Here is a 115,343-nt window from a genome sequence, read left to right as displayed (position 1 = left end):
GGGCGCGATGCGGTCCGGGACGCCTTGGCGGACTACGTGGTGGGAATCTCCACCACCCTCTCGGCTCGGTCCGGCGAGGCAGTGCCGGTGGGTGGTGGGAATCTCCACCACCCTCTCGGCTCGGTCCGGCGAGGCAGTGCCGGTGGCCGAGCCCTACTCCGGGAGCGGACGGCCACCCGTGGCGAAGTGGCCGGACAAGCCCCGGTCGGTGAAACAGCTGGTCATCAAGGCAGGCAGGAACGCGGCGAAGCCGGTGCAATGGCGTGAGGGCTCCCGGCCCGGCACCGGCAAGAGCGGTCTGAAGCGGATGTACGCGCGGTTCGTGGCCTTGCGGATCCGGCCGGCCAGCGAGGTCCGCCAAGCCGTTGACGGCCCGGAGCTGCCCGAGTGCTGGCTCCCGGCCGAGTAGCCCGCCGACCAGGGCGAACCTGTCCAGTTCTGGCTCTGCGACCTGCCCGCCAACACCCCGCTGACCACCCTGGTCCGCCTGGCGAAACTCCGCTGGCGCATCGAGCACGACTACCGCGAGATGAAACGGGCCCTGGGACTGGCCCACTTCGAGGGCCGCACCTGGGGCGGCTGGCACCACCACGGCACCCTCGTGTCCGTCGCACACGCCTTCTGCACCCTCCAGCGGCTGGCAGCCCCCAAAGAAGCGGCGTCGGCCTGAGCTTCTACCGGATCGTCCGCGAACTGCAGAGCCTGGACGTCGGATTCGTACGGTCCGGGATTGCGCGTCGAAGGTTGCCGCTACCACCGAGACTGGAGCATCCCGGCCCGGCACGGCCGTTCGAGACCTTGAGGTCAGGAACGACCACATCTCCGGTGGAAGTTGCACCGGCGCCGGCCCACGTATCCCTGTGGACCGACGCCGGGTGGATCTGTGCGGTTAGCGCACGGCGGCGGCCGGCCGTCGGCGGCGCGCGTACACCACCGCACCGGCGATTGCCGCCAGGGCTGCGGCCCCGGTGGCGGAGATCGGCTGCCAGGACGCCTCCGTCGCCGGTTTCCCGGATGCGGCGGCGACCTGCTCCGGCTGGTCCTCCACGAGGCCGCCGTACCCGCCGGCCAGGCCCTTGCGGTCGTACTCCGAGCCGGGCATCTTGTCGCCGTAGCGGGCGGTGACCAGCTTCTGGTAGGCGGCGAGGGTGATGCCGCGCTTTCCGCCGAGGCCGCTGTTCGCCTCCTCGTTGAGCGGCTCGACCATGCCTTCGGCGGTGAGCCGGTACCAGGCGTGGATCTGTGGCTCCGTGAAGGTACGGGCCTGTGGAGTGCCGCGCTCGGCGAAGCCGACCTCGGCGTCCCCGTCCCGGATGCCGGCCAGCTGCCAGCCCTCGGCGCCGACGTTCTGCGGGCTGCTTCCGGTGGTAGGGGTGTTCCCCTTGGGTGCGAGCAGTACGGCGGCGTTCTTGCCGTCGGAGGCGGTCACCCGGGAGGCCAGGTAGGAGAGCCGGATCGCGGTCTGCGGGGTCGCCTGGGTCTTGCCGGTCACGAACTCGGGGCTGATCTCGAACATCGGCACCGGGTCCTTGAGATCGAACCCGGGCGGCGCGGTGACCGCGGCGGGTGCGTTGCCGGGGGTGCCGACGGTGCCGCCGTCCGCGCCGGGGCCCGTGCCGTGCTGCCGGGCCGAAACCAGGAAGCGGGAGACCGTGTCGCGGAGTTGGTCGCTCCGGACGGCCTGCTGGGCGGACGGGTAGCCCGCGATGCCGTCGCCCTCCGCAGCCTGTGCGGGAACGATTCCGCTCAGGGCGGCGGTGAGCGCGGCCGTGGCGAGGACGGCGGCGCGGACTGCCGTGTGCTTGGTCTGTCGCGTGGTCTGCATGGTCGGTCTTCTCCTCAGCCCTGGATCCCGATGCGGGAGTGGGTCCACTGGAACGAGTTGTTGTTCACGTAAGTGGCGTGGTTCCACCAGGTGTAGGTCTGGGTGGTCTGCCACGGGTCCCCGACCGCGACCATGTTGGTGGTGCTGTCGTAGCCGTAGATGACGTTCATGTGACCACCGCCGGTGCGCCAGCCGATCCGGACGGCGAACGGCCGGCCTGCGGCTATCTCGGCGGCCGACTCGCTGAACGAGGCGTTGCGATACAGGCTGCGGCCGCTGTTGCTCAGCCCCAGCCTGGCCAGGCCGTTGGCCATGTCTTCCAGCGTCGCGGGCTGGTTGTTGCAGTCCACCCAGGAGCCCTGGGCGGCGAGTTGGCAGAACTGCTCCTGGCTGACGGAGCGGCCCCAGTGTTTGGCGATGGTCACGCCGGAGGCGTCCCAGCACCACTGGGTCCTGACCTGCTTCTGCATGTCGATCTTGAGCGTCTTCGCCGTCGTGGGGGTGGGCGGTTTCGGGTTCGGGTTGGACCCGCAGACCGGCAGGGGGGTGGTGTTCTCGTTGATGAAGGCGTCGGCGATGTAGTACGAGCCGGTGAAGATCCACCGCGGATTGTTCTCCACCGTGTCCCCGGTGGTCCGGCAGGACATCTGGATCTTGTCGCCCACCTTCGAGGAACCGTTCACCTGGGCCGAGAGGGACGGCTTGGCCCGGTGGTTGACGGTCTTGTAGTTGCCCTGCCCGCCGATGACCGTGCCGTTGACCGCACCGGCCTGGGCGAGGGCGCCGAAGCCGAACAGCAGACCGCCGGCGAGTGAGGCGGTGCTCGCGGCAATCAGAGCTTTCTTGCGGCGGGACGCGCGACGTTTGTGCATCATGCTCCTTGGTCTGAGAAATGCGGGAACTTGCTTGACCGGCAACCTGGTCGTCCGGTGTGCGGGACACATACCGGGGGGCGCGGCTGCGGCCCCCTGGCTCGGCGGCCCCGCACTCCGTCGGGTGGTTGCTTCGGGCCGAAGGTGAGGAGGAGCTGCGGCGTGGCGTCCGTAGCCGTTGATTCCTTGGACCAGATCCACAGCGGGTCGGTGCCCTTGCTGGTCAGGGCCATGCTGTAGCTGGTGCCCAGCGACGCGGAGAGTGTGGCGGTGGCCGGCTGGGCGCTGTGGACGGCTGAGCCGTCGGGGATGGCTGCGAACGTGCCGAGCGGTGTGGTGCCTAGGGTGGGCTTGGTGGTGAATGTCGTGCCCGCGCTGCTCCAGGTGCCGGTGACCGGGACTGGGGAGACGGTGTCGGCCGTGCCGACGCCCGTCTGGGTCGAGGTCTTGACCTGGAGTGCGGCGGCCTTCAGGGCCTGGCCGGCCGGGGCGGCCGGTAGGTTGAAGCGCAGGTAGGTCTCGTACGCCGGGTTGCCGCGCACGGCAAGCGAGGAGACGTGCCGTTAGTGGCGCTCGGGGCGCCCTGGTCGGCGAAGAAGTTGCTCGTCGGACGTCCGGCCACCAGTAGAGCTCGTCGCCCGATATGCCAGTAGCCCGCGTACGGCTGGATGCCGCTGGTGTTCCCGCTGACGGAGGAGTCGGCCACGTACGGGCTGGTGGAACGCAGGCCTGGGCCACACGACGGCCTGGTTACCGACCGCTTCACCCGTCGCCCCGCGCCTGCCTGCGGGCTCGGGCCCGGCGGACCAGCAGCATCCCGCCAGCGGTCCCCGCGAGGGCGGCCACGGCCACGCCCGCCGTGGTCCACGAGAAGGTGCTGCCGCCGCCGGCCAGGGCGGGCGATGCGGATGCGGCGGCCGAGGGCACGGCCGTGGCCGAGGGGCTCGCAGGAGCGGGAGCGGTGGGCGCGGCGGAAGTGCTGGGTGGCGCCGGGTCGACGACCGGTACGGAGACCTCGCGTTCGGCGTGTCCCAGTGAGGGGAACCCGACATGGACGTGCACCTTCCAAGTACCGGCCGGCAGGACCTCGGCCGTGCTCCAGCCGGTGCGCGTGCCCGCGTCCCGGACCAGCTTCCAGGGGCCCATCGCGCGGCTGCCGTCCGCGCTGGTCGCGTTCACCGTGGCGGCGACCGCCTCCTCGATGGCGTCCCCGTCGTTCTCCCAGGTGATGTCGGTGGTGAGGTGGCCCTCCCGCTGCCCGTTGATCACGACCTTGACGGTGTCGCCGTGCGCCTGGGCCGGGGACGCCAGGGCCACGGCCTGGGCGAGGAGGAGGAACAGGACCCCGAGTCCGGTACGGGCGGGGAAGCTGTGGCGTGTACGCATCGTTGTGGTGCTCCCTGGTGCGGTGGGATGCGAGTGGCCGCCACCGCTGCGGTGCGGTGCGGTGGAGGTGCGGTGTCGTGAGGGAGCCGGCGGACGGCCGCATGGGGAATACCGCCGTCCGCCGACGGTTGATCAGACGGTCGAAGGTCAGCCGACCTTCTGGACCGTCCAGACCTGGGACGCCCGCCCGTCGGCACGCTGGAGGTCGAGCAGCCAGTCCCCGTAGTACGGCCGGTTGCTCACGGTGAGGGCGTAGCCGCCACTCGCGTCGGTAATGGGGGTGGCGCCGGAGCGTGAGTTCAGCTTCCACTGCTGGGTGGGGGCGTTGCCGCACGCCTGCTGGGCGATCCACATGCCAGCGGCGGGGGCGCCGCCCGCCTGCAGGCACTTGCCCGAGACCGCGGACTTGATACGGACCAGGCCGCCGCCCGCGTCCTCGAACAGCCACTGCTGCTGCGCGTAGCCGTTGGCCCGCGCGCCCACGAGGAGGGTGCCGTCGGCGGCGCGGCCGCCCCACAGCTCGGCGGCCACGCCGGTACTGCCGTTGCCGAAGGTGTAGCGGGTGCCGGGAGTCGTGGTGCCACCGCCGGCGCTGGTGGTGCGGAAGGTGGTGACGCTGCCGGGGCCGCTGTCACGGCCGGCTGCGTCGCGCACCGAGACAGCGACTTTGTACTCCTTGCCGGACTGGAGGTTGTAGATGTTCAGCGTCTGGGACTGGACCCAGGTGAGGTGCTTGCCGTTGAGGAGCACCTGGTACCAGGCGGCGCCGTCGACCTTGGGCCAGCTTGCCACCGCGGAGTTGGACCGGACCTGGCCGACGGTCACGGCCGGCCCGCCACCGGGCTTCTTGGTCGGGGTGGGGGTGGGCTTCGTGGTGGGCTGCGGGTTGGGGTCGGGGTTCGGGTTGCCGCCCTTCCCCTTCATCAGGAACTGGTTGTCGGCGATGTTCCAGTGCGTGGCGAGGTAGCTGCCCGCCTTGGGGTTGGTGTGGAAGTAGTCGTCGTGGTTGCAGTCCAGGATGTTCTCGGCGGCCTGGTTGGTGCACACGTTGCGCATCTGCGGGTAGTACGGCGTGTCCGAGTAGCACATGACGTCCCACTCGTCCGTGCAGTGGGCGCCGCGGCTGGTGTTGGGGGCGCTGTTGTTCACCGCGCCGAGGTTGTGGCCGAGTTCGTGCGCCGCGGTGTGGCCGCCCCAGCAGCCGGAGTCCGTACGGCCGTACGAGGGGCCGAAGTTGCTCTGGTTGTCCTGGCCGGGCCGCTCGTCGCCCGCGAAGGTGCCGATGCCGCAGTAGACCTGGGTGTCCGAGAAGATCATGTACTTGCGGTCGCGGCGGTCGAGGCCCTTGCCGGCGAGCGCGTTGTTGGTCGCGCTGAACTCAGCGAGCGCCGAGGCGGGGAGCTCCATGTTGAGCACGGTCGGCGTGCAGTCGGCGGCCGTCACGTAGCGGATGTGCCGGACACCGCCGGTCTCCTGGGCGCTCGTCGAGTAGATGAGGTCGGCGTCGGCCGCCCACTTGCGGAACGAGGCGACGTACTCGGAGTAGCGGTCGCGGTCGGGGCCATGGACGTACACGACCTGGACGCGGTTGCCGCTGCTGCCGTCACCGTCGCACTGGACGGTCTGCCCCGAGGGCCCGGCGGCGACGGTCTGGCCGCTGCCGCCAGCGGGTGCCGGGGCCTTCGACGCCGGGGCCTTGGCGGTGGCCGCGTCGGCGGCGGGCGCGTCCTGAGGACGCCCGCCGCCTCCGGCGGCAGCTGCTTCGCCGGAATCCGGGCGGGCCGGATCGGCCGCCACGGCCTTCGTCTTGACCGCAGGGGCGACGTCGGCCTTGATGTCGACGTCCTTCGGCGGGGCGTCGGGGCCGTGGCTGCAGAGCCCGGCTTCCGTGCGGTAGACGCCGACGCACTTGTCGCCCTTCGGCGCGGCCTTGAGGCCGTCGAAGACCATGCCGCGCGCGGTGTCGTTGGCGGGCGCGTCCGCGATGACCGCGGGCTCCGCATCGCGGACTGGTGCGGCGGCCGGTACGAGGGTGTCCGCGGCTGCGTCGGCCTGAGTGGTGGTCCCCGCCTGGGCGTTGTCGCCCAGTCCGGAGTAGGCGATGCCCCCCGCTATCACCGCCGCCGATGCCATGGCGGCGGTGAGGAGTATCAACCGGCGGGGTTTGCGCCGGTGTTCACGTTTCTTTCGACGACTACCCGTCATGCGCACCTCAAATCCTTGGTCGGAGGAGTGGGTGCACGAAACCCTGCCAGACGGGCGAGGTGGAGAATTCGGACAAACAGGAATGGGTTTTGAGGTACCTGACCGTTACCTTGGCGGTCAAATTTGATGATCTGTCAACTCTATTTAAAAGTAAGCTAGTTATGCGTGTAGACCAGGAAAGGTCCAGGCTTTTTCGATGGCGTCGTTATGGAATCGAGATAATTGATGAGGCTTGTTGACGTCAATTCAGTCAGTGATTCACCTATTTACTACCGGCCGAATTCCTCCTGTTACGAGCAGTGAGGAATCCCTCCGCTTCGCCTGAGGATGACGACTCGGCGATGCGGAGGCCTTGATGCGTGACGGGTCCAGTTGCCGACGGTTTGTGCAGCCTGAGTCCGAACTGACCTCCTATGCCCGGATATTCGTCTCGTATCCCGTCGCACTCACGCCCCCTGCAGGGGTGATCGGCACACACCGGGCCGTGTGTCACTGGTGGACCCTTCCGCCTCCTCGCCATCCTGGCCCGGGTTGGCCGTCATCGACTGGACGGCGTGCGGTAGCCGAGCGCGGAGTGGCGACGGCGCCGGTTGCAGTAGGACAGCCAGCGGAACAGCTCGAGTCGGGTCTGTGCCTTTGAGGTCCGGCGGCGTCCGTGGAGCAGCTCGCGTTTGAGGCCCTGGAAGAACGACTCGGCGAGGGCGTTGTCGTAACTCGTGCCGACCCGGCCCATGCTGCGGCGGATGCCGTGCCGGCGGCAGACCTCAGCGAAGGCGGCCGCGCTGTACTGGGCGCCCCTGTCGGTGTGGAATACGACGCCGGAGACCCGGCCGCCGCGGGCGGCAACCGCCATCTCGATCGCGTCGGTGAGCAGCGAGGTGCGCATGTGGTCCGCGATTGACCAGCCACGACCTTCCTCGAGCAGATGTCGATCACCGCGGCGAGGTAGAGCCAGGTCGGGCCGACGGCTATGTAGGTGATGGCGCCGCACCACCTGGTGTTCAGGGCGTCCGCGGTGAAGTCGCGCATCACCAGGTCCGGCGCGGGCGGCGCGGTCCTGACCGCGATCGTCGTCCGTTTCTTCTTCCGCAGGTGCCGGCCGACGATGTTGTTGATCCGCATCAGCCGGGTGACGCGCTTGCGGCTGATCCTGCGCCCTCTCGCCCGCAGCTCGGCATGGACGCGCGGGGCGCCGCAGGCGCCATGGTGCTCGGTGTGGACGGCGCGGATCTCGCTCACGGTCCGCTTCTCCTCGGCCCGGCGCCCGGCGCGGGCCTGCTCGGTGGCCAGGTGCCGGTAGTAGCCGGCGCGGGACGCCCCGAGCACCCGGCAGATCCGCTTGACTCCGAAGTCGGCACGGTGGTCGGAGATGAAGGCCCAGCGGCGGGGGCTCACTTCACCTCCCGGGCGAAATAGGCGGCTGCCCAGCGCAGGATCTCGCGCTCCAGCCGCCACTCCTGCTCGGCTTTGAGCAGCCTGGCGTTCTCAGCCCGCAGCCGGGCAAGCTCCTCCGCCGTGCTCACGCCGCCGTCGCGGCCAACGGGCGCGGCCTGGGCCTCGTCCATGTGGACCCATGTCCGGAGCGCTCCGCGGTGATGCCGAGATCCGCGGCCACCGCCGCGTACGCCGCTGCCCGGCCGCGGCACGGTAGAGCGCGACAGCCTCCTTCCTGAACTCCTCCGGATACGGAGACTTGCGTCCCACCTGGACATCCCTCCCTGGACCATCGAGATCCATTGTCGGGGTGTCCACTCCAAAGGATCAGCCTCAGAGTTCCTCTACCTCGCGACCGTGCTGGATTGCTTCAGCCGCAAAGCCGTCGGCTGGTCCATCGCCGACCACATACGCACCGGCCTGGTCGCCGACGCACTGCGGATGGCTGCCACGACCCGCGGCGGCCTGGACGGCGCCGTATTCCACTCCGACCACGGGGCGCAATACGGTTCCCGGGCCTTCGCCGGCCTCTGCGACCAACTCGGGGTCACCCGGTCGATGGGCGCGGTCGACACCAGCGCCGACAATGCCGCCTGCGAAAGCTTCCACGCATCCCTGAAACGCGAGACTCTCGAGCGCGCCCACGACTACGGCGACGCCGCCAGCTGCCGCCGGAGCGTCTTCGCCTGGCTGACCCGCTACAACACCCGCCGCCGGCACTCGCGCTTGCCGCATGACCAATAACCGCGTGCCCACCTTCACGGGGGAAGGCCCGTGCCTCGGACGCGACGATATGGATACACGATTCAGCAGCTGCCGTACGGCCGCATCCAACCAGCCAGCGCCATCGCGCGCGGGCTGTGGCAGGTCAGCCGCTTGAGGGCTGTACGCCTTCCCCGAACTTCGGCACGTCGGCACGCCCCGGTCACGTCCAGACGCAACCGTACGAAGTGGAGCGGGCGCCGCCACGCCCCGCGGTCGATGCCGGTGTCAGCGCTGACTTCCGCGACCTGCTCGAGCGTGTCTGAAAGATCGTGTAAGTCCGTGATGTGACAGCCTGGCCCGGGGCTCGGCCTCGGGCCCTTGGGCCGGGCGGATCGGACGAGTCATGGCGGACAGAGACGAAGCGGCCGCGTCCGTGGCCGGCGACAAGACGGTCGATGAGGTCGTCCAGCGGTTGCTGGACAAGGCTGATGCCTCCGGGGCGGCCCTGCTGGGTGAGGGCGGGCTGCTGACGGAGGTCACCAAGGCTGTTCTGGAGCGTGCTCTGGAAGCCGAGATGAGTGAACATCTCGGCTACGAGCGTGGAGATTCCGCAGGTCACGGGTCGGGGAACTCGCGCAACGGGACGTCATCCAAGACGGTCCTGACCGATGCCGGCGCGGTCACTTTGGCGGTGCCCAGGGACCGCAACGGCGAGTTCGAACCGCGGCTGGTCCCGAAGAACGCCCGCCGGCTGGCGGGGTTCAATGACCGGATCCTCTCGCTCTACGCCCGCGGGATGAGCGTGCGGGACATCCGCTCCCACCTCGCGCAGATCTACGGGGTCGAGGTCAGTCCCGATCTGATCAGCAAGGTCACCGATGCCGTGATCGACGAGCTCGTGACCTGGCAGAACCGGCCCCTGGATGCGGTCTGGCCGATCATCTACATCGACGCTTTGTGGGTGAAGATCCGGTCCGGTTCAGTGACCTCGAAGCCCGTCTATCTGGCCGTCGGCGTGGACATGGACGGTCGCAAGGACGTCCTCGGTCTGTGGGTCGGAGCCGAGGGCGAAGGCGCCACCACCTGGATGGCAGTCCTGTCGGAGCTGCGGAACCGGGGCATCGAGGACGTCTGCATCGTCGTCTGCGACGGGTTGAAGGGCCTGCCCGACGCGGTCACGGCGACCTGGCCCAAGGCCACCGTCCAAACGTGCGTGATCCACCTGACCAGAGCCTCGCTCAGGCTGTCGTCTGTGCGGGACCACCCGAAACTGGTGCCGTCCCTGAAGGCCATCTACACGGCCCCCACCGAGCAGGCCGCCGAACAGGCCCTTGACGTGTTTGAGGCCTCTGAGCTGGGCGAACGCTACCCGGCGATCGTGCGGACCTGGCGGTCGGCCTGGCCGGAGTTCACGCCTTACCCGGCGTTTCCGCCGGCCATAAGGACGGTGGTCTACTCCACGAACATGGTCGAGTCCATGAACGCCCGCCTCCGCAAAGCCACCCGCAACCGCGGCCACTTCCCCTCGGAGCAGGCCGCGTTGAAGGTTCTCTACCTCGCGGTCCGCGAACAGATCAACCCCAAAGCGCGCGACGCGAACCACGTCGCCGCACACTGGAAAGAGGCACTGAACCAGTTCTCACTCTTCTTCGAGGACCGGCTCAGCATCCAATGAAATCAGCCGACTTACACAAGATTGCTGACACGCCCACCTGCTCGGGGCCGGGCCGCCCGTAGCGACACGTGGGAAGGACGAGAGGCAGCGTGAACGAGCAGTCCCGGTGCCTCGTTCGTCTGATCGGTCTATAGGTTCGCCGGTATGCCGGGAGGTGCCTCTGTGGGAGGGCCTTCTGCGAGGGTGTGGTCCGCCGTGGCAGGGCGTCGATGGGTGCTATGGACTGTGTTCATGAGGTGGCGCAGGCGGAGGCCGTCTGGGGCGACGGCGGTGACGAGTGCGGCAGACCCCGCCAGTGGGGTGAGGATGGCTTGGCCGTCTTCCGGCGCGTCCCTGAGCACCTGGATCTTGGGTGGCTTGTTCTCGAAGGCGGGATCGACGCTGAGGATTTGTCCGGTCGCTCGGTGGTGGCCCAGGACGGCAGGCCCGTCCCAGCCTGGTGCGCCTGGGCCGTATTCGGCTTCCTGGTCAAGGAGTACGTGTTCTCCGTGTCGGACGGTGAGCCGGGTAACCACGTGGCCCGGAAGTTCACCGGTGCGTCCGAGTACCTTGCTCCGCCTCCGGACGCAGAAATCGGCATCCGGCGCCCGGCGGATCGGACGACGGGGGCTCAACAGGCATTCCGTGCGCCCGGCCCGCGCGGTGAGCTCGACCGGCATCGGGTGTGCGAATCGTTCCTGCGGTGATGCCCTTACGCCATGCGGGTGAGCACAGTGCGCTGGGGTTTCCGGTGGCCGGGAGAGGCACCGTAAAACGCGAGGGCCGTGTTGTCGTGCCGAAGGATGTACGTGATGAGCCGAGGCCTGATCGTGGTGGATGTGCAGAAGGACTTCTGTGAAGGGGGCAGTATGCCCGTCGCGGGCGGCGCGCGGATCGCGACGGCGGTCGCCGACCTCGTCGAGCGGAGCGCGGGTGACGAATACCAGTACGTCGTCGCGACCCGGGACCACCACATCGATCCGGGAAGCTCGCCGCCATCCGGGACTCGGGAATGAACCGGATCAGCATGGGCGTCCAACAGATCAACGAGCGGCTGAACAGCCTCAGCGGGCGCAAGCAGACGACCAAGCGCGTCGTGCAGACCTTGGAATGGGCCCGCGAACTCGGTCTCGCGGCCAACGTCGACCTCATTTTCGGCTGGCCGCAGCAGACGGTCTCCACCATGCTGGCGGACCTGGAGACGCTGGTCTCCTGGGCGTCCACGACATCACGCACTACGAGCTCAACGTGGCGGGCCCCACCGACTTCGCACTCAACCGCTTCCACGAGCTCCCCAGCACTCTCAGCAATCTGGAGATGTACCGGGCCTCCCGCGACTTCCTCACCGACCGCGGCTATGAGCAGATCACGGCATACAACTTCCGCAAGGCCGGCGACCCGGTGGGTCGTGCCTACGAGGAGGGGGTGACCCGCTGGTGCGACAACATGGACACGGTCGGCCTCGGCTATGCCGCGATCAGCTTCTTCGGGGACTCTCTGCTTCCGGAAGGCCGTTCCTGGTCGTACATGAACCACCTCGACCTTCGCCGCTACAAGCAGGACGTGAACGAGGGCCGCCCTCCAGTTGCCAAGGGATTCAGGCATACCGACCAGGACTGGCGGTTGGCGATGCTCTTCCGCAACCTATTCGGCCGGCAGGTCGAGCGCGCCGCCTACCGCGAGGCGTTCGACACCGACGTGAGGGATGAGTTCGCGACGGTCTGGGATGCGCTGGCCGAGCGAGGCCTCGCGGAGGTCACCCCGGACCGGATCAAGCTCGTCGGGGACGGCCCGTTCTACACCCCGATGATCCGGGCTTTGCTGGCCGAGCACCGCTACCGAGCGCTACGTGAGCGCGAGACCGCAGGCAACGGGAAGAGCCTGGTGGGGTGAGTGCCCGTGGCGCAGCCTGGTACTCCGGCCACCGGCGGGCAAGCAAACGGGTTTGCCCATGATCGGTGGTGGTGCGGGCAGCTGCCTGATGTCGCGCCAGAAAAGTCAGCAATCGGTCAGCATGAGTCCTGAAAGACCTGGGAAGAGCTGACCGAACTTGCGAACGGTTGTAGGCTGCCGGGACCGCCCTTGACCTGCGGCCGTCCTCGCCAGCGACACGGGTGCAGTCATCCACTGGATGACGAGGGTGCAGAGTAGGGGGGCGGCAGCTTCGTCTCCTTCGTTCAGGCGAAGCGATCGCTATTCCGGCAGCGATTCGATCTCAGGGTTCCTAGCGTCGGCAGCAGTGTTTCGCTGGCGAGAGGACTCGAACGTGACCGACTCTGCCGTAGGTGTTCGCCCGCCCGCTGTAGCGCGTCGGATTCCCGGCCGGGCAAGGCGGCGCACGGACGTCTTGCGCGAGTACGAGGAATTCAATTTCGAGCGCCGTAGAGGGATTCCTCCGGTGCTGTGGCCGTTCTTCGCGCCGGACCCGGACCGGTACTACCGTTGGCGGGTTCAGCTGGATTGCGCTTGCATCAAGGAGCTGCTGACACCGGGTGACTGCATCCCGCCGAGCGAGAGGCAGTGGCGTGGCGTCGGGGACGGTGGAGCATTGCCGCCGGGACAGGTGTACTGCCGGCACGGTGATTCCGCTGATGGCCCCTACCGCGACATCGTTGAGTGGGGAGACCGGCAAGAGGGGAGCTTTCCCGCGGGCCCGGTGGAACCCCCCGAATGGGCCGGTGCCGAGGTGTGGGCCGTGATCCGCCACGATGAAGTACACACGTCGGCCTTCTGGAAGGTGACGCTGGCCTGCGGACACGTCGAAGAGGTCGTAGCGCCAGCCCTCGACTGGAAACCCGATGACGGGCCGCGCTTGGCCGAGGCCACGAGGGTGAAACAGATGATCGAGGAATTCGAGCAGGTCTGGGATTCAGACCCGATGCTTCAATCCGAAAACCAACGTGAGCACACCCGCCGGATGCTGGCGGCAGGCTGGCCGCGTCCGAGGCCGGAGCGGTCTTGCCATACGTGTCCCCACGCTCGCGCGATTGTCGCGTATCAGTGCGTGGGCTGGCTCATTCCACGGAATGAGGCGCCGAAGCCCGAAAACCCGCCGCCGGCTCGCGCTGTGTTGGAGCGCCGCTTGCGCCGGGTCGAGGCCGAGGCGGAGCGGCTACGAGTGCAGCTGGCCGGGCACGAGGCGCGACGAGACGCCTGACAGCCGGGCCTCGTGAGCTGTCAGCACTCTTCCGGATCGGAGCCCTTCCGCTCCCACTCACACGGGCGGCGTTGGATGGGTGTCGTGCCCGAGTGCACCCGGGCGCGACACCGTCACCCTTTCCCCGGCAGGTTCAGGTCAGTACGCGCATCGCGAGTACGGAGCCGTCTTGATGGACGGAGACCGGGCCGTCCCACTTCGAGTCCCATCCGAGCAGCGGCCATGTCCTCCGTTGGGCGTGGACCTCGGTGCGGTACCGCTCGAACTGGCCGTTCTCGAGATGGTGGAAGAGGTCCTTCGCGACTCCGGAGAACGCCTCGACCCGGGTCCTGTTGAGACGGAAGACGTGATCGGTGCCGACGAAGTCGATGCCGTGGAGCTGTGCGTACGCGTCTTGGACGCTGTCGGTGGCGGCATGGATCAGGCCCGTGAAGTGGCGCTGTCCTTGCCTCTTGGTCAGGTACTGCGCGGTGGCCGCGCCACCGCCGGCGAAGGCCGTCAGGCCGGCGGCGGCGGTTCGGGCGAGGACGCGCCGAAACCACGGATAGTGCTCGGGCTGGACGTGGAACCCCGGCTCGGGCGCTGGCGGGGCGTCGCCCTCGTGGGGCCGTTGGATTCCCGGGTAGATGTTCTCGTCGTCGACGGGTTGATCGAGGTGGTTGTCGGGGGTGTCCGGCGAGCCGTTCAGCCGGCCGCCGGTTCCTCGTGCCTGCAAGGCGTGCACCTCGACATGGGCGGAGGCGGACGCCAGCTGGGTGCTGGTGAGGGGCGGGACTCGGCCTCCGTTGTTGCCATCGTGGACTACAAGAGGAAGCTCGGGGCCAGGAGTTGGTGCCTGACCCCGAGGCGCCTCATTTAGACTCCGGTCTCCTTCTCTGCATCGCGACGCGAGATCTCGCGCCTAACTCTCCTAACCGAGCGGATGGCCTTGATGAGCTTGGCCGACAGCTTCGGCACTTGGTCGAGCGCATGGTTCAAGACCAGCGCGAGGCTAGTAAGGATTCCGATGACCGTTGCGGTCCAAACAGTGATCTGCATAAACGCCGGGCCCTCCGTACAGGCCGGAGGGCGTTACGTGCCTACGGTCCACGTGAGTCCACGTCACCCCTCCGTGCTGTTCCGAAAGGCCCGGCGTCGTTCCGTCAAGGTGTTACGCCACCTCGCAAGGCGTAGTAAGAGTTGCCCTATTCGGGCTGTTTGCGACGCCGAGCCCCTGTCGAAGCTCCTTTAGCTGTCGACATCGACGGCATCATGCCCAGGCAACTTGCACTAAAACACAGCATAATTGTTCGGAGATGGATCGCTAGTTCGCTGACCAGGGCCACCCTGTAAATGATCTCGTGCCTGAGGGATGACCGGTTGGTTCCTCCTCCATCCGGCGATCGTGAGGTCGTGCAGGCGGGCGATGCCGAGGGTGGCTTGGGGGACGCCATCACGCTTCGGATGCCGATCACGAATGATCTGCCACGTTTCATGAGGCAAAGGTGTGCTCAACGCGGGTACGGACGTTGCGGTGGGAGGCGTTGTGCGCTTCATGTCACCGTTGCCGCTGGGCTGCTGCTGAAAGGTACTTCCACCGAGATCCTAGAAATCTCCATGGGTTCCCGGGACGAGGCGTTCGGCGCTGTCGGCCATGGGTCCTTGAGCGTGCAGGGGAGTTCCCGAAGCCGTTGCAGACTTGGCGAGGGCATGGTTCGCCGGAACATGCCCTCGCGCCCGCAGGGCCAGGGCGCAGTGTTCCCAAGAACGCATCGTGCCCATGTGGCTGTGGCCGCAAGGCGGGGGCGCTGTCACCCTGCGGGGCTGGAACTCGCCTTGCGACGAGTCGATGGTGCGCTGAATGGTCTTGTACAGGTTCAGCAGCGGCCCGGTCAGTCACGGGGTGCCGTAGTTGGCGTCTTCGGGGAAATACACCTGTGACGGCTGATCGAGGATGAGGAAGCGCGGGACGGGGCTGCCCTGTTCGCACGACCGTCAGCGCCCGCGGATCCAGCCGGATCGAGAGTGGTGGACGACTTCACTACGACCCCGGCCGCGTGGCGTTGGCGGGTCAGCCGCGGATACGAGCCTCACCCCGCGTACTGGGTTACCTGGATCGGGGCGGCACTCATGGCCGTATGGTGCGGTGCGCGCCATGTAGGGGGCGAATAGCGCCCCGGAGCTGACCGATCAGGCCGCACCTCCGCAGTTGCCCGGTGTCATCCTCGCGTGGTGGGGCACGACTCGACCGGGGCCATCCCGATGGCCTGCTTGAGATCCACCTCGACTCGGCCCTTCGACGTCTTGAAGTTCAGTCGACCCGCGGCCAGGGAGACGACCTCTCCGCAGTGCACCGAGCCGTTCGTCAGCCGGACCTCGATGCGGGGTTTGTCCTTGGCCGGGCCGTACCACGTCAGAGCGACCGCCGTGGTGAGCAGCGTGATGCAGAGGAAGGTCAGTTGGACACCCCGGCGCAGTGAACGCTGGGACGAATCGGCTTCGGCGAGTGAGCTGCCCAGGACATCGCTCACGGCAACCGCGTACGGTCGCCCGTGGGCGGCCCGCATGATCAGCACGGCGGCGATCGCACCCGCGACCAGGGCGGCCAAGAGGAGGACGCCCACGACGGCCGCGAAGAACGAATCCAGCTGTGTTACGTCGGAGCGGCCCTTGACGAGTCCGAAGCCGACGAGCCCGGCCAGAAGGGCGCCGAGGCCGTTGCGCCAGGCGAGCGCGCCGGCGCGCACCCTGGCCAGTTCACCGGCGAGCAGTTCGCGAGTGGCCCTGGCCGCCCGACGGTCATGAGGCTGAGCCGGCGGCCCGGCGGAGACACGGATCGTCACGAGACCGGACCGGACAGGGTGACGTTCCAGTACGCGCCGCAGCCCTCATCGCCCGGCGGCGTGCCTGGATGCGTCGTCCCACAGGTACACATCACGTTTTTGTCCTCGGAGGCCGTCCTTGCCGGGGCGGGCCCCGCGTCTGCCGTGGCCAGAAAGATTTCGGTGACCACCTGGAAGTGCATCTGGTCGCCGCACCGGGGACAGATCCCTCCGAGTAGAACGCCGCGGCGGCTTGGTGTGACACTGCAGGAGGAGGCGAACGCTTGCGCGTACGTGTCAGTGGTCACCTCCTGGAAGGGCACAGGAGGGTGTGCCGGAGCGTTCGAGTCGGTCATCGCGTCTCCCTTTCGGGGTGTACCGGGGTCAGGGACCGGTATGGGTGAAAGGCGTCCACCGGTGAGGCCAGTCAGGTTGCCGGTCGCGCATCCGGCGGACCACCTCATGGAGCGCAGCCGGTGCTTCGTCGGGTTCCAGCCGTCCGTCGGCCGCGATCGTCCGGTACTTGAAGACCTCCGCGGAGGCCTTGTTGTCCACCGACCACAAGGCGGCGATGACGTGGCGGTAGCCCGCGTAGTGCAGAGCCGCGGCAAGAGTAATGGCCTCGTCGGGCAGATCCGTCCCCCCGACCGCGGTCTTGCACGCGGACAGGCCGGCGAAGTCCCCGTGGTACCGGCCGGTGCTGATGTCAGTAACGGTCAACTTGCCCTCGCTCAGCAGGAGCCCACCGCGAGAGGGATCCTTCAGGTCCTGATCACCATGGCAGCTGAAGTGGACCCACCGGTGGTCCGTCAGGGCAGCGCGCACGCCGGCGTGTGACGCCTCGTCCGGCCCCAGCACCGTCCGCCCTCCTGCGGGAAAGGCGTCGAACAAGGCGGTTCGTTCGGCAGAGTTGTCGATCGGTACCTGGCCCGGTAGGTCGGGAACGTCGACGATCAACAGCCGGTCGAAGTCCTGCTCCGTCGTCGCTTCCCGATCGCCGTCATCCCGGCGCGCTTCCAGCAGCGCTCGCAAGGTCGGTGTGTACGACGAGACCACGCGGTCGAGCACCGTTCTCGGCGCATGCCGGCCGCCGGCGAGGTCCCGATGGTGGCCGGCCGTATGAAGGGGCAGCAGGGTGAGCGGACCGGTCGGACACCACCAGACCCGCGGCCACGTCGAGGTGCTCCCGTCTGGCACACAAGTGAACCCGAGCGCATCGAGGACCGGCTCCGCGATGACGTCCCACATCCACACCTGCAGTTTCCGGAGCATCTCGTCGACTCGCGCGTGGGCTTTCTCCAGCTCCCGACTCGCAGCCAGCTGGCGCCGGGCCGCACTGCGCGGCGTCGCGTCCGGGAGAGGCACATGCGCCTGTACGTGTTGCAGATCGACGAGTTCGGCGGCCCGCAGGACGGAAAGGTATCCATTCGCCCACTCGGTGGCCTCATGGAGGGTCAGGGACTCGAGACGGAGGGAGGTCGCCCCGTCCGGCCGGACGATCAGGGCGTCGGAGCGCCAGTCGGTCACGTTCACGATCACCACCGGTCCGTGGTCCGCCGCCGGCAGCAGGGACCTCAGCTTCGGTGGTTTCAGGAAGTCTTCGAACCCCTCCATTTTTTGCACCTGTGCAACGAGCTCATCCCATTCGCGGGCCAGCGCCACCCGCCGATCGACGGCGCTGTCGCCCGAGGCCGGCTCGGTCATGTTCCTCCACACTGGACCGTAGTGAGCGCCGGGTCACGACGCGGATCCCTTCGGGTCGGCATCCAGGAGAATCCGCAGTTCCGAAAGGCGGGCCGCCACCGTGGGCACTGTTCGCCGCAGGGCCGACAACTCCGTTCGCATGTCGAGCAATTGCGTCCACAACACAGCTCGGGCCTGTTCCGTCAGCACAACGGCCACACCCGGTCGTCCTGCGGCCGTGGCAAGTGCGGCGGCCTCCGCCCCGACTCCCTTCGCCTCGATCAGCTGGCGCTCCTGGCCGGTCCGCCCGATGCCGCGCCAGGCCACCAACGGAAGTAGTTCCACGGCGCGTGCGGCATCGTCGACCGCCCCGTGCGGCGAGAAGACGTTGGCGGCCAGCGCAGCGGCGGCTCGGGTACTGCTGCATGAGCGGAGGTACGTCCCTCCGGACGATGGCGGCTCGGACTGTGCCTCTCCGCCGCTGGGCGTCGATCACCAGTGCGCTTGGGCCTCCGGCTGCCCGCTGGTCCGTGACTGAAGCGGGCGGCTGATGGCGAGAAGAGGGCGTACTGGCAGCGCTGGACCGCGACAACTCCGTACCATGTCACTGCGTTTGTTTGACCGTCGCGTATCCCGCAATTCGCACGTGTTCGCTTCTGGAGGCTTGATGTCGTCCGACGGCTCGACGATGGCGCACGCTTGAACAGGCCCGCAGGCATGATCGACCAACTGGCCACAATCTTATTGCGGTTGGACGGCTACCAGGATCAGCAGACGCGCAGGGTACTCCTGGACGAACTTGCCGCGGAGACCGGCGAGGAGATCGTGCCGCGGGGGACCGAGGACATCCATCAGGCGCGATCCCTGGTGCTCGACTGCGCCCGAGAGCCGAGTGTCCTTGCCGAACTAGCGGACCTGGTGGCTGACTTCCACGGCGACACCGCTGATACGACACGCTTCCATGAGCTGGCCCGCCGCCTCGACGCGCCGCCCCTGCTGACCCGGCGCGAACGCAATGCCCTCGGCCGGGTTCTGCAACCCTGGGAGGACGGCGGGTGGCGTGGCGCGTTCGCCCGGGCTGCTTCGCTGGTGCCTGAGCCGCCCCGGGACGTCTCCCACGCCGTGGAGCTCCTGGAGGACCTCGTACTGCCCCCCGGAAGGGTCCCTCCGCTCGTCCGCTTCGTGTTGGCGCTCGGGGACCACTCCTCTCCGGGCCGCCGGGAGCGCATGTGGCGGTGGGCGGTTGCGGTCGCGGAGCGCCTGGGCGTCGAGCAGCAGTGGCTGTACGAGACCGTTGGCGAGAACCGGCCGCGCGAGTCGGACCGCACGATCCTGGTCCTGCGCCTGCAGCCCTTCCTGCCCGCCCGGTCCGAGTACCTGCTCTCGGTCTGGCTGGGCCACGGCGCAGGCCAGTGGACTCCGCTCGCCCACGAGGATGAGCCACAGGAACTGGAGCAGATCGTCGGCCGGATCGGCGCATTCCTGACAACGGCGGTGGAGTACGACGCTGCAGGGCCGAGCCGAGTCGAGTTCATGCTGCCCCGCAACCTGCTGAACCTGCCCGTGGACCGGTGGCTCGTGGACGCGCACGAGAGTTCCTTCGGTACCCCGCTCGGCGCCAGGTACCCCGTGGTACTTCGCGATCTGGAACGCCAACGCAACTCGATGACGCGGTCGTTGTGGAAGAGCAAGTGGGACCGGCTGACCTTGGACCGTGCTGCCTGGAGGCCACCTCTCGTCCTTGACGCAGGGGAGTCCGGCCTCGGCACGAGCGAGCTGGCCATGCGGCTCGAGCCCGCCCTGGCCGTCCTGGTCAGCGGGACCTCCGCCTGGGAGGAAAACGGCGCGTCGGTGCCACCGCAGCTCGATGTCGCGCTCGATTCCGGAGTGCCCGTGATGGTGTGGAACCGGCGGGGCAACGCCGCGTCAGACCGGTTCCTCGAAGACCTGGCCCATCGGCTCTCTGACGGCCGGGAGGTCACCCGGCTTCCGGACACCGTTCGGGAACTGCGCCAAAGGGCGTTCGCGGCACCGCACGAACGGATTCCGTCCCATCTCACACTCCTCTGGGACGATCCGCACAGCCTGCCCGTCCGGACGGCGGGCTTTGGGTCCGCGCTGTGAGGCCGTTCAAACGAAGAGCTGGAGAAGAACAGTGATGACGAGTCCCGTTCCCGACGAGTGGCACATCTATCGCGGTAGCGGCGAACCGCACGACGGTATCGATCGGCTGCCTCCGCCACCGCCGTGGCGCGCCTTCGACGCGTACGGCTACCGGGGCACCGGGACAGCCTCACGCGGAGCCGTCTACCAGGTCACGCCCGAGATCGTGCAGACGGTAAACGCGGCCCTCTACCTGCGCCGCCCGTTGCTGGTGACCGGGCCGCCGGGCTCCGGCAAGAGCTCGCTCGCCTACCAGGTCGCCCACGAGTTGCGGCTGGGAGCCGTGCTGAACTGGCCCATCACCAGCCGTTCCACCCTGAGGGACGGCCTCTACGCCTACGACGCGCTGGGCCGTCTCCAGGACGCCAACCTCAGCCGCCACGAGGCCCCGGAAGTCGGCCGGTACCTTCAGCTCGGCCCCCTCGGTACAGCTCTGCTGCCGAGCCCGGTACCGCGGGTGCTGCTCATCGACGAGATCGACAAGAGCGACCCCGACCTGCCCAACGACCTGCTCAACGTTTTCGAGGAGGGCCAGTTCGTCATCCCCGAACTCGCCCGGCTGGCAGAGACCGAGGCCAGCGTGCGGGTGTACGACACGACCGGAGACACCGTGGTGATCGACCGAGGCAGGGTCCGTGCCCGCGCCTTCCCCTTCACCGTCCTTACCAGCAACGGGGAACGCGCCTTCCCGCCGGCCTTCCTGCGCCGCTGTCTGCGCCTCGACCTGCCGGCGCCGAACGCCGAGCAGTTGCTCCGCATCGTCCAGGCACATCTGGGGCCGGAGGCGGTGCACCAGGGGGCCGAGCTGATCAGGTCGTTCGTGGACCGCCGTGAGACCCAGTCGCTCTCCACCGACCAGTTGCTCAACGCGCTGTTCCTGTTCCTGCGCGACAGGAGCGATGGGGAGCCCTTCGGATCACCGGAGCTGAAGGATCAGATGCTGCACACCGTACTGAGGCGCCTGGACTGAGGTTTGTGATGACCGACGATCTCTTCTCGAAGCTCCTGGTGCCGGACGGTGCTCCGCCGACGTGGCAGGAGCTGGCGGACGCCCTGTGGCTGGCTCGCCACCTTCCGCCGCCGTCGGAGTCCATCCCGGACGGCAGCGCGCCGAAGAGGTCCGCGAACGGAGCCGGAGCACGGCTCGAGCCGGCGACCGAAGCGATCGCGCTGCGGGAGCAGCGCGCGACGCCCGAGTCGTCAACCTCGCTGGGTCGGGACGCCGCCCCACCGTTGCCGCCGCGACGCAGGCTGACCCTGGCCGACGGCGGAGAGCCGGACGAGGGCGCGACCCGTGTGAGGCTGCCCATGCCGCCTGCGCTGCCCGGAGCCCTGGCGCTGCACAGGGCACTGCGTCCGCTGGGCCGCCGGGCAGTCCCGGACGGAGGGCACGCGTTGGCGCAGTTGGACGAGGAGGCCACCGTGGAACTCACAGCCGCCAGCGGGTTCCGCCTGCCCGTGCTGCGGCCCGCGCCGACGCGGTGGCTGGACGTGGCACTGGTCGTCGACGACAGCGTTTCCATGGGGGTGTGGGACCGGTCGGTACGTGAATTCCGGGCACTGCTGCAGACCGCCGGCACCTTCAGGTCGGTGCAGGACTGGACGCTTCTCTCCGAGGAGACCCACTTCCGCGGGGTGGTGCTGCGCCGTGGCATTCCGACGGCGCTCGCGGCCATCGACCGCAGTCCACGCGAACTCGTCGACCCGACCGGACGCCGGATCATCCTCGTGGTGTCCGACTGCATCGGCCCCGCGTGGTCGGACGGTTCGATGGCGCAACTTCTGCGGATGTGGGGGCGCTGCGGTCCGGTCGCTATCGTCCAGCCGCTGCCCCGCCGCATGTGGGAGCGCATTCGGATGGGTGTGCACGACCTGAAGCTGAGCTCGTCCGTCCCGGGCGCCGCCAACGTCTCGCTCGCTGCGAGAACCCGCCGTGGCGCCGGCACTCCGGTCGTCGGCATGCCCGTACCGCTGCTGATCCTCGATACGCGCTCCCTCGGCCCGTGGGCCGCGCTCACCAGCGGCGAGTCACCGGAGTTCCACACACTCGCGATCCTTGTCGACGGTCCGGCACCACCGGACGAGTCTCCGGACAGTTCCGACGAGCCCGAACCCTCGCTCGACGACCTCGTGGAGCAATTCCGTGAGCGGGCCAGCCGAGAGGCCTTCAAGCTGGCCGTGTACCTGACCGCCGTCCCGCTGAACCAGCCGGTGATGCGGATGGTGCAGCAGGGGATGTTGTCCGACCCCCAGCCGTCCCAGATCGCGGAGGTCATGTTGAGCGGTCTCCTGGTGCGGGCCCGACCCGACAGCGAGGCACGCGGGGACGACATCGTGTTCGACTTCCGTCCCGGTGTGCGCGAGCAGCTCATGGGCGGACTCACGCGGCAGGCCGCGCGCAGGCTCCTGCAGATCACGACGGAGTACATCGACGAACACCTCGGCTCCACCATCGACTTCCCCGCGCTGCTGCGCGGTGACGACCTGGCCGTGGCGCAGCTGGCACAGCACGAGCCCTTCGCGGAGGCGTCCGCCCGCATCCTGCGCCTGCTGGACGTACGGCCGCCGACCGCGCAGAGCCCTGAGGCTTCCGCCGATCCAGCCAGGATCCCCGACGCCAGGCCACAGGAGGCGCCGAGCATCCGGGGAACGCCACCGCCGCGAGCGGCGGACCTGTTCGGCCGGGAGCGGCTGCTCAAGGAACTGCACGAGGCCCTGGCATCCGATACGGCCGCACCGCAGGTGCTCGTCGCCCCGGACGGCGGGGGCGCCACCGCAGTGGCAGTCGAGTACGTGCACACGCACGGCGCCGACTACGAGTTCGTGCTCTGGATGCCCGCCGGATCGCCCATGGTCGGCGGCGCCGAACTGGCGCGGCTGAGGTCGGTGGGGGCGATAAGGCCGGACGAGGGCATGCCACCCTCCTGGCTCCTGGTCCTGGACGGCGCCGCGCCCGGGGACGGGCTGCCGCAACTGCCCGCCGGACGTGGCCACGTTCTCGTGACGTCGACGGATCCGGATTGGCCCGAGGGGATCACAGTGCACACCGTGCCCGCCGTGCGCCGGGGCACGGCCATCCGCATCGCACGCCGCCACAACCCGTCGCTTGCCGCGCCCGCGGCCCAGCGCCTGGCGGAGCGGCTCGATGACGTACCCCTCGCCCTGGAGATCGCGGCAACCTTCCTGGCGGTGACGGGCGAGGCACCCGACGCGTACGTCGAACGGTTCGGTGCACTGCTCCCCGACCCGGCTGCGTCCGACCCGGCCGCAGCGGCGTGCGGACTCGCCCTCGACCATGTGCTGGACGAGCTGCCGCAGGCGAGCGGGATACTCCACCGGCTGGCCGTGCTCGCCCCGGGTCCCGTACCTCTCCAGCTGCTGGCCAACGACATGCCCCGGGCCGGCCGGACAGCCGATCCGGTGCTGCGTGAGCTGCTCCGCCATGCGCTGCTGAGCACCGGGGGGGTGGACGACTCGTACGTGATCGTTCATCCCGCTGTACGGCGGGCCTGCCTGGAGCGGACGACCGATGACGAACAGACCCTCGCTCGCCGAGCCGTGAGGGCCCGGATGGTCGAGCACTACGGCAACGACGGACCCGACGTTCCCGCGCTGTGGACGCGGTTCGCCGCGCTCACCCCGCATCTCGGCCCGGTCGGTGTGGTCGACGACAAGGACCCGAACGCGCGCGACCTCGTGCTGCGGCACGTGCGCTACCTGCACGCCTGCGGAGACACGGAAGGCTGCGGGGCGTTCGGAGCCTTCGCCGTGGAGCGGCTGACGGTCCGTGCGGGCGCCTGCCACCCGGGAGTGACCGTGCTCACCGAGCTGCTCGCCGACCTCCTGCCCCACTCCGGCGACGCCCCAGGCACCGGACCCCTGCCCGACGGCCGCGGTACAGACCTGCGGGAGCCGGACGCGACGTGACGACCACCTCCGGGGAACCGTCCGAGATCACCCTGCCGGACGGATCACCACCACCGCTCCAGGGCGTGGTCACGGTGCCCGCCACCGCACCGGACACGCCGACGGCGCTCGCCGTACCGGTGCCGACGAAGACTTCCGGGCGGCGCCGCAAGGCGCTGTGTATCGGCGTCAGCCGGTTTGCGCCGCACCCCGACTACGGGCTCGAAGGCGAAGGCCCGGATCCACTCCCCTTCGCCAAGAGCCGGGTGACGGAGCTGAGCCGGGCCCTGGAACACGAGGCATTCGGCTACAGCTGCACCACCCTGACGAGTACGGTGGAGAGCCCCGGACCGACCGCTGCCGAAATCGGCGCCGCGTTCACCGAGGCCCTGACCGAGGCGTCCGCTGACGACGTGCTGATCGTGCACGTCCTCAGCCACGGAGTGCCACGCACGACCGGACTGTACGCGCTCGGATCGGAGAGCGGCCATCTGCCGCAGACCGCGGTCGCTGGCTGGCTGGCCGCGGTGGAGGACTTCCCGGACCGCCCAGCCGTGCTCTTCCTCCTCGATCTGTGCCACGCCGGACAGGCGGCCCGGCTGGACTGGCAGCTGCGGGGCCTGGACGGCTCGAACCGCGCCTGGGTGCTGGCCGCCGCGGCCGGCACGGAACTCGCCGTCGACGGCCGGTTCACCCGCGCTGTCACCGAGGTGCTCGACGCACTGGCCCGCAAACGAGTCCAGTACGACCACGGCAGACGCCACATCGACTTCACGTGGTTCTGCGACCAGGTGCGTCACCGTGTCAACAGACTGGCGGGGGATCACGGAGGGTTGCGCCAGCGAGTGACCTCCAGCGCGCTGGACACCGCAGCTCCCGAACTGCCCTTCCTGCCCAACCCCTGCTACGACGCCGGCCCTCTGCATCAGGTCCGCAGCGGTCTCAACGCCGAACTGGGCGGCGAGGTCGGTTCGTTCCTCGACGAGGTCGCCGACCTCGCGCACTTCGAGCGGCACGCCAAGGGTGGCTCCGGCTTCCCCGCGATCTCCCGGGGCGACATCGGCCGGGGGTTGTTCACGGGCCGAACGACGGAATCGGCGCTGCTGGCCGACTGGCTCGCCCTCGAGAACGCCTCCCGTCTCTGCGTGGTGACCGGTAGCCCGGGAGTGGGCAAGTCGACGCTACTCGGTGTTCTCGTGTGCGCGGCCCATCCAGTGCTGCGGGAGCCGACCCGGCCGGTGTGGGAACCGCTGGGATACGCCATCCAAGCTAGCGGGCCGCTGGCCGCCGTGCACGCCCGCCGCCGCACCGTGCGCGAGATCGTGGGCTCGCTCGCCCGTCAACTGGGGCTGGGGCCGGACGTGTCAGACCGGGATGTGGCGCCCGGCTGGACCGTGGAGCGACTGGTTGAGGCCCTCGGACGGACGGCGGGACCACCTCCGGTGGTGATCATCGACGCGCTTGACGAGATGCGTGGTCCTCAGGACACCGTGCGAGCGCTGCTCCAGCCACTGACCACCGCACACCGGCCGGACGGCGGACCCGTGTGCCGGATGCTCCTCGGCACACGGGACGAGGCGCCGTTCTCAGCCCTCCTCGACTCGGCGCGGGCGACCGGCGACCTTGTCGACCTGGACGACACTCGGCCCGAGGCGTTGGAGACGGACCTGCGGGCGTACATCGGCAAGCTCCTTTCCGCCGTGCTCCCGGCGGCCGAAGTGGCTGACCCGGACGAAACGCCCTCCCCGGTGTCGGAGTTCGCCTCGGCCGCCGCGCGGGCCCTGGCCTCTACCCGCGGTGCCACCGGCCCGTATCTACTGGCCGCGCTCTACACCTCGTACGCCCTCCAGGAGGCCGTGCGGCCGTCACTTGACGACCCCGTGATCGCGCGGGAACTCGGCTCCGGCGTCCCGCTGACCCTTCCCGGCATTCTTGATCTCAGCTTCGACCAGGACCACGCCCACCAGCTACTGCGTCCGGTGCTGGCCGCGCTGGCCTTCGCTCAGGGCGACGGCATGCCGGTGGACGCCGTGTCCGCGGTGGCGCGGACGTTCGCGGCCGACCGTGTCCCGGCCGGAACCACCGAGGCCGGCCAACTGCTCGACGAGGTCAGGGCGTTCCTGCGCTCCGTGCCGGACCGGGACGGCACGATGCTGCACCGCCTCCTCCACCAGAGCGTTGCCGACGAACTGCGTCGGCGTCCCGTGCCGCAGGGAGTGCCCGTGACGGCCGCCGCGGAGGTCCAGGTGTACGAGGCCCTGGTGGACTCCTTGCGGGACGCTCCCGGTGGACGCCCGCAGTGGGGTGAGCTGGACCGCTATCTGCGTAGGCACCTGGCCCAGCACGCGGTGGACGCCGGCCGCTTCGACGAACTCTGCAAGGAGCCGGAGTTCCTGTTGCACGCGGATCCTGACTGGCTGGTGCCAGAACTGCGGCACGCGGATGCCGAGACGGCCCGCAGCGCCGCGTCCGTCTACCGCACGAGCGCTCACGTCCACCGCAGGACGGAACCCGAGCAGCGTCGGCACATCCTCGCCCTGGACGCGGTGCGGCACGAAGCCTTCACCCTCGCAGACCGGCTCGCCGAGCCCGCCGCGGGTTCCGGATCCCGGATGACCTGGCGGCCCTCCTGGGCGACAGGAACCCGGATCAGCGCCGCCCACGCGTTCACCATCCAGGTGCCCGACGGCCGGGTGAGCGCGCTGGCCGGGGCAACGGTCGGCGGCACACCGCTCGTGGTCACAGGGAGCAGGAGCGGCCGCGTGAGGGTGTGGGACACGCGCAGTGGACTCCAGCTCGCCTCAGCCGATCCCAGGCGCGGTGAGATCCACGCCCTGCTCTGCGCCGAGGTGGAAGGTACACCGGTGCTGCTTGGCGCCGGTGCGGGAGGAGCGCTGATGCAGTGGGAGCTGCCGACGCTCGCGGCCCGCCCGCTTCACCTGGAGGGGCACACGGAGACGGTACGGACCATCGTGTGCGGTGACGTCGTCGGCAGTTGGACGGCACTGACTGGTGACGAGTCGGGTCGGCTGCTGATGTGGGACCTGCAGGGAACGGTGCCGACGTCGTCGCCTTTGCAGGTGCCAGGCAACCCGGCCCAGCTGACGGCTCTGGTGCGCGATGCGAACGGCATGGACCTTGCGGTCCTGGCGGATGAACAGGGGACCGTGCGCTTCTGGTCCCTCGTCGCGGACGAGGAGGTCGGTCCCGCGATCCGGCATCCATCTCGGGTGAACGCTCTCGTGCCGCTCACTGCGCGGGGCGTGGCCCAGATCGTCACTGCGGGCGAGGACGGACACGTGCGGATGTGGGACGTACGCACCCACGAGCCGACTGCGCGGTCGGCGATTCCGCACGACGGGCAGGTGTACGCCCTGACCTGTGTTTCAGGTCCGGAGGGAACGCGGATCCTGAGCGGCGGCACCGACGGCACCATTCGCAGCTGGGACCCGGAGGAGGGCGGCCAGGAGCTGTCTGAGGACAACCGCTTCGTCGGTCATATGGGGGCCGTCACGGCGCTGGCCCACCCCGACACCCGGGTGGTCGTGTCCGCCGGCTCCGACCCGGTGCTGCGGGTGTGGCACGTGCCCAACGGCAGACAGCGCGCGACCATGCCGGTCGGGCACACGTCCTGGGTCAACGCCCTTGCCGCCGTGGAGTCCGGCGACGGGACGCTGCTCGTGTCCGGAGGCGCGGACGGGCATATTCACCGCTGGCTCCTTGGCGATGGCAGTCCCCTCGGCGCCCCTGTCAACACTGCCTCCGGTCCGATCCACGCCCTTGTCGCGACCACGCTCGACCGGCGTCCCGTCCTGGTCTCCGGTGGCGCGGACGGGCATATTCACCGCTGGCACCTCGACGACGGCAGTCGCCACGGCAACCCCGTGAACACGGGGACCGGTCCGATCCACGCCCTTGTCGCGACCACGCTCGACCGGCGCCCCGTCCTGGTCTCCGCCGGCGCCGACGGACTCGTGCGTTGCTGGGACGCCACCTCCGGCGTGCAGCGGGGGCTTCCCATGGCAGGGCACGACGGCGGGATCAACGCTTTGGGATGCGCGGACGTGTACGGCAGACGCATCATCGTGTCCTGCGGGGACGATGGAACACTGCGGTGCTGGGACCTGGAAACCGGCCTGCCAGCGCGCGCACCGATACAAGCGCACAGCGGCTGGGTGACCGCGCTCGCGTGCGCGGTGGTCGACGGTCGGCCCGTCGCCGTGTCCGGGGGCCAGGACGCCATTGTACGTGCCTGGGATCTCGCCGACGGATCCGCGATCACCCCGCCGGTGGTGGTGACGGGTGGTGTGAACGCGGTCGCGTGCGGCACGGTGGGGGCCACACCGATGCTGGCGGCGGCCGACGACTGCGCGGTCCGGTTATGGGATCTGGCATCCGGCGAGTTGCGGGAGAGCATCGGCGTGCCCGGTACCGTACCAGCGCTGCTACTGAGGGACGATCAACTCGCCCTGGGCTGCGAGTGGGAGGTGGTGGTGCTGTGCCGAGCCCCCGAGGGCAATGCGTCAGTCTCAGGTCAACCTGGCTAGTTCTGCTGCCACTTCGGTCCGGGCCAGGTATTGGGTGGCCCGGTGGGAGGCGACCAATCCCAACGCCACCTCGTGGTGGGCGTCGATGCCCGGAAAACGGCCGGGCAGATCACGTGGCTGGGCGACGATGTCGCCGACATCGGCAATGTTGACCCAGCGCCGTACGCCCGGAGGCCGTAGACCCTTGCGTCCCTCGTTGCCCTCACCCAGTGACAGCCGGTCGAAGATGACGTTGGGCAGGCCGAGTGGGGAGCCCAGGGTGATCAGCAGGTCCAGTTCGACCGGGTGGTGCCAGAGCGTCTCATAAGCGACGACGGAGCCCAACGAGTGCGCGATCACCACGCGGGGCTGCTCCCGGGCCAGGACGCCGCGCACCTCCTCCTGTACGGAGGCGCGGTGTGGTGAGGCGGGATCCGTGACGTACGTGTCGACTTCGCGGCAGAAGAGCACCGCGAACCGTTTCGCAGTCTCGCCGAACCGCTCGGCGATCCAGCCCACCGCCTGCCGGACCGGGAGGGTGCCCGGCCCCATGGTCACCTCCGCAGGCGCACCGAGCGCGGACACCCACTCCACGAGCAGCCCCTGTGCCGTCCGGGGCAGCAGCTCAGGGTCGTCCGGTCCCTGCGTGGCACCCAGGTGCAACAGAGGGGCGTAGTAGGCGGCGCGCAGGGCGTCGTGGCCGGCCGGTAGTCCAAGGGCAGCGGCCCACTCGGCGGCCAGTGCCTCGGTGGCCCCGGCCACGGTGCCCGCCTGGGTGAAGTACCGGTAACAACGGATGCCGTGCACACCGATGATCACCATGCCTCCAGAGATACGACATCGGATCTGCGTCGAGGGAAGCGTAGGGCAAGGCCGAGGGCCACCACCGGGAAACGCACGAAGGACGACGGTGAGGACAGCCGTAGGGCAACCTCGGCGAGCACTCCAGCGCTGTCTGACCGGACTCGGATCCGGCCTGGCTTACAGCTGTTGTCCGGTTGCCGGAGGTGTGGAGACGAGCTGTCCGGTGGCGGTCAGGGCGAGCCGGGAGAAGAGGGTGCCGGAGAACCCGAAGAGCAGGGCGATGGCGAGGGCGATGGGCCGTGTCGGCGCGTTCCAGGAGTTGTCGAGAAAGACGCGTCCGAGGACGTTGAGCTCCGGGTCGGCGAGCATGCGGACGAGGAGCAGCCCGGCGACCGCGGCGAGCGCACCGCCGACCGGGGCGAGGACCAGGACGCCCCAGGAGGCCGGGCGCTGGGAGCGCATCACGCCGATCAGCGGGGACAGGAAGCCGCCCAGGGCCCCGAGCAGCAGCGTCAGCCGGTGGTCCAGCGTGACCCCGAGCAGGAGGACGACGCCGAGGCCAGTCGTCGCCAGCCACAGGGCCGTGCGCTGCTGCTCGTACTCCTGCTCGGCCTCGGTGTCCTCCCGGTCGTGGAGGTGCTCGGTGGTGGCGGTCAGGAGCGCGTCGGCCTCCGGGCTGCCGACGGGCTGTGCGGCGAGTTCGACGGCCAGTTGTTCGTCGCCGGGATGCGAGGAGGCGGCGAGCCGCAGCCGGAGCAAACGGAGCTGTGCGGACTTATCTTCGGGCGTTTGCAGACGGAGCAGCCGACGCTCGGTGCTGTGCAGGACCCGCCAGGCGGCGGCCAGTTTGGACAGCGGGATCGCGACGGCCCAGGAGTTGGGCAGGAGCCGCCACGCCACCATGCCGTTGTTCGCCAGATCGTCGAGCCGCGAGGTGACCGCCGCGATCTCCGCGGACCGCGTCGGATCGTCGCAAGCCCCGGCCGCGAGGACCTCGGCCCGGGTCCGGGCGTCGCCGACGCGCCCTTGGAACTGCCGGTAGCGGGGGGCCGCGATGAGCCCCCTGCTGGTGATGAAGACGATGGCCAGATAGGAGGCGCACACCACCGGCAGCGCCCAAGGACCGCCCCCCACAACGGCATGCCACATGTCAGTGCCCCCTCGGTGCCCCGCCCTCAATCGGCCCGTACCTGCCAAGGCAGGCTCATTGTGCCGCAGAACGACACCTCTTCAGGGGTGGTTGTGTATTCCCGTGTGGGCCAGTTCTCGGAGAGCGTGGGTGCGTCGCCGCGGCCGAAGGCAGGACACGCAAACTGGTGTCGACCACGTGACTGGAGAAGTGCAGCATCGTCGGCTCCTGGTCCAGCAGGTGGCCGAGGACGTAGTCCCTGCGGACAGCGGGACGGTGAGGAGAGCCGGCTCGTCGTGGTGAGCGGGAGCTGCTGTGACAGCACAGGCCGTCAGCACACCTGTCGACTGCCGTCCGGTCAGGACCGACTTCACCTTGTCGAAGGCGTTGGACTGCGTGGCGAGCCGGCGCCGATGCTTGCACGGTTCGGATGAATCCGACGACGACCATGTGGTCGAAGGACGCACCAGCGGACGGCCGCAGGCGACGAGCGGCTCCCACCGTCTTGGCGACACGAGGCCTTGGCCGAAGCCCTCGGCCCCGACCCGTCGCCGAGCGCATCCCCGCCCGGTGACGGCGGGACCCGGCCCGCTCTGCGGGAACAGCCGGACCAGTCGGCTCTCTGAAGCTGTCCGGGCCGACTGTGTCAGCGCTTGCCGCGGATGCCGTCCTACATGAGGTACTCGTCCGAAATCCGCCCCGCGTGCTCGGCGCGCGACTGAGCAAGGGAACCACGCCCAGGTACCCGCAATCCCTCAGCTGCTCCCTTCCCGACCACGCTCCAGCCGGACGAGTACCGGAACACAGGGACCTGGTCAGTACCGTTCGCGCTGCAGGAGCACATGCGACCGACCTTCCACAGGGCGGACGGGCCCGGCACCGCGCGCCGCTCACTCGGGCTGCTTCGGCAAGCCGGGGCCGATCCAGGCGCTATCCGGGGGCCAGCCCAGCAGGTGCTCGGCCCCGTAGGGGTAGCACTTGAAGGCAGGCGGTCGGTACGTGGCGTGCTTGCCCTTCCTCGGCGGAGGCAGGACGGGCGCGTCGCGCAGTGCCTCGAAGCCCTGGCGCACGGAGGTGGGGAGCGTGCCGTCAGCGAGGTGGTGCGATGCAAGCCGTTGGACCAGCAGTCGGGCGAGTTGTCCGCTGTCGGTGGCGTCGTCGAAGAGCATGGTGAGGCGGTGGGTGGTGAAGGTAGTCTCCGTACCCTCCTGCTGGGTCTCGACCACCACCTCGCAGTCGTTGAGGAAGCTCTGTTTGGGACGGAACCCGATGGAGCTGACCCATGGGTAGCGGACGTGTCCAGCGATCCTGCGGGCCTCGGCGTCAGGTTTGTCGGCCACGAGGACCAGTCGGGTGTCGGTGACGTACAGGCGCAGACCGAAGATCCGCCACTCGGTACTCCTGGTGGAGCGGAAGGCAGCAAGATCCAGGTCCTCCCGGGTCCACACGGCGCCGCGCACGGGTACGGGACCGACCACCTTGCCGTCGAAGGGCGTGAACCTGACCTGTCCGTCGGGTCCCAGGCGCGGGTGCAGGACGTCTTCGCGACTGTCTGTCCCATCCGGAGCGTACTTCTTCATCATCATGAACGGCTCGTGCAAAGCGCGCTTGGCGGGCAGGGGGCGAACCGGCGTTCCGACGGCGGTGGTTGGCGCCGACCGGTGTGTCACCTGCTGTGGCGCTGCGCCTGGCGTGTCGGCCGGACGGGCGGCCGTGAATGCCGTGGTTGCCGGGAGCGCCTTTCCTTCCGCCTCGCCGAGTCCCACATACGCGTACGCGAGGAACGCCAGGGGCAGGGAGCCCTGGCCGTTGCGCCAGCGGTGCAGCTCCCTGCGTTGGACGGCGCGCAGTGCCGCCGCCGGGCGGACGCGGTGCCGGAGGGCGTCGATGAGGGCGAGGTCGATGCGCCGCGCCGGCTCGCAGTCCACGAGCTCGAACAGGGTGCAGTACACGTGCCGGGCCCCACCGTGGACCGCGGCGGCCCCCACGCCCAGCCACTCCGGTACGTCCAGCAACGCGGGCGCGTGGCCGGCGTCCGGCTGTCCGTACAGGCCGAGGCTCGCGCAGGCCGCGAGCAGCACCCGGTGGGGCATCCGGTAGCGGGGCGCTCCGTGCGCGTCGGTCCGGTACAACTCGTGCAGGCCCCACAGGCCGTCGCTGAACCTGAAGCCGGACGAACCGGGGTCGGTCGGCGTTGGGACGTTGACGTGCCCCGCCAGGCACAGCACGGTCTCCTCCATGCCCTCGCGGGCCAGCAGGTCGGCCAAGCCGGACCGGGGCAGGGGGCCGGTGACCACCTCGCTGTCCTCGGGGACGGTACGGAGCGCGTGGCGCAGTCGCTGCCGAGGATGCCGCGGGGACCGGTCCGGGCCGAGGACCGCCAAAGCCGGCGCGGGGTAGTCGGTGGGACCGGGAGGTGCTGGGGGCGCGTCCCGTACGGTGCGCCGTCGGCCTTGCGACAGGAGAGCGACCGACGGGAGGTAGGACACCTCGGCCACGTCCAGGACCGTCTGCTGCGGGGTGAGCGTCAACGCGCAGACCGGCACGAGGGCAAGGGCTCCTGTGGGAGCCACCACGAGAGGTACGGGTTCCGGTCCCGCGAGCAGGGCCTCCCGCAGCACGGTGGGCACCATGGCCGCGCCGAGCGCGTCGAAGATCCGTGCCCACACCTGCCCCGCGGTCAGCGACTCCATCGCCACCGGATCGTCGGCGCCCACCAGGGTCAGGGCGCTGCCCGGAAGCCGCCTCACGGGCGTGTCCAGGTCCGGCAGTCGCACGGGCAGGTGCGTGATCAGGTCCTGGTAGCCCGGCGCGAACTCGCGGTGCGGACGCCGTTCGGTGTGCCAGCATCCCTCCGGGCTGCGTACCGCGTGATAGAGCCACTCGCCCACGCGGGCGTAACTCCAGTACCAGCCTCCGGGGTGCATGGCCGTCAGTTCGCCGTCGAGGTCGACCACCCCGTCCGCCGGCCCGCCGACGAAGGACGCCTGCCCCACCGTGATCGTGCGGTCGGTCAGCAGCGGGTCCGTGGTGACCGGCTGCTTCGCCGTGCCCCCGTCGGGCCCCGGCGGCAGGCCGGTACTGGAGACCAGTGCGTCGAGCACGGCACGCAGCTGGCCGCCCGGCGCATCGGACTCCACGGGGACGGACTGCGCGCGGACGGTCTCCAGCAGCTCGCCGACGAGCGCTGGGTCGGACGCCGCCAAATCCAGCGCGAGGGCGTACGTTGGGGCGTGCGAGGCGACCCAGTGGGCCCGCCACCCGGCTGTCGGCAACTGGTAGCGGACGCGCTGGACGGCCCCCAGGCTCTCCAGCGCGTTTCCCAGCGCCTCCTCGCGCTGGCCGACGGCCTGCTGGATCCGGGCGAGGACGGCGTAGGCGTGGGCTTCGAGCAGGGGCATCCGTGAACGGCTCAGATGGCGTAGCACGTCGTCCATGAGGCCGGCGGCATGCAGGTACCGTTCGTGGCGCCGGGCGGAGCCGACGCGGGCGGCCTCCGGGTACCGCTCCGGCTTCTCAAGGATGTCCAGGTACAGGGTGGCGAGGAGCAGCGTCTGCGCTGCGTGGTCCGCGACGGAGGCGCCGAGGCCGACCGTTCCCTCCGTCCGTTCGTGCTCGGACAGCAACTGCTCGACCACACCGATGGTGTTGCCCGCTTCGTGCATCAGGCGCAGCAGGAGCATCTCGGTGCGCGCGAGGGCAGCCAGGTTGCCCGTACGTACCGCGGCGTGGCGCGTCCGGCACAGCAGCCGCAGGCCTTCGAGGCACCGTTCGGTGTCCGCGAGGTCCGTGGTCAACACCTCGCCGATGCGCAGCTCGGCCTCGGCGGCCCAGAAGCGGGCGGCCGGTACACCGGCCAGCAGGTCCGCCGCCTCCCGCCAGTGGGCCTCGGCGTCGGCCTGCTGGCCTGCTGCGAGTAGGACGTCCCCGGCGTGCAGCGCGCACCAGCCGCGGATCCGGGGCGGGGCATCCGTCGCGAGCTCACGTGCCTGTGCGGAGAGCACCATGGCCGACTGGAACTCGACACGGCCTGCCTCGGCCAGGGCGCGGCACTGTACGAGGACCGGCTGCAGCCCTCGCGGCACGCCTCGGTCAGCATCAGTGAAACACCGGGTCCGGGCACGGTCGTCGTGCGTCGCCTTGTCCACGGCTAGCACCACACGCGCTGCCGTGGGATTCCACATCGCGCGGAGCAGGAAGCCCCGGCCGAGGAACCGTACGGGGCTGTGGGCGGGCGCGGACGCCAGCATGCCCGTCCGCGCCACGGACACCATCAGCCAGACGATCTCGGCCACCATGACCCCGGGCAGGGCCAGGTAGATCAGGTCGGGGGCGGTCCGAGCGGTCCAGACCAAGACGGGTACGACCAGGGCGAGCGCCCGGGTCGGGCGCCAGCCGGTCACCGCCCAGACCATGGAGGGGATGGCGACCGCGGCCCAGCCGGGGGTGCCCGTCCACAGGCACGCAGCGAGCGCCAGGGCCACCACGAGCGTGCGCGGGCCGAGAACCCGCCACCACAGGACGCGGTCGAGGGCGGCGATCAGGTCGCATTCGTACAGCCCGATGCGCTGCCTTCCCGACCGGCCGGGCCGTGACACGTACCACGACAGGACGGCGCGGGGCAGGAGAGCGAGCCGCCGCCAGGCGGAGAGGCCCGTCGAGAACAGGACCGCCAGGGGGATCACGTACTCGATGACCGCCTCGTCATGGTCGAGGCGGTTGCGGTGGGCAAGCCAGTCGTGCAGAGCCGCACGCTTGACGTTCGGCACGAAGGGGTCGAAGACCGACATAGTCACTCGGGCGAGAGCCTTCCCGTCAGACTGAGCACCTCGTAGTGCTTGGCGGCCCGTCGGTCCGCCCGCTGGTCGGCTCTGAGGTCCTTCTCCGTCAGTGCCGCGTCGCCGGTGTCGCCGCTGACCTGGAGCAGGGCGAGCCGACCGTCAAGTAGTTCGAACATCCTTGTGGTCAGGGCGAGTACGGCCAGCCACCAGGGGACGACGAGGAACACCGAGGCCGCGACGCAGACGAAGTCCACGGTCAGGCGCGCCCCGGGGGAAAGGTACTGCCTGCGTGCCATCAGGCTGCCCAGCCACAGACACGACCACAGGGTGACGCGGGTGGCGGACCAGACCATCGCGAACACCGTGGACATCACGAGTAACTGGGCCCAGAGCAGAACCCACATGTGCAGCCGGATCAGATGGGACTGCACCCGTGAGCTCACATGGGACACGCCCGTCATCTGGGACCGCACGGTGATGCCCCGCACCGTGTGCCGATCGGGCCGCCTCACCCTCGCCTCGAACGCGTACGGCGCGGGGCGGTCCGGACGCTGCGGGGACAGGATCGGCCCCCGCTCCGAGAACTGGCGGTCACCGGAGCAGACGCGATGGCGTTCCGCCATGGCACCGCGCACGACGGCCCGTTCAGTCAGGCCGGTCGCGTGGGCGAACTTCGTCACCTGCTCGTCCTGCGCGCGGCCTTCGATACAGACCAGCAGCAGGTGGGCCGTGTCGGCGGAGGAGTCGCCCGTCCGGGCCGTCCAGAACGCCAGTCTGGCGAGCGCGGCGGTCGCGGCGGGGGAGAAGGAAACCGCGGCATCCCGAGAAGGCCCGTCGGACTCCACCTGGGCGACCTCGGCCCTAATCTCCTCGGTGAGGAAATGGTGCGCCGCGGTGTTCCGCATCACCAGCCGCGCCCGGGACGACGGATCACCCGCGCACGTCGCTGCCAGCAGCAGGTCCATCAGCTTAACCGGCGCCTCCTGGACGGCGGCCAACGCCCGCGCGACGTCGACGCAGGCGTGCAGGGCAGCCGTCCGCGGGACAGAAGGCTGCCCCGCACCGGCCGGCTCCGGCGCGCTCACCGATCGGTACGGACGCCGTCGAGGTCGAACTGCTGCCAGGAGGCCACGTCGGACCAGGTGAGGCGGGTGAGGTCCAGCTCCCGCTCGGACTGATCGTCCGCCACGGCACGGCCCTCGACCGCGTCGGACTCGCGGATGGGTGCCTCGTCGTCCTCGTACTCGTCGTCGGAACGGAACACCAACTCCGGCTGTACCACCAGCCGACGGCGCAGCTGCGCGGCCTGGAACAACGGCGTGGCACCCTCCGGCGCGAGGACGCTGGCCGCGATCCCGGACCTGGACGTGACGGTGTACCGTCCCAGCGCGCCGGCAACGGCGAGCGGGCCGCCCGTGACGCCCGCGCTCACCCGCAGGTCGATCCGGGCACCCTGCTGCTCCGAGACCAGGATGGCGGTGGGGCCGGTACGCACGACCTCAGTCACGACGACGTACTCGCGGCGCCAGGTCCCGTCGCGGTACCGCTCCCGCAGTGCCGCCTGCAGCGCCAGCAGGTTACCCACGGACTCCTGCACGCAGTCGGACGCCTGGAAGAGTGTCGCGCCGCCCTGGTCGAACGTGATGGACAGGTGGGTCGCGAAGCCAGCTGGCGCGACCTCCAGACGGTTGTCGGCCGCCACCGCGACACAGTCCGCGGACGAGTAGTCGAGATCGACGATCTTACTCCCGGCGCCCCGGGTGAACGCGATGCCCATCTCATCGAGCGTGCTGACCTTTCTGAAGCCGCGCCCCGAGAGGAGACCGACGTCCCCGAGCGCCAGCCGGGTGGAGGGGAGCCAACAGGCCAGGTAGCCGTACCTGGTGTGCATTTCGCGCGTGTACCGCTCAGAGATGGAGGTCACGAATCGCCTCTCGTGCCGAACACCCCCGTTCGCCGGGGGGAGTTGGTTCGTCCCTGAGCAGGGTACGCGGAGCCGGTACGTCCTGTCCGTCGATGCCGGCGTCCGGGTGTTGGGTTTGATCCGCTTTGACAGACACCCCTGATCAGGGGCTTCGGCCCCGGTACGGATGATGTCCATCACGGAGAGCATGGGGAATTGCGACGCGAGGTTGCTGCCTTGTAGCGGGTCCACAGCGAGAGAACGTGGCTCCACCGATCCGTGACCGACGGTCGGTCCGCAGCACCGGGTGCGTTCGCGGCAATGTGGGGGTGCTGAGCCGAGGTGGTCAAGCTCAAGGGACGGTGGGCCATCACCGAGCCACAAGCGAGGCGGAAGTCCGGGCGGTGATCCCGCCTGGCTTCTTCGATCACGGTGTTGGGCTGGGCCTGCACCAGTTTCCGTGTCTGACCGTCCCGTTGGGGAACGACCTTGCCGTGATCATCTCCCGGGACCCCGGGAGGCTGCGCGCCTGCGAGTGGCTGATTTCAACCGGTTCACGGAGCTCTTTCATCGTTGCCGCTCAAGGGTGAGGCCACTGCGATGATTGACGACGTGCGATCCGGGCTGCAGCGGCCTTTACGGAAGACGCGCCAGGACCTCAGACGGGCCGCACCCGTCGCAGAGCGTGCCACGCTCGGTAGGTCTCGCGCATGCAGGTGACCGTGGTCCGCTCCGGGCCGAACCGCTTGGTGATCGCGTCGTACACCTTCAGGCGCCGTTCGGATTCCACGTCGAGGGATGTTCGGCAACGACGTACGAGGAGGCAGGACCGGCCGGTGGTCTCAGTCTCGGCCAGCAGGCGTACGGCCCGAGCGGGGTCGTCGCCGACGGTCTGGGCGATGCGCTCGGCGACGCGGTTACGGCGGTCGGGTCCTCCAGCCAGCGGTCGACGGGCGGCAGCAGCCGGGCAGCGTCGAGAACGTCGGCCGGCCGGTGCTGGGCGGGTCGGCTTAGCGGGCCACGTTCGGCAGCACCGTACGGACGCCAAGCTGGTCAGCTAGATCCAGGTGGAGAAGTCGACCGAGTCTTTCATCTCCCCATCGGGGTCGAGGAGGGTCATGGTGCCGCCAAGGCAGAACAGGAGCCCGATGATGGCTGCGATGAGCCCCCCATAGAAGGCCGCGGGGTTGTGGTGCAATGAGGCAAGGAGCTGTGAGTGAGGTGCGAGGTAGGGGCCTTGCGTGGACAGCGTCAGACTGAGGACGCCGAGCACCGCGACGACAAGGCCCACGATCAAGGCAGCGGCCCCTTTGCCTGACCTCTTCGCCGAGACGTCCTGCAACACGGCCGCTCGCTCGGCTGCGGATCCCGTATGGCTGGGCAGTGTCTGGTCGGTGGGGGCGATCGCATCGGCCAGGACCGCTTTCTCCCGATCCCGTGCAGCAGGGAACGGTGAGATCTGCTCTTCCGGCTGGAGATCGGTGTCAGCCCCGGTCTCGGGCACTGCTTCCGGCGCGAGACAGGTTTGAGGTTCACTTTCGCCGGTCTGCGTCCGCGTGCTCCCTGGGGGTGTGCCGGTATGGCGCCCTCCGCAGAACGGGTCCGCGATGTCCTCGACGGTTCGGTCTTCCAGTCCGGCCGTCGTTCCCGCAGGCATGTCGGCCAGAGGCGGAACGTGACCTGCCCCCAGAGGTGGGATCTCGGTCTCTCGCGCGGCCCCCCGATCGCTGACCGCCCGCGCGATGGTCACCTTGTATTCCATCTCTGTCCATATCCGCGGGTGCTGTCTCACCCCGGCGCGGAGCAGGGACTCGCACACATAATCATAGAGTTCGGTGACCGTGATCTGGCCGTCCCGGTTCAGGTCGGCCGCTCCCGTAGCTAGCCCCTCGATCAGTGCGCCGGTGAAACGTGAGGGCTGCGGCATCTTGGTCTCGACCCGCTCGCCCTCCCATGCGTACTCGGTCCGATTGGTTGCTGTGAGAATTGCTGTGCCATGGCCGCCGAGTTCCTCTTGCACGTGGACCTGGTCGTCGCCCTTAACGCCGGGCAGGAAGGCTCCGCTGTAGCAGCAGTCGAGCAGAATGACGATCGTGCGGGCCCGGCAGCGTTCCATCAGACCGTGCACAAAAGTGGCCGGAACCGCGGTGGCGGCGAGCAGGTCTCGATCCGTGTCGCGCGCGGCAAAGTGCAGATGGCCATCGTCGTCCTTGATGCCATGACAGGACACATGCACAAGAAGCAGATCGTCGCGACTGCGTTTCAGGAAGAAGCGCTCCAGCGCGCGCATCACTTCGTCGCGCCCGGCATCCTTCAACTGCTCGGTGCGGAATCCGCCGATGCGGGGATCGGCAAGAACGCCAGCGAGGCCCGCACAGTCCTGGCCGGGGGAGCGCAGTGCGCTGAGTGTTCGATCGTCGTACGTGCCGGTCGCGATGAGGAGAGCGTCCCTGCGCCCCGGACCGAGGAGAGAGCCGGTCATGGCCATGCCTACTCCCGAAGAGCGGGCGGTTCTCCCGCGCCACCCGTTACTCCTGCGGCCTCATCAGCTGCCGACGGGTCCTCGATGGACGCAGGACGCGTCTGGACGTAAGCCAAATACGCGTCCACAATGCGTCGTTGCTCCTCCTTCGAGGCGAGACCGAGGTCAAGAACGTGGCCGTCAATGTCCACCGTAACTTTGCGCACAGGGCGGTTCTGCATCCAGGTCTCCACCAGGCGCAGCGCAAGGCCGAGGGTGGCAGGCGCAAGACTGACGACCAGAGCACCGATCGCGATGAGTTCACCCGGCTTGGCACCTACAGGCACCTCTCCGCCGGAGCGTCGCACTCGGACGTCTTCCACATCCAGTTCAAGCAAACGCCGCCTTAACTGCATGGTGAGCTCGTCGAGTTCCTCCTGGTCCACGTCAGCACCACCCAACGCAGTTAAGTGCATGCTGCTGACTGCAGCCATGTCGCCACCCCCTGTTCAAACAGTGGCTCTCAGTGTATCGGCGGCTCGGTCACCGGGAGCACAATCGGCTCACCGCGTAGCCGCTGTTACTGAGCGTTTCAGCGCTGCCTCTCCAGGGTGAGGACGGCCGCAGCGATGGCCGTCATGCGGTTGGGGCTGCAACGGGCGCGGCGGAAGATGCGCCAGGACTTCAGTCTCGCGACGCTTCGTTCCACCAGTGCTCGTGCGGTGGACAGGGTCCGGTTGATGGTTCGCTGTGTCACGGTGAGGTCCTGGTGGGGAAGCCGTCTGATCGGCGTGGTCACCCAGGAGCCGGCTCCGATGTAAGCGCGGTCAGCGAGGACGGGAACGCCCTGGCGTTCGCAGATCCGGATGATGCGGTGGGTGCGGGCTGCGGTTAGTTAGGTCATGGGTGCGGCCAGGCAGCGCGGCAGAGATCCACAGCAGCTTGCCCGCGGGATCGGCCACGACCTGCACGTTGACGCCGTGGCGGCGGTGCTTCTGGGAGAAGTCGGCCCGGCTGTCGCCAACGCGGTCACACTCGGCGACCATGCCGTCGAGCAGGACGTGCTCGGGATCGCTCTCCCGCAGGGCCCGCAGCAGCCCGGGCGCCCGTCGGGACAGATGGTCGACGACGGCCGTCACGTAGGTATGGGCAGTACCGACGGATATGCCGAACCCGGCGGCGATCTGCGCGAGGGGGTCATGCCGGCGCAGGTAGACCAGGCCGACGAGAGCACGCTGGTGCGGCGGGAGCTTGCAGCGACGGTCACCCCCACGGGTGACGATGAGCATGGTTACCCACTCCACCAGCGCGTTGAGGCAGGTCGAGTACGGCAGTTTACGGAACCAACGAGACTCCTACGCTGATGAGTTGAGACGTCGTACACCCCGTGCGTTGCGGGACACCGATCCGTCACCCGATCAGTAGCCACTCTGAAAGAGCTCACGGTCTTCAACAGCCATGAGTTCGTGGCGCACGCCCCGGACTGGGAGGCGAAGCATCCCCAACTCGCTGCGGAGTTAGGGATGCTTGTGAAGTGGCAATGTCTGGTCGCTCCCGCCTTTTTGAACAACTACGCGACTGGGCGCCGCGCTTGACGCGAATGGCCGTTACCCGCGCGGCGCCGACCGGCTCGGATGCGCGGCAGACCGGTAGTCGGCATCGCATGTCTCGGCGCAAGAGGCACATACCGGGGTCCATGCCGAGTCCGCCTGCTTGGACGATCAGATCACTCATATGCGAATTGCCATTTCAGGGGAAATGAGTCGTCCTGCGCGCCCTCATGCGCCTGATGTGTTGTCAGGTAGGTCAGCATCTGATCAGCATCAGTCCCTGAGCATTCCGAGGGTGCCGTCCGATGTGACGACGGGTCGGCGGTGTCACAACAGCCTGGTTGGCGCAGAAGCGTAGGCTGCGAGCCTTCTCGGCAGAGGGGGGCGATGTTCCTTTTTTATCTTCGTCTCGACGAGCGTCCGTGTAGAGCGCATAGCGCCCTTGACCTGCAGAAAGCTGGCAGGGAGCCGTCTTCTAGGAGTTCAAAATGCTGCGCACCATGATCAAGTCCAACACCTAATATCTGGACATACGTGCAGGTCGCAGGGGTGTTGCGCGGTCCCAGGTCAGCAATCACTCAGCATGAGACCGGGCTGTGTTGCGCCGATGCTGACCTACGGGCGTGACAGTGGGGGCTGGTTCGATGGCCTCTCCAGCCCGCAGTGGCCTGACGGAACGCACGGCAGGCCCTCTCCGACGCAGACGCTCGCCTGGGTTGTGCGCGCGGCACTGGCGAACGCGAGCGCCGGATCCTACCCGTCATCTCCCGCAAAGGAGCCCCGAACATCAAGAGCAAGGGCCAGCTGCGCTGCGTCGTGGAGCAGACCTTCGCTTGCTCCACCAGTTCAAACGACTCGCCGTCCGATGGGAACGCAAAGTGGACGCGGAGCTGCTCCCGTTTCGCGCAGCCGCTTTGGGTTGATATCGCTCACCGCGAACGGACGAGCGGCGGTCCCCCATGCCGCGCGGAACCATATCGGGACCGCACGCTCGCGCATGCCAACTGACGGTCATTGGTTGATCATGGCTAGCTTTGGGGGCGAATTTGAGCCAAGTTGACCCAGAAGGATCGCTTCATTCCCCGCAAACCGGCCTTAATCGTAGGCCGGGGACGGCTACGCGGGGTTGCGGATTGGTCGGGGTGGGCGCACGTTTTGGAGCACCAAAGGGTGGGAACGGGTTGGCGTCCGTCCTCGTGGCAGCAGTGGATCGTCAGCCTATAGGCCGTCTCGGAGGGAGAAACCATGCCCCAGAAACTGACATTCGCGATCCTCGTCCAGTCCCCGATCAAGGGGTGTGACCCGGACGCGCCAGAGACCCGCCACGGGATGGTCTCGAGCTCGTGACGGGGCGTCACCGGCTCGTATCGCTGCGGTGCCGGGACTCCGATGGTCTGCTCGTCGTGCTCGCGCAGCATCCGCATGTCCTGGTCACGCAGACGCCGCCGCAGGACCTATGTGCAGCACGTTCACTTCCTTGCCCACTGCACGGGTTCCGCCAGCCCCTGTAACTGCTCAGGGCGCGGCCGGGGCGACACGCAACATTGATGCGCGCCGAAAGGGAAGCAGGGATCTCATGACAGTGCAGGCCATCAAGCTGCCCATACTGCGGATGCCGTACCCGGTGCGGGTGAATCCGTATCTGCTGGCCCTGCGCGAGGAGACCGAGACGTGGGCACGAGAGATGGGCATGCTGGACAGCGACGAAGCACCGTCGCCCCACCGGGCGATCTGGACCCTGTCCCAGTTCAACGCCATGGCCGTTGACCAGCTGACCGCCTGGGCTCTTCCTGACGCCTCACTCGCCGACCTCCGGCTCAATCACCGGTTCAACCTCTGGGCTCTGGCCTGGGACGACTACTTCGCCTCCGCCTTCAAACGGACGGGCGACCTCACAGGCGCACAAGCCTTCACGGCCCGCCTCCATGCCTTCCTGCCGACGGAGCCGGGCGCCCGGTTGCCGGCCCCGACCAATGCCGTCGAAAGGGGCATGGCCGACCTCCAACAACGGTTGTTCCCTCCGAGAATGGCCCACTGGCGGCAGGGGCTCAACCGTGCCCTGGCAAGGTACATCGACGCGGGAGTTCAGGAACTGGCCAACAGCCGCGCCGGCCGTGTCCCGGACCTCATCGAGTATGCCCAGTTCCGCCGTGAAAGCTTTGCCGCCTATACCGCCCCCTACTCCGTCGAACTCTCCACTGGCGCACGGATCCCTGAGCAGATCCGACACAGCCGAGCCTTCTGCGCATTGCTCGACGCCTTCATGGACTACATGGGAATGGCGAACGACATTGCCTCCTACCAGCGGGAAATTCATGACGAACACGACGTCAACAACCTCGTCATCGTCCTCCAAACATCCCTGCGCATCACCGTCCAGGAGGCGATGCAGGCGGCCGCCGATCTGGTGACCGCCCGACTGCGCCACTTCGAGCACCTCACACGGAGCGAACTGCCACGGGTCGTCCAGCGAGTCCGGTTGAACCACGGCGAACGGATCGAGCTGGAGGCGTGGCTCCGGGGAGCTTCCAGTTTCCTGTCCGGCCTCCATGCGTGGTACACCGGGGCGCCCCGCTACGCTCCGGTAGACGGTCCGTTCAAAGAGCAACGGACTTCCACCGCCGTTGTGCCCGCCGGCGAGCGGTATGTCTCAGCCTCATCAGGCCTCATAACGTCGACGCACGTGTGAAGGGCGCCGCACGACAAGCGCGAAGTGGGCGCCGAGTGGTTCATCGTGGTCCACCTGTCCGCACTGGATACGCGGCAACTACGACCGGGCGAGCGCTGCCCACCGGGCGCTGCACCGCGGAGAAAGTCCGGCCCGGCCGCAGACGCCGAATGTAGGGGCTGGGGAGCTGTGGACGACCTGCTGTTCCCGCACAGCCACTTTCGACTCAGGAGCCGCGCCCGACGGTACGAGCACTTGGTTGGTGCTCGCCCAGCTCGGAGGAGGCTGCCGGCCCACGCCGTCCGGCAGTCTCCTCGGCTGTGGTGCTCGGCTCTGATGGGAGCTGCCAGGCCTACCGCCTCCGCAGAACCCGCCTCAGCCGCGCCCGCCACGAGGTGCGGGGTTCGGTTGGGCGCGACAACTCGCGCTCGGACACTGGCCATTGGGACGCCGTCGGAATACTGGTGCTCGGCGGGGGCGCGGCCGGCAACGGTGTCAGCACATCATGGGCTTCCGGACTGCGGGACGCGAACTTCACGGGCAGTGACGTCAGATGCCGGGACCAGGTGGAGGAGCGCCAGGTGAGCTCTTCCTCGGGTGCGGCCAGGCTGATGTCGGGAAGCCGGGTGAGCAGGATGTCGATGCCGGTGTCGGCGATGACACGGCCGATGTCCTGGCCGGGGCACTCATGGGCGCCGGCGCTGAAGGACAGGTGCGCGCGGTTGTGGTGCACACGGGTCGAGGGGTCTGGGCGGACCACCTGATCGACGTTCCCGGCGGCCAGGCCCAGCAGGAGCATGTCTCCCGCCTTGATCTCCTGTCCTCCGAGGGAGGTGTCACCGGTGGCCCAGCGGCCCGGGCACACCATCAGCGGTGGCTCGTCCCAGAGCACTTGCTCCACTGCTTCCGGCAAGGTCATCTGGCCGCCGGCCAACGACCCGCGGAACCGCGGGTCGGTGACCACCATGCGCAGCACGTTGGACATGAGATTGGCGGTCGTCTCATAGCCCGCGAGCAGGATGAGGCGCAGGTGGTGCTGCACCTCCTCGTCCGTGAGGCCGGCCGGGTGGGCCATCAGTACGGATGCGATGTCCTGCCCGGGCAGGGCGCGCTTGGCCACGACGAGCTGCTCGAGGGTCTCCAGCACATAGGCGTTGCTCGCGAGCGACGTTTCGGTGCCCTTGAAGAGGTCCCGGGCGGCGTGCACGAGCTTGGGACCGTACTCGTCCGGCATTCCGAGCAGGTGGGTAAGAACGAGCATGGGCAGGTGCTCGGTGAACTGACCAACCAGCTCCGCCTTGCCCGTTTCGCAGAAATCATCGACCAGCTGGTGCGCGAAGCGGGTGATGTGGCGGCGGATTCCGCGTTGGTCGAACTGGCTGAGGCCGGCCGTGACCGCGCCCCGCAGGCGCTGGTGCTCTTCGCCGTCCGCACATACGCAGTCGGGTCGCCAGCCGATCATCGGCACCAGTGGCGAGGTGGTGGCGTCGATCTCGCCACTCTTCCAGCCGTGCCAGGTGCGGGGGTCGCGGGAGAACTGGGTGGAGCGGCTGGCCACATCACGGTTCTCGAGGTATCCCAGGACGAGCCAGGCCCGTACGTCCCCGTCGAGCAGGACGGGCGCCACCGGACCGTGGGCGGCACGCAACTTTTCGTACAGGCCCATGGGGTCGGTCTCGGCCGCGGCGCCCCAGAGCGGGGTCGCTGCGTCGAGTCCCGTGGCCGTGTGTGCCGGGCAACCCGGGGGCGGCGTGAGCCCTGGTTCCGTGGTGGTGTGGTCAGTGGGTGGGACGGTCATACGGACTCCTGAGCGGCGGCGAGGGTGCACAGGTAGCCCATCAGCGAGAGCAAGGCGTCGCGGCTGGACGACCGGTCGCGTGCGTCACAGGTGATGATGGGCACCGATTCGTTGAGCGCCAGAGCAGTACGCAGGGCTGGTACCGGGTGCTGCGGCGCCTCGGGGAACGTGTTGACGGCCACGACGAAGGGGACGCGGCGGTCTTCCAGACGGGTGATGATCTCGAAACAGACTTCGATCCTCCGGGTGTCGACGAGGACCACGGCACCGAGCGCGCCTTCGAAGATGCCGTTCCACAGGAACCAGAAGCGCTCCTGTCCCGGCGTCCCGAAGAGATAGAGGATCAGCTCCTCGTTGACGCTGATGCGGCCGAAGTCCAGAGCAACGGTCGTGGTGTTCTTGCGTTCCGCACCGGGATTGTGGTCGATCCCGACGCCGGCCTGAGTCATGGTTTCTTCGGTGGTCAGGGGCGGGATCTCGCTCACGGCCCCGACCATGGTCGTCTTGCCCACCCCGAAGCCGCCGACGATCACGACCTTGACTCCCCTGGCGCCGTGCGGCAGCAGCACATCCGAGCGGCGGGGAGCGGGTGCATCAGAGCCTACGTAGTCCATGGATCACCGCTTCCAGAAGGCCAAGTTCGGGGACCGCCGCGACAGGAACGGGAGCAGTAGCCTGAACTCGTTCGTTGTCCACGAGCTTGGAGAGCAGCACCGTGATGACGCTGAACGGCAGGCTGAGGTACGCGGAAATCTCGGCCACCGACAGCGGGTATTGGCACATGGTGAGGATGGCTGCCTGCTCGGGTTGCATACCAGGTTCGGGTGCGGACCTCGATGCGATGAGGGTGACCAGGTTGAAGGCTTTGGCTGAGGAACCTGGGCCACCGGAGATGACATAAAGCGGCACGGGACTGCCTTCGTCCCATGCGTCCTGGTTCTGTGACGTCACATCGCCTGCCCGACGTCCTCACGAGGCGGGCTGGTCATGTGCTGGCCGATCCGGACCACCAGCGTACGCATGCGGTCGCCCAGCAACCCCGCGTCCACTTCCGCATCGGCCAGCACAGCGAGATAGGCCCCGGGTCCGGCCGCCATGAGGGAGAAGTATCCGCCGTCGACTTCGATCCCGACCATGTGGGTCGAGCCGTCTCCGTGCGGGAACTTCTGGGCGATGGCCTTCGCCAGGCTCTGGATGCCCGAGCAGGCAGCGGCGATCGCGTCAGCGGTGTCGGACTCCGTGTTCGCTTGACCGATGCACAGACCGTCCGACGACAACACGACCACGTGTCGCACATGCGGGACGCTGGCTGCGAGCTCCTTGAGCATCCAGTCCATGTTGGGCAGTGGCGGCACGGTTACTCATCCTCGTCTGATGGCTCGTTGGTTCGAATGGAAGGGCCCGTACTCGGTCTCTTCTCGCCGCTGAACGCCTCCCACATCAGGCCCGGCTGCCGAGGTGCGTCGGCCATTCCCGGGGTGGCAGCCGGAGCAGCCGGGGGATGGGGGGCCGTGCGGACGACCGGTGTCGGGACGGGCGACTCGCGTCGCCGTTGAGGCAGTCCGTTCACCGTCTTTTCGGCCTCGACAGATTCTGCTGCGGCATCGCGCGTCATCGTCGGCCTCGGCACGGCCGGTGCGCCCGTGGGCCTCGGCGCGAACTGTTGGACTTTCGGGGCAGGCTGCTGAACTGTGGTGATCAGGCGCCGCGGAACGAGCACGACGGCCCGCACGCCTCCGTACGCGGAGGTGCGCAAGTCGACGTCGAGGCCGTGCTCGCGGGCCAGCCTGCTGACGACGGGCAGGCCGAGCTGCGTTGCCTCGCCCAGGTCAGCCAGGTCCATGCCGGATGATGCCTGAGCCATGACGCGGTCGATGCGCTGGCGGGCCTCTTCGGTGAGCCCGACCCCACGGTCCTCGATCTCGATCGCGACACCAGAGGGCACCTCGCTCGCGGTCACCTCGACCGGGGCGTGCGGCGGTGAGAAGGTAGTGGCGTTGTCGAGCAACTCGGCGAGCAGGTGGATCAGCGGCTCGGCTCCCTGGCCGATCACAGCCACCTCTGTCACCGACTGCAGCTTCACGCGGGGATAGTCCACGATGCGTGACATGGCCCCTCGCACGATGTCGTAGAGAGGGATCGCTTTCGACCACTGACGCCCGGGCCGGGCGTCACCCAGTACCGCGATGCTGGCCGCAAGGCGCCCGATCAGGGCATTGCGATGGTCGATGTCCTGCAGGCCATGGGAGACCACTACATCCGTACCATGCAGGATCTGCATGTCGCGTAGGTCCTTGGCGAGTTGATGCACGATTGCCTGGACCCGCCGGGCGATCGCCACCAGTGCCCGCTGCGACGAGTCCCGGGTGCGTTCCTCGGCATCCACGGCTTCCAGGAGCGTCCGCAGAGCTGCCCGGAGCGCTTCGGCGAACTCGCTGTCGAGATGTTCCCCGAACGGGACGGACTGCAGGATTTCCGAAGGGGGCTCGCCCTTCTGCAGGCGGGCGACAGCCGCGGGCAGGAGCTCTTCGGCGAGCCATACAGTGGTGGCCCGCTGATCGGACAGACGCGCGAGCAGCGCGGTCTCGCGTTGCGCGTAGTACCGCTGTACCTCGGCATTCGCCCGCGCGTAGCGGGCCGCTTCTGCCGAGCGCGCCCGGCGCGCCGTCTCAGCCGAAGTGATGGCCGCCAGGACGACCGCGACGAGGCCGCACCAGGCAACCGGCGTGCGTATCTGCGCGGAAACACAGACCAGCGCCACACCGCAGGCCCCAGCCAGGACACCAGGGGGGATTAGCCATGCCGGAGCCACTGCATGCGACAGCGCTCTAGGGGTTGAACCTGCACGAACCATCGAAGGGTCCCTAAACAGTCTGGAATTGGTGGACTGGGCGTGATGCGGTGCGCCGACAAGAACGGTCGGGACTTCGCTCGGCCGAGCAAGGATGTTCCAATGGGTGTGCCCGAGGGGCCGGTTCGAGATCGCATCGGTGGTCACGCCTCTCTGCGGCCAGGCTTCGTCTGTGCGTTATGCGACGTGCGAATCGCGGTGAGTACAGCGCAACACGCGAGGCGAGCATAGTGAGTTCGGGTACGCCAGGTGGCCTTGACCGGAACGAAAAGCCCCGTTGATCGATCTGGAGCGATAGTTGATCGATCATCGCCATGACGCACACGGCACATGCATGGAATCGACTGAATCCGGCAGCTTGCTGTTCATGGCTCCCAGCTCCGGTCTCCGCGGCCTCTAGGCTCGTGCGCGCCATGGAGCAAGGACGCCTCCGCAGGCACGGCATCGGCGTCGTCGTACGTCACCTGTCCGTCGGGTGGTGAGGGGGGATCCGTGAGCCTCTGGCCTGCCATTCGCTGTCGGGAAAACCTCCTTCGCGAATGGCGCCGAGTCACCCCTGCCACGTACAGGCAATTCACATCTCGCCACGCCAAGGACAGGCCCGCCGAGGCGGCGGCCGAGGCCCTGTGCGGATCCGGAGCAGATCACGATCCGTTCCGGATCCGCGGCGGCGGCGCGCACCCGCCGCAGATTTCCGATGACGACATTGCGCGGTACGGCGCTGCCGCGCGGATCGCCTTAGTTGGTCCAGCGCTGCCGTCGGCATGTGTACATGGTCCGCCGTCGGACACCAGCCGGTACTCGGTCGCCGCAAGGGCGTACACCCCGTCCGGTCCACCGGGCCTGGGCCCGGCGCGTACCACAGGTGAGCCGTTCGGGGTGGTCAGGGCGGACCCGCAGATCCTCAGGCGAGGACGTTGACAGCGCGGGCGACCACCAGCCCGAGAATGAGCAGGGAGACCAGGGACTGAACACCCATGGCGATCTTGGACCAGGAGGCCAGCGGCATGACGTCGGTGGGGCTGAAGGCGGTGGCGTTGGTGAGCCCCAGGTACAGGTAGTCGAGGAACCGGGGGCGCCAGTCGGCAGCGTTCACGTCGTGGCTGAGTTGCTGGGGGAAGGCGAGCGCGGGGGTGGGGGGCATGTGGTGGGCACGGGCGGCGGCTCCACCGCTGTCGAGTTCGTAGTACAGCAGGGAGAAAGACAGGACGGTACAGGCCCACACCGTGCCGCCGGTCTGCAGCAGGCTGGTGGCGGAACTGGTGTCCTTCCCGCCGTGAAGGATGTCGTCGATCAGCTGGACGGTCGACCAGACGGCGCTGAATGCGAGAACGCCCACCAGGGCGATCGACACAGTACGCAGGACGGCCGAGCGCCGGCTGATTCGGCCCGGGTCGCCCGCGATCAGAGCCACCAGGAGCAGTCCCTCGACGGCAGGGAGCACCCAGATGGGCGCCAGACGGAGGTCGTCGGGGAGCAGCATGGTCAACACCATGGCGGTGACGACGGCCCCGGCCATCGGCCACCGGGTCTCGCCGAAGGACTCGTGCGGCTCCGGGCACTCGGTTGGCTTGGGGGTGTGATGTCCGGTCACGTGGCGGGCCCTTGCAGTCGGAGTGCGACGTGGATCTTGCCGATGGCGAAAGCTGCAGCTCCGGCATGTACATGCGCGGAGGTCCTGGCGGCAGGGCGCACGCCCTGGTGCGTCCCTGCGCCTCTGGGTGGAACGCTGGTACCTGCGCAGCGACCGATCCGGGCGGTCATGCCGAGCGGGGCACTACGACGTTCTCCAATGGCTCTCCTGCGAGGTGGTGCAGGATCTGGTTGCGGATCAGCCGGAGTGCCCGTGGCAGAAAGGCAGAGCTGTTGCCTCCGACGTGAGGACTGATGAGGGTGTTGGGCGCGTGCCACAGCGGGTGCCCGGCTGGGAGCGGCTCCGGGTCGGTGACGTCGAGGGCGGCGTTCAGCCTGCCGGCCGTCAGTTCGGCGAGCAGGGCGTCCGTTTCCACCACAGCCCCTCTGGACACGTTCACCAGCAGGGAGTGGTCCGGCATCAAGGAGAGGAAGCGCGCGTCCACCAGGCCGCGCGTCTCCTCAGTGAGCGGGACGGTGAGGACCACGACGTCGGCTCGGGGCAGGAGTTCGGACAGTTCGTCGAGTGCGTGGACGGGGCCGCGCGGAAGGGAGCGGGCTGTGCGGGCGACTCGCAGGAACTCGCACTCGAAGGGGGCGATACGATCCTCGATCGCTGCGGAAATGGAGCCGTACCCCATGAGCAGGACCGTACGGTCGGCCAGCGCGGGGCGGAAGCCGGTCCGCCACTCCTCGGCGTCCTGGGCACGGACGAAACCGGGGATACCTCGGAGCGACGAGAGAACCAGCGACACGGCCAGTTCCGCGGTGCTGGCGTCATGGACGCCCCTGGCGTTGCAGAGAGTGACACCGGCGGGAATGTACTGCACGAGGTCGTCGACGCCGGCTGACAGGGACTGAACCACTCGCAGCCACGGCAGGCTGGTAAGGACCGGTACGGCGGTATCCGTGCAGCCGTATGGGATGACGAACAATTCCACCGTTGCCAGGCTCTCGGCGTCCGGCGGGCTGCCGGTGCCGTCCCACACCGTGACGGGCAGACCGTCGGGCAGGCCGCGCACCTCTGAAGCCGGGTACGGCAGCAAGAACCTGGCGGCGCTCTGATCAGCGGGACGGTCCAAGGAACTCACGGGCCGAACCTAGACCATCGGTCACCCATGGCCGGGGCGGACTCGACCCACATCGTCGGCCAAATTCTTCGTTCGGGCGAACGGGGAGCGGCAGATCGCGGTGAACGGTGCGGACATGCGCCCGCACGAGCCCGGCACGCTCCGGCTGACCGGGAGTATGCGTCCCGACCGGTGGCGTCTGGCGTTGAATCCCGGCGCACGCGGACTCCGGCCGGTGGCCGCCGGCCGCCGGCCGTTGCGACGTGGCAGGCGTGACCAAGGTGCCGGATAGTGGACGCAGGGGCTTCTTCCGAGATCTCGGAGCCGCAATGGACCGCTACCCCCCATCGCCGAGCACGGCCTGGTGGGCGACCTGCAGGCCGCGGCCCGCGTGTCGTCGCAAGGAGTCGTCGACTGGTTCGCGGCACTCAGGATCCCTGGTCCGTACCGTGCGAGGGAGTGTCGACTTCACCTTCGGCGAGGCGCTCGACGCGGAAAGCGGGAGCTGATCCGTGGTCACGCATGCCCGTGGTGGAGCAGCCCCCACGCTGACCGAGTCCGAGTTCGCCACCCTCTACCAGCGCCTGCTTTCGCGCGACGACCTCGGCGCGGCCGAGCCCAGCACGTCCGCGTGGGCGAGGGTGACCTTCTGTTCGTCCGCGTCGGCCACCGCCGGCGCCGAACCGGACTGGGCGCATGGCCCACAGCACAGTCCCGCGCGGCGCTTCATCCGTCCGCGCTGGAGTTCCTCGCGGACCGCCGGGTCGCCGTGCTCGGCGGCGACGGCAACAACGGCACCGCCCCGAGCTCCACCGAAGGCGTCGACTTCCCCGTGCACGTCCTGGCCATCCGCACCATGGGCCTGCACCTGCTGGACCACCTCTCCGGCGACCCGTCGGTTCGCGGTCGCCTGGTCGAGCGTCAGGTGCAGGAACCAGACGCCGGCGCCCGCCCGGCGGAACTGGTCCCGCACGCCATCGTCGACGAGGCGGTGAAGGCACTACCGGCGACCCGATGAGAACCCCCTTTCGCATGGTCCGAATCTCGTCGAGTCGCCGCTCCGAGGGGGACGGCAGTAAGGCTCTGTCACGGTGCGCACTCGCGTCCGGCTCGACCGGCTGTTCAACGGGAGGCCGCCTACGGGGACGGTCACTGGCGCTTGCTTCGGCCTCGGTCCCCGGAGTCACGAGGCTCCTCGGCGTGCGGAACCGATAGAGCAGGACCGGCCCGACGGCCAAGAGCCAGCGCTCAACCGGATAAGTACGCATCGCCCCCATCTGCGCCGCCGCCGGCCAGAGGCGGTAGGCAGTCGTTGCCGCCCGAACCGGAGAGCGGCCGGCATGAGCGGTTGAGCCGTACGGATGGCCGTGGCCGTCCCGGGTGCGGCGCGTCGGCCGCCCCGGCCCGGATCTGCTTGTCTGGGCGGCTGAGAATCAGCCCGCGTTGCCATGATGGGTGTGGACACATGAGTCAGCTGGATCTGGCGCGGTTGCAGTTCGCAATGACGTCGATCTACCACTTCCTGTTCGTCCCGGTGACCATCGGGCTGAGTCTGCTGACCGCCCTGCTCCAGACCGCCTGGTACCGAGGCGGGCGGGCCGAGTACTTGCGGCTGACGCGGTTCTTCGGGACCTTGCTGGTGATCAACATCGCCGTCGGTGTGGTGACGGGCCTGGTCCAGGAGTTCCAGTTCGGCATGGACTGGTCGGGCTACGCCCGCACGGTGGGCGATGTGTTCGGGGCCCCACTGGCGATGGAGGGCCTTGCGGCCATGGCCTACCTCGCCGTACTCGCCCTCCTCCTCAGCCTGTGGGGCCTGTGGCTGCTGCGGCGCAAGCGACTCGCCCACCTCCCGAGCCGCCGGAAGGCCCGCGATGGAATTCACCACTCTCTGGTTCATCCTCATCGTCGCTGTGGGTCGGCTTCTTCGTCCTGGAGGGCTTCGACCTGGGCGTCGGCATGCTCCACGGACTGCTTTCCCGCGACGAAGCGGGCCGACGGGCCGTACTCCACACCATCGGACCGGTATGGGACGGCAACGAGGTCTGGCTGGTCACGGCGGGCGCCGCGGTGTTCGCCGCCTTCCCGGGCTGGTATGCCACCCTCTTCTCCGGCTTCTACCTCGCCCTCGTCCTTCTCCTGGCCGGACTCATCGTCCGTGGCATCGCCGTCGAGTACCGCGACCGCGTCGACGGCGTGCGATGGCGACGGACCTGGAGCATCCTGCTGACCGCCGGCAGCCTGACCGTTCCCCTGGTCCTCGGTATCGCCCTCGGAGACCTGCTCCACGGCGTCCCCATCGGCCGCGACCAGGAGTACGCGGGCACCTTCGCAGACCTCTTCACAGGCTACGGCGTCTTCACCGGGATCACCCTGACCGTGCTCTGCCTCCTGCACGGCGCGACCTTCCTCGCGCTCAAGACCAGCGGGGAGGTCCGCGAAAGGGCGCACCGGCTCGCCCGTCGCAGCGTCCTGCCCGTCGGCCTGGTCGTTTTGGCCTTCGTCTTCTGGACGCGCTCCCTCGTCGAGCGGGGCATCCTCGTCAACGTCGTCGAACTCGCGGCCGTCCTGGCCGTCGCCGCCGCGGCCTGGGCCATCAGCAGCAGCCACGACGGCTGGGCCTTCAGCGCCACCACCCTCGCGATGGCCGCGACCGTGGCATCGCTTTTCACCGAGCTCTACCCGAGGGTCATGGTCTCCAGCAGCAACAGCGCCTTCGACCTGACCGTCCAGAACACCGCGTCCGGCCCCTATGCACTCAAGGTCATGACCGTCGTCGCCCTCGTCATGCTCCCCGTCGTCCTCGTCTACCAGGGCTGGACTTACCACGTCTTCCGCAAGCGGATCTCCGCCGACCGCTTCCCCACCCCCGGACAGCCCACCGCGCCGTCCACGGCCCGGCCCGAGCTATGACACCGGAGTCGCCGCATCGCACCGGGTACCGAAGCCTCGGCGGACGCGTGGGCCAACCCCACCGAACCGAGCTGCGGCGGACCCCGCCCCACGCGAGGTGAGGCGGCCTACGGCGACCGACCTCGCGGCGCCACGCCGACCCGGTGGCCGCGGCCCCGGCCACCGACCGGGGCTGCCGGCCTCCGGAACCTCGTCGAGTCCCCCCTCACGCCCGTGAGGCGAGGAAGGAAACCGCTGTGAGCGAGGAAGACGTCCTCCTCGGCATCGCCCTGGTCGTGGCCCTGGCCACCACCTGCCAGATCCTCGCGAGCAAACTGCGCGTCCCCGCGCTGATCCTGCTGCTGCCGGCCGGTTTCGCCGCGGGCGCCCTGACCGACATCGTCCATCCGGACCAGCTGATCGGGGAGGCGTTCTCCGCCCTGGTGTCCCTGTCCGTGGCAGTGATCCTCTACGACGCAGGGCTGGGCCTCGACCTGCGTAACCTCACGGGCCACACCCGCGCGGTCGTGGGCAGGCTGCTGCTCTTCGGAGTGGCCTTCACCTTCCTGGCCGTCTGTGCCGTCGGCCCGGCCCTGTTCAGCATGTCGCTGCGGGTGGCCGCGATGGTGGGCATGATCCTCGTCGTGTCGGGGCCCACGGTCGTGGGGCCCCTGCTCCAGTACGTGCGGCCGACGGACAAGGTACGGCGTCTGCTGATCTGGGAAGGAACGCTGACCGACCCGATCGGCGCCATCCTCGGGGCCATCGTCTTCCACGCCGTCGCCACGACGCACCGGATCGACATCGGTCGTGGTTACCAGATCGGACAGTTCCTCATCAGCATGGCGGTCGGCCTCATCGGCGGATCCGTCGGAGTGGCACTGCTGTGGCTGACCCTGCGCGTGCTCCGGCTCGGCGAAGCGCTGGGAACGCTGGCGCAACTGGCCACGGTGATCACCGTGTCGGCAGGCTGCGACATCTTCCGCGACGACACCGGGCTGATCGCCGCGATCGTCACCGGCATGGCCGCCGCCAACATCCGGGGCTTCGACATGCCCGCTCGTCGCCCCTTCTTCGAGACACTGGTCCAGCTGATCATCGGGCTGCTGTTCATCTCCATCGCGGCGAGCGTCACCCCGGCCTCGCTGACGCCCGTGCTCCTTCCCACGCTCGTCCTCGTCGCTTTCCTCGTCCTCGTGGTGCGGCCGCTCGTGGCCTTCACCGCCACCACGGGCAAGGACATGACCCTGGGGGAACGGGCGTTCGCGGGATGGATGGCCCCGCGCGGTATCGTCGCGGCCTCCACCGCGGCGGCCTTCGCGGCGAGCCTCGTCGAACTGGGGCTGCGCGGCGCTTCCAAGATCCTTCCCATCACCTTCCTGGTGATCGTCTCGACGGTCGTGCTGTACGCCCTGACCGCCGGCCCCGTGGCCCGGCGGTTCGGCGTCGCCACGCCGAACCGCACACGGCCCCTCCTGGTGGGCGGTGCTCCGTGGGTGATCGCACTCGGAAGAGCCCTGCGGTCCGCGGGGCTCGAGGTGCAGATGTGGGCGGGAATGGACGAGGAGCGGGAACGGATCAAAGACGCCGGAATCGAACTGGCCAGAGGGGAACTGCTGGCTACGGCCACCAACCCCAGGGCGCGGCTGGAGGGAGTCAACGCCGTCTTCCTGCTCACCGATGACGACGATTTCAACGCGCTCGCCTCGGTGCTGGTCAAGGACAACGTCGAGGGCCCCGTCTACCGGGTGGGACCGCCGCACGAGAGCCACGGTGCCATCGCGCCCTACACGGGCGGCGCGGTCCTCTTCGGCGGTTCACTCGTCAGGCACGTCCTGGCGGCACGGTACGAACAGGGCGCCCGGTTCCTGGTGCAGCCCGCCTCCGATCCGCTCCCGCCGGGACACGAAACGCTGTTCGTGGTCCGTGAAGACGGCTGGCTGGAACCGCTGGACGAGACGCAGACGGTCACCCCGCAAGCGGGCGACTTCGTCGTTCTGTTCGGCCCCGAACAGTCTCCCCCCGCCTGAGGGCCGGCCCCTGATCCCCGGCGGCCGGTTACGGCACCTCGGTGCGCTGCCCGGTCGTTCGAACACGCCCGGCACAAGGGCGACCATCCGCCGTGTGATGCACCGCATCCGACGCCGCGCGCCGACCCACCGCGGATTGCGTGACGCCCCTCAGCTGCCGCCCTGCCGCATGCGGTTCAAGGTTTCATCCAGCGTGATGGCCGCGTCGATGAGCGCCAGGTGGGTGAACGCCTGCGGGAAGTTGCCGAGCTGCCGGCCCGTCAGGGCGATCTCCTCCGAATACAGGCCCAGGTGGTTGGCGTACGTCATCATCTTCTCGAGCGCGAGCCTGGCCTGATCGGCCCGCCCTGCCCGTGCCAGGGCGTCGACGTACATGAAGGTGCACAGGGAGAAGGTTCCTTCGCTGCCGCGCAGACCATCGGGCGACGCCTCTGGGTTGTAGCGGTAGACCAGGCTGTCGGTGACCAGCTCCCGGTCCATCGCGTCCAAGGTGGACGTCCACATCGGGTCTTCGGGCGTGATGAACCCCACGGTCGGCATCCGCAACAGCGACGAGTCGAGCACATCGCTGCCGTAGTGCTGGACGAAAGCCCCGCGGTCGGGGTCCCAGCCCTTCGCCAGGATCTGCTCGTAGATGTTGTCGCGCTCGGCGGCCCAGCGGCCGCTCTCGGCCGGCCGGCCGTGGGCGACCGCCAGCCGCAGCGCGCGGTCGAACGCGACCCAGGACATGACCCGCCCGTACGTGAAGTGCTGGCGCCCGCCGCGCGTCTCCCACAGCCCCTCGCCGGCCTGGTCCCAGTGGTCCACGAGCCAGTCCAGCAGGGTGCGCAGCGATGTCCAGCCCTGGATGTCCAGGTGGATGCCGTGCTGGTGGGCGAAGGAGATGCTGTCGAGTGCCTCGCCGTAGATGTCCAGCTGCAACTGGGTCGCCGCGCCGTTGCCTATGCGCACCGGGGTGGATCCCTGGTATCCCTCCCAGTGCTCCAAGGTCTCTTCGTAGAGATCGGAGGAACCGTCCACCCGGTACATGATGTTCAGCGGTCCCGTGTCGGTGTCGCTGCCGGCCTTCTCCTTCACCCGGTCGCCCAGCCAGCCGATGAACGCCCTCGCCTCCTCCGTGAACCCCAGTCCCAGCAGGGCGTACACGGAGAAGGACGCGTCACGGATCCAGGTGAACCGGTAGTCCCAGTTGCGCTCGCCGCCCAGTTGCTCCGGCAGACCCGCCGTGGGGGCCGCCACCAGGGCCCCGCTGGGTGCGTACGTCATCAGCTTCAGCGTTACGGCGGAGCGCTCCACCATCTCGCGCCATCGGCCCGTGTACCGGGACTGATGGAGCCACGACCGCCAGTACTGCCGGGTGTCGTCGAAGAACTCCTGGAACTCGGCGACGCGGATCTCGCGCGGCGGCCCCTCCGCGGCCGACTCCATGAACAGACCGCGCTGTTGTCCGGCTTCGAGCGGAAGCGTGACGCGCAGGTCGTGATCGCCGGTGAGGGCGTGTATCACCCGCTCGTCCTCCGGCTCCCGTACCACGCTGAGGGTGAGTTCCAGGTCCTCAGAGGCGAACACCGCCCCGTTCTCGCAGACACGCAGGGTGTGGGGCCTGCGGCCGTAGTCGAACCGTGGGGCGATGTCGATCTGGAACGTCATGCTGCCGCGTACGCACCGGAGCATGCGGACCAGGCAGTGTCGGTCCGTGGCCGTCGTTCCGGTCACCGGCATGAAGTCGACCACCTCGCCGGCACCGGTCTCGGTCATGAACCGCGTCACGAGAATCGCGGTGTCCGGCAGGTACAACTGCTTCGTGGTGTACGCCTCGTCCGTCGGTCTGACCGTGAAATGCCCGCCCTTCTCCCAGTCGAGAAGAGCTCCGAACACGCTGGGGGAATCGAAACGAGGGCAGCAGAACCAGTCGATCGTTCCTTCCGTGGTCACCAACGCCGCGGTCTGCAGATCGCCGATCAGGCCGTGATTTTCGATCAGCGGGTAGTCAGCCATCGCCGATCAGGCCGTGATTTTCGATCAGCGGGTAGTCAGCCATGGGAGAACCCCTTTCGACGCCACCCAGTCAGATTAGGCGCGGAATCCGCTGCGAACCCGGCGAGCCGGCTGCCCCTGCACCTGCCGGGAATCGCCCTTAGCATGGGAACGCACGAACTGGATGTTCAGACCGCATTGCACCGCCGAAACCGGAGGCTGCCCGTGCTGTCGAACTTTGCGCCGGCTCCAGAAACCCACAGAGGCATCCGATGCGGACGGCAAGAGAGCCGGCGGTGATGTCCTGGGCGGCGCGCTTCCGGTTGCGGCAGTACGCCAAGGCGAGCCTGTGGATCATCCCTCTGATCGGACTCCTGCTGGGGGCTCTGTTCGCCGAATGGGCCGCCGACGTGGAGGGAGCGGGCTGGCTGCCGGACACCTGGCAGTACTCCGCGACGACGGCGAGCAGTGTGCTCAGTTCTGTCGTCGGGTCCATGGTCGCGCTGCTGGGCTTCGTCGTGACCATCGGCGTACTCGTCGTCCAGCAGGCCACGGGAACGCTGTCTCCGCGCTACATGCGCCTGTGGTATCGCGACCGGCTGCAGAAGGCGGTGCTGGCCACGTTCACCGGAACGTTCGCGTACGCCTTTTCCCTGTTGCGCAAAATCGAGTCGGACGCCGTCCCTGACCTGGGGGTGACCCTGTCCGGAGTGGCCGTCTCCGTCAGCCTCATGCTTCTGCTGATCTACCTCAACCGGTTCACCCACAACCTCCGGCCCGTGGCCATCGCCGACCTGGTGGGGCGTTTGGGCGAGAAGGTGCTCATCCGCGCGACGGAACGCATCCACCGCTCGTCGGCACGCGATGAGGTTTCCCTGCCGCCTGCCGGTCCGGTGACCCTCATCCGGTCCGAACGGGGCGGAGTCATCCAGGCGTTCGACGCGACGGGGCTGATCGCCACCGCCGTCCGCCACGACTGCATCCTCGTCCTGGCCCACCAGGTCGGCGACTTCGTACCGCCCGGCACCACCCTCGTCGAGGCCCACGGCTCCGCCAGGCCACCCGACCCGCGGCGGGTGACCGGGCTCGTCGCCCTCGGAACCGAGCGCACCATCGAGCAGGATCCCGCCTTCGCCCTGCGCATCCTCGTCGACATCGCCATCCGCGCCCTGTCTCCCGCCGTGAACGACCCCACGACCGCCGTGCAGGTGCTCAACCACATCGACACGTTCCTGCACGTGGTCGGCCGGGCGCAGCTCCGCGGCCGGTACGTACTCGGCGACGGAGAGGGCCGGCCCCGGCTGGTGGTACAGGGCCGCGGCTGGGAGAATTACCTGCAGCTCGGCGTCACCGAAATCCGTGAGTACGGGGCCACGTCCCTCCAGGTGTGCAGGCGGCTCCGCGCGCTGCTGGACGACCTCCTCGAAACCCTGCCGGCCGAGCGTCTGCCGGCGGTTCGCGCGGAGCTCGCCCTCCTCGGGGAATCCGTCCAGCGGGCGTTCACCGACCCCACCCGCCGCGCCAGCGCGCAGACGGCCGACCGGCAGGGTGTCGGCGGTGGGCGGAGCCCCCGGAACGAGCCCTCCCGGTGAGCCGTTCTCGCGGCCGTCGGCGAGCTTGCCGAACTTCTGTTCACGGCTTTCCTTTCGGCCGCGAAGACCTGCCGGGGGTCCGTGGGGCCCGGGACCCCGGCTGCGGCCACCCGGTGAGTCGTTCGGCGGCCGCGGGCGGTGCGCGGTGGGCGTCACAGTGACGACAGCACCTGGAACCCGTGCCGGTCGAGCATCGCCATGAGATTCCTGCGGGACCTGTACGGCGAGGTCGACATGACTGAAGGGGGAAGCCGAGGGTCTACGCCCCGGGAACGGTTGTCGTGCGGTGTCGGAGGGCGGCGATGTTTTCCTCGGAACCCCATCACGAACGACCGGGGCCGCCCGTGGCATCAGCTGTGCAAGGCATCGGTCGGGCAGGCGCACTTCGGGCGTGCCCTGCCGCCGCCGGGCCCGGAAGACGGGTTCGGGATCCCGACCGCTCGGATCTTCGCGGTCGACGCCCCGCAGAGGGCGTGTGCGCAGTCTTCGAGTCGGCTGATCTCGCGTCAGTAAAGTCAGCAACGGGTCAGCATGAGTCCTGCAAAACCCGGGGACAGCTGACCGAACATGCGAATCGTTGTAGGCTCCGGAGACCGCCCTTGACCTGCGTGAAGCAGGCAGGGAGCTGACATATCGGGAGTATTCGCATGCTTCGTACCATGTTCAAGTCCAACATCTGACATCTGGACGTTTCCGCAGGTCAGTGGCGTGGCATCGGGGTCTTGGTCAGCAGTCGGTCAGCATCAGCCGCTTGGGTTGTTCGCGGAGGCACACCAGCTGGTGGTCGCGCATGTTGCTGGCGCGGGGGCTTGTCGGCGCGCCGTGACGGCCTGTGACACGTGTAGCCCGACGTCCTTGAGGCCGCCGCCCGGCCCGAGGGCCAGGCTCTGACAGCCTGGCTTTGGCGCCTGGTTCCGAGAATGCCTGTCACGACTGTGACAGGCATCACGGCACCGTGAACCAGCAGATGTCACCGGAGTCGGGCAACCGGGAATACGCGTCGACCTCTGCTGTGATTCGCGCCAAAGCCCCGGCCTTGTCCGAATTCCATGGCAGGAAGGGGTCCTGTTCCGACTCGGTCAGGTCTCCCGGTCGCGCCCCGGCGTCGTACAGATCGGCGACGATCCGCAGGAGCAGTCCCAGCTGTTCCTCGAACGTGGCGCCCCGTCCGAGCAAACTCCCCACGGCTCCGCTGACGACCGAGAAACCGAGCCAGTCGTCGTGTGCGTACTGGCAGAGATAGTCCAGCTCTCGGCGGTACGCCTCGTCATTCACCATCACTCAGTCCCCATGCTGTGGGATGTGGAATCGTTTCATGTCCAGCCCGTCCACGTCGTTGTAGTCAATGGTCGCTCCGCCGGACTTGCTGAACGGCCGATAGGTCACGGTCGATTTAGGGTCGTCCGACAACTGCCACACCTCGATGTTGCCCTTCGGCGTGGGCTTGACCTCGGGATCGCCGAGTTTCGCGTGCAGGTCCAGGCGGATCCTCTCCAGCTCCACCTCGTCGACCATCCTGACGCCAGGGCTGTCCTCCTCACCCCTCATCTTGCCGTCGCTGTCGACGGCGGTCTCGCGTGCGGAATCATGCCGGACCTGGTCATCAGGGTCGAGGCACTTCAGTCCCAGCGGGTCCAACCAGACGAAGGGGTTGGGTACGAAGGCGTGGTGGTTGGGCGCGGCGCTCAAACCGAGTGGGTCGGGTGAGGCATAGCCGGCGAACTGGGGGTCGTAGTAACGGAAGCAGTTGTAGTCGAGGCCCGTTTCCTGGTCGCGATACTGGCCCGGGAATCGAAGCGGGCAGACGACCGGTGTCGTGCCTGACGGCGCCGGGAGGTCTGCGCCCCATACCGTCGTGCGGAACTGCCAGCCGATGCGGCCGTCGGGGGTCACCAGCTCCATCGGGGTGCCGACGAGGTCCGTGACGATCGCGTGGAAGCGGGCGTCGAACTCCTCCTGGGTGTGGTGGTCGGCCTGCGCCAGGGGACGGTGCGTGCCCGGTGCGTAGTCCCAGGTGGTGGTGTGACCGTCCAAAGTGGCCTGCTCGACCAGGCGGGTGCCGTCCCACGTGAAGGTGGTGCGTTCCACGACCGCGCCGCCGGGATCGAGGCGCGCCTTGGCGGTGCGCCGGCCGAGCGGATCGTAGGTGTACTGCCAGTGGTCGCCCTCTGGAGTGGTCGCGTAGGTGAGTCGGTCTTCCGCGTTCCAGGTGAAGGTCCACGTGCGCCGCTGCCCGTTCAGGAGTTTGCGGACGCGGCGGACGAGCCGCCCTTGGCCGTCGTGCTCGTACAGCGTCCGGCCGACACGCCGGATCAGGGTTCCGCCGAGCTCGTGGTCGCCGTTGGAGGGATGGTCTGGCACGGCGGTGTGCGCGAGGTTGCCGAGGTCGTCGTAGGCGTACCGCTCGGTCCAGCCGTACGCATGGACGGCCGTGACCCGGCCGATGGGATCGAGGTCGAAGCGCCGGGTCCCGTTGGTCAGCTCGCGGATCTCGGTGACGTGGTCGTCCGCCCGATAGGCGTACGTGCGGTGCTGGAGGAGGGTCTGACTGGCGTCCGGGCGGCTGGTGAGCGACTGAGTCGTCAGACGGTCGACCGCATCCCAGGTCTGCGTGAGGACGACGTCGTCGCCGAAGGTGCGGGAGATCTCGCGCCCCACCGCGTTGTACCGGAAGTCCAGCTGGCTGCCGGCGGTCCTGAGGGCCACGGGCCGGCCTTCGGCGTCGTACGTCCATTCGGACAGCGCGCCGGCGGGCGTACGGCGCGAGGTACGGCGGCCCCGAGCGTCGTGAGTGTAGATGCTGGTGGCGCCGTTGGCCGACTCGCTGACGAGCCGCCCGAGGACGTCGTACGTCCTGTGGATCTCGACGTCCGGGTTGGCAGCCATGACCAGGCGGCCCCCTGCATCGTAGGCGTGCACCGTCTCGGTTCCGTCGTCCGCGCGCCGGACCGTGGCCCGGCCGAGGGCGTCCCGGGTGAAGCGGAGTGTCTCGCCTGCCCCGTTGGTACGGGAGACGAGCCGTCCAGCCGGATCGTAGGCGTAGCTGAGGCTCCGGCCGTTGAAATCCGTCTCGGACATCAGGCGGCCGGCGGCATCGTAGTCGTAGTTCCAGGTCAGGCCCTGGGGATTGGTGACCTGCTTCAGCCGCAGCTCAGTGTCGTAGGTGAAGGCGTACCGCGTGCCGTCCGGTTCAGTGCGGGTGGCGGGTAGGTCGAAGTGCGTGTGGGTGTGGCGCGTGATGTTGCCGGCGAAATCCGAGTGTTCGACGAGGTTGCCCTCGCCGTCCCATTGCCAGGTCTCGCGGGTACCGTCCGCACGCTCCCTCCACGCCGGCTTGCCGTCGATGGTCCAGCCCTGCCTCGTGGTACGTCCCAGGGGATCGGTCACGGCGGTGACGCGCCCGTGGGGGCCGCGGCGGACGGACGTGGTGTGGCCGAGCGGATCTGTGACCGCCATGGGAAGACCGGCATCGTTGGTGGCGATGGCGGTGGTGTGGCCCAGCTCGTCGGTGACGCGGTTCAGGTGGCCGTGGACGTCGTACGCGTAATCGGTCCGGGCACCCGCCGGGTCGACGGTCGACGTACGGTTGCCGCGCGCGTCGTAGGTGTGACGCCACAGCGCGCCGTCGGGCTCCCGTACTTCCACCGGCAGACCCAGCTCGTTGTACGCGGCTGCTCCGATTGTGCCGTCCGGGCGCTGCACACTCAACAGGCGTCCGCAGTCGTCGTACACGTAAAGGGTGACGTGGCCGAGGGGGTCCGTCACAGCGAGGCGAAGCCGGTTGGTCTCGTCCCACTCGGTGCGCGTGGTGTTGCCCAGGGGGTCCGTCTCGGCGACGACCTTGTACGCCTCGTTGTAGACGTAGGTGGTCCGGTTGCCGATGGAGTCGGTGTAGACCGTGGTGCGCGCCGCGTCGTTGTAGTGGAGGCGGCCGGTCATCATGCCGTCCGAGCCGACGGTCCGCAGCACACGCCCGTGCCGGTCGTAGACGTAGCCGAACTTCGTGCCGTTGCGGTCAGTCCAAGAGGTAATGCGGTGTTCGGCGTCGTACGCGTAGCGCAGCGACTCGCCCGTGGAGTTGACGACCTCGGTGAGGTCACCGGCCGCGCTGTAGCCGAAGGAAGCCAGGGTCACGCCGCGCTCGTCCGTGCCGGGGCTGAGGAGGCGCAGGGAGGTGACGCGCAGCTTGACCGGGTCGGTGTCCACGGCGATGCGGTAGCCGCCGGAGTGGATGATGTGCTCGGGGTGGCCCTCCGCGGTGTACGCGATGGTGATGCGATGGTTGTTTCGGTCGGTGATGGCCCGGAGGGCGAGTTCGGTCGCGTCGGCCGCGGGCAGGGGGGCGAAATGCAGGGTCCGCCCGCGTTCCGGCATGTGGATGGTCATGGCGCCGCCAGGCTTCCCGTCCCAGCGCAGTGGCCAGCGCGGGCCGCTGACAGGCAGGGTGTCCGCTTCGGGGCGCGGAACGGGGTACCGCAGCAGCATCCCGTCGTCGGCGACGTAGACGATGCCCTTGGCGTCCATTTCCAGGCGTTGGTCGAGGGTTGCGGCCCACGTTCGGCCGAACCAGCCGCCGCATGTGTGCCCGGAGACGAAGCTGCGTGCAAGGACGAGGGGGAGGGCTGCGGGAAGGGTGACGTCGGTGACGGACATGACCATCTCGCCCGTGGCCACGTCGATCGGTTCGCCGGTGGTGCACTTGTCGTCGCCGCACTTGTCGTACTTACCCGGCTGCCCGTCCACTCGGCCGCCGGCGCTGCCGTCGCGACGCAGGGCGCTGCCGCGGTCGGTCAGGCGCTTGAGAGCGGCCTTGGCCGCGCTGCCGCCGCGCACCAGTGCGCCGCCGCCCCCGGTGGCGAGGGCGAGCAGGAGGTCGGGGCTCAGCTGTCCGGCGGCACGGGCCGGGTTGCGCGACCATTCGTCCCAGTTGAGGACGGCCTTGGCGAACTCCGTCGGATGCTGTGCACCGTAGGCGACCCCGTCGGCCATTCCCGCGAGCTGCATGGCGAAGCCGTTCAGGTCCTTGTCGGCGAGCGGTTCGACGAGGTCCACGAGGCCGTCCACGCCGTCCTTGAAGCCACCCCAGTAGTCGCCGGCGGCGGCCTTCACCGCCGCCCAGCCCTTGGGTTTGTCCGGGGCCTCCTTGGCGCCGTTGTTGAGCTTGCGCTCGGAGGCGTCCACGACGGCCTGGAGCTCTTCGATGAGCTTGTCGAGCCGTCCGATGCAGCCGGTCATGGCGGCCGTGCCCGGGTCGCTTTCCGAGGGGCGTTCGGGGAGGGGGTCGTCGTGGCGCTCCACGGCGTCGTTGTACGTCTTGACGTCCTGCCAGTACTTCTTGGAGGCCGCCCTGGCCTCGTCCGCGTCTTCGATGATCGGCAGGCACAGCTTGTGCACCGCGCGGAGCTTGTCCGCGTAAGCGTCGAGGGCATCCGCGGCATCGAGGAAGTGCTTGTTGGCCGAGGTTAGCTCTTTGGGAAGTCGTTCGGTCGCCTGCTTGAAGGCGCTCGCACCCTCACCGGACCATTCCTCAAACTCCAGGACCTGGAGCTGACCGACGCCGTCGTGGAACGCCCCGGCGTACGCACGTAGTTCGATGACCAGATCGTCGACCTTGTCCGGATCGCCGTAGATGAGGTCCTTGGGCGTGCTGCCCGCGGGTATCCGCTCCGGGGCGGGCCTGTCGTCCAGCACTATGCACTCACCTCGGTGGGGTCCGGCGGCCACTCCTCCTGTAGGAGTGTCTTGGGCGGGTCGAACGTGGGCTTGCCGACGTGCTCCCAGGTCCACTTGCCGACGCTGCCGGCGGGCAGCTTGGCGATGTTGTCCGGGGTCGGGGAGAAGTTTTCGACGGCCAGCAGGTCGGCAAGGATGTAAGCGGCGATCACCTCGTGGAGACGTGCCACCACCTCGTCGGCGTGCTCGGCGACCTGGCCCATGCCGAATCCCCAGGCCGAAAGAAAGCCCTTTCCGGAGTTGAGGATTTCGAAGGTCGCATTCCCTTGGAGATGCGTTGCGAGTCTGTCCTTGTGGTCCTTCACCATGCGCGCGGCAACGACCGACTCCTCCAAGGGGTCGATCATCTTCCGCACGGCAGTGAACTGGATCGAGTAGCCGCCGCCGGGTGCTGTGCCGTCACCGCTCTGGCGTCCGTACATGGCGTCATGACTGGTCAACGCCCTGATCCTCCGTCGTCCCGTAGGTTCCTGCCCTCCGTGGTCTCCACTTCGCGCAGCGCCTCCACATTCAGCAGAAAGGGGCGCTCGCCGAGCGGGTCGACCAGGGCCCGCACCCCATCAGGCAGGAGTTCGACGATGTCTCCGACCGTGGTCGACGCCCAGGCGCACGCTCCTGCGAAGAGAGCCAAGCCCTCCACCGAGGTGAACAGCGGTACCAGTGGCCCGGCTTCGGTCTCGGAGACCAGGAAGCCCGGCTGCTCGGGCCGTTGGAAGTACAGGCGCATCTCACGAGCGGCAGCGAGCTTCTCCACTTCCGACATGCGCGCGACCGTTTCCTGGCGCACAAGGTCGGCCAAGGTCATCCGGCCACCGGGCTGTTCGACACCGCCCCCGTTCATGCTCATGTCATACATGATCACATATTCGTGAGCTTTGTTCGGTGGGAGTCCGCCTGCCGGTCGGCTGATGGAATCGCAGACGCCGTAGCGCCTATCGAAGAGGTGCCAGAGACGCAGTCTGCCCCCGGTGAGCCCACGTCGTAACGTCGACTAGCCTCGCTGTTTCGCTTGGGGTGACGAGGTGACGCTGTGGGGTCGATCGAGGCGGTGTCGGGCGGTGGGCATTGTGGGGACCCGGCGCGTTGGTCGGGTTCTCCAAGGTCTTTCGTGTCGTAGGTGGCCGGGGCGGCTGGTCAGTTGGCGGGGCGGGGTAGGGCGGCCAGACGGTGGAAGGCGGCGGCGAGTTGGTGTCGCCAGGGCCAGGTTGCTGCGATCCGCAGGTGGAGGCGACGGCCGCCGCGGGTGAGACGGGCAGCGACGTGCAGGATCCGGTAGCGGAGTTTCTTGGGTTCGGCGGTAGCCAGCTCGCCGTCCAGCAGCAGGACGCGGGTCCAGGCCAGAAGGTCGATGGCCGCGAAGCTGAGCTCGAGCCAGGCGGCGTTGACGGAGAACAGGCTCGGGAATTTCGGGCGTTATTTCATGTTTCGGACAATATTTAAGCCCTGCATCTGACACCTGGACGTTTCTGCAGGTCAGCGGCGTGGCGACGGGGGTTTAGTCGGCAATCGGTCCACATCGGCCCCTGGGGCTGCTCACGGAAGCACACCCGCTGGCAGTCGCGCATGTTGCTGGCGCCGGGGGCTTGTCGGTGCGTCGTGACGGCCCCTGTCACGTGGAGCCCGACGTCGTTGAGGCCGCGCCCGGCCGTCCTCGCCAGCGACACGGGTGCAGTCATCCATCGGATGACGAGGGTGCAGAGTAGGGCGGCGGCAGCTTCGTCTCCTTCGTTCAGGCGAAGCGAGCGCTATTCCGGCAGCGATTCGATCTCAGGGTTCCTAGCGTCGGCAGGAGTGTTTCGCTGAGCGAGAGGACTCGAACGTGACCGACTCTGCCGTAGGTGTGCGCCCACCAGCTGTAGCGCGTCGGATTCCCGGCCGGGCAAGGCGGCGCACGAACGTCTTGCGCGAGTACGAGGAATTCAATTTCGAGCGCCGTAGAGGGATTCCTCCGGTGCTGTGGCCGTTCTTCGCGCCGGACCCGGACCGGTACTACCGTTGGCGGGTTCAGCTGGATTGCGCTTGCATCAAGGAGCTGCTGACACCGGGTGACTGCATCCCGCCGAGCGAGAGGCAGTGGCGTGGCGTCGGGGACGGTGGAGCATTGCCGCCGGGACAGGTGTACTGCCGGCACGGTGATTCCGCTGATGGCCCCTACCGCGACATCGTTGAGTGGGGAGACCGGCAAGAGGGGAGCTTTCCCGCGGGCCCGGTGGAACCCCCCGAATGGGCCGGTGCCGAGGTGTGGGCCGTGATCCGCCACGATGAAGTACACACGTCGGCCTTCTGGAAGGTGACGCTGGCCTGCGGACACGTCGAAGAGGTCGTAGCGCCAGCCCTCGACTGGAAACCCGATGACGGGCCGCGCTTGGCCGAGGCCACGAGGGTGAAACAGATGATCGAGGAATTCGAGCAGGTCTGGGATTCAGACCCGATGCTTCAATCCGAAAACCAACGTGAGCACACCCGCCGGATGCTGGCGGCAGGCTGGCCGCGTCCGAGGCCGGAGCGGTCTTGCCATACGTGTCCCCACGCTCGCGCGATTGTCGCGTATCAGTGCGTGGGCTGGCTCATTCCACGGAATGAGGCGCCGAAGCCCGAAAACCCGCCGCCGGCTCGCGCTGTGTTGGAGCGCCGCTTGCGCCGGGTCGAGGCCGAGGCGGAGCGGCTACGAGTGCAGCTGGCCGGGCACGAGGCGCGACGAGACGCCTGACAGACGGGCCCTGTGAGCTGCCAGGACTCTTCCGGATCGGAGCCCTTCCGCTCCCACTCACACCGGCGGTGATGGATGGGTGTCGCGCCCGAGTGCACCCGGGCGCCACACCATCACCCCTTCCCCGGCAGGTTCAGGTCAGTACGCGCATCGCGAGTACGGAGGCGTCCTGATGGACGGAGACCGGGCCGTCCCACTTCGAGTCCCATCCGAGCAGCGGCCATGTCCTCCGCTGGGCATGGACCTCGGTGCGGTACCGCTCCAACTGGCCGTTCTCGAGATGGCGGAAGAGGTCCTTCGCGACTCCGGAGAACGCCTCGACCCGGGTCCTGTTGAGACGGAAGACGTGATCGGTGCCGACGAAGTCGATGCCGTGGAGCTGTACGTACGCGTCTTGGACGCTGTCGGTGGCGGCATGGATCAGGCCCGTGAAGTGGCGCTGTCCTTGCCTCTTGGTCAGGTACTGCGCGGTGGCCGTGCCGTCTCCGGCGAAGGCCGTCAGGCCGGCGGCGGCGGTTCGGGCGAGGACGCGCCGAAACCACGGATAGTGCTCGGGCTGGACGTGGAACCCCGGCTCGGGCGCTGGCGGGGCGTCGCCCTCGTGGGGCCGTTGGATTCCCGGGTAGATGTTCTCGTCGTCGACGGGTTGATCGAGGTGGTTGTCGGGGGCGTTCGGTGCGCCGCTCAGCCGGCCGCCGGTTCCTCGTGCCTGCAAGGCGTGCACCGTGAGGGGGCCCTCGGTCGGAAGTTCCGTGCTGAACACCAAGGCTGGCGTCTGGTTCCATGCGCCGATGTGGACTGCCTCGACATGGGCGGAGGCGGACGCCAGCTGGGTGTGCGATGTGGCGGCGTTGCTGTGGTTGCCCTTGCAGGCGATCGGGATGGCCAACGACGGCTCGCCGGGCTTCCAGACCTCGGCGAAGAACTGTGGCCGGTAGCGGTAGCCGGATCGCGGCCCGGGGTCACGGCTGGTGAGGGCCCAGCCGGCCCGCAGGAGTCCGCGGTCTCCCGGCCCTCTGCCGAGAGCGTCATGAAGGACTCGGCGCCGCGAGCCTGGCTGTACTTCAGGCACCGCCAGTGCTCCGCGAGCCCGCGGCCGGCTCCTCGCCGAGACAGGGCGATGGCCTGGCCGAGGGTGTGCAAGACGTCCCAGGAGCTGGACGGTCCGGTCCAGCTCCTTCGTCGGTATGGGGCGCAGACCCGACTTGCGCCGGAGCTCTTCGAGCTCCTTCTCCTTGCGGGCTTTGTCGTCCTCGGCGGCGGCCTCATCGACCTTGCCGACCAGCCTGGTGCTGGAATGAGCGGAGATGTTGGAGGGCTGGACGAGCTCCTTCAGTACGTTACGGCTCGCTCGGGTGTGACAGACCAACATCGCAAGCTATGCAGCGGGGCAGGGGCGCGCACAGGGCGTACGTGGGCACGCTGCTGCTACGGGGCCCTGCTGCGGGGAGGGTGAGCCACGGCCAACAGGCGCTCTTACGCCTGCGCAGTTCCTCACCCACATTGGCGGCCGGCGACAAGGGGGAGGAGTCGGGTGGCAGCTGGAAAGCCGAAGCGCTGGTCGTCCCGGCGTAAGCGTCGGGACGACCAGCTCGCCGCGGGAGCTGTTGGCGGTATCGCCGTCCTGGGCGTGCTCACGTCGTCATGGGCCGTGATCTGGCCCTACCTCGTCGGGACTCTGGTCATCGGGGCTGTGTCCGGTGGAGGCTGGTGGTTGTGGAAGACGGACCGGCTCATCAGCAGCGGTGATCGGACGTGGCGTCACGAGGACGCGGTCAACACCGGCCACCGGACCCTCATCGAAGTCGACGCCATGGACGGCCCGGCGTTCGAGGAATTCGTGGCCGGCCTGTGTCGACGGACGGATGCACCGACGTGCGCCGGGTCGGTCGCTCGCACGACGATGGCGCGGACGTCCGCGGACGGCTGCCCGACGGGCGGACCATGGTGATCCAGTGCAAGCGCTACAACCCGAAGCGGAAGATCTCCAACAGCGAGGTCCGCAACCTCCTCGGCTCCCAAGTGCACCTCGCCGCCGACGTCGCGATCTTCGTGACCACCACCTACTTCAGCGGCCCTGCCGAGCGCTGCGCCGCGCAGAACGGCGTCATGGCCGTCCACCGAGAACACCTCGGCCTGTGGAACAACGGCGCCGCACTGCCCTCCCTCGCCTCTGTCAACGGCTCTGGCCAGGGAGACCGCCAACACCGCGCCCGCCGGAAGAAGACGTACGAGTAGGCGGAACCCCGGATTCTGTCGTTGAGGGACCCCATAGCCCGTCGGGCTGGCTCAATGGATGCATGGAGATCGGGGAGCACTGGGCCTATCGAGCAAGGCCGAAGGAACTGGGTGGTGCACCAGCCTCAATTCGACCTGGGAACGCGAGTCGTGCGTCCTCTCGAGAATGGAAGCTGGAGTCGCCCATACACGGCAGTTGTCGAGTCGGAACCGCAGGTCTTCCGGGACACGCCAGCCATCGATTACGCATATGAGTGGCTTCATCAGGACCTCGCCCACCTCCACCTCGCGCGCAGGCGCCCCGGGGATGCGGGCCTCTGACCGTGGATTTCTGCTTCGCTTCTGTCGGCGGCGCGACGTTCGGGGACCTTCGGCAGGCGGAGCGTCCCGTTGAGTCAGCTCTGACGCCCATAACCGGCCGAGTCCTACTGGGGGCCATCGTGCTCCGCCTCCCGATCGGGTGCTCCGGAGGCGGCGGCCCAGTCTTCTGGATGGGAGACCGGCAGCAGACGGAATTGCTGCTGGTGGGTGCTGTCGTAAGGAGTCACGGCATCGAACTTCATACGGCTGTGATCCTGGATGAGTAGCATCTCGATCACCTGGGCCGCAGTCTGCAGGTCGTCTGCCGTCGTCCCGGCCGGAATGGCCGTCGGAGACAGGATGGCTCCGTCGTTATCGCGGTCAACGTAGAAGCCCCGCTGCTTGGCGAGGTTGGCCTCGCGCGCCGCGGTCTCGGCTTCCGCCTGCCGCTGCTGGTGGGCCTCCTCCCACGACACGTCGGATCCCATCGCGCGCACGCGGCTGTAGTCACCCCAGAATGCCGCGAGCTCATCGCCGAAGACGACAGCCTCGAGGTACTTCTTGGTGTGGCTGCGGCCGTGCGTGGCCAGCGCATCCACCCTGCGTGGCGCCTCATCCCCCTGACTCCAGGCGCTCTGGAAGACGTCGTAGACCCAGAGCGCCTTCCCGAGCTCTTCCTGCGCCAGGACGGTGAGAGATCGTGCCCGCCCGTGTGAGCCGGCGGCCAGCAGGGTGTGGGCGTCGGCAATCAACGCGGAGGCGTTGTCCACCAACGCCTTCCAAAACTTGCGTGCCTGCCCGGGGCTCATCTCGACCATGGCGTCAGTGTGCCCTGCGGGCTCGGCTCTTGCGGTTCGAGCCCGTAGTCGCTTTTGGCGTGGGCCTGCATACCAGGCGCGTGGTCTCAGGGTGCTGTCGTCCGGTGTCCGTCGCGCCCGCGCCTGACGGGCTGCACGCAACGCTGCTCGCTGTTCTGGTTGGACGTAGCGAAGGAACGCGGCCTCCTTGATCAGAGAGGCGACGTCGGCGACTTCGGCGTAAGAGAAGCTGAGCCCTTTTTTGCAGGCTCCAGTTCCCGAGCAAGCGGGCCTCGTCCAAGTCTCGGACCACCTCAGTGGGACCCCCAGGTTCACGAGGTCCGCAATCATGGAGATCAAGTTTCTGCCTTCGGCGCCGCGGTCCGCGCAGTGAGTTGTCCTGCATCCCTGACATGCCTGATGTGTCGTCAGGAAAGTCAGCATCTGGTCAGCATCGTTCCCCGAACCTTCCGAGGTGGCTGTCCGATTCGACGCCTGTTCGGCGGCGCCACAGAAGCCGGGCTCGCACGGACGTGCAGGCAAGGAGCCTTCTCGTCAGCGGGAATCGATGTTCCTTTTAATCTTCGATCCGACGCGTGTCGGTGTAGAGTGAGACCGCCCCTGACCTGCAGAAAGCCGGCAGGGAGCCGTCTTCTAGGAGCTCAAATTGCTGCGCACCATGATCAAGTCCAAGATCCACCGGGCCACCGTCACCCAGGCCGACCTGCACTACGTCGGGTCCGTGACCGTCGACGCCGATCTGCTCGACGCGGCGGATCTGCTGCCCGGGGAGCTCGTCCACATCGTGGACATCACCAACGGGGCGCGGCTGGAGACGTACGTCATCGAGGGCGAGCGCGGTTCCGGGGTCATCGGGATCAACGGCGCCGCCGCACACCTCGTACACCCCGGGGACCTCGTCATCCTGATCAGCTACGCACAGGTCGAGGACGCCGAGGCGCGGGTGTTGAAGCCCCGCGTCGTGCACGTCGACGCGGACAATCGCATCATCGAGCTGGGCGCGGACCCGTCCGCCCCGGTGCCGGGAACGGACCAGGAGCGCAGCCCCCACGCGGTGGCTGTCTGAGGGGAGTCGGGGACCATGTCGCAGACCGGAGCCATCGAGTTCAAGGACGATCGCAAGGCCGGACGGCTGCTCGCCGTCGAGGACGGTGAGGTGGTCGGCCTCATCGCGTACTTCGTGCTCGACGCGGCGCCCCACGCCTTGGTGGCGGTGCACACCATCGTCGAGCCCGGGCACGAGGGGCGGGGGATCGCCGGGGACCTGGTGAAGGGCTTCTACGGGATCGCCGCCGCCGAGGGGGTGCCGGTGGTTCCGCTGTGCCCGTACGCGGCGAGCTGGGCCGCCCGCCACCCCGACCAGGCGCCCGAGGCGCCGGCGGCGGTCGTGGCGGCGGCGAAGGCGCAGCTCGACGCGAGCCCCGACCTGTGGTGACCGACCCGGCGAACGCGACGCACCCGACGCACCCGGCGAGCCTGACGCTGCTGCACACCTCACCGGTCCACGTGCCGGTCTTCGAAGCCCTGCGGGACCGGGACCACCCCGGCGCGGTGCTGCGCCACCTCGTGGTGCCGGAGCTGCTGGACCGGGCCCGTACGGAGGGCCCGGACTCGGTGGTTCCGGACCTGCGGGAGCTGCTGGCCGGCTCCGGCGGCCCGGTCCTCGTCACCTGCTCGAGCATCGGCGGCGTCGCGGAGTCCCTGGCCCCCGAGCTGGGGGTCCCGGTCCTCCGTGTCGACCGTCCGATGGCGGCCGAGGCGGTCCGCACCGGCCCGCGCATCGTGGTCCTGGCCACCGTGGAGTCGACGCTGGCCCCGACGGTCGCCCTGGTGGCGGAGGAGGCCGAGCGGGCCGGCCGCCCGGTGTCGGTCCGTACGCACCTGGTCGCCGGGGCCTGGGACCGCTTCGCGGTCGGGGACATCGCAGGCTCGCTCGGCCTCGTGGCCGAGGCGGCCGACGCCGTCACCGACGCGGACGTCATCGTCCTGGCCCAGGCCTCGATGGCCGACGCGGGGCCCCTGACGACGACTCCCACGCCGACCCTCTCGAGCCCGGCCCCGGGTCTCGCGGCGGCGCTCCTCGCGCAGCCCGTGTGACCTGACGGCGGCGGTCGCCGCCCGGTGGCCCCGTACGCCCGGTGAGCGAGGTCACCGGGCGTACGGGCCCGGATCCGGGGAAGGTAGGGCATATGGTGCGAAACGAAGAACAGACGCAGCCGCCCGTCCCCGGGCCGGATCCTGTGCCGCCCACGCCCGGGCCGCACCCCTTCCCGGACCCCGAGCCCATTCCGCGGCCGGTGCCGCCCGTACCCGCGCCGGTGCCCGAGCCCGACCCGGTACCGCCGCCGCCCGGGCCCGCGCCGATCCCGCAGCCCGGGCCGCTGAGCAGGGACCGCTGAGCAGGGACCGCTGAGCAGGAACTGGGCGCGGAGCCGGGCCGCCCGGAGCCGGGCCGCCCGGGGAGCTAGGCCGTACGGACCTCGGAGCGGTCGCCGCTCCAGAGGGTGTGGAACGAGCCCTCGCGATCGGTGCGCCGGTAGGTGTGCGCCCCGAAGAAGTCCCGCTGCCCCTGGGTGAGGGCCGCCGGGAGCCGCTCCGCGCGCAGCGCGTCGTAGTACGCCAGTGAGGCCGCGAACGCCGGGGCCGGGATGCCATGGCGCACCGCCGCCACCAGGACCTCCCGCCAGTCGTCCTGCGCCTCGCCGATCTCCTGCGCGAAGCCCGCGTCCGCCAGCAGGCTCGGCAGATCCGGCTGTGCGTCGTACGCCGTGCGGATCCGGTCGAGGAACGCCGCCCGGATGATGCAGCCGCCCCGCCACAGCGAGGCCACCGCGCCCGGGTCCACGCCCCAGCCGTACTCCTCGCTGCCCGCCAGGATCTGGTGGAAGCCCTGGGTGTACGAGACGATCTTCGAGGCGTACAGAGCCTGCTCCACCTTGGCGGCGAAGGCGTCCGCCGCCTCCGCCGACAGCGGCGCGGCCGCCGGGCCCGCGAGCCCCCGGGATGCAGTACGCAGCTCCGCGTGGCCCGACACCGAACGGGCGAAGACCGCCTCCGCGATCCCCGACACCGGCACGCCCAGGTCCAGCGCGATCTGCACGGTCCAGCGGCCGGTGCCCTTCTGCTCGGCCGCATCGGCCACGATGTCGACGAACGGGCGCCCGGTCTCGGCGTCGGTGTGGGCGAGCACCTCCGCCGTGATCTCGATCAGGTACGAGTCCAGCCGGCCCCGGTTCCACGCCCGGAAGGTCTCCGCGATCTTCGCGGGGGAGTAGCCCGCGACCTCGCGCAGCAGGTGGTAGGCCTCGGCGATGAGCTGCATGTCGGCGTACTCGATGCCGTTGTGCACCATCTTGACGAAGTGTCCGGCGCCGTCGGGGCCGACGTGCGAGACGCACGGCGTGCCGTCGGAGGCCTTCGCCGCGATCTTCTCCAGCATCGGACCGAGGGAGGCGTACGACTCGGCGGAGCCGCCCGGCATGATGCTCGGGCCGAGCAGCGCACCCTCCTCGCCGCCCGAGATGCCCGCACCCACGAAGTGGATGCCCTGCTCGCGCAGCTCCTTCTCGCGCCGCCGGGTGTCCTCGAAGTGCGCGTTGCCGCCGTCGATGACGACGTCGCCCGGCTCCAGCAGCGGGGCGAACTCGCGGATCACCGCATCGGTCGGCTCCCCGGCCTTCACCATGATGATCAGACGGCGCGGCCGCTCCAGCGCGTCCACGAACTCCTTGGCGGACTCGGCGGCGACGAAGCTCCCTTCGTGCCCGAACTCCTCCACCAGGGCCGTGGTCTTGGCGACCGTGCGGTTGTGGACGGCGACGGTGTAGCCGTTGCGGGCGAAGTTCCGGGCGAGGTTGCTTCCCATCACCGCGAGCCCGGTGACACCGATCTGGGCCGTGCTGCTCATGCATGCGCTCCTGAGTGCTTCGATGTGCGGGTGAAAGCGACGCTACACGGGCAGATATACCTGCACATCCCACGCCATGCGAAAGCTTGTCAACTTCCGCGAACATGCGCCCTGTTGCGCCCCTTGTCATGCTCTGATCGCGCCGTTAGGTTTTGCGGTTCCTGATGTCTTCAATGGGGGCTCCCATGGGTGTACGGGGTCGGCACCGCCGGTACCAGCCGAGCAGCATCAACCGCGCCTCGCTCGCCGTCACCGCCGGTGGCGCCGGGCTCGCACTCCCTCTGATCGGTGCCGGAACCGCCCACGCCGCCTCGGTGGACGCCTGGAACAAGGTCGCCGACTGCGAGTCCACCAACAACTGGCACATCAACACCGGCAACGGCTACTACGGCGGACTCCAGTTCAGCCAGAGCACGTGGCGCGCCTTCGGCGGCACCGCGTACGCCGCCCGCGCCGACCAGGCCACCAAGGACCAGCAGATCGCGGTCGCCGAGAAGGTCCTCAAGGGGCAGGGCCCGCAGGCCTGGCCGGTCTGCGGGAAGCAGGCCGGGCTCTCGCGCAGCGGCCCGGCACCCGCCGTCTCCCCGCAGGGCCAAGGCCAGGGCCAGGGCGTGAAGGTCCAGGTCCAGGAGGCGAAGCCCGCCGCCCCGCAGACCACCACGCCCCGCCCGACCAGGACTTCTGTCCTGCCGAACCCGTACGTCGTCGCGCCCGGCGACTCCCTCTCGGCGATCGCCACGAGCCAGCACGTCGAGGGCGGCTGGCAGGCGCTGTACGAGACCAACCGGGCCACCGTGGGCGGCAACCCGAACCTGATCTTCCCCGGCCAGCGGCTCACCCTGCGCATCACCGCCGCACCGGCCCCGCCGACGGCGCCGCCCGCGCAGAACCCCGAGAAGCCGCCGCGGACGGCCGAGCCGGTCAAGCCCGTGGAGCCGAACGCGCAGAAGCCGGCGGAGAAGCCTGCCGAAAAACCGGCGGAGAAGCCGGCCGCCAAGCCCGCCGAGAAGCCCGCCCCCGCACCCGCCTCAGTGCAGCAGAAGCCCGCCTCGGGCGGCTTCGTCGCCCCCGTGGACGCCGCGATCGGCACCTCGTACCACGTCGCGGGTTCCTCCTGGTCCAGCGGCTACCACACGGGCGTCGACTTCCCGGTGGCCACCGGGACCTCCGTCAAGGCCGTCGGCCCCGGCGAGGTCGTCTCCGCCGGCTGGGCCGGTGCGTACGGCTACCAGGTCGTCATCCGGCACGCCGACGGCCGGTACTCCCAGTACGCGCACCTGTCGGCGCTCGGGATCAAGGCCGGGCAGCAGGTCTCGGGCGGCCAGCGGATCGGCCGCTCCGGCTCCACCGGCAACACCAGCGGACCGCACCTCCACTTCGAGATGCGCACGTCCCCCGGCTACGGCTCCGACATCGACCCGCTGAAGTACCTCCGCGGCCGCGGCGTCAGCATCTGACCCCCGTACGTGCGGCGGCACGACCGTGAGCAGGATCAGGCCGGCCGCCGCCACCACGGCGCTCGCCAGTGCCGCCGCCGTGCCCGCCGCCCCGTACCGGAAGCCCTCGTCGAACACGGAGATGCCGACCGCCGCCGCGACCACCGGGTTCACCACGGTCACCGTGGCCAGCGGCGCGGTCAGCCCCGCGCCCCGGTAGGCCGCCTGGGAGAGGAACAGCCCGCCGGAGGCCAGGACGGTGATCGCCGCCAGATCGGGCCAGAGGGAGCCGAGCGTGCCCGGGGTGAAGTCCTCGGCCACCGACTTGGTGAACACGGAGGCCATGCCGAAGGCCGTACCCGCAGCGGCGGCCAGCAGCACGCTGCGCAGCACCGGCCGGTGCATCCGGTGTGCCGCCATGAAGAGCCCGGCCACCCCGGCCCCGGTGACGATCAGCAGCAGGCTCCGCTCCCCGCCCGCCAGCGGCTGGTCCGTATCGCCGTCCCCGCCCGTCAGTGCCAGCAGCCCGGCCAGCCCCACCGTGGCCAGCAGCGCGCCGCGCCAAGCCGCCGCGCCCGCCCGGCGGTGTACGAGGACCGCCGCCATCGGCAGCGCGAAGACGATGGTCAGCGCGCCGAGCGGCTGCACCAGGCTCAGCGGCCCGTACGCGAGGGCCACCACGTGCAGCAGGGCGCCCAGGCAGTTCAGCCCGACTGCGAACCACCAGCCGGCCCGGCGCAGCAGTGCGTACGGGCGGTCGGAGGCGCTCGCCGCGACCTGTTCCTGGACGATCGCGCCGCCCGCGTACGCGACGGCGGACACCAGGCAGAGCAGGACCGACAGCGCTAGGGCACTCATGAATTCCACAATGCCCGACCTGAGCTGCCTATTCCTCCCCCTACAGGTGGTCACCAGTCATACCTCGGGCATACACCGAAAGGAGTACAGGCCCGCCGGCCCCTGCCCAAGGTAACGGCCCTGTCGCGGTGCGTGAGACGGGGGAGAACGGGTTTGGTTCCGGGCGCGTCGGATCCGTACAGTGGCGGTTTTGGGGACTTCCGCAGCAGACGTCTGCGGACGAGTGATCAAGGAACGGCAGCGGCCATGACGGTGACCGAAGACAACCACGTGACCGGGGACGACCACGGCTACGGGCCGGGCATCGACCCCGACCGGCTGGCCCTCTGCCTCAGCGTGCTCGACGAGCTGGACAAGCTCGACGTCGACCACCCCGACGCCATCACCGTACGCCGCGCCACCGCGGGTCTCTACCGCACGGTCAAGCAGCGCCGCCGCCAGGAGCGCCGCGCCGCCAAGACCGCCAACGACAAGGCCGTCACCGAGGCGACCGCGACCGGCTCCGCCGAGCGCATCGACGACGAGACCGAGGGCATCCTGCCGTCCTCGGTCACGGAGGCCGGCCGGATCGCCGGGATACTCCAGCGCCCGCGCTCCTGCTACATCTGCAAGACGCGGTACGTCGAGGTCGACTACTTCTACCACCAGCTCTGCCAGCCGTGCGCCGGCCAGAACCGTGCCAAGCGCGAGGTCCGCGCCGACCTCGCCGGCAAGCGCGCGCTGCTCACCGGCGGCCGGGCCAAGATCGGCATGTACATCGCGCTGCGGCTGCTGCGCGACGGAGCCCACACGACGATCACCACCCGCTTCCCCAAGGACGCCATCCGCCGCTTCAAGGCGATGGACGACTCGGCGGACTGGATGCACCGCCTGGAGGTCGTCGGACTCGACCTGCGCGACCCGGGCCAGGCCGTGGCGCTCGCCGACCAGATCGCCGAGGCCGGTCCGCTCGACATCCTGATCAACAACGCGACGCAGACCGTGCGCCGCCTGCCCAGCGCGTACGCCGCGCTGGTCGAGGGGGAGAGCGCCCCGCTGCCGGCCGGCGAGCTCCCCGCCCACCACGTCATCGGCGCGTTCAACTCCGGTGCGGTCGACGGCCTGGCGGCGCTGCCCGTCGGCGTCAGCGGGCTCGATGCGCAGAAGGTCGCCGACCTCGCACTGGTCGCGGGCAACGCCAGCATCGAACGGCACCTCGACGGCACCGCCATCGACGCGGGCGGCCTGCTGCCCGACGTCGTCGACACCAACACCTGGGTGCAGACCATCGACCAGATCTCCCCGGTGGAGCTGCTCGAGACCCAGCTGTGCAACTACACGTCGCCGTTCATCCTGATCAGCGCGCTCCGGCCGGCGATGGCCGAGGCCGCCCGCCGGGCGTCCAGCGGTCGTGCGTACGTGGTCAACGTCTCCGCGATGGAGGGCGTGTTCAGCCGCGGCTACAAGGGCGCCGGGCACCCGAACACCAATGCCGCCAAGGCCGCGATGAACATGGTCACGCGGACCAGCGGCCAGGAGATGTTCGAGAGCGACCGCATCCTCATGACCTCGGTCGACACCGGCTGGATCACCGACGAGCGCCCGCACTTCGACAAGCTCCGCCTGGCCGAGGAGGGCTTCCACGCCCCCCTCGACCTGGTCGACGGTGCGGCCCGGGTCTACGACCCCGTCGTCCGCGGCGAGGCCGGCGAGGACCTGTACGGCGTCTTCCTCAAGGACTACGCGCCGGCCAACTGGTAGCCGGCCCGGGCGGCCTCGCGCCGCCCCCGGGGCCCGCCGCCCCGCGCCACCGCCTGCCGTACGACCGTGCCCCGGCCCCTCCCGAGGGGGCCGGGGCACGGCCGTTTCACGGCGTGCGCTCGTACGCCCCCGCCGCGACCAGCTCCAGGACCGGACGCCAGTCCTCCATCACGCCCGCGTCGAGCCCGACGACCTTGCCCGCGTCATCCGCTTGGCGCAACGTCACGGCCGCCTCTGCATCCGGGTCCGCAGCGAAGGCGCGGACCTCCGCCTCGTCCATCAGGCCGCCCTGCGCGCGCAGCGTCAGCGCGCTCTGCGGGGACAGCGCCCGACCGGGCTCCACGGCCGCCAGATAGCGCTTGGCCGGCACGTGCAGCCGTACCAGCCGGGCCACCCGTTCCCCGAGCAGCGGACGGATCGCCTCCGCCGCATGGTCGGCGTGGCCCGCGTCGTCCCCGGGGAAGAGCAGATGACCCAGGTCGTGGACGAGGCCGGCGACCTGGAGCTCCTTGTCGAACGGATGCGAGCGGCGCAGCAGTGCAGCAGTCTGGAGCCCATGATCGTGCAGATCGACCGGGTCTCCGCTGCGGTCGGGCGTGTCCCACGCCCCGCGGCACGCGAGCAGCAGCTCCATCAGCTCCTCGATGCTGTCGACCCTCGGCACCCCCGGCACTCCGGACCTCGCCACCGCCGCCCCTTCCGCCGCCCGTACTCCAGTCGTGCTGCTCCGGTCGAGCAGACCACCCGTCACGGGCACACCGGCGTACGACTTCCTGAACTCGCGGAGAAATCAAGCTGTCGAGTGGATTTTGCCAGTCTATTGAGCAGGGACGCGCTCATATGTGTAATCTGAGTGGCACAAGACGGCCGCATCCAGGCCACGCTCCACCAAGGCGCCACCGCGTCCGGAAACCCTTTATCCCTTGTGCCCGGCGCGCGGCTCGCCCTCCGGGTTACGCGACACAAAGGAGTGCGCGGTGACAGACACGACGACGAAGTCCGACGAAACGCTGGGAGAGCGCCCGGCAGGGCGGGTCCGCCCCCACACGGACGAACTCGGCAGCCTCGAAGTCTGGGCCCGGTCCGCCCCCATCCGGCTCGCGGGCTACGAGGACGACCTGGCGGAGTCCCACATCCTGCCCGGCATCGACTGACCCCACGACGTCACGCAGCGCCCCCGAGCCGACCGGCGACGGGGGCGCGGTGCTGAGCCCGCGGCCCACCGCCCCGACCGTGCGGGACGCTTGGGTGGTTCCCGTTCCCCGTACGCCATGAGCGTCATCGCTGTGGGCGATCAAGACTTCCGGCCGCCCTCCGCTCCCGGCACGCTGGCCTGCATGAAGCTACTGATGCTGGGCGGTACCGAATTCGTCGGACGCGCGATCACCGAGGACGCCCTGGCCCGGGGCTGGGACGTCACCGTCTTCCACCGAGGGCACCACGCGCCCCCGCCCGGCACCTCCGCCCTGCACGGCGACCGCACCGCGCCCGGCGGGCTGGACGCCCTGGCCGCGGGCGAGTGGGACCTCGTCGTCGACACCTGGGGCGGCGCCCCGACCGCCGTGCGCGACAGCGCACGGCTGCTGAGCGGCCGGGCCGCGGGGTACGCGTACATCTCCAGCCGCTCGGTGTACAAGTACCCGGCCCCGGCGGGCCTGTCGGAGGACGGCCCGCTGGTCGACGGCTCGGCCGACGCCGACAGCACCGCCTACGCCGAGGACAAGCGGGGCGGTGAGATCGCCGCCGTCGACGCCTTCGGGGACCGGGCCCTGCTGGTGCGCGCCGGCCTGATCATCGGCCCGTACGAGAACGTCGGACGGCTGCCCTGGTGGTTGAACCGGACCGCCCGCGGCGGCCCCACCCTGGCCCCCGGCCGGGCGGAACTCCCGCTCCAGTACATCGACGTACGCGACCTCGCCGCCTGGACGCTGGACGGCGCCGAGGCCGGGCTCGGCGGCCCGTACAACGCGGTCTCCCCGCCGGGGCACGCCACCATGGGCAGCCTCCTCGAAGCCTGCGCGGCCGTGACCGGCGGCGGCGCCGAGCTCCGCTGGACCGACCAGGCCCGGATCGAGGAGGCCGGCGTACAGCCCTGGACCGAACTGCCGATCTGGCTCCCCGAGGGCGAGATGCACGACTGCATGTTCGGCGGCGACGCCGGCAAGGCGCAGGCGGCGGGCCTGAAGTGCCGCCCGGTCGAGGAGACCGTGGCCGACACCTGGGCCTGGCTCCGCCTCCTCGGCGGCGCCGCACCGCAACGCTCCGACCGCCCGGCCCCCGGCATCGACCCCGAACGCGAGGCGGCGCTACTCGGGCTCTGACCAGGACGCTTCGGCGAGGCGGGTCGGCGGGAGGTACTCACGGAGCAGCCTGCGGTGCCACCAGGTGCCCGTCTCGCGCAGCTCCCGCCAGGTGGTGAACCGGTAGCGGTACAGCCTGGCCCGCACGTACACCGGCGGGGCGTCCGGGAAGGGGTTGTGGCGGATCAGCCGCAGCGTGTCCCGGTCGCCGGCCAGCAGCCGCTCCACGAACGGCCCGAACCAGTCCCGCGCATAGCCGGGGGACAGTGCCGCGAACCACATCAGCCAGTCCAGCCGCAGATGGTACGGGGCGAACTGGCGCGGCATCCGGCGCAGATCACCCGGTTTGCCCTTGAACCCGTACTCCCGCCACGCGCCGTCCTCCCGCGGCACCCGGTCCGCGGTGCCCTCGACCACCACCTCGTCCCGGATCCGGCCCACCGTGCCGAAGGCCCCGTACGTGTTGACCAGGTGGAGGGGGTCGAAGGAGCGGTTCATCACCTGGCGCCGGGAGATCATGTTCAGTACCGGATGCCGGCTCAGCACCAGCACCAGCACGGTCACCGCGCACACCAGGACCGCGAACCAGACCGGCGCCGGGCGCGAAGCGGCGGCGGGCGGCGGCCCGGCGAGCCCCGTGAAGTCGACCGCCGGCAGGGCCGCCGTGATGGTGATCCAGTTCAGCCAGGCGAAGTTGCCCGACAGCACCAGCCACAGCTGCGTCGCCACGATGATCCCGGCCGCGTACGAGGCCACCGGCTGCGGAGTGAACAGCAGCACCGGGACCACCAGTTGCGTCACGTGGTTGGCCGCGCACTCCACCCGGTGCAGCGGCTTCGGCAGATGGTGGAAGAACCAGCTCAGCGGCCCCGGCATCGGCTGCGTCTCGTGGTGGTGGTAGAGGCAGGTCAGCTTGCGCCAGCACGAGTCCCCGCGCATCTTGATCAGCCCCGCGCCGAATTCCACCCGGAAGACCACCCAGCGCAGCAGCCACAGCACCAGCACCGGCGGGCCGGCCCGCGCATTGCCGAGGAAGACCGCGAGGAAGCCGACCTCCAGCAGCAGCGACTCCCAGCCGAAGGCGTACCAGGTCTGCCCCACGTTCACGATCGACAGGTACAGCAGCCACAGGAGCGCCCACATCCCCATGGCCGCGCCCAGCGGAACGAGGTCCCCCACCCCCACGGCCAGGGCCGCGGCCACCGTGGCCCCCACCCAGGCGCAGCAGGCGAAGAGCCGGTCCGAGTAGCGCAGTTGGAACAGGCTCGGGGCGCGTTTGAACGGCACGTACCGCACATAGCGCGGTACGGGCAGCATGCCGTGCGCCCCGATCAGTGCCCGGAACTGCAGGGCGGCCGCGACGAAGGCGAAGAGGTAGACGCCGGCGAGGGCCCGCTGGAAGATCAGCCGGCCCAGCCAGTAACCGGGCGCCGTGAACCAGTCCATCCCCTCCAGTATCGGGCGGATCAGGCCGCGGCGGCCAGCTTGCGCACGGTACGGCCGAGCCGGCGGGCGTAACGGAGCTGGAGGAAGGGGATCACCGGGCCGGCGAGCCGGGTGTACCAGGTGCCCGGGCGGCTGAAGGCGGTCACCTCGAACCACACCGTGCCGTCCGGGTCCCGGAGCACCATGAAGGACTCCTCCCCGCACTCCGGGTGGCCGGCGAGCGTCCCGTACGCGAAACCGACCCGGTGGGGTTCGTAGGCGGTCCAGATCACCTCGCACGGGGCGTCGATCCGCAGCGGCCCGAAGCCGATCCCGACCACCACCCGGCTCCCCGGGCGGACGGCGCCGTGGCCGGCCCGGACCAGCATGCCCGAGGCCCGGTGGGCGCCGAAGGTGGTGACGGCGGTCCCGGCGGTCTCGAAGACGGCCTGCCCGTGGCCGATCCGGGTGCGATGGTGCAGGTGGTGGTATCCGGCGGGCAGCGGCCGCCGCCGCGTCGCACCCCGGTCGGGGTAGTTGACGGTGTCACGGCCGGCGCTGATGAGGCGGGTCATGGCGTGATCTCCATTCGGTCGACGGTCAGCCGGCGCCAGGCCAGTACCGAGCACAGGGCGAAACCGAGTGCGTTGCCGAGGCCGTGGGTGGCGGCCATCCAGGTCAGGGTGGGGTGCGTGATCCCGGTCGCCTCGCCGGCCGCCCACCACAGGGCGAGCAGCATCGTGGCCACCAGGACCGCGGCCGAGGTCGCGAGCAGCGCCCCGGTGGTGCGGTCCCCGGCGGCGGGCCGGATCTCCCGCCAGGTCAGCAGTGCCACCGCCCACATCCCGCCGGTCAGCACCACCGCGCCCACCAGCTCCGCCCAGTCGTCCACGAAGTAGCCGAGGAGGACCAGCAGGGTCCCGGCAGGGACGCTGTACGCCGCCCAGCGCGACAGCGCCGTGCCGTGCGCAGGCGTGGCCGCCCGGCACACCAGCCCGGCGACCAGAGCGGCCGTGAACCCGGCGAAGTGGAAGTGCGGCACGGTCAGCGCCAGGATGTCCAGATCGAAGCCGAACAGCCGGTACCCGGCGCGTTCGGCGACGAGGGCGGTCCCGGCGACCGAGGGCGAGACCAGCGCGGTGAACACGGCGATCTCGGCCGGCTCGGGCGTCCGCGTTCCGGCGGCCGGCATCCGCAGAGCCCGCAGCAGCCGGGCGGGGGCCCGGGCGGCGAGCGCCAGGGTGGCCGCTGCGTACAGTGCGGCCAGCGCCGTTGCGGCGCCGCCGCGCGGCAGCCAGAGGCACAGGGCCCCGGGGGCGGCGAGCAGGGGCCAGATCCGGGCGATCCCGCGCAGCCGGGCCGGGTCGATCAGGCGGAGGCCCGCGGGGACGACGTAGAGCATGCCCAGGGTGACGATCAGATGCACCAGTACCGTCACCGTGGACTCCCCTCCGGACGCGGCCGAACGCTTTGAACGCGTTCAACTCACGGTCGTGACCATACGAGGTTCCTTGAACATGTTCAAGACGCGGCCCCGGTTCCATTCCGGCGCTCCGGTTGCGGCCCTCCCGCGGATGCGGCAGACAGGAGGGAGCAACCGGGGCGAAAAGGGAGAATCAACGTGCACGTACGGACACCCCGTCAGACGCCGCGTCGTCATACACCGGCCCGCGCAGCCCTCTTCACACTCCTCGGTCTGCTCGCCGCAGCCTGCGGCAGCTCCGAGGAGCCCAAGAGCGCGCCCGGACCCGAGAGTCACGAGGTCCTGCTCCAGCCCGTGGCCACGGCCGGGCCCGACCCCTTCACCACCTCCTCCGCCACCCGCGAGTCCGCCCCCGCGCAGCCCCCGCTGCCCAACCCGACCGGCCAGGGCATCCGGACCGTCAATGCGGCCACCCCCGGCCTGTACGGCGGCACCCAGCGGCTGGGCAGCTGCGACGTGGAACAGCAGCTGCGCACCCTCACCGAGGACGACGCCAAGGCCAAGGCCTTCGCCCAGGCCGCCGCCATCGAAACCGCGAAGATCCCCGAGTTCCTGCGCGGCCTCACCCCGGTCGTGCTCCGCGCCGACACCCGGGTCACGAACCACGCCTTCCGCGACGGCCGCGCCGCCGGCTTCCAGTCCGTCCTGCAGGCCGGCACCGCCGTCCTCGTCGACGACCACGGCATGCCGCGCGTCCGGTGCGGCTGCGGAAATCCGCTGCTCGCGCCGCGCGCCTCCAAGGGCTCCCCGGAGCTCAAGGGGGACCGGTGGAACGGCTACCAGCCCCAGCAGGTCATCGTCATCGAACCGACCCCGAACGCGATCAAGAGCCTGGTCATCGCCAACATTGCCGACAACACCTGGCTCGAGCGCACGACCGGCGACGACGGCGCCCAGGACCGCACCCCGCAGGTGGTACCCGCGTACGACCCGGCGAACGGCATCCCCGTAGGCCCTGTGACCGGGCCCGGGGTCGCGTCGGCCGAGCCGTGCGCCCCGCCCGAGACGGACAACGATGCGAACGCGGGTACGAACAACCCGGCCCGGACCGCGCCGCCCGCGCCGCCCGCCCCGCCGAAGCCGCCGGGCGGTTCCACCGGGGTCCCCGCCCCCCAGGCCACGGACTGCGTGCCGCAGGGCGAGCAGGCCAGGCCGGACCGGCCGGAGGCGGGCACGCAACCGGCCCCGCAGCGGCAGCAGCCTGCGCAGCCGCCGGCGCGTCCGCGCTCCGATGCGCCCGGGAACCAGCCGGGCGACGTCCCCCCGGACGCCCTCTCGGACGTCCCCTCCGGCCTGAGCCCGCAGGTACCGGCCGACCCGGGGATCCCGCCGGAGTCCGACGGCCCGATGCAGCCGCCGAACGCCCCGTACGACGCCGACGACCCGTTCGCCCCGCGCGACCCCTTCGGCGCCCCGGATCTGCGGCAGCCGCACGCGGATGCCGCCCGCTCGTTGGGGAGCGCCTGACCGGCCCGTGTGTCATGGTGGATCGGTGCCGACCACCGTATCGCTGCCGGACGACTGGCCCGCACACCCGGACCGGTCGCTCAAGCTGAACCGCATGGGCAGTTTCGACTGGGACCTGGACACCGGTCTGCTGCACATGGACGCAGCGGCCCTCGACGTCTACGACATGACGCCCGAGGAGTACGACGGACGGCCCGAATCCCTCGCCCCGCGCGTCCCGCCCACCGAGGCGGTCCGGCTCGACGCCCTCGTCTCCAGCGCCCTCAAGAGCGCCGAGGACAACTACGGCGCCTACTTCCGGATCCGCTGCCAGGACGGCCGGCTGCGCTGGACGCACACCCAGGGCCGCGTCATGCGCGGCCCCGACGGCCGCCCGTTCCGGATCATCGGCATCGTCCGCGACGCCACCGACGAGCTCAGCCACTCGGCGGAACGCCTCGGCCTCGACGAGGCGCGGCGCCGGCAGACCTCCGTGGTCGAGAGCACCACCGCCGCGCTCGCCCACGCCCGGACCGTGCAGGACGTCATCGACGTCATCGGCGACGCCCACGGCCTGGAGCGGCTCGGCTCCATGGGCATGGTGATGGGCCTGGTCGAGGCCGGGCGCATCCACCTCGTGGCCGAGGGGCCCGCCGACAGTTTCGTACCCGGCACCCGGTACACCCGGATCGACGAGCAGTACCCGATGAGCGAGGTCGTCCGCTCGCTGCAACCGCGCTTCCTCGACTCCGCGGAGGAGTTCGCCGAGGGCTATCCCGATCTCTGGTCGAGGATCTCCACCATGGAGATCTCGGCGGCCGCCTACCTGCCGCTGATCGCCCAGGCCCGCCCCATCGGCGCGATCGGACTGCTCTACCAGGACAAGGACGGCTTCACCCAGGACGAGCGGAATCTGCTGGTCGCACTGGGCAGCAGCATCGCGCAGAGCCTCCAGCGGGCGATGCTGCTGGAGCAGGAGCACGACCTGGCGGAAGGCCTCCAGCAGGCGATGCTCCCGCGCCGGATCCCCTCGGTGCCGGGTGCGGAGATCGCCGTACGGTACCGCTCCGCCCGGATGGGCCAGGACATCGGCGGCGACTGGTACGACGTGATCCCGCTGCCGGGAGGACGGGTCGGGGCGGTCATCGGCGATGTCCAGGGCCACGACACGCACGCCGCGGCGGTCATGGGCCAACTGCGGATCGTGCTGCGCGCGTACGCCGCCGAAGGCCACTCGCCGGGCACCGTCGTGGCGCGGGCCTCGGTGTTCCTGCACGAACTCGACACCGACCGCTTCGCGACCTGCACGTACGTGGAGGCCGACCTCACCACGGGCGTGCTGCAGCTGGTCCGGGCCGGGCACATCGACCCGTTGCTGCGCACCCGGGACGGCGACTGCCGGCGGCTGCCGGTGGAGGGCGGGATGCCGCTGGGCCTGTCGGCGGAGTTCGGCCGCCTGGAGTACCCGGTGACCACCGTGGAACTGGACCCGGGGGAAACCATCCTGCTCTGCACGGACGGCCTCGTGGAGCATCCCGGCGCCGACCTGGACGACGGGATCCAGCTGCTCACCGCGCTGGTCCGGAGCGGACCGGCGGACCTGCCACGGCTGGCGGACCGGCTGTGCGGGGTGATCGACGAGCGGGGCGGCGACGATGACATGGCGCTGCTCCTGCTGCGCCGCCAGGTGGAGGAGGCCCCGCAGGGCGGCGGCCGCCTCCAGCAGCACGTGGCCCCGGGAGACCCGGAAGCGCTGGTCGCAGCCCGCCACATGATCGGCGCGGCGGTCCGGTCGTGGGGCGCACGGGAACGGTCCGACGAGATCGAACTCGTCGCGGACGAGCTCATCGTGAACGCCCTGATGCACACGGACGGCCCGGCGATCGTGACCCTCCGGGTCCTGCCGGGGACGCAGCGCAGACTCCGCGTCGAAGTCGAGGACCGCTCCAGCGCGCTCCCGCGCCGCCGCGAGGCGGGCGAATCGGGCGTCTCGGGCCGTGGCCTGATGCTGGTGGACCGCCTCGCGGACGTCTGGGGCGTGGAGTCCCGGGGCAGCGGCAAATGCGTCTGGTGCGAGTTCACGATGTCCTGACCTCCACCACTGCCCGGGCCCCGGCGGCACAGGCCCGGTGCGCACCTCCCGGTTCGGGTCGCCGGGACGGGGCTCGCGCGGCAGGCTGGGTGCATGCCCGAGCTGCCCGAGGTCGAGGCCCTGAGGGAGTTCCTCGACGAGCACCTCGCCGGGCGGGTGGTGGAGCGCGTCCTCCCGCTCGCCGTCAGCGTGCTCAAGACGTACGATCCGCCGCTCACCGCCCTCGAAGGGCAGCCGGCCGGGTCCACCACCCGGCACGGCAAGTTCCTCGCGATCCGGATCGGCGAACTCCACCTCGTCACCCACCTGGCCCGGGCCGGCTGGCTCCGCTGGCAGGACACGCTGCCCGAGCGGCCGCCGCGCCCCGGCAAGGGGCCGCTCGCGCTGCGCGTCGTCCTCGAGGGCGGCGGCGGCTTCGACCTCACCGAGGCGGGCACCCAGAAGCGCCTCGCGGTGTACGTCGTCCGCGACACCCAGGAGGTGCCCGGCATCGCCCGGCTCGGCCCCGATCCGCTCGCCGAGGGCTTCGACCGGGACGCGTTCGCCGCGCTGCTCGCCGGGGAACGGCGGCAGATCAAGGGCGTGCTGCGCGATCAGGGCGTCATCGCGGGGATCGGGAACGCCTACAGTGACGAGATCCTGCACGCGGCGAAGGTCTCACCCTTCAAACTGGCCGCCTCCTTCGACGAGGAGCAGGTCACCCACCTGTACGAGGCCGTCCGGCGGACCTTGGCCGAGGCCGTCGAGCGCGCGCACGGTGTGGCCGCCGGGAGTCTCAAGGCCGAGAAGAAGAGCGGGCTGCGGGTGCACGGCCGGGACGGGGAGCCGTGCCCGGTGTGCGGGGACACCGTCCGCTCGGTGTCGTTCGCCGACTCCTCGCTCCAGTACTGCCCCACCTGCCAGACCGGCGGCAAGCCGCTCGCCGACCGGAGGCTGTCCCGTCTCCTCAAATGACCTCCCCCTGCGTAGACTCCGGCCCCATGGCCGAGCAGCAGCACCAGCAGCCGCCGTCGCCGCCCCGGCGGGAGATCGTCACGGGCGTGCCCCGGGGCGCCCGCTGCCGCCCGCCCGCGCACACCCCGGCCCGTTCGGAGATCTCCGAGCAGACCACCCTGGGCGCCACCTACGTACGGGCCCTGATGCGCAGCCAGCTCCGGGCCGGGCTCGGCGCGCTGGGCGCCCTCGCGCTGCTCGTCGGGACGCTGCCGGTGCTGTTCGCGCTGCCGCGCTCCGCGTCGGGGCCGCTGGTCTGGGTGGCGCTCGGCCTGGTGGTGTACCCGGTGATGTGGCTGATCGCCCGGTGGTACGTCACCCGGTCCGAGCGCAACGAGGCCGATTTCACCGGCCTGGTGATGGATCCCGCCGAGGCGCCGGGCCCGCACCGGCCCGTCTGAGCCGGGAGGTTCCCGCTTCGGAGCAGGTGCCCCGCGTTGTATCGGCTGCCCCGCGTCAGAACAGGTGCATCGCCAAGTGGCCCAGCGGCAGCCCGAGTTGCCAGGCCGGGGTCCACACCCGCGCGTTCTCGTCCAGGCCCAGCGGGGTGTCGGCGTGGCCGTGCCGGCCCGGGTCGAGGTTGGTGGCGAACAGTTCGGTGCGGTCCAGCCAGCGCCAGGCCGCCCGCGCCAGTTCGAGGTCCGGGTCCTCACCGGTGCCGCGTTCCCTCGCCTCCTCGCCCAGCGCGAGGAACCGGGTGTGTACCCAGTCCCGCCAGGGGTGCCCGTACGCCGTCAGCGACAGCCATTCGTCGAGCTGCGAGACCACCCGGATCCCGGAGAGCTCGCCGGCCGCGTCGGAGAGGTAGATCGTCAGCGCGAGCGTGTCCCGCCCGGCGCGGAACTCCAGGGTACTGACCGGGATCAGCCGGCCCGTGCGCAGCAGTTCGTCGGCGATGTACTCCGCATAGAGCCATGCCATGGGCACCGCGAGCCCGCCGTCACTGGTGCCGTTCGTACCCTCGGGCTGCACCGTTCCACCTTCTCCCGCGCGTCGAGCTTCCCGTCGTCAGTCATGAGCCTTCACCGAGCGGCGCGCGGAACGGGGGATGTTTACCCAACTTGAACGCTCTGAGGCCGATTTCGATGTGCTTTGTGTCCGATCCGCGTGCATTCGGTTCGTTCGCTGCGTGGTTCCCCCCGGTGCTCAGGCGCCGAGGTCGTACCCGTACCCCTGGAGGCCCTTCTTCAGGGCGCGCAGTGCGTAGTACGTACGGGATTTGACCGTTCCTGCCGGAATCCCGAGTTCCGCGGCCGCCTCGGCCACCGAGCGGTCCTGGAAGTAGACCTGCATCAGCACCTCGCGGTGCTCCGGCCCGAGCGAGCCCACGGCCCGCCGGACATCGATCGCCGTGACCGAGCCGGCCACCGCGTCCTCGGGCGCGGGTGCCTGCTCCAGCCCCTCCGGGTCCACCTCCTGCGGCCGTGAGAGCCGCGCCCGCCGCGCGTCGATCGCCAGGCGCCGCGCCACGGTGAACAGCCAGGGCCGCATGGACTCGTGGTCGCTCTCCAGCACCTCCGGGTGCTGCCAGGCCCGGACCAGGGTCTCCTGCACGAGGTCCTCGGCGCGCTGGGAGTCGCCGGCCGTGAGGCCGAGCAGGAAACCGAACAGGGCCCGCCCGTGGTCGCGCTGGAGTTCGGCCAGCGCCTCGGGATCCGTGCGCAGCAGGGTGGGGGAGAGGGGCACGAGTGGCTCCTTCCTGGGTCCGTTCGGGTCCGACGGACTCACCCTCACCTGCACGGAGCGCCCCGGGAACCGTCCGGTCCCGGCGTTGCGCCCAAGCACCCCGGTCATCCGGTGGGCGGCCGCGCCCGGCGGTGAACGGTCGAACGGCGCGGTGAACGGCCGCCCGGGTGAGGCCGGGCGCCCCTGGAGCCGTTGCCCGACTGGTGACGTCCACCTCCATGGATTAGAGATGGTCAGATAGTCCTACTAATGAGAGCTGGCCCAGATGACCAAGCACACCCGGCAGGCCCTCGCGCTCCTGTCGGCTGTCCTCATGGCGGCCGCCGGCGCAGGCTGTTCCGCCGGGAAGGAGCCCGCGCCGGCCCGCCTCGGCAACTCCCGCGCCCCGGCGCCGTCCAGCGGCTCCGGGTCCAACACGGCCCAGGACGGCGCCGCGAAGGGCTTCACCCTGGTCGCGACCGGCGACGTGCTGCCGCACGACTCCGTCATCAAGCGGGCGGCGGCCGACGCGGACGGCGACGGCCACGACTTCAGGCCGATGTTCTCGCTGGTCAAGCCGGTGGTCTCGGCCGCCGACCTGGCCATCTGCCATATGGAGACCGTGTACGGGGAGGACGGCGGGCCGTTCACCGGCTACCCGGCCTTCCAGTCCCCGCCCGAGGTGGCCGACGGACTCAAGGACGCCGGGTACGACGGCTGTTCCACCGCCTCGAACCACACGCTGGACGCCGGGGCCGAAGGCCTGAAGCGCACCCTAGACAGGTTCGACAAGGCCGGTCTGAAGCACGCCGGTTCGGCCCGTACGGCGGCCGAGGCGGCCACGCCCACCATGTACACGGCGGGTTCCGCGAAGGTCGCGCACCTGGCGTACACGTACGACACGAACGGCTACCCGCTGCCGGAGGGCCAGCCGTGGGCCGTCAACCTGATGGAGAAGGACAAGATCATCGCGGATGCGCGGGCCGCCCGGAAGGCGGGCGCGGACGTGGTCCTGGTCAGCGTGCACTGGGGCACGGAGTGGCAGACCGAGCCGGACGAGAAGCAGCTCGCGCTCGGCAAGGCGCTGACGGCCTCGCAGACCGGCGGGCGCCCCGACATCGACATGATCCTGGGCACGCACGCGCACATCCCGCAGGCCTACGAGAAGGTCAACGGGACGTGGATCATCTACGGCATGGGCGACCAGGTGGCCGGCGAGATGTTCAACTACTCGGGCGCGCGGGACATGCGCGGCAACTACGGCTCGATCGGCCGCTTCACCTTCGCCCCGCCGGCCGCCGCGGGCCGGCGCTGGCAGGTCACCAAGGCCGAGTTCGTCCCGCAGATGATGGACCTGTCCGCCGGCAAGGTCGTCAACCTGCCCGCCGCCCTGGCGCGGTCCTCGGACGGGAAGTACGAGGAGGCGCAGGACGCCATCAGCGAGGCCGTCCTCAGCCGCGGCGCGGCCAAGGACGGCCTGGCTATGGCCCAATAGCGGCCGCCCCTGGCCGCTCCCGCAACCGCCGGCCCGTCACGGAACCACCGTGACGGGCCGGCGGTCCGCCTTGACCAGGCGGACCGCCCCCGAGCCGACGATGCGGTGCCCGGCCTGCTCGGAGGCGCCGACCACCACCGCGTCCGCCGTCAGCTCCTCCGCCGCGCTCACCAGGCCCGCTCGCCGCGCGGAGCGGCGTCGGCCTCCCTACAGTGCGAACCATGAGTGCCACCGTGGAGGAGACCCGGGGCACCCGGAACCGCTTCCTGAACCGGGTGCCCGACGCATTCGCCGCGTTCTTCGGAGCGCTCGGACTGCTGTGCGCCGTACTGGCGCTCTCCCCGACGCTGCGGCACCTCCTGCGGCACATCGTGCGGTTCCTCGACGAGATCGTGGTGCCCGTCAGCGCCAACCTGGCCTACGCCGTCTTCCTCTTCCTGCTCGCCGCCGCCCTCGGCACCCGCAAGAAGGTCGCCTGGTGGATCGTCGTCACCTATCTGGCCCTGCTCGTCCTGGTCGACCTCCTGATCATCGCCGACGACTACTACTGGATCGGCGGCCCCTCGATGGCCATCGCCGTCGCCGCCCTCGGGGTCCTGGTCGCCGCCCGCAAGGAGTTCTACGCCGCCTCCCGGCCCGGCGCCTTCTGGCGGGCCCTGCTCGTCCTGGGCCTCGGCCTGCTCGTCGCGGTGCTCGTCGGCTGGGGCCTGGTCGCCCTGTTCCCCGGCACCCTGCCCAAGGGGCAGTGGCTGGACTGGGCCGCCCGGCAGGTCTTCGGCGGCCTCGTCTCGCCCCGCCAGTTCGACGGCCACCCGCCCCGCCCGCTGTACTTCTTCCTCGGCCTGTTCGGCGCCCTCGCCCTGCTGAACGCCGCCACGACCCTCTTCCGCTCCCAGCGGCTGACCGCCGCCCTGCACGGGGACGAGGAGCCCCGCATCCGGGCCCTGCTCGGCGCCTACGGCCGCGGCGACTCCCTCGGCTACTTCGCCACCCGCCGCGACAAGGCCGTCGTGTTCGCCCCCAACGGCCGGGCCGGCGTCACCTACCGCGTCGAGGCCGGCGTCTGCCTCGCCAGCGGCGACCCGGTCGGCGACCCCGCCGCCTGGACCCCCGCCGTTGACGCCTGGCTCACCGTCGCCCGCCGGCACGGCTGGCAGCCCGCCGTCATGGGCGCCTCCGAGGAGGGCGCAACCGCGTACGCCCGCTCCGGGCTCAGCGCCCTCCAGCTCGGCGACGAAGCGATCCTGCACGTCGCCCACTTCGACCTCGACGGCCGCGACATGCGCGTCACCCGCCAGGCCGTCAACCGCGTCAAGCGCACCGGGGCCACCACCGTCATCCGCCGCCACTCCGCCCTCAGCGACGAGGAGATGCAGCGGATCATCGAACGCGCCGACACCTGGCGCGACACCGAGACCGAGCGCGGGTTCTCCATGGCCCTGGACCGGCTCGGCGACCCCGCCGACGGGGACTGCCTGCTCGTCGAGGCCTTCGACGCCCAGGGCGAGCTGATCGCCCTGCTGTCCTTCGTCCCCTGGGGCAAGGACGGCATCTCCCTCGACCTGATGCGCCGCGACCGCACTGCCCCCAACGGCGTCATGGAGTTCATGGTCGCCGAGCTGTGCGCTGCCGCGCCCGGCCTCGGCGTGCGCCGGATCTCCCTCAACTTCGCCGTCTTCCGCTCCGCCTTCGAGGAGGGCGGCCGGATCGGCGCGGGCCCCGTCCTCAAGCTGTGGCGCAAACTGCTGCTGTTCTTCTCCCGCTGGTGGCAGCTGGAGGCCCTGTACCGCTCCAACGTCAAGTACGGGCCCGAGTGGTACCCGCGGTTCCTCTGCTACCAGGACGCCGGCTCGCTCGCCCGGGTCAGCCTCGCCTCCGGCATCGCCGAGGGCTTCGTCTCCGTACCCAGCCTGCGCAAACTGTGGGGCAACGCGCACGCCAGGGGGCTCACCGCGCCCGCCTCCACCGAGGGGCTGCCCCCGCTCGATTCCCTCGGCCTGGACCTGCTGGGGCAGGAGGCCGCAGGCGCGGCGCGCGCCGAGCGGCTGCCCGAACAGGTCCGGGTCCGTCACGACAAGATGGAGCGGATCCGGGCGGCCGGCACCGACCCGTACCCCGTCGGCATCCGGCAGCGCACCCACACCGTGGCCGAGCTGAGGGCCGCCCACCCCGCCCGCCCGCCCGGCAACCGGTCCGGGGAGCAGGCCACGCTCGCCGGCCGCGTGATGCTCGTACGCGACCTCGGCGGCGTGGTCTTCGCCGTCCTGCGCGACTGGTCCGGGGACGTACAGCTGATGTTCACCCGCGACGAGAGCGGCGCCGGCGTACTGGACTCCTTCACCTCCCAGGTCGACTTCGGAGACCACGTGGTGGCGAGCGGCGAGATCGGCGCCAGCCGCAGTGGCGAGCCGTCCCTCGTGGTCACCTCCTGGCAGCTCACCGGGAAGTGTCTGCGCCCGCTCCCGGACAAGCGCAAGGGTCTCGCCGACCCCGAGGCCCGAGTCCGGCGCCGCTACCTCGACCTGGTCGCGAGCCCCGAGGCGCGGGACGTCGTACGGGCCCGCTCCGCGGCCGTCCAGGCACTGCGCCAGGGGCTGCTGGACCGCGGCTACCTCGAGGTCGAGACCCCGATGCTCCAGCAGATCCACGGCGGGGCCAACGCCCGGCCCTTCCGGACCCACATCAACGCCTACGACCTCGACCTGTACCTGCGCATCGCACCCGAGCTGTACCTGAAGCGGCTGTGCGTCGGCGGCCTGGAGAAGGTCTTCGAGATGGGCCGCACCTTCCGCAACGAGGGCGTCTCCTACAAGCACAACCCCGAGTTCACCATGCTGGAGGCCTACCAGGCCTTCGCCGACTACGACGTGATGCTCGACCTCACGCGCGAGCTGATCCAGGGCGCCGCGACCGCCGCCTTCGGCTCGCCGATCGCCCACAAGGCCGGCCCGGACGGACAGCTCGTCGTCCACGACATCTCCGGGATCTGGCCGGTCAAGACGATGTACGGGGCCATCGGCGAGGCCCTCGGCGAGGAGGTCGACGCCGACACCGCGGAACCCGTGCTGCGCCGGCTCTGCGACCGCGCCGGCGTACCGCACACGCCCGAGGACACCCGCGGCGACGTGGTGCTGGAGATGTACGAGCGGCTGGTGGAGGAGAAGACGAAGCTGCCGACCTTCTACAAGGACTTCCCCACCGACGTCTCCCCGCTGACCCGGCAGCACCGCAAGGACCCGCGCCTCGCCGAGCGCTGGGACCTGGTGGCGTTCGGGACCGAACTGGGCACTGCGTACTCGGAACTGACCGACCCGGTGGAGCAGCGGCGCCGGCTCACCGCCCAGTCGCTGCTCGCGGCGGGCGGCGACCCGGAGGCGATGGAACTCGACAACGACTTCCTGGACGCCCTGGAGTACGCCATGCCGCCGACCGGCGGGCTGGGCATCGGCGTCGACCGGCTGGTCATGTTCCTCACGGGCCTGACGATCCGCGAGACGCTGCCGTTCCCCCTGGTGCGGCGCGGCTGATCGGGTGAGGGGAAGCCTGCGCGTTCGCGCCTCTCGACATCTGCGGGGATGTCGTTGATACGTAGTAATAATGAAAAACGACGAGCCGACAGTAGGGCGACGCATGCTCCTGCGTACCGCCGTCTTCCTCGGAGTCGCCGCCGCCTCCGGACTCCTCACCGGCGGTGAGACCGGAGCACCCGGACAGAACACGGCGGGCGGCGCACCCGGCGCGGGCCTCGGCGCCGGCCCCGCCGGCGGCCCGGCGGTCGGACAGCCGGGACCCGGCGGAGCCGCCGGACCGGGCGGAGTCCGCGCCCTGCGGCCCCAGGCGCCCGGGCAGGCCGCGTACCGGCTGAGCCCCATGACCTCCGAGACCCCGCTGCGCCCGCCCGCCGCGAAGCCCGCCGTACGGACCCGGCCCATCCTGGAGCTGCCCCCCGACGCGAGCACGGCGAGCGCCATGGTGCTCACCTTCGACGACGGGCCCGACCCCCGCTACACGCCCGCCATCCTGGACACCCTCGCCCGGTACGGCGTCCGCGCCATGTTCTTCGTCTGCGGAGAGATGGCCACCGACAACCGGGACCTGCTGCGCCGGATGGCCGCCGAGGGCCACCTCATCGGCAACCACACCTGGACCCATCCGCTCATCCCCACGCTCAGCCGGCCCGACCTCGCCTCCGAGATCGCCCGCACGAGCGAGGTCGTACAACAGGCGGTGGGGGAGGCGCCGCTGTGGTTCCGGGCACCCTACGGGGCGTGGAACCGGGCCGCGTTCGAGATCGGGGCCGAGCTGGGCATGGAACCGCTCGCCTGGACCGTGGACACCCTGGACTGGAAGGAGCCGGGCACCACCACGATCGTCTCGCGCGTCCTCAAGGGCGCGGCGCCCGGCGTGATCGTGCTGAACCACGACGCGGGCGGCGACCGCTCGCAGAGCGTCTCGGCGGTGAGCACCTACCTGCCCCAACTCCTCGCCCGGGGCTACCGGATGACGCTGCCCGCGCTCCCGCCCCGCTGAGGAGTACTCTCCCTCGGCGGGGCGGGCGGTGCCCCGGGCCGTCCGGCGGGGCGGTAAGCCGATCGTTCAGCGCGTCTCCACCATCCGGGCGAAGACGACCACGTTGCCGTCGTAGCCCCGGGCCTTGGAGTAGCCGCCGCCGCAGGTGATCACCCGGAGCTCCGCGTGCCCGGTGTCCCCGTACACCCGGGCTCCGGGGAAGGTTTCCTTCGAGAACACCTCCACCCCGTACACCTCGAACACCGCCGTGCGTCCGTCGTACCGCTCCACCTCGATGTGGTTGCCCTTGCGCAGCGAACCCAGGCCGTAGAAGACCGCCGGGCCGTGTGCGTTGTCGACGTGGCCCACGATCACCGCCGAGCCGCGCTGCCCCGGCGAGATGCCGTTGAGGTACCAGCCGGCCAGATTCGGGTCCTGTGGCGGCGGGGCTTCGATCCAGCCCTGCGGGTCCAGCCCCACCGTCATCACCGGCGCGTCCACCCTGATGGTGGGGATCTTGATGCGCTGGACCGACGAGTGCTCCAGCGGCGCCACCTCCACCGGTGGCGCGGGCTGGTGCTGCATGGGCAGTTCGCCCTGCCCCGGCGGATTCGCCGGGAGCTGCTCGGCAGGCACCCCGACCGCTGCGGCGGCGGTCGGCTGCGGAGGCCCGTCGGCGACCTCCGCCCCGTTGCGCATCATGGCGAGGCCGCTGAGCATGACCAGTGCGAGCACGCCCCAGGGGGATCGTCTTCTCGGTGGCTGCTCGCTCTCGTCCTCGGTCATGGCTCTCCCTTCCCGACGCGGGGGTCCCGACCCGCGTTCTTGTCCCACCCCTGTACGCCCTTCTCCACGCACGCTAAGGCTGCGTACGCAAGACGGCGATCGGTGAAGGGCGAACGGGTGGCGGGGCCGGAAGGGGTGCGCCCATCCAGGTATTCGTCACATAAATGCCTGACGGGTCGTGACCTGCGGATCCGTCAGCCGGGCTGCGCGAGTCTCGGCGTGTCGCTCAACCTTGCGGCCCAAAGGCGGAAATGCGCTGGTTGCGAGCCGCCCGGAGGGTTCGTCGTGGGAGGCGTTCTCGTCGATCTTCCCGGGCGACCGCTCCGGGGCGCTTCCCGCTGGAGGTTCCACCATGCGTGTTCTCCGCGCCTTCACCGTGGCCGCGGCGGCCTTCGTCGCCGTCGGGCTCAGTACCCCGTTCGCCGCCGCGAACCCGTCGGACCCGCTGGGCGGATCTCCGTCGGGTCAGGGCGGCAACGGGGGCAACAGCGGCAACGGGCCGAGCAACGTCACCGTCAACCCGTACTCCGTGCACCAGGGCTCGACCATGCAGGTCAGCGCGGCCGGCTGCCGCCACGGCGGCACCGTCTGGTCGGCCGGCAACTTTCCCCAGACGAACCTCTCGGCCGGCTCCATCGGGTTCGCCACCGTCCGGATCTTCAACCACGCCACGCCCGGCAACCACACGCTGTCGGTCAAGTGCCACGACAACAGCCTGGTCGCCACGCACCGGTTCACGATCCTCCGCGGCAATGGCGCACAGGGCGGTATCGGCGGCTCGTTCGGCCCGTCCACCGCCGAGACCGCCATCGGGGCGAGCCTCGTCGGCGCTTCGGCGCTCGGCGCGGGCGTCCACGTGATGCGCCGGCGCCGTCCCGTCCGCGGGCGGGCCTGACGGCGCCGCCTCCCCGGTCGCAGCCCGGGAACCGCCGGTCGCCCCGAATCCTCGGCCAGGACTCGGGGCGACCGGCGGTCGCGAGTCCGCCGGGGATGCTCAGTGGCCGCGTGCGGAACGGCGGCGGCGGAGCACGTACGCCGTACCGCCGGCGGCCGCGAGGAAGAGCCCGGCGCCCGCGCCGAGCTCCCGGGGATCCATCCCGGCCACACTGCCGCCCAGGCCGCCGCGGACACCGAGGGAGGCGCCGCCGGTGGCGGTGGAGGTGACGGTCGTGTTGGCCCTCGCGGTGGCCGTCGACGTGGAACTGGTGGTGGGACGGGTGGTGCCACCGGTGATGGTGAGGTCGGCCGAACCGGTCTCCCCATTGCAGGTGAAGGAGACGGAGTACACGGCTCCGCGCCGGGCGTCGCGGTCGACGGTCACCCGCGCGGTCTGGCCGCGCGCGATGCTCACGGTGTCGAAGACCCCGGAAGAGGCGGTGGAGTAGGCGGCGTTGCAGCCGGTGACGGAGAGCACCGTCTTGCCGCCGGGGGCAACCGTCGACGGGGTGATGGCGAAGCCGAACGAGGTGATGGGCTGGGCCTCGGCCGCGGTCGCGGAGGGCGCGCCGAGGACGCCGAGCGCGAGTACGGCGCCCGTGGCGCCGGCGCTCAGCAGGGCTGTGGCGTTGGTACGTATCGCACCCATGGTTGTTCTCCGGATCCCCGAGGAGCAGCCGCGGAACGGTTTCCGCACGTGGGGGGTCGTGCGCCTCGATGCCCGCCACGCTAGGCGCGGCCACGGTGACCCGCGATCAGGAACGGGCGAATGGGGCATGGGCCTGGGCCGAACCGGGGACGGGAGGCCCGTCCCCGGTTTGCGGGGCGGCTGCAGGGGCACGGTGGGGCCCCGCAGCCGCCGGCAACCCTGGCACCGCCGGCGTCCCCGGTACCGCCGGCACCCCGGGCACCCTCGGCGCCTCAGTCGCCCAGCCCCAGATGCGGGAACTGTGCGAGGAACGGCTCGGCGGTCGCCGCGATGCCCCGCCCGAACGGTGCGTCGAAGTCCCAGATCAGGAACAGCAGGAAGGCGATCAGCGCGCTGAACAGGCCCGCCAGCAGCAGCTCCCGGAACGAGCGGCGGATCTGCAGGGTGAAGACCAGGCCCACCGTCACCAGCGCGCCGGCGATCAGCCCGAACCACACCACCCCCGGCATCGTCGCCCCCGCGCTCTGCCCGCGGGCGCTGCGCGCGTCGTCCACCAGCGCGACCTGGTCCACGAGCGGCTGGTACGCCTGCCCCTCGTGGTCGGTCTGCGGTTCGTAGTCCGTGACGTCCCGGCGGATGCGGTCCAGCAGCTCCCCGCTGCGGTCGGTGAGATTGCCGCTGTCGGCCATCTCCTTCCACTCCGTGTCCACCACGTACGTCACGTACGCGTCGACGTCGGACCTGATCTTCTTCCGCACCTCGGCCGGGTAGACCTCGGAGCGGACGCTGATCTCGTGCAGGGCCTGGGCCTCCTGGCGAACGTACTCCTGGGCGGCCCCGCGGCCCTCCCAGACGCCGGCGATCGCCAGGCCCAGCACGATCGCGTAGATCACCCCGATCATCATCGTCATGTACTCGATGACGTCCGGTGTTTCGTCGGGATCGTCGTCGTCGCCGATCCGCCGTTGGTTGAAGAAGACGATGGACAGCACCACGGCGCAGGCCGCGGCCATCGCGAGGGACAGGACGAGCCATTCCGACAAGATGACTCCCAAATCGGTCACGAGCGGGTGTGCGGGGTGTGCGGGGTGTGCGGGCCGGCTCTAGCGCGGGCGCAGTGCGACGATCGCGAGCACCGCGGGAGCCGCGGTCATCAAGGTGAAGGTCACCGGTGAGATGTGGTGCTCGGGCCGTTTGGCGGCCGCCGTGTGGTAGGCGGGCCTGGCCACGGGCTTCTTCGGGGGCGGGGCCGGGGGCGTCACCGCGGGGGCCGGCGCCTTCACCTCGAGCGGCGGCGGTACCGGCTTCGGCGGGGCCGGCGCGGGCGGCTTCGGCTTCGGCTTCGCCTGCGGAGCGGGCGGGGGCGGCGGAGTGGGCTTCGGGACAGGTGGGGGCGGCGGCGCGGGCGGCGGAGTCGGCTTCGGGGGCGGCTTCGGCGCCGGGGTCGGCGTCGGGGTCGGCGTCGGGGTGGGATTCGGCTTCGGCGGGCAGGGCGGGGGCGGCGGTGGGGGGCAGTGGTGTCCCGGGTGTCCCCCGTGGCTGCCGGGTCCGTGGTGGCCTCCGTGGCCGTTGCCGTGTCCGCTTCCGTGGCCGCCGCCCTGCCCGCCGGGAGGCCCGTCGCCGTGATGTCCGCCACCCCGGCCGCTCGCGGCCGCACCGCTTCCGGCGGCCGCGACCAGCCGGACGGCGGCCGCGCCGTCCCCGGCGTCGATCGTCGCGTAGGCGCAGCTATCAGCCACGGCCGGCGTGGCGGACAACGCCGCCCACAGCAGGACCGGGACCGCCAGCAGGCGTCTGGTACAGGCTCTGTTCACCCGGGGAGCATGGGCTCACGTGCGCTCGCGCACGCGGGGCTCGGCCGTGGTTCGCCTGAACGGGTGGAGCGAAGACCGTAGAGGTTTGAGCCACGGAACGAAGTAGTCCGGTCATGCACCTGCGCATTCCCATAAGCGACTTGTCGGTTTCGGTCATTCGCTGCGGGAGGGGCCTTGGAGGCCTTTGGTGTGTGATGAAGAACGGATCACCAATTTCCGCTTTTGCTCGCTCCGTTGGGCAATGATCAGTACATTCGGCTCGGACAGGCGTCCGATCCCGGACGATCGCGCAGGACTACGGCTTGGAGACCCCGATGGAGCGCCCCGCCTGGGCCCCGCCAGGTATCGACATATCGGTGCCGAGCGTGTCCCGCATCTACGACTACTACCTGGGCGGCTCCCACAACTTCGAGGTCGACCGCCAGGCCGCCCGCCGCGCCATGGAGTTCCTGCCGGGCCTGCCCAAGATCATGCAGGCCAACCGCGCCTTCATGCGCCGCGCCGTCCGCTACGCCGTGGCCCAGGGCGTCACCCAGTTCCTCGACATAGGCTCCGGCATCCCGACGTTCGGCAACGTCCACGAGATCGCCCAGGCCGCCAGCCCCGAGGCCCGCGTGGTCTACGTGGACCACGACCCGGTGGCCGTCGCACACAGCCGCGCCGTCCTGGCCGGCGACGACCGCACCGGCATCGTCGCCGCCGACCTGCGCAAGCCGCGGGACGTCCTCGCCGCCCCCGAGGTCTCCCAGCTGCTGGACCTCGACCGCCCGGTCGCCCTGCTGCTCGTCGCCGTCCTGCACTTCCTGGAGGACGCGGACGACCCGTACGCCGCCGTCGCCGAACTGCGCGAGGCGCTGGCCCCCGGCAGCCTCCTGGTGCTCACGCACGCCTCCTACGAGGGCATCCCGATCTCCCAGGAGGTCGCGGGCGGGATGGTCGGCGTCTACCGGGACATCCGCAACCCGCTCGTGATGCGCAGCGGCGAGCAGATCACCCGCTTCTTCGACGGGTTCGAGCTGGTCGATCCCGGTGTCGTGTCGATGCCACTGTGGCAGCCCGAGGGCACCGAGGACCCGGAGGACAACGAGGCGCCCGAGGACCCGTACGCGTTCTCGGGCTTCGGCGGAGTGGGACGCAAGGCGTGAGATCCCCGGCCGCGGTGCCTTCCGGCACACCGACCCCGAAGAACGCAGAACCCGCGCAGGCAGCAGAACCCGCGCAGGCAGCAGAGCCCGCGCAGGGAGCAGAGCCTCCGTCCGCACGCACAGGCCCGCCGGCTCCGGCGGGCCTGTCGGCGGGTCCCGCCGCGCTGCGGAGCGGGCTCGAGGACCGGATCGGGCGTTTCGCGACCATCTGGGGACGGGCGATCTTCCCCGTCACCGCGACCTCGCTGACCCGCGTCGAGTTCGAACAGCACCTCATTCCGCTCGCCCGGACCCTCGCCGAGGCCCTGCACGCCCGGCCCTTCGACGCGGGCGTCGCCCAGCGGGTCGGGGCCGAACTCGTCGCCGTGCACTGCACCGACCCGGAGGCGCTGGCCGGCACGCTCGGCGTGGTCGAGTCGTACCTCGTGCTCTACTGCGGACCCGACGGCGTGGGCGTGGAGGGCACCGAGGAGTACCGGTCGCGCTGCGCCCGGCTCCAGCACGGGATCGCGGCGGGATTCGCCCGCGCCCTGCGCGAGCGGACCCTCAAGGAGCAGGAAGCCATCGCCCGCTCCGCGCTGACCGCCCGCATCGACGCCCAGCAGGCCCTGCACGCGAGCGAGGAGCGCTTCAAGGCGGTCTTCGAGGGCGCGGCCATCGGCATCGGCATCGCCGACCTCCAGGGCAACGTCCTCGAGGTCAACGACGCGCTGCTGCAGATGTTCGGCGGGATGGGCGGGCACGTCCGGGGCCGCAACGTCAGTGAGTGGGGCCACCCCGACGACGCCCCGCACGTCTGGCGGATGTACGGGGAACTCGTGCGCGGTGAGCGCGAGAGCTACCGCGTCGAGAAGCCGTACTACCGCCACGACGGGACGGTGCTGTGGACCAACCTGACGGTGTCGCTGCTGCGCGACGCCGAGGGGGTGCCGCAGTACCAGCTGGCGCTGATGGAGGACACCACCGAGCGCCGGCTGCTGAACCTGCGGCTCCGCTACGAGGCCACGCATGACGCCCTGACAGGGCTGCCGAACCGGACGCTGTTCTTCGAACGCCTGGAGAAGGCCCTGAGCGGGGCCGGCGGCAGCCGCTTCGGCCTGTGCTACCTGGACCTCGACGGGTTCAAGGCGGTCAACGACAGCCTCGGGCACTCGGCGGGCGACCGGCTCCTGGTGGAGGTCGCCGACCGGCTGCAGAGCTGCGCGACGGGCCCCGGCGAGGTCGTCGCGCGACTCGGCGGCGACGAGTTCGTGGCGCTGACCACCGGCTCGGACACCGAGGAGAAGGTGACCGAACTCGCCGTCCGGATCCTGTCCGCCCTGTCCGTGCCCATCCGGATCGAGGGCCGCGAGCTGTCGGTCCGCGGCAGCATCGGCATCGTGGAGGGCCTGGCCCGGGAGCGCACCGCGGCGGAGGTGCTGCGCAGCGCCGACATCACCATGTACCGGGCCAAGGCGGCCGGCGGCAACCGCTTCGAGTTCGCCGACGCCGAGGCCGACGCCCGTGCCATCACCCGGCACGGCCTGACCAACGCCCTCCCGGCGGCGCTGGAACGCGGCGAGTTCTTCATCGAGTACCAGCCGCTGGTCCACATGCACGACGGCAGCGTCCACGGCGCCGAGGCGCTGGTGCGCTGGTCGCACCCGCAGTACGGGGTGCTCGGGCCGGACCGCTTCATCCCGCTCGCCGAACGGACCGGGCTGATCGTGCCGCTCGGCCGCTGGGTCCTGGAGGAGGCCGTCCGCCAGGCCCGCAACTGGCAGCGCCAGCACGGCGGCTCCGCCCTGCGGATCAACGTCAACCTCTCGCCGACCCAGCTGCACCACCCCGGCCTGGTCGCCGACACCGTCGCGGTGCTGGAGAACTCGGGCCTCGCCCCGGGCGCCCTGTGCCTGGAGGTCACCGAATCGGCCCTGATCGGCGCCGACGACGAACTCCTCGAACCCCTGCGCCGGCTCGCCGCCCTCGGCGTGGACATCGCGCTCGACGACTTCGGCACGGGCTACTCGAACCTGGCGAACCTGCGCCGCCTCCCGGTCAGCGTCCTGAAGCTGGACCGCTCCTTCACCAAGGGGATGCAGCAGCAGCCCGCCAACCCGGTCGACGTCAAGATCGTGGAAGGCATCGTCGCGCTGGCCCACAGCCTCGAACTCGCCGTCACGGTCGAGGGCGTGGAGACCGGCGCCCAGGCCGCCCAGCTGCGCGACCTCGGCTGCGACACCGCCCAGGGCTGGTACTACGCCCGCCCCGGCTCCCCGGACCGCATCCACACCCTCTCGCTGTCGGACGCCGTGCCCACGCCTTCCTGAAGCCCGCCCGACATCGGCCCGGAGGTCCGGTCAGTCCAGGCCGGCCTCCGTCCCCACGCCGGGGGTCCGGACGGCAGCCATGACCCGCTCGTACCGCCGTGCCGTGTCGGCGAGGACCTCGGCGGCCACCGGCAGCCGCTCCGCCTCGTACGCATCGAGCACCTCCCCGCCGGCCTGCCCGGCCAGGGCTGCGGTCAGCGTCCGGCCGAGGGCGGCCGCGTCCTGGATGCCGGTGTTCATGCCCAGCCCGCCGGCTATGGGGTGGACGTGCGCGGCGTCCCCGGCGAGGAACACCCGGCCCTCCCGTATCCGGGTGGCCATGCGGACGTTGACCCGCCAGGCGGAGAGCCAGGTGGCATCCGCGAGCCGGATCCCCGGCATCCGGGCATGCCGGTCGAAGAGCCGCTGGAAACTCTCCAGCGAGGGCGGCAGCAGTCCGCCGTGCTCGTCCTGCTCGGGCGAGGCCTGCAGCTGGAAGGTGTCCGTCCCCGGCATCGGGCAGAGCAGCATCCCGCCGCCTTCCGAGGTGAACCACTGGTGCCAGAACTCCCGGCTGAGCCCGGGGGCCCGGACGTCCCCGGTGACCATCGCCGGCTCCTCCTCGCCACTGCCCTCGAAGGGAATGCCGAGGACCTTGCGGGTGGTGCTGTGCCCGCCGTCGCATCCGGCGAGGTAGCGGGCCCCGATCACGGTGCCGTCCGCCAGCTCCGCGCGGACCCCGGCCGCATCCTGCGTGATCCCGGCGAGCCGGGACCCGTACTCGACCTGCACGCCCAGGCCGGCGAGCCGGTCGCGCAGCGCCTCCTCGATCTGCCACTGCCCTATCAGCAGGCCGCTGCCGGGCATGGGGGTGTCGTTGACGTGCGCTCCGTCGAAGTACTTGCGCAGGACCACCTCACCGCTGCCGATGGCCGTCAGGGGCTCGGCCACGCCCAACCCTTCGAGAACCTCGAGGCTGCTCGGCCAGAGCCCCTTGCCGCGGGACTCGCGGTGCGGTGCGGTGCGTCCCTCCACGACGCGGACGGCGGCTCCGCTCAGGGCGAGCTCGCACGCCAGGGTCAGTCCCGTGGGGCCGGAGCCCACGATCAGTACGTCGGTCATCGGATGTCCTCTCCTCGTCGATGCGCTCGTCGATGTCTCAAGGGAAGCGGCTTCCGACGGAAAATGCAACCCGGTTAAGAAAATTACCCGGTCACGAATTTGTGCTACGCTGTGCGCATGGAGAACACGACGGGTCTGCGCGAGAACAAGAAGCTCCGTACGCGTCGCCAGCTGGCGGCCACGGCGCTGGAACTCTTCCTGGAGCGGGGCTTCGACGCCGTGTCGGTGGCGGATGTCGCCGCCGCGGCCGAGGTCTCCAAGCCCACCCTCTTCCGGTACTTCCCGAGCAAGGAGGACCTGGTGCTCGACCGGTTCGCCGACCATCAGGACGAGGCGGCCCGCATCGTGCGCGACCGCCCTGCCGGCCAGACGCCGGTGGGTGCGGTGCGTGCGCACTTCCTCGCCGCCCTCGCCGAACGGGACCCGATCACCGGGCTGTGCGACCACCCCGGGGTGCTCGCCTTCCAGCGGCTGCTCTACTCCACCGCCGGCCTGGAGAGCCGGATGGCCCACTACACCGACCGTGAGGTGGAGCTGCTCGCCGCCGTGCTCGAGGCGGAGTCGGCCCCGCCGCTCACCGCCCGGCTGGCGGCGATACACCTGGTGGCGGTCCGCCACGAGCTGGGCCGGGAGAACTATCGCCGCATGGATGCCGGTCAGAGCGCCGACGAGGCGCACCCGGCCGCCGTGGCCGACGCGGACCGGGCCTTCGCGATGCTGGCCGAGGGGCTCGACAGGGCTCTCCCCATAGCCCCGGCGCAACCCTGACGCAAAGCCTGACGCGGCCCCCCGACGGGGCGCGGCGGACTCAGCCCAGCAGGATGCACTTCAGCTCGCGGGCCGCGCGTGGGGGAGCGACGTCCGTACGGTGGGCCAGGGCGATCGTGCGGCGCAGCGGGGAGCCCGCCAGAGGCGTGGCGCGCAGCCCCGGGCCGGCGTGGTCGACGACCATCGCCGGAACGACCGCGACGCCGAGCCCCGCGCGGACGAAGCCCAGGATCGCGTCCATCTCCCCGCCCTCCACCGTGAACGCCGGCTCGAAGCCCTCCGCCCGGCAGGCGGCCACCGTCAGGTCCCGCAGGTCGTAGCCGTGGCGGAACATCACCATCGGCTCGTCGCGCAGAGCGGACACCGTGAGCGGGCCGCCGCCCGCCGGAGGCGGCAGCTCCGCCGAGGAGACCACCACCAGGTCCTCCGTCAGCAGCTCCACTGTGGTCAGCGCCGGGGCAGAAGGCGGCAGCGGCAGCGCGATCAGCGCCAAGTCCAGGGCCCCGCGGGCAAGTTCCCGTACGAGGTCCAGCGAACCGCTCTCCTCGATCAGCAGCTCGATCCCCGGATGGGCGGTGTGGAAGGCCCGCAGCACATGCGGCAGAAGGCCTGTGCACACGCTCGGTGTGGCCCCCAGCCGGACCCGCCCGCGCCGCAGCTGCGCCAGTTCCTGCACCTCGAGCCGCGCGGTGTCCGCATCCGCCAGGATCCGCCGGGCCAGCGGCAGCAGCGTCTCGCCCGCGTCGGTGAGCGCGATGTTCCCCCGCGCCCGGCTGAACAGCTCCGCCCCCAGCTCCCGTTCGAGCGCCTTGATCTGCTGCGAGAGCGACGGCTGGGCGACATGCACCCGCTCCGCGGCCCGGGTGAAGTGCCGGGTCTCGGCGACGGCCACGAAGTACTGGAGCTGCTGGAACTGCATCGCCCCAGGATACGCCGTACATAGAGAGACCCTATCGAGATCAGCGTCATCATGTCTTGGACCGATCGGGACTTTGGTCCTTACCGTTTGTGACATGGCTCTGGCAACGCGGACGGGCCGACGACCGTCCACCACGCGAACGCTCTGGGACTCCACCGTCGGCAAGAAGTCCGTGATGGCGGTGTCCGGGCTGATCATGCTCGGGTATCTGGTCGTCCACATGATCGGCAACCTCAAGATCTTCTTCGGCCCGGGGGATTTCAACGGGTACGCGCACTGGCTCCGCCACATGGGCGAGCCCTTCCTGCACAGCCACTGGGGCCTGTGGGCCGCCCGCGTCGTCCTGCTCGCCGCCGTCGTCGCGCACGCCGTGTCCGCGTACCAGCTCAGCCGCCGGGACATCAAGGCCCGCCCGGTCAAGTACGCCCACAAGCGCCGCCGCGCGAGCTACGCCACCCGCACCATGCGCTGGGGCGGCGTCATCCTCGCCCTGTTCATCGTCTGGCACCTGCTCGACCTCACCACGCTCACCGTCAACGAGCGCGCATGGGCCGGCCACCCCTACGAGAACGTCCTCGCCACCTTCTCCACCTGGTACGGGAACACCATCTACATCGTGGCGATGGCCGCCCTCGCGGCGCACGTCCGGCACGGCTTCTGGAGCGCCGCCCAGACCCTCGGCGCGGGCAACGCCCGGCGCGACCGCGCCCTGAAGCTCCTCGCCAACGCCCTGGCCCTCGTCCTCTTCGCGGGCTTCGTCTCCGTCCCCGTCGCCGTCATGACCGGAGTGGTGAGCTGACCATGCCCGAGTACCCCAACACCGACTACACCCACTACGCCACCGGCGAGCCGATCGCCGACACCAAGGCCCCCCATGGCCCCATCGCCGAACGCTGGGACCGCCGCCGCTTCGAGGCCAAGCTCGTCAACCCGGCCAACCGCCGCAAGCACACCGTGATCGTCGTCGGCACCGGCCTGGCCGGCGGGGCGGCCGGCGCCACCCTCGCCGAACAGGGCTACCACGTCGTCCAGTTCTGCTTCTCCGACTCCCCGCGCCGAGCCCACTCCATCGCCGCCCAGGGCGGCATCAACGCCGCCAAGAACTACCGCAACGACGGCGACTCGGTGCACCGCCTCTTCTACGACACCGTCAAGGGCGGCGACTTCCGCGCCCGCGAGTCCAACGTCCACCGCCTCGCCCAGATCTCCGTCGAGATCATCGACCAGTGCGTGGCCCAGGGCGTCCCGTTCGCCCGCGAGTACGGCGGCCTCCTCGACACCCGCTCCTTCGGCGGCGTCCAGGTCTCCCGCACGTTCTACGCCCGCGGCCAGACGGGCCAGCAGCTCCTGCTCGGCGCCTACCAGGCGCTGTCCCGGCAGATCGCCGCCGGAAACGTCGAGATGCACGCCCGCACCGAGATGCTCGACCTGATCACCGTCGACGGAGTGGCCCGCGGCATCGTCGCCCGCGACCTGGTCACCGGCAGCATCGACACGTACTACGCGGACGCGGTCGTCCTGGCCAGCGGCGGCTACGGCAACGTCTTCTACCTCTCCACCAACGCCATGAACTCCAACGCGACCGCCATCTGGCGGGCACACCGGCGCGGCGCGTACTTCGCCAATCCCTGCTTCACCCAGATCCACCCCACCTGCATCCCGCGCACCGGCGACCACCAGTCCAAGCTCACCCTGATGAGCGAGTCCCTGCGCAACGACGGCCGCATCTGGGTCCCCAAGGCCGAGGGCGACACCCGCCCGGCCGCCGAGATCCCCGAGGCGGAGCGCGACTACTACCTGGAGCGGATCTACCCCTCCTTCGGCAACCTCGTGCCCCGCGACATCGCCTCCCGCGCCGCCAAGAACGTCTGCGACGAGGGCCGCGGCGTCGGCCCCGGCGGCCAGGGCCAGGGGGGCGGAGCCGAAGGCTCCTCGGTCGAGGGTGGTGGTGGGCGACGGGAGGGCGTCTACCTCGACTTCGCCGACGCCATCCGCCGCATGGGCCGGGACAAGGTCGCCGAGAAGTACGGCAACCTCTTCGAGATGTACGAGCGGATCACCGCGGAGAACCCGTACGAGGTCCCCATGCGGATCTACCCCGCCGTGCACTACACGATGGGCGGCCTGTGGGTCGACTACGACCTCCAGACCACGGTCCCCGGCCTGTTCGCGATCGGCGAGGCCAACTTCTCCGACCACGGCGCCAACCGCCTCGGCGCCTCCGCCCTGATGCAGGGCCTCGGCGACGGCTACTTCGTGCTCCCCTCCACCATCAACGACTACCTGGCCCGCCACCCGCACCAGGAAGCCGTCGACGACAGCCACCCCGAGGCCGCGGCCGCGATCCGCGAGACCCGCGACTGCCTCGCCAAGCTGCTTGCCGTCGACGGGGACCGCACCCCCGACTCCTTCCACCGCGAGATCGGCGAGCTCATGTGGGAGTACTGCGGCATGTCCCGCACCGAGGAGGGCCTGCGCAAGGCACTGGACCGGATCCCGCACATCCGCGAGGAGTTCTGGAAGCGGATCAAGGTCCCCGGCAGCGGCGAAGAGTTCAACCAGTCCCTCGAGAAGGCCAACCGCATCGTCGACTACCTGGAGCTCGCCGAGCTGATGTGCCTCGACGCCCTCCACCGCGCCGAATCCTGCGGCGGACACTTCCGCGAGGAGTCCCAGACCCCGGACGGCGAGGCCGCCCGCCGCGACGAGGAGTTCGGCTACGCCGCCGCCTGGCAGTACCAGGGCACCGGCGCGGCCCCCGTCCTGCACAAGGAAGACCTCGTCTTCGAGTACGTACACCCCACCCAGCGGAGCTACGCATGAGGCTCAACCTGCGCGTCTGGCGCCAGCAGAACCCCGACACCCCCGGCGCCATGGTCACGTACGAGGTCGACGGGATCTCCCGCGACATGTCGTTCCTGGAGATGCTCGACACCCTCAACGAGGACCTCATCCTGCGCGGCGAGGACCCGGTCGCCTTCGACCACGACTGCCGCGAGGGCATCTGCGGGGCGTGCAGCCTCGTGATCAACGGCGAAGCCCACGGACCCGAGCGCACCACCACCTGCCAGCTCCACATGCGCTCCTTCGCCGACGGCGGCACCATCGACGTCGAGCCCTGGCGGGCCTCCGCCTTCCCGGTGGTCAAGGACCTCGTCGTGGACCGCAGCGCCTTCGACCGGATCATCCAGGCCGGCGGCTACGTCACCGCCCCGACCGGATCGGCCCCCGAGGCACACGCCACCGCCGTGCCCAAGGCCGACGCCGACTTCGCCTTCGAGCACGCCGAGTGCATTGGTTGCGGGGCCTGCGTGGCGGCCTGCCCCAACGGCTCCGCGATGCTCTTCACCTCCGCCAAGGTCAACCACCTGAACGTGCTGCCGCAGGGCTCGCCGGAGCGGGAGACCCGCGTACTGGACATGGTGGCCCAGATGGACGGCGAGGGCTTCGGCGGCTGCACCCTCACCGGGGAGTGCGCCACGGCCTGCCCCAAGGGCATCCCGCTGCCGTCCATCGCCGCCATGAACCGCGAGTGGCTGCGGGCGGTCCGCAAGCACGGAGCCTGAGGGTCCGCAAACACGGAGCGTGAGGCCGCAGAGCCGGCCCAGCCGAATCTGAGAAGTGACTGTGAGATGCGGACAAAGGGACTCCAGACACTTGCGTGAAAAATGAACGACGGGAAAGGTGGAGGTGAACGAGGCATCCGCCCCTGCCTGCCGGACGGCACCGCACCCCCTCACGCCGGGTGCCGCCCGCATCCTCGGGTGCCGCACACCGGCGCCGTCTCGCGAGGTCGTATATGCAGGGCCTTTCCCGTCTTCCCCTCCCCGTCGGCCTGCGCCGGATCGTACGGACGCTGCGCCGGCCCGGCGGCGTACCGAAACAGCCGGACGCCACCCAGCGGGAGCGCACCGGGAGCGGGAGCCAGGCGCCGCCCCCGGGCGGCCGGACCCGTGAGGACGAGCTGCTGGAGAAGCTGCCGGGTCTGGTCCGGCACCGCGGCCGGCTCGCCCGGGTCCGCGACGACCTGCTGCCCGCCTGCGCCAGGGACGCCGGCCTGAACGCGGTCGCCGAGGCACTCGAAGCGGCGGCCGTCCCGTACGGCCTGGTCCCCGACGGCGGGCTCCGGCACCGGGTGGCCATCGCCCCGGACGACCGCGCCGCCGCCCTGAAGGCCTGCGCCGGTGCCTTCGCCGGGCTCCCCGTGTACGCCCTGCTCCTCGGCGACGCCGGTGAAGCGGGGGAGGTCCTGGCCGAAGCACTTCCGGAAGCCGTCGCGGCCCGGGAGTCCGGGCCCGCCGACCCGCCGCACCCGAAGATCAAGGGCGTCCGCCTCTTCCAGCCGGTCGTCACCTCCGGCCGGACCCTGGCCTACGGCCCCGACACCGGCTGCGACCTGGAGTTCTGGGAAGCCGCCGATTCCGGCACCGGCGCGATCGCCGGCCTGCGCGAGACCCCGTACGGCTGGTGGGTGCCCACCCTCGAAGCCACCTCCACCCTCCGTGTCGGCGAACGCGACCACCCCGTCGTCGACGCCTTCGCAGGCCGCTTCCCCGACGACATCGACTTCCCCGTCGACGCCGTGATCACCTGGGTCGACGCGGCCGACCCCGCCTGGCGCCGCCGCCGGGACCACGCCGCCGCAGCAGCCGAGGCCGGCACCGGTGTCCACACCCTCGTCGACCACGCCGAGAACCGCTACCGCGACCGCGGGGAGCTCCGCTACTGTCTGCGCTCCATCGCCGCCCACGCGCCCTGGATCCGCCGCGTCTTCGTCGTCACCGACGACCAGACCCCGTCCTGGCTCGCCACCGACCACCCCCAGGTGACCGTCGTCGACCACCGCGAGCTGTTCGCCGACTCCGCCGGCCTCCCGGTGTTCAACTCCCACGCCATCGAGAGCCAGCTCCACCGCATCCCCGGCCTCGCCGAGCACTTCCTCTACTTCAACGACGACATCTTCCTCGGCCGCCCGCAGCGCCCGCAGAACTACTTCCTCTCCTCCGGACTGCCCAAGGTCTTCCACGACCGGCGGGCCGTGGCCCCCGATGCCCCGAGCGATGACGACGACGTCTTCACCGCCTCCCAGAAGGCCACCCGGCACGCCGTGGAACAGGCCGTCGGCCGCACCTACCCGCACATCCTGGCCCACACCCCGTACCCGCTCAGCCGCTCCCTCTTCGCCCACGTCGAGGAACGGCTGCCCGGCCGGCTCACCACCACCAGCCGCTCCGTCTTCCGCAGCGCCGACGACCTCGCGCCCGTCACCCTCGCCTCCCACCTCGCCCTCGCCGACGCCCGCGCGGTCGAGGGCGAACTGCTCCACGCGTACGTCAGCACCGGCCGGACCGACGAGATCGACCGGCTGCCCGGCCTCGCCGCCGACCGCTGGGCCGACGCGTTCTGCCTCGCCGACGACGACGCCGGACCCGGCCTGTCGCCCCGGGAACAGCAGCGCGCGGTCACCGCGTTCCTGGAGGCGTACTTCCCGGTGCCCTCCCCGTACGAGAAGCCTCGGCCGACGGCTGCCCCGACCCGCTGACGCGACCGGCCGACCGGGTCCGCCGCCCCGATCGGCGGAACCGATCGGCCGACCGGGCGCTCGTGGCGGCCGTACGACGCGCCGCGCTCCGCCGGCGTCCGGCACGTGGGGGACAGTGGGCCCCATGCCACAAGCCCCCGCCGGGTCCGGACCGCGCCGCCGCACCCTCCTGGCGGCCGCCGCCCTCGCCCCGCTCGCGATGGCCGGCTGCTCCGGGGAGGACCCGTCCGGCACCTCGGGCCACGGCCCGAAACCCGCGCCGAAGGACGCCCTGGTCATGCTGATCCGGCACGCGGAGAAGCCGTACGCCGGGGACCTGGGCGAGGACGAGGACGGCAACGAGAACCCCGGATCCCTCGCCGGCCGCGGCCGGCGTCGCGCCGAGGAACTGCACCGCCTCTTCCCGCCCGCAGGCGGTTCCACGCTGCCCCGTCCCGCGGTCGTCTTCGCGGCCGGAGGCCCGGCCGGAGCCCCCGCCCGCTGCCGCCAGACGGTCGAGCCGCTTGTCTCGGCCCTGCGTACCCCGCTGCGCGGTGAGTTCGCCGTCGGCGCCGAACCGGCGGCTGCCCGCGCCGCGCTGGCCGCGCGTATGCCCGTACTCGTCTGCTGGGAGCACACCGGCATCCCCCGCCTGATCCGCTCCCTCGGTGCCCACCAGGTCCTCGGCATCCCCGCAGCCTGGCCCGACCGCTACGACCTGGTCTGGCTGTTCACCCGCCAGCAGGGCCGGTGGAGCTTCCGCGAACTCCCGCAGCACCTGCTGCCGGGGGACGCGTAGCCCGTCGGGCGCCAACCGACGTCGTCCGAAGGCTTCTCGTCCGACCGGCAGAAGGGTGCAGGGACATGCACGGTGACGAGTCGGCTGGGCCGGTCGGGCGGCGGGACATGCGCGGCATGCTGATGTGGTGGGGGCCGCGGGCGCTGTTCGTCGTGGGCGCCGTGGTGCTCGTCGTGGAGTCGAGCCGCGGAGTGCCTCTCCCGGAGCTGTACGGGGCCCTCGGCTTCTTCGGTGTCTGCAGTGCCGTCTTCGTCGGACGACAGCTGGGCCTCGGGCACGAGCGGGACCCCGGCGGGCGCACCCCGCGCTGGCTGCTCCGGGCGGCCTGCCTGCTGACCACCGCCGGAGTGGTGGTGCTCGTCCTCCACCTGGTGGGAGTGGAAGGAGACGCCCTGCCGCTCGTCGGGTCGGTGCTCCTGCTGCTCGGTCTGGGCTGGTTCGTCGAAGCATGGCGGGGAATCGATCCGGGCCGGCCGAGGAGGGCTCTGCTGCTGTGGGGCGCGGCCCTGATGGCGCTGACTGCGCTGGTGGCGGTCATCGCAGCCCTCGTGCTGCCCAGGGCCAAGGGCGGTCTCTACGCCGGCCTGCTCATCACCCTCGGCGCGGCCCTTTTCGTACTCCTCCCGCTCGGCCTCAACCTCCTGTCCGAATGGGGCGTACGGCTCCTGCGGACGCGGCGCTCCGCCGCGGGACCCGGGGCCGGTGTGGGAGTCGTCGGGATCCTCGGCCTCGTCGTCACCGCCGGAGTCGTCCTGTCCTGCCTGTGGCTCGTGCAGCGGGACTGGGTGCTGAACGCGGTGCTCGTCGCGGCGGCACTGCTCCTGCTGGCGGCCATCGTCTCCAACACGCACGCCGACGTCGCCCTTGTCCTCGCGGGCCTCTGCCTCCTCGCGGCGGCGCCCCCGGAGCACCGACACCCCCAGGCACTCGACCCCGCCGGAGGGCAGCGCGTCCTCGTGGCCCTGGGCGACTCCTACATGTCGGGCGAGGGCGCGAGCAGCTACTTCGAAGGAACCGACGACGGCGGCCGCAACGAGTGCCGACGCTCGCCCTCCGCCTATGCGGTCGGACTCGCCACCGCCGGCCCGCGGTTCGACCGCGTGCTGTTCCTCGCCTGTTCCGGCGCGCGCACCTACAACGTCAACCCCCGCTCCGGATCCGGCCCCTCCCGTGCGCAGCCGGGCGAACCGGCCACCCAGCTCGACCAGCTCAACAGCCTGGCGTCCTCGTTCCACCCGGCCCTCGTCATCGTCGCGCTGGGCGGCAACGACGCCGGATTCGCCATCCTCGGAGAGGCGTGCCTCGCCCCGGGCGACTGCGAGACCCGCAGACCTCTGTTCATGAACAACCTGCCCAAGGTCCGCCAGGACCTCATCGCGACCTACCGTTCGCTGCGGCAGGCCGTACCCGCCGACGTGCCCATCGTGGCCGTGCCCTACCCGCAGCCGATCGCCGCAGCCGGCAGCTGCACCGGGGTGGCCCTCACGAAGGCCGAGCGCGATTTCATCCGCACGTTCGTGGAACAGATCGACACCACGATGCGCCAGGCGGCCGACACGGCGGGCATCACTTACATGGCCGAGATGAAGGACAGCTTCGCCACGCACCGGCTCCAGCTGTGCGAGCGCAGAAAGGGCGCGGCCGGAGTCAACTTCGTGGACATCGAGACGGTCAACGGGCTCGCCTCACAGCGCTTCAGTCCTGCCAAGTGGCTCCACAACAGCCTGCACCCGAACGAACGCGGCCACGCAGCCATGCGCGACACCTTCGCCACCTGGCTCGACTCCCACCCCGAACTCCTGCCGTCCCCCGCGCCCACCGGCCAGCCGCAGGCGACGGTCGTCGCCGCGGCCGAACCGGAGCCGCTGTGCGGCATGACCGACGACGCGGTGAACGCGCACTGCAAGGTGCAGCTCCGGGCCTGGGAGCTGGAGCAGGTCCGCAGCGGCTGGCCGTGGCTGCTGCTCGTGCTGTTCGGACTGGCCGTGGTGTG

85 protein-coding genes and 12 pseudogenes (1 of these 97 cut by a window edge) are annotated in these 115,343 nt (G+C 70.1%); 46 read left to right on the top strand and 51 right to left on the bottom strand.

Annotated elements, in window-relative coordinates:
• Positions 1-76: 76 nt before the first annotated feature.
• Positions 77-670, top strand: a pseudogene (locus OHT74_RS06870) (transposase); the annotation flags it as partial.
• 219 nt (positions 671-889) lie between these two features.
• Here the strand turns inward: OHT74_RS06870 and OHT74_RS06865 are convergent.
• From OHT74_RS06865 to OHT74_RS06840, 6 genes and pseudogenes are all read right to left on the bottom strand, one after another.
• Positions 890-1,825: a hypothetical protein gene (locus OHT74_RS06865; protein WP_328619716.1), complete on the bottom strand. Its 936-nt coding sequence runs from the start codon at positions 1,823-1,825 to the stop codon at positions 890-892.
• A 14-nt stretch (positions 1,826-1,839) separates the two neighbouring features.
• Positions 1,840-2,700, bottom strand: a complete 861-nt coding sequence (locus tag OHT74_RS06860; RefSeq protein ID WP_328619715.1) for a papain-like cysteine protease family protein — start codon at positions 2,698-2,700, stop codon at positions 1,840-1,842.
• Positions 2,697-3,239 (bottom strand): DNRLRE domain-containing protein, encoded by a 543-nt coding sequence (locus OHT74_RS06855; protein ID WP_328619714.1) that lies wholly within the window; start codon positions 3,237-3,239, stop codon positions 2,697-2,699. Before OHT74_RS06855 ends, OHT74_RS06860 begins: the two co-directional genes overlap by 4 nt.
• 220 nt (positions 3,240-3,459) lie before the next feature.
• Complete coding sequence (locus OHT74_RS06850; protein ID WP_328619713.1) at positions 3,460-4,083, bottom strand: hypothetical protein; 624 nt, start codon at positions 4,081-4,083, stop codon at positions 3,460-3,462.
• Positions 4,084-4,230: 147 nt separating this feature from the next.
• A complete protein-coding gene (locus tag OHT74_RS06845) occupies positions 4,231-6,216 on the bottom strand; it encodes an RICIN domain-containing protein (protein WP_328619712.1) in 1,986 nt (661 codons plus the stop codon).
• A gap of 610 nt (positions 6,217-6,826) precedes the next feature.
• Positions 6,827-7,992 (bottom strand): annotated as a pseudogene (locus OHT74_RS06840) (IS3 family transposase).
• A gap of 66 nt (positions 7,993-8,058) precedes the next feature.
• Between OHT74_RS06840 and OHT74_RS06835 the strand changes: the two are divergent.
• From OHT74_RS06835 to OHT74_RS06810, 7 genes and pseudogenes are all read left to right on the top strand, one after another.
• Positions 8,059-8,466 (top strand): annotated as a pseudogene (locus OHT74_RS06835) (DDE-type integrase/transposase/recombinase); the annotation flags it as partial.
• A 364-nt stretch (positions 8,467-8,830) separates the two neighbouring features.
• Positions 8,831-10,102: an IS256 family transposase gene (locus OHT74_RS06830; protein WP_328619711.1), complete on the top strand. Its 1,272-nt coding sequence runs from the start codon at positions 8,831-8,833 to the stop codon at positions 10,100-10,102.
• A gap of 236 nt (positions 10,103-10,338) precedes the next feature.
• Positions 10,339-10,788: a hypothetical protein gene (locus OHT74_RS06825; RefSeq protein WP_328619710.1), complete on the top strand. Its 450-nt coding sequence runs from the start codon at positions 10,339-10,341 to the stop codon at positions 10,786-10,788.
• A gap of 105 nt (positions 10,789-10,893) precedes the next feature.
• Positions 10,894-11,070 (top strand): annotated as a pseudogene (locus OHT74_RS06820) (nicotinamidase); the annotation flags it as partial.
• Between the two features lie 23 nt (positions 11,071-11,093).
• A pseudogene (locus tag OHT74_RS42095) lies at positions 11,094-11,222 on the top strand (hypothetical protein); the annotation flags it as partial.
• Between the two features lie 107 nt (positions 11,223-11,329).
• Positions 11,330-11,974: a hypothetical protein gene (locus OHT74_RS06815; protein WP_328619709.1), complete on the top strand. Its 645-nt coding sequence runs from the start codon at positions 11,330-11,332 to the stop codon at positions 11,972-11,974.
• Positions 11,975-12,428: 454 nt separating this feature from the next.
• The gene (locus OHT74_RS06810; RefSeq protein WP_328619677.1) at positions 12,429-13,238 is read left to right on the top strand and encodes a hypothetical protein; all 810 of its coding nucleotides are present in this window, start codon (positions 12,429-12,431) and stop codon (positions 13,236-13,238) included.
• Positions 13,239-13,371: 133 nt separating this feature from the next.
• Here the strand turns inward: OHT74_RS06810 and OHT74_RS06805 are convergent, their stop codons facing one another.
• The 5 genes and pseudogenes from OHT74_RS06805 to OHT74_RS06785 form a co-directional block, all read right to left on the bottom strand.
• On the bottom strand, positions 13,372-13,953 hold the full coding sequence (locus tag OHT74_RS06805; protein ID WP_328619708.1) for a hypothetical protein: 582 nt from the start codon (positions 13,951-13,953) through the stop codon (positions 13,372-13,374).
• Positions 13,954-15,113: 1,160 nt separating this feature from the next.
• Positions 15,114-15,197 (bottom strand): annotated as a pseudogene (locus OHT74_RS42090) (DUF3732 domain-containing protein); the annotation flags it as partial.
• 239 nt (positions 15,198-15,436) lie between these two features.
• The gene (locus OHT74_RS06795; protein ID WP_328619707.1) at positions 15,437-16,060 is read right to left on the bottom strand and encodes a hypothetical protein; all 624 of its coding nucleotides are present in this window, start codon (positions 16,058-16,060) and stop codon (positions 15,437-15,439) included.
• A 363-nt stretch (positions 16,061-16,423) separates the two neighbouring features.
• On the bottom strand, positions 16,424-17,743 hold the full coding sequence (locus OHT74_RS06790) for a CHAT domain-containing protein (protein ID WP_328619706.1): 1,320 nt from the start codon (positions 17,741-17,743) through the stop codon (positions 16,424-16,426).
• 33 nt (positions 17,744-17,776) lie between these two features.
• The gene (locus OHT74_RS06785; protein ID WP_328619705.1) at positions 17,777-18,049 is read right to left on the bottom strand and encodes a hypothetical protein; all 273 of its coding nucleotides are present in this window, start codon (positions 18,047-18,049) and stop codon (positions 17,777-17,779) included.
• A gap of 390 nt (positions 18,050-18,439) precedes the next feature.
• On the opposite strand from OHT74_RS06785, the gene OHT74_RS06780 reads away from it, so the two are divergent.
• The 4 genes from OHT74_RS06780 to OHT74_RS06765 are packed head-to-tail and all read left to right on the top strand — an operon-like array spanning position 18,440 to position 28,338.
• Positions 18,440-19,846 (top strand): VMAP-C domain-containing protein, encoded by a 1,407-nt coding sequence (locus OHT74_RS06780; RefSeq protein ID WP_328619704.1) that lies wholly within the window; start codon positions 18,440-18,442, stop codon positions 19,844-19,846.
• Between the two features lie 34 nt (positions 19,847-19,880).
• Positions 19,881-20,855 (top strand): AAA family ATPase, encoded by a 975-nt coding sequence (locus OHT74_RS06775; protein WP_328619703.1) that lies wholly within the window; start codon positions 19,881-19,883, stop codon positions 20,853-20,855.
• Positions 20,856-20,863: 8 nt separating this feature from the next.
• Entirely contained in the window at positions 20,864-23,812 is a 2,949-nt protein-coding gene (locus OHT74_RS06770) for an SAV_2336 N-terminal domain-related protein (RefSeq protein WP_328619702.1), read from the top strand.
• Positions 23,809-28,338 carry an AAA family ATPase gene (locus OHT74_RS06765; protein WP_328619701.1) on the top strand — a complete coding sequence of 1,510 codons (4,530 nt, stop codon included), beginning with the start codon at positions 23,809-23,811 and terminating at the stop codon, positions 28,336-28,338. The genes OHT74_RS06770 and OHT74_RS06765 overlap by 4 nt, the downstream gene beginning before the upstream one ends.
• Here OHT74_RS06765 and OHT74_RS06760 read toward each other — a convergent pair.
• The 10 genes and pseudogenes from OHT74_RS06760 to OHT74_RS06720 form a co-directional block, all read right to left on the bottom strand.
• A complete protein-coding gene (locus OHT74_RS06760) occupies positions 28,321-29,139 on the bottom strand; it encodes a hypothetical protein (protein ID WP_328619700.1) in 819 nt (272 codons plus the stop codon). The two genes, OHT74_RS06765 and OHT74_RS06760, sit on opposite strands and share 18 nt — an antisense overlap.
• A gap of 159 nt (positions 29,140-29,298) precedes the next feature.
• Entirely contained in the window at positions 29,299-30,270 is a 972-nt protein-coding gene (locus OHT74_RS06755; protein WP_328619699.1) for a hypothetical protein, read from the bottom strand.
• 870 nt (positions 30,271-31,140) lie between these two features.
• On the bottom strand, positions 31,141-35,040 hold the full coding sequence (locus OHT74_RS06750) for a CHAT domain-containing protein (protein WP_328623266.1): 3,900 nt from the start codon (positions 35,038-35,040) through the stop codon (positions 31,141-31,143).
• A gap of 2 nt (positions 35,041-35,042) precedes the next feature.
• On the bottom strand, positions 35,043-36,116 hold the full coding sequence (locus tag OHT74_RS06745) for a hypothetical protein (protein WP_328619698.1): 1,074 nt from the start codon (positions 36,114-36,116) through the stop codon (positions 35,043-35,045).
• Positions 36,113-36,922 carry a hypothetical protein gene (locus OHT74_RS06740; RefSeq protein WP_328619697.1) on the bottom strand — a complete coding sequence of 270 codons (810 nt, stop codon included), beginning with the start codon at positions 36,920-36,922 and terminating at the stop codon, positions 36,113-36,115. Before OHT74_RS06740 ends, OHT74_RS06745 begins: the two co-directional genes overlap by 4 nt.
• 579 nt (positions 36,923-37,501) lie before the next feature.
• Positions 37,502-37,608: pseudogene (locus tag OHT74_RS42085) on the bottom strand (IS5/IS1182 family transposase); the annotation flags it as partial.
• Positions 37,593-37,724, bottom strand: a complete 132-nt coding sequence (locus OHT74_RS06735; protein WP_328619696.1) for a hypothetical protein — start codon at positions 37,722-37,724, stop codon at positions 37,593-37,595. The pseudogene OHT74_RS42085 and the gene OHT74_RS06735, both read right to left, overlap by 16 nt.
• Positions 37,725-37,991: 267 nt before the next feature.
• Entirely contained in the window at positions 37,992-39,422 is a 1,431-nt protein-coding gene (locus OHT74_RS06730) for a caspase family protein (protein WP_328619695.1), read from the bottom strand.
• Between the two features lie 2 nt (positions 39,423-39,424).
• Entirely contained in the window at positions 39,425-39,889 is a 465-nt protein-coding gene (locus OHT74_RS06725; protein ID WP_328619694.1) for a hypothetical protein, read from the bottom strand.
• Between the two features lie 98 nt (positions 39,890-39,987).
• Positions 39,988-40,684: pseudogene (locus tag OHT74_RS06720) on the bottom strand (transposase family protein).
• Positions 40,685-42,521: 1,837 nt separating this feature from the next.
• Here OHT74_RS06720 and OHT74_RS06715 point away from each other — a divergent pair.
• Positions 42,522-43,634, top strand: coding sequence for a terpene synthase family protein (locus tag OHT74_RS06715; protein ID WP_328619693.1), 1,113 nt, complete (start codon positions 42,522-42,524; stop codon positions 43,632-43,634).
• Positions 43,635-43,965: 331 nt separating this feature from the next.
• On the opposite strand, the gene OHT74_RS06710 is transcribed toward OHT74_RS06715, so the two are convergent.
• The 7 genes from OHT74_RS06710 to OHT74_RS06680 all read right to left on the bottom strand — a co-directional run bounded on the left by OHT74_RS06710 (position 43,966) and on the right by OHT74_RS06680 (position 50,985).
• Positions 43,966-45,411: a cytochrome P450 gene (locus OHT74_RS06710; RefSeq protein ID WP_328619692.1), complete on the bottom strand. Its 1,446-nt coding sequence runs from the start codon at positions 45,409-45,411 to the stop codon at positions 43,966-43,968.
• Complete coding sequence (locus OHT74_RS06705) at positions 45,408-46,025, bottom strand: GTP-binding protein (protein ID WP_328619691.1); 618 nt, start codon at positions 46,023-46,025, stop codon at positions 45,408-45,410. The genes OHT74_RS06710 and OHT74_RS06705 overlap by 4 nt, the downstream gene beginning before the upstream one ends.
• Positions 46,006-46,362: a DUF742 domain-containing protein gene (locus tag OHT74_RS06700; RefSeq protein ID WP_328619690.1), complete on the bottom strand. Its 357-nt coding sequence runs from the start codon at positions 46,360-46,362 to the stop codon at positions 46,006-46,008. Before OHT74_RS06700 ends, OHT74_RS06705 begins: the two co-directional genes overlap by 20 nt.
• The gene (locus tag OHT74_RS06695) at positions 46,359-46,748 is read right to left on the bottom strand and encodes a roadblock/LC7 domain-containing protein (protein WP_328619689.1); all 390 of its coding nucleotides are present in this window, start codon (positions 46,746-46,748) and stop codon (positions 46,359-46,361) included. Before OHT74_RS06695 ends, OHT74_RS06700 begins: the two co-directional genes overlap by 4 nt.
• Positions 46,749-46,768: 20 nt before the next feature.
• Complete coding sequence (locus tag OHT74_RS06690; protein WP_328619688.1) at positions 46,769-48,172, bottom strand: ATP-binding protein; 1,404 nt, start codon at positions 48,170-48,172, stop codon at positions 46,769-46,771.
• A 994-nt stretch (positions 48,173-49,166) separates the two neighbouring features.
• Positions 49,167-49,856 (bottom strand): hypothetical protein, encoded by a 690-nt coding sequence (locus tag OHT74_RS06685; RefSeq protein ID WP_328619687.1) that lies wholly within the window; start codon positions 49,854-49,856, stop codon positions 49,167-49,169.
• A gap of 166 nt (positions 49,857-50,022) precedes the next feature.
• On the bottom strand, positions 50,023-50,985 hold the full coding sequence (locus tag OHT74_RS06680; RefSeq protein WP_328619686.1) for a 2-hydroxyacid dehydrogenase: 963 nt from the start codon (positions 50,983-50,985) through the stop codon (positions 50,023-50,025).
• 610 nt (positions 50,986-51,595) lie between these two features.
• On the opposite strand from OHT74_RS06680, the gene OHT74_RS06675 reads away from it, so the two are divergent.
• From OHT74_RS06675 to OHT74_RS06660, 4 genes and pseudogenes are all read left to right on the top strand, one after another.
• On the top strand, positions 51,596-51,982 hold the full coding sequence (locus tag OHT74_RS06675; RefSeq protein ID WP_443047296.1) for a hypothetical protein: 387 nt from the start codon (positions 51,596-51,598) through the stop codon (positions 51,980-51,982).
• Positions 51,983-52,429: 447 nt separating this feature from the next.
• Positions 52,430-52,789, top strand: a pseudogene (locus tag OHT74_RS06670) (cytochrome ubiquinol oxidase subunit I); the annotation flags it as partial.
• Positions 52,790-52,923: 134 nt separating this feature from the next.
• Entirely contained in the window at positions 52,924-53,877 is a 954-nt protein-coding gene (cydB, locus tag OHT74_RS06665; protein WP_328619685.1) for a cytochrome d ubiquinol oxidase subunit II, read from the top strand.
• 236 nt (positions 53,878-54,113) lie between these two features.
• Positions 54,114-55,886: a cation:proton antiporter gene (locus OHT74_RS06660; RefSeq protein ID WP_328619684.1), complete on the top strand. Its 1,773-nt coding sequence runs from the start codon at positions 54,114-54,116 to the stop codon at positions 55,884-55,886.
• 150 nt (positions 55,887-56,036) lie between these two features.
• Here OHT74_RS06660 and OHT74_RS06655 read toward each other — a convergent pair whose 3' ends face one another.
• Complete coding sequence (locus tag OHT74_RS06655) at positions 56,037-57,884, bottom strand: glycoside hydrolase family 15 protein (protein WP_328619683.1); 1,848 nt, start codon at positions 57,882-57,884, stop codon at positions 56,037-56,039.
• Between the two features lie 251 nt (positions 57,885-58,135).
• Between OHT74_RS06655 and OHT74_RS06650 the strand changes: the two genes are divergently transcribed.
• Positions 58,136-59,455, top strand: coding sequence for a DUF2254 domain-containing protein (locus OHT74_RS06650; RefSeq protein ID WP_328619682.1), 1,320 nt, complete (start codon positions 58,136-58,138; stop codon positions 59,453-59,455).
• Positions 59,456-60,400: 945 nt separating this feature from the next.
• On the opposite strand, the gene OHT74_RS06645 is transcribed toward OHT74_RS06650, so the two are convergent.
• The 5 genes and pseudogenes from OHT74_RS06645 to OHT74_RS06625 form a co-directional block, all read right to left on the bottom strand.
• Complete coding sequence (locus OHT74_RS06645) at positions 60,401-60,733, bottom strand: hypothetical protein (RefSeq protein WP_328619681.1); 333 nt, start codon at positions 60,731-60,733, stop codon at positions 60,401-60,403.
• 3 nt (positions 60,734-60,736) lie between these two features.
• Complete coding sequence (locus OHT74_RS06640) at positions 60,737-65,146, bottom strand: putative T7SS-secreted protein (protein WP_328619680.1); 4,410 nt, start codon at positions 65,144-65,146, stop codon at positions 60,737-60,739.
• Positions 65,146-65,628: a hypothetical protein gene (locus tag OHT74_RS06635; protein WP_328619679.1), complete on the bottom strand. Its 483-nt coding sequence runs from the start codon at positions 65,626-65,628 to the stop codon at positions 65,146-65,148. The genes OHT74_RS06640 and OHT74_RS06635 overlap by 1 nt, the downstream gene beginning before the upstream one ends.
• The gene (locus OHT74_RS06630) at positions 65,625-66,035 is read right to left on the bottom strand and encodes an SseB family protein (RefSeq protein ID WP_328619678.1); all 411 of its coding nucleotides are present in this window, start codon (positions 66,033-66,035) and stop codon (positions 65,625-65,627) included. Before OHT74_RS06630 ends, OHT74_RS06635 begins: the two co-directional genes overlap by 4 nt.
• A 287-nt stretch (positions 66,036-66,322) precedes the next feature.
• Positions 66,323-66,595 (bottom strand): annotated as a pseudogene (locus OHT74_RS06625) (transposase); the annotation flags it as partial.
• Between the two features lie 493 nt (positions 66,596-67,088).
• Between OHT74_RS06625 and OHT74_RS06620 the strand changes: the two are divergent.
• Positions 67,089-67,898: a hypothetical protein gene (locus OHT74_RS06620; RefSeq protein WP_328619677.1), complete on the top strand. Its 810-nt coding sequence runs from the start codon at positions 67,089-67,091 to the stop codon at positions 67,896-67,898.
• A 133-nt stretch (positions 67,899-68,031) separates the two neighbouring features.
• Here the strand turns inward: OHT74_RS06620 and OHT74_RS06615 are convergent, their stop codons facing one another.
• Positions 68,032-68,613 (bottom strand): hypothetical protein, encoded by a 582-nt coding sequence (locus OHT74_RS06615; protein ID WP_328619676.1) that lies wholly within the window; start codon positions 68,611-68,613, stop codon positions 68,032-68,034.
• A gap of 37 nt (positions 68,614-68,650) precedes the next feature.
• On the opposite strand from OHT74_RS06615, the gene OHT74_RS06610 reads away from it, so the two are divergent.
• The 3 genes from OHT74_RS06610 to OHT74_RS06600 all read left to right on the top strand — a co-directional run bounded on the left by OHT74_RS06610 (position 68,651) and on the right by OHT74_RS06600 (position 70,136).
• Positions 68,651-68,836: a hypothetical protein gene (locus OHT74_RS06610; RefSeq protein WP_328619675.1), complete on the top strand. Its 186-nt coding sequence runs from the start codon at positions 68,651-68,653 to the stop codon at positions 68,834-68,836.
• A 596-nt stretch (positions 68,837-69,432) separates the two neighbouring features.
• Positions 69,433-69,849, top strand: a complete 417-nt coding sequence (locus OHT74_RS06605) for a hypothetical protein (protein ID WP_328623501.1) — start codon at positions 69,433-69,435, stop codon at positions 69,847-69,849.
• Positions 69,750-70,136, top strand: coding sequence for a restriction endonuclease (locus tag OHT74_RS06600; RefSeq protein WP_443047295.1), 387 nt, complete (start codon positions 69,750-69,752; stop codon positions 70,134-70,136). The genes OHT74_RS06605 and OHT74_RS06600 overlap by 100 nt, the downstream gene beginning before the upstream one ends.
• A 425-nt stretch (positions 70,137-70,561) precedes the next feature.
• On the opposite strand, the gene OHT74_RS06595 is transcribed toward OHT74_RS06600, so the two are convergent.
• Complete coding sequence (locus OHT74_RS06595; RefSeq protein ID WP_328619673.1) at positions 70,562-71,254, bottom strand: AbiV family abortive infection protein; 693 nt, start codon at positions 71,252-71,254, stop codon at positions 70,562-70,564.
• Between the two features lie 646 nt (positions 71,255-71,900).
• On the opposite strand from OHT74_RS06595, the gene panD reads away from it, so the two are divergent.
• From panD to OHT74_RS06580, 3 genes are read left to right on the top strand one after another with little or no spacing between them, the layout of a single operon-like run.
• Entirely contained in the window at positions 71,901-72,320 is a 420-nt protein-coding gene (gene panD, locus OHT74_RS06590) for an aspartate 1-decarboxylase (protein WP_328619672.1), read from the top strand.
• A gap of 15 nt (positions 72,321-72,335) precedes the next feature.
• Positions 72,336-72,689 (top strand): GNAT family N-acetyltransferase, encoded by a 354-nt coding sequence (locus OHT74_RS06585; RefSeq protein ID WP_328619671.1) that lies wholly within the window; start codon positions 72,336-72,338, stop codon positions 72,687-72,689.
• Entirely contained in the window at positions 72,683-73,351 is a 669-nt protein-coding gene (locus OHT74_RS06580; RefSeq protein ID WP_328619670.1) for an arylsulfatase, read from the top strand. Before OHT74_RS06585 ends, OHT74_RS06580 begins: the two co-directional genes overlap by 7 nt.
• 367 nt (positions 73,352-73,718) lie before the next feature.
• Here OHT74_RS06580 and gndA read toward each other — a convergent pair whose 3' ends face one another.
• Positions 73,719-75,161 (bottom strand): NADP-dependent phosphogluconate dehydrogenase, encoded by a 1,443-nt coding sequence (gndA, locus tag OHT74_RS06575; protein WP_328619669.1) that lies wholly within the window; start codon positions 75,159-75,161, stop codon positions 73,719-73,721.
• 185 nt (positions 75,162-75,346) lie between these two features.
• Here gndA and OHT74_RS06570 point away from each other — a divergent pair, with 185 nt between their 5' ends.
• On the top strand, positions 75,347-76,618 hold the full coding sequence (locus OHT74_RS06570) for a transglycosylase family protein (protein WP_328619668.1): 1,272 nt from the start codon (positions 75,347-75,349) through the stop codon (positions 76,616-76,618).
• A 102-nt stretch (positions 76,619-76,720) separates the two neighbouring features.
• On the opposite strand, the pseudogene OHT74_RS06565 reads toward OHT74_RS06570, so the two are convergent.
• A pseudogene (locus OHT74_RS06565) lies at positions 76,721-77,455 on the bottom strand (DMT family transporter); the annotation flags it as partial.
• A gap of 246 nt (positions 77,456-77,701) precedes the next feature.
• On the opposite strand from OHT74_RS06565, the gene OHT74_RS06560 reads away from it, so the two are divergent.
• Positions 77,702-79,195 (top strand): SDR family NAD(P)-dependent oxidoreductase, encoded by a 1,494-nt coding sequence (locus OHT74_RS06560; protein WP_266661557.1) that lies wholly within the window; start codon positions 77,702-77,704, stop codon positions 79,193-79,195.
• 106 nt (positions 79,196-79,301) lie between these two features.
• On the opposite strand, the gene OHT74_RS06555 is transcribed toward OHT74_RS06560, so the two are convergent.
• The gene (locus OHT74_RS06555; RefSeq protein ID WP_136225188.1) at positions 79,302-79,829 is read right to left on the bottom strand and encodes an HD domain-containing protein; all 528 of its coding nucleotides are present in this window, start codon (positions 79,827-79,829) and stop codon (positions 79,302-79,304) included.
• A 343-nt stretch (positions 79,830-80,172) separates the two neighbouring features.
• Here OHT74_RS06555 and OHT74_RS06550 point away from each other — a divergent pair, with 343 nt between their 5' ends.
• Both OHT74_RS06550 and OHT74_RS06545 read left to right on the top strand, forming a co-directional pair.
• Entirely contained in the window at positions 80,173-80,349 is a 177-nt protein-coding gene (locus tag OHT74_RS06550) for a hypothetical protein (protein ID WP_266673436.1), read from the top strand.
• Positions 80,350-80,532: 183 nt separating this feature from the next.
• Positions 80,533-81,516, top strand: coding sequence for an NAD-dependent epimerase/dehydratase family protein (locus tag OHT74_RS06545; RefSeq protein ID WP_328619667.1), 984 nt, complete (start codon positions 80,533-80,535; stop codon positions 81,514-81,516).
• On the opposite strand, the gene OHT74_RS06540 is transcribed toward OHT74_RS06545, so the two are convergent.
• Genes OHT74_RS06540 through OHT74_RS06530 form a run of 3 tightly spaced genes read right to left on the bottom strand, consistent with a single transcriptional unit; the run spans position 81,502 to position 84,358 of the window.
• Entirely contained in the window at positions 81,502-82,941 is a 1,440-nt protein-coding gene (locus OHT74_RS06540) for a lipase maturation factor family protein (RefSeq protein ID WP_328619666.1), read from the bottom strand. The two genes, OHT74_RS06545 and OHT74_RS06540, sit on opposite strands and share 15 nt — an antisense overlap.
• Before the next feature lie 20 nt (positions 82,942-82,961).
• Entirely contained in the window at positions 82,962-83,495 is a 534-nt protein-coding gene (locus tag OHT74_RS06535; protein WP_266661550.1) for a DUF1990 family protein, read from the bottom strand.
• Positions 83,492-84,358, bottom strand: coding sequence for a YndJ family protein (locus tag OHT74_RS06530; RefSeq protein ID WP_328619665.1), 867 nt, complete (start codon positions 84,356-84,358; stop codon positions 83,492-83,494). Before OHT74_RS06530 ends, OHT74_RS06535 begins: the two co-directional genes overlap by 4 nt.
• A 183-nt stretch (positions 84,359-84,541) precedes the next feature.
• On the opposite strand from OHT74_RS06530, the gene OHT74_RS06525 reads away from it, so the two are divergent.
• The 4 genes from OHT74_RS06525 to OHT74_RS06510 all read left to right on the top strand — a co-directional run bounded on the left by OHT74_RS06525 (position 84,542) and on the right by OHT74_RS06510 (position 89,335).
• Positions 84,542-85,870, top strand: coding sequence for a DUF6777 domain-containing protein (locus tag OHT74_RS06525; RefSeq protein WP_328619664.1), 1,329 nt, complete (start codon positions 84,542-84,544; stop codon positions 85,868-85,870).
• A complete protein-coding gene (locus tag OHT74_RS06520; RefSeq protein ID WP_443047294.1) occupies positions 85,842-87,941 on the top strand; it encodes a SpoIIE family protein phosphatase in 2,100 nt (699 codons plus the stop codon). The genes OHT74_RS06525 and OHT74_RS06520 overlap by 29 nt, the downstream gene beginning before the upstream one ends.
• A gap of 93 nt (positions 87,942-88,034) precedes the next feature.
• Positions 88,035-88,895, top strand: coding sequence for an Fpg/Nei family DNA glycosylase (locus tag OHT74_RS06515; RefSeq protein WP_266661540.1), 861 nt, complete (start codon positions 88,035-88,037; stop codon positions 88,893-88,895).
• A 26-nt stretch (positions 88,896-88,921) separates the two neighbouring features.
• The gene (locus OHT74_RS06510) at positions 88,922-89,335 is read left to right on the top strand and encodes a hypothetical protein (protein ID WP_328619663.1); all 414 of its coding nucleotides are present in this window, start codon (positions 88,922-88,924) and stop codon (positions 89,333-89,335) included.
• Positions 89,336-89,390: 55 nt separating this feature from the next.
• On the opposite strand, the gene OHT74_RS06505 is transcribed toward OHT74_RS06510, so the two are convergent.
• Together OHT74_RS06505 and OHT74_RS06500 are read right to left on the bottom strand one after the other, a co-directional pair.
• On the bottom strand, positions 89,391-89,855 hold the full coding sequence (locus OHT74_RS06505) for a hypothetical protein (protein WP_266672520.1): 465 nt from the start codon (positions 89,853-89,855) through the stop codon (positions 89,391-89,393).
• Positions 89,856-90,080: 225 nt separating this feature from the next.
• Positions 90,081-90,620 carry a sigma-70 family RNA polymerase sigma factor gene (locus OHT74_RS06500; RefSeq protein WP_266661536.1) on the bottom strand — a complete coding sequence of 180 codons (540 nt, stop codon included), beginning with the start codon at positions 90,618-90,620 and terminating at the stop codon, positions 90,081-90,083.
• Between the two features lie 265 nt (positions 90,621-90,885).
• Between OHT74_RS06500 and OHT74_RS06495 the strand changes: the two genes are divergently transcribed.
• A complete protein-coding gene (locus tag OHT74_RS06495) occupies positions 90,886-92,094 on the top strand; it encodes a CapA family protein (protein ID WP_328619662.1) in 1,209 nt (402 codons plus the stop codon).
• A gap of 36 nt (positions 92,095-92,130) precedes the next feature.
• Here the strand turns inward: OHT74_RS06495 and OHT74_RS06490 are convergent.
• Positions 92,131-92,271 (bottom strand): annotated as a pseudogene (locus tag OHT74_RS06490) (universal stress protein); the annotation flags it as partial.
• 44 nt (positions 92,272-92,315) lie between these two features.
• On the opposite strand from OHT74_RS06490, the gene lysX reads away from it, so the two are divergent.
• The gene (gene lysX, locus OHT74_RS06485; RefSeq protein ID WP_328619661.1) at positions 92,316-95,621 is read left to right on the top strand and encodes a bifunctional lysylphosphatidylglycerol synthetase/lysine--tRNA ligase LysX; all 3,306 of its coding nucleotides are present in this window, start codon (positions 92,316-92,318) and stop codon (positions 95,619-95,621) included.
• A gap of 103 nt (positions 95,622-95,724) precedes the next feature.
• The gene (locus tag OHT74_RS06480) at positions 95,725-96,624 is read left to right on the top strand and encodes a polysaccharide deacetylase family protein (protein WP_328619660.1); all 900 of its coding nucleotides are present in this window, start codon (positions 95,725-95,727) and stop codon (positions 96,622-96,624) included.
• Positions 96,625-96,690: 66 nt separating this feature from the next.
• Here OHT74_RS06480 and OHT74_RS06475 read toward each other — a convergent pair whose 3' ends face one another.
• Complete coding sequence (locus OHT74_RS06475) at positions 96,691-97,389, bottom strand: class F sortase (protein ID WP_328619659.1); 699 nt, start codon at positions 97,387-97,389, stop codon at positions 96,691-96,693.
• A 352-nt stretch (positions 97,390-97,741) separates the two neighbouring features.
• Between OHT74_RS06475 and OHT74_RS06470 the strand changes: the two genes are divergently transcribed.
• Positions 97,742-98,284 carry a hypothetical protein gene (locus OHT74_RS06470; RefSeq protein ID WP_266661526.1) on the top strand — a complete coding sequence of 181 codons (543 nt, stop codon included), beginning with the start codon at positions 97,742-97,744 and terminating at the stop codon, positions 98,282-98,284.
• Between the two features lie 99 nt (positions 98,285-98,383).
• Here OHT74_RS06470 and OHT74_RS06465 read toward each other — a convergent pair whose 3' ends face one another.
• The 3 genes from OHT74_RS06465 to OHT74_RS06455 all read right to left on the bottom strand — a co-directional run bounded on the left by OHT74_RS06465 (position 98,384) and on the right by OHT74_RS06455 (position 100,788).
• Entirely contained in the window at positions 98,384-98,974 is a 591-nt protein-coding gene (locus tag OHT74_RS06465) for a hypothetical protein (protein ID WP_266661524.1), read from the bottom strand.
• A 272-nt stretch (positions 98,975-99,246) separates the two neighbouring features.
• Positions 99,247-100,017 carry a bestrophin-like domain gene (locus tag OHT74_RS06460; RefSeq protein ID WP_266998482.1) on the bottom strand — a complete coding sequence of 257 codons (771 nt, stop codon included), beginning with the start codon at positions 100,015-100,017 and terminating at the stop codon, positions 99,247-99,249.
• 60 nt (positions 100,018-100,077) lie between these two features.
• Entirely contained in the window at positions 100,078-100,788 is a 711-nt protein-coding gene (locus OHT74_RS06455) for a hypothetical protein (protein WP_328619658.1), read from the bottom strand.
• 314 nt (positions 100,789-101,102) lie between these two features.
• Here OHT74_RS06455 and OHT74_RS06450 point away from each other — a divergent pair, with 314 nt between their 5' ends.
• A complete protein-coding gene (locus tag OHT74_RS06450) occupies positions 101,103-101,933 on the top strand; it encodes an SAM-dependent methyltransferase (RefSeq protein ID WP_266661520.1) in 831 nt (276 codons plus the stop codon).
• A 143-nt stretch (positions 101,934-102,076) separates the two neighbouring features.
• Entirely contained in the window at positions 102,077-104,242 is a 2,166-nt protein-coding gene (locus OHT74_RS06445; protein ID WP_323139657.1) for a putative bifunctional diguanylate cyclase/phosphodiesterase, read from the top strand.
• Between the two features lie 30 nt (positions 104,243-104,272).
• Here the strand turns inward: OHT74_RS06445 and OHT74_RS06440 are convergent, their stop codons facing one another.
• Entirely contained in the window at positions 104,273-105,343 is a 1,071-nt protein-coding gene (locus tag OHT74_RS06440) for an FAD-dependent monooxygenase (protein ID WP_328619657.1), read from the bottom strand.
• Between the two features lie 117 nt (positions 105,344-105,460).
• On the opposite strand from OHT74_RS06440, the gene OHT74_RS06435 reads away from it, so the two are divergent.
• The gene (locus tag OHT74_RS06435) at positions 105,461-106,111 is read left to right on the top strand and encodes a TetR/AcrR family transcriptional regulator (protein ID WP_328619656.1); all 651 of its coding nucleotides are present in this window, start codon (positions 105,461-105,463) and stop codon (positions 106,109-106,111) included.
• A gap of 40 nt (positions 106,112-106,151) precedes the next feature.
• On the opposite strand, the gene OHT74_RS06430 is transcribed toward OHT74_RS06435, so the two are convergent.
• Positions 106,152-107,030: a LysR family transcriptional regulator gene (locus OHT74_RS06430; protein WP_328619655.1), complete on the bottom strand. Its 879-nt coding sequence runs from the start codon at positions 107,028-107,030 to the stop codon at positions 106,152-106,154.
• 94 nt (positions 107,031-107,124) lie between these two features.
• On the opposite strand from OHT74_RS06430, the gene OHT74_RS06425 reads away from it, so the two are divergent.
• The 6 genes from OHT74_RS06425 to OHT74_RS06400 form a co-directional block, all read left to right on the top strand.
• Positions 107,125-107,829, top strand: a complete 705-nt coding sequence (locus OHT74_RS06425) for a succinate dehydrogenase (protein WP_266998486.1) — start codon at positions 107,125-107,127, stop codon at positions 107,827-107,829.
• A 2-nt stretch (positions 107,830-107,831) separates the two neighbouring features.
• The gene (locus OHT74_RS06420; protein ID WP_328619654.1) at positions 107,832-109,853 is read left to right on the top strand and encodes a fumarate reductase/succinate dehydrogenase flavoprotein subunit; all 2,022 of its coding nucleotides are present in this window, start codon (positions 107,832-107,834) and stop codon (positions 109,851-109,853) included.
• A complete protein-coding gene (locus OHT74_RS06415; RefSeq protein WP_328619653.1) occupies positions 109,850-110,596 on the top strand; it encodes a succinate dehydrogenase/fumarate reductase iron-sulfur subunit in 747 nt (248 codons plus the stop codon). Before OHT74_RS06420 ends, OHT74_RS06415 begins: the two co-directional genes overlap by 4 nt.
• A gap of 233 nt (positions 110,597-110,829) precedes the next feature.
• Complete coding sequence (locus OHT74_RS06410; protein WP_328619652.1) at positions 110,830-112,572, top strand: stealth conserved region 3 domain-containing protein; 1,743 nt, start codon at positions 110,830-110,832, stop codon at positions 112,570-112,572.
• 124 nt (positions 112,573-112,696) lie between these two features.
• Positions 112,697-113,350: a hypothetical protein gene (locus OHT74_RS06405; protein ID WP_266661504.1), complete on the top strand. Its 654-nt coding sequence runs from the start codon at positions 112,697-112,699 to the stop codon at positions 113,348-113,350.
• Between the two features lie 65 nt (positions 113,351-113,415).
• Positions 113,416-115,343, top strand: partial view of an SGNH/GDSL hydrolase family protein gene (locus tag OHT74_RS06400; protein WP_328619651.1) — the 5' portion only. The gene runs 85 nt beyond the window's last position; only the first 1,928 of its 2,013 coding nucleotides appear in the window; it begins with the start codon at positions 113,416-113,418; the stop codon falls past the right edge of the window.

Origin of the sequence: Streptomyces sp. NBC_00354, assembly GCF_036106915.1 — a bacterium.
Classification (GTDB): domain Bacteria; phylum Actinomycetota; class Actinomycetes; order Streptomycetales; family Streptomycetaceae; genus Streptomyces.
The sequence above is the reverse complement of the archived record's forward strand: the minus strand, read 5'-3'. Positions and strand labels throughout refer to the sequence as shown.

Bases quoted from the DNA above. Each gene is read 5' to 3' on its own strand.
- OHT74_RS06865 (WP_328619716.1), bottom strand. From the start codon at position 1,825: ATGCAGACCACGCGACAGACCAAGCACACGGCAGTCCGCGCCGCCGTC.
- OHT74_RS06860 (WP_328619715.1), bottom strand. From the start codon at position 2,700: ATGATGCACAAACGTCGCGCGTCCCGCCGCAAGAAAGCTCTGATTGCC.
- OHT74_RS06850 (WP_328619713.1), bottom strand. From the start codon at position 4,083: ATGCGTACACGCCACAGCTTCCCCGCCCGTACCGGACTCGGGGTCCTG.
- OHT74_RS06845 (WP_328619712.1), bottom strand. From the start codon at position 6,216: ATGGCATCGGCGGCGGTGATAGCGGGGGGCATCGCCTACTCCGGACTG.
- OHT74_RS06830 (WP_328619711.1), top strand. From the start codon at position 8,831: ATGGCGGACAGAGACGAAGCGGCCGCGTCCGTGGCCGGCGACAAGACG.
- OHT74_RS06790 (WP_328619706.1), bottom strand. From the start codon at position 17,743: ATGACCGAGCCGGCCTCGGGCGACAGCGCCGTCGATCGGCGGGTGGCG.
- OHT74_RS06780 (WP_328619704.1), top strand. From the start codon at position 18,440: ATGATCGACCAACTGGCCACAATCTTATTGCGGTTGGACGGCTACCAG.
- OHT74_RS06775 (WP_328619703.1), top strand. From the start codon at position 19,881: ATGACGAGTCCCGTTCCCGACGAGTGGCACATCTATCGCGGTAGCGGC.
- OHT74_RS06770 (WP_328619702.1), top strand. From the start codon at position 20,864: ATGACCGACGATCTCTTCTCGAAGCTCCTGGTGCCGGACGGTGCTCCG.
- OHT74_RS06760 (WP_328619700.1), bottom strand. From the start codon at position 29,139: ATGGTGATCATCGGTGTGCACGGCATCCGTTGTTACCGGTACTTCACC.
- OHT74_RS06755 (WP_328619699.1), bottom strand. From the start codon at position 30,270: ATGTGGCATGCCGTTGTGGGGGGCGGTCCTTGGGCGCTGCCGGTGGTG.
- OHT74_RS06750 (WP_328623266.1), bottom strand. From the start codon at position 35,040: ATGTCGGTCTTCGACCCCTTCGTGCCGAACGTCAAGCGTGCGGCTCTG.
- OHT74_RS06740 (WP_328619697.1), bottom strand. From the start codon at position 36,922: ATGCACACCAGGTACGGCTACCTGGCCTGTTGGCTCCCCTCCACCCGG.
- OHT74_RS06730 (WP_328619695.1), bottom strand. From the start codon at position 39,422: ATGGCCATGACCGGCTCTCTCCTCGGTCCGGGGCGCAGGGACGCTCTC.
- OHT74_RS06725 (WP_328619694.1), bottom strand. From the start codon at position 39,889: ATGGCTGCAGTCAGCAGCATGCACTTAACTGCGTTGGGTGGTGCTGAC.
- OHT74_RS06715 (WP_328619693.1), top strand. From the start codon at position 42,522: ATGACAGTGCAGGCCATCAAGCTGCCCATACTGCGGATGCCGTACCCG.
- OHT74_RS06710 (WP_328619692.1), bottom strand. From the start codon at position 45,411: ATGACCGTCCCACCCACTGACCACACCACCACGGAACCAGGGCTCACG.
- OHT74_RS06705 (WP_328619691.1), bottom strand. From the start codon at position 46,025: ATGGACTACGTAGGCTCTGATGCACCCGCTCCCCGCCGCTCGGATGTG.
- OHT74_RS06695 (WP_328619689.1), bottom strand. From the start codon at position 46,748: ATGGACTGGATGCTCAAGGAGCTCGCAGCCAGCGTCCCGCATGTGCGA.
- cydB (WP_328619685.1), top strand. From the start codon at position 52,924: ATGCTCCACGGACTGCTTTCCCGCGACGAAGCGGGCCGACGGGCCGTA.
- OHT74_RS06655 (WP_328619683.1), bottom strand. From the start codon at position 57,884: ATGGCTGACTACCCGCTGATCGAAAATCACGGCCTGATCGGCGATCTG.
- OHT74_RS06650 (WP_328619682.1), top strand. From the start codon at position 58,136: ATGCGGACGGCAAGAGAGCCGGCGGTGATGTCCTGGGCGGCGCGCTTC.
- OHT74_RS06645 (WP_328619681.1), bottom strand. From the start codon at position 60,733: ATGGTGAATGACGAGGCGTACCGCCGAGAGCTGGACTATCTCTGCCAG.
- OHT74_RS06630 (WP_328619678.1), bottom strand. From the start codon at position 66,035: ATGAGCATGAACGGGGGCGGTGTCGAACAGCCCGGTGGCCGGATGACC.
- OHT74_RS06595 (WP_328619673.1), bottom strand. From the start codon at position 71,254: ATGGTCGAGATGAGCCCCGGGCAGGCACGCAAGTTTTGGAAGGCGTTG.
- OHT74_RS06585 (WP_328619671.1), top strand. From the start codon at position 72,336: ATGTCGCAGACCGGAGCCATCGAGTTCAAGGACGATCGCAAGGCCGGA.
- gndA (WP_328619669.1), bottom strand. From the start codon at position 75,161: ATGAGCAGCACGGCCCAGATCGGTGTCACCGGGCTCGCGGTGATGGGA.
- OHT74_RS06570 (WP_328619668.1), top strand. From the start codon at position 75,347: ATGGGTGTACGGGGTCGGCACCGCCGGTACCAGCCGAGCAGCATCAAC.
- OHT74_RS06560 (WP_266661557.1), top strand. From the start codon at position 77,702: ATGACGGTGACCGAAGACAACCACGTGACCGGGGACGACCACGGCTAC.
- OHT74_RS06555 (WP_136225188.1), bottom strand. From the start codon at position 79,829: ATGGAGCTGCTGCTCGCGTGCCGCGGGGCGTGGGACACGCCCGACCGC.
- OHT74_RS06545 (WP_328619667.1), top strand. From the start codon at position 80,533: ATGAAGCTACTGATGCTGGGCGGTACCGAATTCGTCGGACGCGCGATC.
- OHT74_RS06540 (WP_328619666.1), bottom strand. From the start codon at position 82,941: ATGGACTGGTTCACGGCGCCCGGTTACTGGCTGGGCCGGCTGATCTTC.
- OHT74_RS06535 (WP_266661550.1), bottom strand. From the start codon at position 83,495: ATGACCCGCCTCATCAGCGCCGGCCGTGACACCGTCAACTACCCCGAC.
- OHT74_RS06520 (WP_443047294.1), top strand. From the start codon at position 85,842: ATGCCGCCCGCTCGTTGGGGAGCGCCTGACCGGCCCGTGTGTCATGGT.
- OHT74_RS06515 (WP_266661540.1), top strand. From the start codon at position 88,035: ATGCCCGAGCTGCCCGAGGTCGAGGCCCTGAGGGAGTTCCTCGACGAG.
- OHT74_RS06510 (WP_328619663.1), top strand. From the start codon at position 88,922: ATGGCCGAGCAGCAGCACCAGCAGCCGCCGTCGCCGCCCCGGCGGGAG.
- OHT74_RS06505 (WP_266672520.1), bottom strand. From the start codon at position 89,855: ATGGCATGGCTCTATGCGGAGTACATCGCCGACGAACTGCTGCGCACG.
- OHT74_RS06495 (WP_328619662.1), top strand. From the start codon at position 90,886: ATGACCAAGCACACCCGGCAGGCCCTCGCGCTCCTGTCGGCTGTCCTC.
- lysX (WP_328619661.1), top strand. From the start codon at position 92,316: ATGAGTGCCACCGTGGAGGAGACCCGGGGCACCCGGAACCGCTTCCTG.
- OHT74_RS06480 (WP_328619660.1), top strand. From the start codon at position 95,725: ATGCTCCTGCGTACCGCCGTCTTCCTCGGAGTCGCCGCCGCCTCCGGA.
- OHT74_RS06475 (WP_328619659.1), bottom strand. From the start codon at position 97,389: ATGACCGAGGACGAGAGCGAGCAGCCACCGAGAAGACGATCCCCCTGG.
- OHT74_RS06470 (WP_266661526.1), top strand. From the start codon at position 97,742: ATGCGTGTTCTCCGCGCCTTCACCGTGGCCGCGGCGGCCTTCGTCGCC.
- OHT74_RS06465 (WP_266661524.1), bottom strand. From the start codon at position 98,974: ATGGGTGCGATACGTACCAACGCCACAGCCCTGCTGAGCGCCGGCGCC.
- OHT74_RS06450 (WP_266661520.1), top strand. From the start codon at position 101,103: ATGGAGCGCCCCGCCTGGGCCCCGCCAGGTATCGACATATCGGTGCCG.
- OHT74_RS06440 (WP_328619657.1), bottom strand. From the start codon at position 105,343: ATGACCGACGTACTGATCGTGGGCTCCGGCCCCACGGGACTGACCCTG.
- OHT74_RS06435 (WP_328619656.1), top strand. From the start codon at position 105,461: ATGGAGAACACGACGGGTCTGCGCGAGAACAAGAAGCTCCGTACGCGT.
- OHT74_RS06430 (WP_328619655.1), bottom strand. From the start codon at position 107,030: ATGCAGTTCCAGCAGCTCCAGTACTTCGTGGCCGTCGCCGAGACCCGG.
- OHT74_RS06425 (WP_266998486.1), top strand. From the start codon at position 107,125: ATGGCTCTGGCAACGCGGACGGGCCGACGACCGTCCACCACGCGAACG.
- OHT74_RS06420 (WP_328619654.1), top strand. From the start codon at position 107,832: ATGCCCGAGTACCCCAACACCGACTACACCCACTACGCCACCGGCGAG.
- OHT74_RS06415 (WP_328619653.1), top strand. From the start codon at position 109,850: ATGAGGCTCAACCTGCGCGTCTGGCGCCAGCAGAACCCCGACACCCCC.
- OHT74_RS06410 (WP_328619652.1), top strand. From the start codon at position 110,830: ATGCAGGGCCTTTCCCGTCTTCCCCTCCCCGTCGGCCTGCGCCGGATC.
- OHT74_RS06405 (WP_266661504.1), top strand. From the start codon at position 112,697: ATGCCACAAGCCCCCGCCGGGTCCGGACCGCGCCGCCGCACCCTCCTG.